We start from the raw sequence: 99,755 nt of genomic DNA, 5'->3' as shown, positions 1-99,755 counted from the left end.
ATGACGGCCGGTCTCAAGCAATGGGACAACCCGGCGGTGCGCTCGGCCACCGAGGCGAGCGACTTCGATTTCTCGACCTTCCGGAAGACCCCTCAGTCGCTTTACATCGCGGTGTCCGAGGATCACATCGCGACGCTGGCGCCGCTCTTGCGCCTGATGTTCGCCGATCTCATCGCCTCGATCCGGCTGAACGAGCCCGGCCCGGACGAGCCCTGGCCGGTCATGATGATGATCGACGAATTCCAGCAGATGGGGGCGATGCCCTATCTCGAGCGGGCGATCCATTCGCTGGCAAGCTATGGCGGCCGCGTCGCGATGATCGCGCAGTCGCTGGCTTCGCTTGATCGGATTTACGGGCCCGAGGGCCGTGAAAGTCTCGAGAACGGGGCAGGGCTGAAGCTCTACATCACCCCGCGGGACCAGCGCACGGTGAAAGAGGTCTCCGCCGCGGTCGGCAGCACCACCCGCGAGGCGGTGACCCGGATGTACGGTCGCAACAAGGGCTTCCTTGGCGCGACCTCGACCTCGGCGCGTCTGGAAGAGCGGCCGCTACTTTCCGAGACGGAAGCGCGCCTCATGGATCCCGACGAGGTCATAATCCTCGCTTCGCCCCAGCACCCTATCAAGGCTAGCCGGATCAAGTATTACGACGATCCGTTCTTCAAGGACATGCTGGCCCGCCAGGACGGCAAGCCGTTCCCCTATCCGCCGAGTGTGCAGGGCGTGGGGCCCTGGGGCGGTGACTTTGAGGTCGGCGCAGACGACCAGGCGAAACTAGCCGAACGTGCGCCTGTCCGGGATCGATCGCAGCGGCGCGAAGCGCGCGCGATGAGCGTGATGCCGATTGAGGCCGGACGCGGGCAGCCCGAGCCCGAGACGCTCGAAAGGGAAGCCGCCGTGCCGAAGGATTGGAAGGCGGCGCTCGACCGGCAGGAGGACTTCATCGAGGAATTGTTGGGAGGGTGAGCGCCGTCGACTAGTCCCCTATTCGTCGTAGTAGAATTTCAAGTCGCGTCGCTCTTTCAATTGGGCAGGTCGGTAGGGTTTGACCTCGCCACACTGGGCGACGGCCTTGGCTCGCATGCGCTCTTCGACTGAAGGATGGAGCGGGAAGTCGTCGCCAACTGCGCGAATTCCCTTCTTCCAGCGGATGCGGAGGGGGCCAAATGCTACCATCGCGTCTTCGCGGTGCTGCAAACCCAGAGGGTCAGGGGCGCGGTTCAAGACGTTCTCGTTGATCTGGATCGACGGCACGCAGTCTTTCAATTCGTCGACCATCCAATCGAGGGCGATATCGCTCAGGCGGGACTCTGCCTCAGGATAGCTTCCACCGATGTCGCTATGACAGCCCGGGAACCAGACCTGCTTCAACCACTTCGGCTCTCGATCTTTGGTCTCAATCGCGGCCGCCTTCGATGCCCATCCAACCCTTGGAAAGTCAGCACGGTCTTCGTCGATCGCCATGGCGTGACGGGCGTGTTGGACATCGGGATCCAGCCACTTGTCGTAGTTGCGCTTGTTCCAAGCCGCGAAATGACCCGTCTTGAGAATCTGCGGCCAATCGGTTGGGCGCCAGAGCTTCAGTTTGCGCTCGGGATCGTCCGAGAAATACTTGAAGTTGTCGAGCAACAGGGAACCTAGCTGCCAAAGAAGCGCGACTAGAAGTACGCCAAGCGGAACAACCAAAAGCCAAGACCATCCGAGTGCAACGCCTGCGGCCAAAGCCGCCCCGACCCCGAACGTGACGCCCCAGACCAAGGTGCGGACAACTGCCGTTCGCAGTGATGCCACCGTGTCGAAGACCCCGATGAATGTTGGCTGAACGTTTCCCTGATTTTCTTCGCCTACGAGCGGAAAGCTCGAATACTTCTTGCGAAATCGCTTGCCGAGTTCTTCACGGTTCTTGAAGTAAGGATCTTGTCCGCGCGGTTTTCCAGCACCGTGATTATACACGAATTTTACAGCGTCCTTGGCGATCTTGCGCAATCCGGGGCCGTAACGCGGGACCGGCGAACCATCTGGCATCTGCGTCGGGACACCGCAGAGGTTCATAACGTTTGCAAGTGCTCTTACTGTGTAGGCCCCGCGCGAGAACCCAAACAGCAACACACGGTCGCCGGGCTCGTAATGGGCGATGATCTGCTCGTAGCAATCGATTATGTTGTGGTCGATGCCAGTTCCGACGGCGCTTTCCAGGATGGGCTTGATCCGACCGAAAAACCCACCGCGTTCTCCTGTTCCCAAGCCCGGGTCGTAAAAAGCCACTTGGTCCTTAGGGCTAATTGGTGAATCTGGGCCGGGACGCATGGCTCGATACATCTTGTAAACATTCGACAGCCGTTGGTCTGGCCTGGCGCCACCCATCTGGCCGGTTCCGTCCGAGAATATGCAGATGTTCTTTACCATTTGTCGCCCTATTCAAGAACACGAAGTACAGTCAAAATCCTAAACCTGCAGCAGTTCTGCCAAGCTAGGAGAGAGTGCAGCGGAAATGTTTCGCCCGAGTCGGGAAAAATTAGAACATAGTGGAAACACATATGTCTACCTGATATTGTGACACATGAGAAGGGATTGCCCAATATGTTGGATACGATGCAGCAAATGGAAGTGTTCCCGACGACAGTCGATCTCAAGCGGGTCGACCTGTCTATCAACATGCGGCGCTTCTATAGAATGAGTGTTCAACCAGACCTGTTTGGCGGCGCATGCCTCGTGCGGGAATGGGGCCGTATCGGGTTTCGAGGGCAGATGATGATCGAATTTCATGATGACGAGGGCAAGGCTGTCACGGCGCTCATGAAGCTCCATGCTAGCAAAAAGCAGCGAGGGTATAGGGCAGCCGTGGCGCAGAACTAAGATTGAATTTTAGAGAAGAAGATTTCGCATAGCATGTATTTCGCGTTTGTTTTCGGCAACCGGATCCTCCACCTTTCGGCGGTCCAGAATCCGTAGGCAGCTTAAGACCAACCGGGCACCAGTCATGGCTGGATCAGAGCCCAGTGGCAGGTCACCGCACACCAGGAAGAGCATAAACTCGAATACGAGCCAATTAATGAGCGATAGCCGATGGCAGCTCTGTGTTGATGATCAGTAACACGCTCGAAAGGAGAATTTTTCTGTCGTTCCATCGACGCGGTTGACCCAGAAGCAGCGCGTTCCGTAATCCGCCGTTCTTACACTGAAGCTTTCAATTCCCGGGCCGATCTTTTCGGCGGCTTCGGGATGCATATGCATGAGATGCGTTAGTATTTCGGCGTCTTCATTGGTTACCTTGTCACCCAGTTCATATTTGTACAGCATATCCCTAAAAAAGTCGTTTGCGTCTCCTTTCCTCGCGAATGAGAGCGATCCGATCTCTACTGGCTTTGCGGGCATAATCGCTTCCTCTCTACTCTATTCGCTGAATTCGTGGCCCGCTTCCGGATCATCAAGGCCCGATACCTGCAGCGTTTCCCTGACGATAAGGTTAGGCAGGTCCATCCCGGCGAAATTCGGGCCATGCTGATTAATCCAGGCCAGGCAACCTTCCTTGTCCAGATCGTCGCGCGCAATCTTCTCATACAAGGCCACCGCAGACATGCGGGAAAGCCCTAGTTCCATTAATGAGAGAAGCGTGATGCTGGAGACGCCAAACTCAAGCGCTATCCCGATGTCAAAGTCTTCATCAATCAGGTCCTCGCGCTCGGCTTCAGTCAAGAACAGGCGGAGGACATCCATATAGGCGGAAATATACTTCGGTGCCTTGAATCTTGCTGTCTCTTCCACCATGCTCATCGTTTCGCGAATGAGCACTGGAAGCTTGAACGATCTGTTGTTTCGTTGCTGATACTCTATACGCTTCCTGATAATTGCAGCCAAAGACAATCCTTTCAGCCACTCGACAACCACGAGCGCGTGCAGGGGAATGAGACTGTCTGGCAGGAAGACAGGATACAAATTTGCGTTAATCCGTCGCATGACGGTGACGTACCTGTCGTACGCATCGACGCTTTCCGAAGGCGCGAGCAGCAGATTTTCGATATTGCCTTCGTACTTTCGAAAAGCTTCCAGCAAACGCTGCAGGCCCACCGCGCTGACGCCTGGATGTCTTACTAGAACATCCTGCGTAATATTGATCAGCGCCGAAATACCTTCGAGGCTTCTATCGAGTTTCCGGAGCGCATCTGGAGAATGCCGTTTCGCAAATGCGGCATCGGAAAGCGTACCAAGACGAATATATGTATTGAGGAGGTAAGCCCCGACCTGTTCGAATTCTTCGCCTTGCGCAAGATCGGCCAAAGAGTCGATGTTTCTGTTCTCAAGATACGCAGCCAGTTCATCGGTGGAAGATATAACGACGTCAGTTTCTCTCTTGATCGGGTAGCGTGAGCGCTTCGGCACGCCGACGGGCCATGCTTTTTCATCCTTTGGATCGATACAGATAATATTGCCTTGGAATTCGTTTCCCCAGCGACCGGCCCGTCCCGCGAGGTTCCAGAAGTCGTGCGGCTCCATCGGGTTCCCACGGCCCTTCCGGGGACCGCGCACAACGATGGTCCTGCAAGAGAGATTTACTCCTTCAATCAGCGTCGAGGTGCAGGCAAGAAATCTTATCTTGCCGTCGCGGAACAGCCTCTCAACCTCGGTGCGGATGAGAGAGGGCATGTTTCCATAGTGAAAAGCGACACCACGTTCGACCAGCGGCGCGAGCTGATAATTACGGTGGACCCCTTTGCGGGCCAGATCAGCCAGGTCCAGCAATTCCTGATCATCTGTCTTCTCCGAGCCTTCCAACTGGCTGATAAGGAGCGCGACGTCCTCCGCTTCAGCCGCGCCGTTGCAGTAAACCAGTGTGCCGCCGCGACCGCCTGCCGCCGCTGCGATAAACGCCAGCCTTTTTTTCAGGCCCGCAGGCTTGTTTGACAGTTTAAGCGTGCCCAGTGGTATGGGTGAATCGCCCCAGACAAGGTCCAGCGACCACTCCTTGGGCTTCCGAGGCACTTGCTCGGCTAGGATCACGTTCTGCAGAACGGTTGGCATATCGGTATTGACCGACGTTTTCGGCATATCGTTCGGCGCATCCTCAAGCAGTTCTCCGGGATTTTGTGTCGAAGGACTTACAAACACGACCTTCATCATCGGGTTCTGCCGAGACACCCGCTCGATTGCATCCTGCAGTATTACACCACGCTGATTGTCTCCGATCTTGTGCGCTTCATCAACAATGAGAAGGTCTACACTGAAGTCCTCCCCGAGAAGATTGACAAGCAGGTGCAAACGCTCCTGCGTGAATACGAAGACGGCTTTCTTGTCTCCCGTCGTAGATGAGAAATAAACTTCCGTCAGCGGTAGCGACGTGATCTCGATGCCGGTGTCCGACTGACATAGCTCCTTCAGACTGAGTTCAATCTCACTCACCAAAGCCCGGGTTGGGGCAAGGTAAACGGCGATCTTTGTCTTGCTCGTGCGAACGTGATCGAGCAGCCACTGCAAAACGAGGTAAGTTTTTCCGGACGCGGTTGGCGCGGACGCTGAAAGCCAGCCGGCGCCGGAAGAGGCGCCCGCCCATAGTTCTTTCTGAAAATCGTTGACGCCTATCCATTTTCCGCTCGATTCAAGGAGTATCGAGTCCTCGAAACGTCTTCTGTTGGCTTCAAGGCGCATCGACACGCCCAGTCTGCCCTCAAGATCGGGAGCGATCCGGTTTCGCAGTATTGCCAGCTCGACGGACCTGCGATTGGACAGCTTTTCGAGGAGGACAGCCCCCGCATCCCGCACTTCCGGCGAAGTTTCGAGTGTGACGGCAGCGGTTGCGATCCGCAGCGCCGCCTCCTGATGCGTTCGTTCGGTTGATCTGGCCAAAAGGCTTCCGGCCAAAAGAAGCTGCTGCCAGTCAAAGCTCTTCTTTGGGTCAGCGGATTCATGGATTGCGTCCAGATTTGTTATCTCAGTCGCCACTGTGATCTGAGTCAACCTGATAATATCATCACGAAGCGCCTCACCCGACAGCCAATCAAAGAGTTCGGTATCTTTCATTTCTTAATACCCAGCGCCTTAAGGAACGATGCGCGAAACCCATCCGCCGAAGGCACTGGCACACAGAAAAACTGAATGTCGAATTTGTCGAGTTTCTCCACCGATAGTCTGTTCTTTACATTCTTCACCCATTTTTCCATTTCGTCATTCGCCGCCTTCAGGATGTCCTCCCCGATGCCTTTTGCATCATCTTTCGGATAGAAATCCGCATCGAAGGCGATAAGCGCGATCCCGCAATATTCGACCCTGTTCGATAGCGGTGAGGTTCGGTCGAAATATTTCCGGAATGCGGCCGTAAGTTCCGGATCACTGAGATCGGCTTTGTCGCTGAGGAGCACGAGATCCCGCTCGCGATCAGCGCCTTCGTGGTCCGTCTCCACGAGGAAAGGGGCAAGTGATGAAAGGCAATCTCTTATGGCCGCTGTAGGGTCGCCATACACCTTTGACTCGCCCCAGAAAAGTTTGAGAAGGCCGTTTTCGTTTACGGAAGCATAGACGCCGTCCGCACCATGATAGTGCATGTGAGAGTCGGTCTTAAGGTCCATCTTACAGAGCACCTGAGGAACCTTGAGAAAGCGCTCTGCGAGTAGGAAGAGCAGCATCTCGCCGCCTTCGCCAGTATTGGCAAGGTCCGTAAAAGTGCCGATTGCCTCGTGGTGCAGGGCTGCAACCGCGCTTCCGGACTTGAATCTGGCGTCCCGCGCCCGCGCATCATCCAACCGCGATTTCGGGACGGCATAATCGATAATTGAGTTGCGCATAAATTCCGCAAGACGCTCCGGCTTGACGCGTCCGTTCCCATCCACAGTCAGGCAATGACAGTGGAGACGGGCCACGCAATCTTTCAAGAGCACGTCCCGTTTAACAAGCTGGAGATGAACACCCAACTCTTCTGGATCGCCCGAAACTATATTAACCAAATCTTCTGGAAGTACTTGAGTCAGTGGTCGCCTCCTTTCGTTTTAGGGTGGTTGTGCCGACCCCGCTGCTGCTCGCATAGAGAGTATCATACGTAATTCAAATAGTTAGGTTTTTCTTCGCGCTGCGGTCAAAGAAATTGTGCGATACTCCTTCAACGCCCCAAGGTCCGGAGTGTCACCGCTGCCCGTTGATAATACGTCAGCTGTCTCCTTTTGGCGTGAACGCTACACTTCGCCTTGCGGAAGTTCAGTTCAGCGTTGCAAACGGCTGCATCGCGCCGTCTATGTCGGTAGTTTTCTCGACCCCGGCAGATAGAACTCCGTAATCCCCCGCTTCCCCTCGGCCCGCCCGAGCTGGACGATCACATCGATGGATTTCCGGATGTATTCCCGAACCTCGGCAAAGGTCAGTGGTGTGCCGGCCTGCAGCACCATGATCGCCAGTCGATCGATTGCGAGTTCTGCGGTTTCCGCGTGGATGGTGGAAACCGACCCGCCATGGCCGGTGTTGATGGCCTCGAGGTAGGTCAGGGCCTCGGCACCGCGCAGCTCGCCGACGATGATCCGGTCAGGTCGCATACGGAGGGAGGCTTGAAGGAGAGCGTTGGCGCTGCGTTGCGAACCGGCACCGCGGTCGGCAAGGAGGGCGACGGTGTTGGGCTGGCCGGGGAAGAGCTCAAAAGCGTCTTCGATGGTGATCAGCCGCTCGTGCTCGCTCACATGGGTCAGGAGGTGGCGGGCGAACGTGGTCTTCCCGGTCGAGGTGCCGCCGCTGATCAGGACGTTGAGCCGCGCCTCGACCAGAGTCTGCAGCGCGGCCTCAAGGTTCTCCTCCGCTAGACTGGCGATGTTTTTCATCTTCTCCGCGCGGAGGGCGTCGAGCGAGACGGCCTTGCCGAAGAGATAAGCCGGGGCGTAGTCCCTAATGCTGCCAGAGGCGAAGAGGCGAATGGTGATCGAGGCACCGCGATCGATGGCGGGCGGCACGGCGACCTGGACCCGAAGCGGGCGGCCCGCATATTCCACCTTGCCGGAGACGAGGGGGTTCTTTTCAGAGACGCGGGCCTTGGCATCGCCGACGATGGTCTGGGCCATGTTGAGGGCTGTGGTCCGATCCACGGTCTGACCTTCGTGGCGCATGCTGGCATCCCCCGCGACCTCGAGCCAGACCTTGCCGTCGGGGTTGATCGCGATCTCGACCACGTCGTCACGCCGCAGGAGATCGCGGAACGGGTCGAGATAACGCTCGAGGTATGAGGCTGGCGAGGCCTGATCCATCAATTCGGTGATTCCGGTAATATTGAACCTGGTTTCGCTGCCTCTCGCCTGCGGCTCGAACGCGAAACCTGATGCTTCTTTTTCATTGTGAACCGGAACCCCCGTAGATCACCACATCCCGGTCCACGAGCACGGTGACCGAGGCGCCCTGATCGACATAGATCGTCGGCGCGATCGAGACCTGATCGGCGATGACCGACCCGACAGCGTCCTGCAGGTCGCTGCTGACATCGCCCAGGACAATGCTTGTCGTCTCGTTGTTGGCACTCTCCGCCGCCACGGCAGGCGCCGCCCCGATCACGGAAATCAGCGCCGCCCCGCCGAAGCGCTCGGCAAACTTGGTGTCGACGAGACCAGTGAGGCCCGAGCGGCCAAGCTGGTCGCCGCCCACAGCGGCGATTTCCATCGAGGTGCCGTCCGGGGTCAGGACGCGGGTCCAAAGGATCAGGATGCGCTTCTGGTGCATTTCGATCCCGGAGCGGTATTGGCCAAAAAGGCGGGAGCCCCGGGGGATCAGGATCCGGTCCCCGGAAAACGCCAGCACCGGCTCGGAGACCACCGCGACAACGGAGCCGGGCAGATCGCTGTTAATAGCGGTTTGCAGCGCCGCCTGGATGACGGATCCTTGGGTCAGCGTGCGTTCGGGATGGATGAGGCGGGCGGCCTCCTGCACCTCGAGCGGTCGCGCACTCTGCAAGAACTGCTCGTTGCCCGAGAGGGCCGGTCCACTTGCGCCAGCGGCGGCAGGATCGGCCACCGCCGCGCCACTCGCACCACCACGTGGACCGTCCGCATAGACCACGGCGGGGGATTTGATCTGGGCAGTCAGAAGCTCCTCGGCGATGCGTTCGGCCTCGCGCAGACGCTGCTCCTCTTCCTGACGCCGGCGTTGTTCGAGAAGGCGCTGATCGGCGATCACCCCTTCGCGATCGAGCTCGGCCTCAAGCCCCTCGCGCTGCGCCCGTTCGGCATCGAGCATGGCCTGCAGCCCCTCGATGCGAGTCTCGGTCTGGCGTTGGAGGTTTGCCAGCTCGGTTTCCTTTGCGGCGAGCGTTGCTTCGAGCGCGGCCTTTTGCTCGTCGAAGGCCTCGCGCAGGTCCGCGACAGCGGATTGGATTTCCGAGTTGCGGGCAGCCTGGCTGGCGGCGAGGGCTTCGCGGAGCTTGGCGATTTCGGCCAGCACCTCGGCGCTCGGTTCCGGGGCAGGGGCGGCGGGCACGTCGAGCGCTTCCTCGACGGCGATCAGTGCGTCATTGACCCGTTGCTCGGTCTCGTCGGGCGGAAACTTCAGCCGCCCGCCGGAGCCGGGGCGGCGGTCCTGAAAGGTCTCGACATCGGAGGTCTCAAGCGCACTGTCACCTTCCTGCAGACCGGTGGCCAGAAAATACGCGACCCCGGCCCCGCCAAGGGCGAGGGCGGCCGCGAGCGCGCCGACCCCGAGGCTGTTTCCGCGGGGCTTGGACTTGCCGCGCTGGCTGAACTGGTCGAGACGGTCCTGAAGGTCGGGAGGGGTTTGTTCGGCCATGGTCAGTTGCTCACGTAGATGGCGCTCTCGTCGCGCCAGGCGCAGATCGCCTCATCGCCGATACGCAGCGACCAGTAGGTGTTCACCCCAAGCACCCGGACCGTGTTGCCTTGCTGGGTCCAGTTGACCGTGCGCTCACGGCCCTGGTCATCGGCCTTGAAGAGGGCGGGCTGGCGACCGTTTTCCGGGATGACGAAGTAGGTATAGCGCCCGTCGTCATAGATATGGCTGGGGCGGAAATCACCTTCGCCCGAGACGCGGTAGTTGTAGTTGCGGGGCGCCTCAAAGCCTTTGGGCTGGGTAGCCGCCGTCGCTCGACGTTCCTCATCGGGGTAGCGGAAGCGGACTTCGAAGAACATGCCGGTGCGGTTCGGGATCGAGCCTTCGCGCAGGTGGAAGGAATAGGTGCGTCGGTTGGTGATCACCGTCATGTTGGTGGAGGCATTGGCCACATGCGGTTTGATGGTCAGCACATTGCCAAGCTCTGGGATCGGATCGACCTGGAAGCTTTCGGTGTCGCCGACGATCACGGCCTCGAAGCGCTCGCCCGCCCCGAAATGGATCGTGGTCGAATGCCTCAGATCGGTTTCGATCCGATAGACCTGGTTTTCACTATAGACGGCGGTGCGGATGCGGATGTCGAGCGGGCCGCCTTGCGGCGTGGCCTCGGCGTTTGCGGCAACAGGAAGGGCAAGCGCCAGGAAAAGCGCGGGCAGAGATTTCATCTTGGTCAGTTCTCCAGAGTCTCGGCGTCGACGCGGTAGGAGGTCACCACGAAGCCCAAGGGGTTGGCCCAGACGTCCTGAAGGCGCTGGCGGGTTTCAGGTTGGAAGTCATAACCAACGGTAGCGACATAGGACCGGGTGACGGTGCGGGTGTCGCGGGGACGGCGCAGCGTGCGGGTGAAGCGGACCTGGGCCACGCCGCGCTCGATCTGGTTCACGGACTTGATCACCACCTCGATCTTGGCGTCGCGGCCATAGACGGTGATCGGGTAGTCTTCGTTGGTCGAGGACCAGAGATCGCGCAGCGTGCGGGCGGCATCGCCATCGGAACGGTTGAGCACCGAGTTGATACGCTGCTCGCCATCGGTCAGGTCATAGGTTTCCCGATCATCGACATAGGCCACGAGATTGGCCTGGATGATGGCGTCGCTCTCGGAAAGCGTCAGCGCCTGTACGGCGGCGACCCGGTCCATCTCTCCGGTTTCCTTGTCGACCACGACGACGAAGGTCTCGGTCGATTTGAGTGGAAAGAGGCTCGCGCCCGCGACCATGCCGGCAACACCAACCAGCACGCCTGCCGCCGCAACGAACCAGGCGAAACGCTCACGCCGTCTTGGCCCGTAGATGAAATCCGCCTCGAAAGCGTCGCGGTCAGGCGCGGAGGAACTGGTCACAAGCTTCTTCAAAGTCGTCGTCTTTCACATCAGGGTTTGCGGAAGGCCTTGGCGGCGGAGAGAAGCGCGCCGGGGCTTTGCCGGATCAGCTCGCCGGTCTTCACCACACCCGCATTGGCCATCTGGTTCAGCTCATGCGGGGACTTGCCGGTGACGAGGCGCGAGGTTGCGCCCGCGCCATACTCCCGTGTGTTCACGAACCCCTGGCGCGCAAGGCCCGTGAGACCGACGGCATTGGACGCGATGCCGACGACACCGGTGAGATTGGAGGCGATGTAGGGCACCGAGGCCATGATCCCGGCGCTGAGGATCAGAATGACGAGGAAGGGCAGGATCAGGCTGACGGTTTCGACATCGCCCGGATCGGCGGAGGCGTCCCCGATCGCTTCGGCGATGGCGACGATGATGCCCGCGGCGCCTGCTGCGGCGACCGGCATGAGCGCGTAGCCAATGGTGGCGCGGGTCCAGGCCTCGAAGAGGGACTGGGTCGGTTTGAACAGCGAGGTCACGATCATGAAGGGGGCGATGACGATCATCAGCGCGAAGACGATGCGGGCGAAGGCGATGATCCCTGCGGTGACGGCGGCGAAGACGGCGGAGAGGACGAAGAAGATGGCACCCAGAACCGCGCCGAAGACCCAGCCCGCGCGGTCGCCGATCGTATCGCCATAGGCGGTGATGCGGGCGACCATATTGTCGAGGCTCTCATAGACCCCTGCCTCGTCGCCCGAGCCGGTAAGCGCCAGGATCGAGGCGCCCACGGAGTCGGGCACGCGCGTGACGATGTCATAGATGACGCTGAAATTATCCCAACTCTGCGCGAAGATCCCGACCAGGGCCACTTTCATCCCGAAGGCAAACCCGGTTCCGAAGGGCAGGGGGCGGAGCTGCATGACCGCGTTGATCCCGAGGAGCACGACAAGGAGCGTCGCGCCCGCCGAGATGACATTACCGACCGAGGCCGCCGAGGAGATAAAGCCGTCCTGCGCCACGGTGTTCACCGCGGCGTCGACTTGGCCAAGGATGTCGCGAATGACCCCCATTTACTCCGCACAGGCCTCCACAACTTGCGCCTCGAGCGCGTCCGCCTTGGCGTAGAGCTCGAGCACGTTGAAGGGCAGGCGCGGGTTGTCCGAGGTCTGGAACCGGGGCAGGGCGGCAAGCGCCTGATCCCAGGCGAACTGATCCAGCAGGCAGGTGCAGGTTTCCGAAGCGAGCGCCTCTTCGGCAATCAGGATGCGCAAGATCGCGCGGTAGCCATTGCGCAGATAGGCGGTTTCGGCCAGATCGGTAGGGGGTTTCGGAACACGACATTCATCCGTTTGATCCCGCGCGATGGCCATCGAGTTGAAGGGCGTGTCGCCGGAAGGGTTCGTGCTCGGGGTCTGGGCCGACGCAGCATTGTGCAGGATGCTCAAGACAAGGGCGGCGAGACCGAGCGCCCGGCCTGGAGCCAAGCTGCGGGTCATGGTTTGCCTCATGGATCCACCGCCATCGAGCGGAACTTGCGCTCATCCGCGAGGGTCGCGGCATCGACAACGCCAAGCTGGCCGGCACTCACGCCTTGCGCCGCTTCCAGCCGCCAAATCTGGGTCAGGATGATGCCAAGCTCGGCGGTGACGCGGGTGTTGAGATCGACGGCAGCCTTCAGCCCGTCCTGATCGTCGATGAGCCCGACCATGGTCTCGAGCCGCTCAAGGCTTTGGCCCGCTTCTTCGTGGCTTTCCTGTGCCGCGACGGAGAGCATGGCGCTGGCCCCGGCGGAAGCGGCGATGCGGTTATCGGCGGGCTCATCCGAGCCAGAAAGCGTGCTCAGGCGTTCCGAAGTAAACCCGCTGCCCGAAAGCACCCGTTCGACCGAGGCCGAGAGTTCTGCACCCGGATTGAAGCCGCTGAGAAAATCGCCGCTTGCCAGCGATTGTGCGGTATTGAGGGGCGCCACCAGCTTGCCGCGCAGCGCTCGGAATTCTTCGACCGTGGCGAAGAGTTCTCCGAGCCCGCTGCCTTCAATGAGCGAGGTCAGTTGCGCCTCGAGGTTCGTGAGCTGCGAGAGCTGGGTTTCCAGTTCCAGCCGCATTGTGGCGAGCTGCTGCATCTGGACATTCAGGTCCTCGGCCATGTGTTCGAGCTGCGCCACGAGTTGACCAAGCTGCGAGCCATCAAAGGTTGGGACGCCCTGGGCCGTTGCGGGCGAGGTAAACCCGAGTGTGGCGACCGCGGCCACGGTCAGGAGAAGCTGTCTCATTCGGGAACTCCCATCTGCATGAAGTCGCGCTCCGCCAACCGGTCTGCGACGAGGTGCTGCGCATAGACCGCCTCGCGCTGCTGGTTGGCGGCCATCAGCCGGACGCGAAGGTTGAGGATGCGGCCAATCTCGGCCTTGGCGTAGGTGTTGAGTTCCCAGGCCGCCTTGGCATTGGGTTGCGCATCGATCTGCAGGATGATCGCGCGGAGGCGGTTGATCACTTGCTCGGTCGTTGCCGAACTGTCGGCGGCGTAATAGACGCCCGCCTCGGAGATGCTGGCATATTCGGCGAGCGCAAAATCCGAGGGCGAGAGCGTGCCAAGCGCGTCGGCACCGCCCACCACAGCGAGGTATTCGTTGTAGAATTTCGAGATGTTGCGCACATAGCCTTGGGTCTCGGCAAAGGGCGGCACGCCCCCGTATTCGATGACCCGACCCGGCCCCGCGTTATAGGCCGCGAGCGCATGGGGTATGTTGCCGAAGCGGTTGAGCTGGGTGGTGATATAGCGCGCGCCGCCGCGGAGGTTGTCTTTCACGTCATAGCGGTCGACGCCGAGATCGGAGGCGGTGCCAGGCATGAGCTGGGTCAGGCCATAAGCCCCGACCGGGCTTTCAGCGGCGACGTTGAAGCGACTCTCCTGTTTAATCAGAGCCTGGAAGAGGCAGCGCCACTGGGTGGCCGAGAGACCGGCGCGGGCCACACCGGGCGCGCCTGCGAACTCGCCGGCGACCTCGACGATCATCATCTCGACCGTCTCGCGGCCCTCGCCGAAGAGGCGGCTGTTCATCGGGCTTGGATCGGTATTGGGATAGACCGCCGCCACCCCGAAATCCGCATTGCCCTCGAGCGCACGGATGTCGAAGCCAGGCCCGGTAATGGCAGCGGTCATTTCCTCGAGGACGCGCAGCTGGTCGGCCTGCACATCCGCCAGCGTGGACTCGGTCCGATCCTTGTCCTGCTGGACGCTTAGATCCTCGGCCAATGCCCTCACCCGGGCGATGGCGCGACCGATCGCGGAATTGTCCTGTGTCGGCACGCCCTGGGCATGCGCAGGCAGGGCGCTGAGGCCGAGGCAGAGCCCGGCGGATATGATCGCGGCGCGGCTCATTCCGAACGGGGCAGGGGCTCGAAGGTGCAGTCAGGCTTGGCCGTCTCCTGCACCGGTGCGCCCATGGTCGAGAAGGACAGGGCGGACCGCGTCACTTGCGGCTCGCCATTGCGTCCGAAACAGGGCGAGGTTTTCTCGGTGTATTTCTCGCAAGCGGAAAGAAGGCTCGCGGCGGCGCAAAGCGCGAGGAGGGGTTTCGAACTCATATCACATGTCTCCAGAAATCGGGATTGGCGCGCCAATCGGCAGGCACGCGGGCCTCGCCAGTGGCGCCGCCGCCAAGGATGGGAAGGAGGTCGCCAAGTGCGGAGAGATCGGCATCGACGAAGACGCTGTCGCCCGCCGAGCGGATAAGCGCGATGCGCTGGCCGATGGTCGGCTGCACGAGAAGGGCAGCCTCCTTGGCGTTGACGCGGAGAAAATCGTAATCGGAGACGGTGGCGCGATCGTTCGGGAAGAGGATCTGCGTCGGCACCGTCTCGACGATGGTTTTGCCGACGCGGCTGTCGCGCAACTGGCTCGGATACTGCGTCATCATGATGACGACGCAGTTCATCTTGCGAAGCGTCACCAGCCAGTTTTCCAGCCGCGCCCCGAAATACGGATCGTCCAAGAGCTTCCACGCTTCGTCGAGCACGATGATGGTGGGACGGCGGTCTTCGACCACGCGTTCGATCTGGCGGAAGATGTAGGAGAGTACCGCCATGCGCTCGGTCGTCATGTCGAGGATCTCGGTCATATCAAACCCGACGATGTCGCCCGTGAGCTTGAGGCCCGCGCCGCGCTCGGGCTCGTCGAACACCCAGCCATAGCGCCCGCCGGGGGCCCATTCGGCAACGCGGGATTGCAGCTCGCCATCATCATCGAGTGACTGGAACAGGGTCTCGAAACTGGCGAAACGCTGCAGCGCCGCCCCCGCATCGGCGTTCTGGCCGACCGCGCTTTGGATATGGCGGGATTGCTCGCCCGAGAGCGTGCCATTCCGTGTGAGAAGTGTCGCAAGCCAGTCCGAGAGCCAGGCGCGGCCGCGCTCGTCGGTTTCGGTGGCGAGCGGGTTCAGACCTGTCGGCACGCCAGCCCGGATTTCGTTATAGCGCCCGCCGAGGGCGCGCACGGCCATCTCCAGGCCGCGATCCTTGTCGAAGAAGAAAAGCCGTGCGCCGACCCGCTGCGCCTGCGCTGCGAGAAAGGCAGTGGTGAGCGTCTTGCCGGTCCCGGTGCGCCCCAGAACCAGCGTATGGCCAACGGTCGGTTCCTTGCCTGGGGCTCCCGCCTCGTGGAAATTGAAGCGATAACCAGAGGTGCCGACCGTGGGCAGGACCGAAATGGTCTGACCCCAGGGCGACTGATCAGGACCGCGTCCTTCGACGCTACCATGCAGAGCTGCGAAGTCGGCGAAATTGATGGAGGAAATCGGCGTCTTGCGAGCGCGGTAGCCGAAATTGCCGGGGGATTGTGCGAAGTAGGTGGCTTTCAGCGCCATGTTCTCGCGCACGATGACGGACATGATCTCCTGACCCACGCGTTTGATCTGGGCGGCGGCCCGTTCGAGCGTGTCGCGGTCCGGCGCGTAGACCGCGATGGAGAGGTGATGGTCCCCGAAGGCGATGCGTCCTGCCTCCTGGTCGTCGGCAGCCTGGCCCAATTGTTCGCGCAGGGAGACGGCCGCATCGTCGGAGGCCTGCATCTGGCGGATGATGCGCTGGATGCGTTCGGCCATGATGTTGTTCGGGATCGGGCTGAAGGAGTTCGTGAGCACGATGTCGAGCGGCAGGTCGAGCGCGTCGAGCAGCGTCACATCGGTCAATGCCGGGTAGGTCTTCATCGAAAAGAGCGCGCCGTATTTGACCCGCCCAGTCACGGCGTCGGTCAGGGTGACGACGTCGCCGTCGAAGGTCGCGCGGCAATTGCTCAAAATATGTGAAAGAGGCAGAGCGCTTTGTCCGAAGGCTATGGGGGAGAAGCTGCCCGCGTTCAGCGTGTTTAGATAGCCCAGCCATTCACCACCCGTGCGGGTCAGGCGCACAGGGTTGGCCGAAGACAGAGCCACCTCGAAAAAGCCCATGACCTCGTTCAGCTCCTGCAGGCGCGTCGCGCGGTCCTTGACCCAGGCTTTGCGGGCCAGCGTCCGAAGGAATGGAATGCGCGCGGAGATATCGGGGCGCCGGATCACGCTGAGATAGAGTTGGCGCTTGGCCGGGCGCAGGTCTTTCACATGGGCCTGCCAGCGGGCATCTATCGCGGCGGCGAAGCTGTCGCCCTCGATGGGGCGCATCCCCAGATCCTGTGGCACGGAGATGCGGTGGATGTAAAAGCCGAAGGCATTGCCGGTCTGGGCGACGATGGCGGCAACCGCGCGCTTGAGCGCATCGAGCCGTGCGTCTTCGCTGGTCATCGGGTTCAGACCATCAAGGCGCAGGGTCGCCATCAGATCGCCCTCGCGCAGCACCATCACATCGTCATCGGCAAGCGCGAAATACGGCAGGTGATCAGCGAGATAGCTCTCCCGCGCGAACTCCCCGCCGCCAGCCTGAAGCAGAGCGGTTCCGTGAGTGGAAAGTGTGCCCGCATCAAGCGCCAAAGCTGTCGCCTCCATGCAGGGCGCGGTTCTTCGTCGGGCGCACCGAGCCGTAGGAAACGCGCAGGACCTCGAAGAAATGCGGCTCGCGGTCGGCGACGAACCAGAGGATCGGATAGGCGACGAGGCCGATCAGGAAGAAGACCATGGACTTGGTCCAGATGAACGGCAGAACGACCCCGGTCGCCAGCACCACGAGGTATCCGACAGGGAGGCCCAGATACTTGGGCGGTCGGGCGAGGCCCAGAAAAAGGGGGGATCGTTCTGCCAACTCTATTCTCCAACCTCAGGAGAAGCCGTCGACGATGGTGCCGGCCGAGAAGATCAGCACGATCCCGATGATGACCGAGGCGAACCAGCCCCAGTTCAGCCGCCCCATCATGCACATGAAACCAGTGCCGATGACGGCGAGTGTGGCAACCGCGATCCCAATCGGACCGGTCAGCGCGGCCTCGACGGTTTCCAGCATGGTCTGGATCGGCGACAAGTCCTGCGCGAAGGCAGGGCTTGCGAGAGCCGCCAAGGTTGTGGTGGCAGGCAAGAGGCGGCTGAGGCGATGTCGAAGCATGCGAAGTTCCCTTGTTTTACTGAAGATCGATGAGGACCGGCGCGCGGGCTGGAACCCGGTCTGCGACGCGGATGTCCGGCGCGGAAACAGGTGTACCCGCAAGTCGGGACCGGATCCGGTGGATGCGCGCGATGTAGTCGCGGGTCTCGATGAAAGGCGGGATGCCGGAATACTCGACCACCCGGTGCGGTCCGGCATTGTAGGCCGCGAGCGCCAAGTCGATGTCCTTGAACGTTCCGAGTTGTGCGAGCAGATACCGCGCCGCGCCGTCGAGGTTCTGGGAGGGATCGCGCGGATCGACGCCGAGCGCACGGGCAGTATCCGGCATCAGCTGGCCAAGACCATAGGCATCCTTCGGGCTGACGGCGGTCGGGTTGTAGCTGCTTTCAGCCTCGACCAGGGCGCGGAACAGAATTTGCCAGTCGTCCGCATCAAGGCTGACCTGCCGCAGGGCACGGTTCCCCTGGTGGCGGACGGCAGTCGTGCGGATCAGGGAGAGGGTGTCGTCGCGACTGGAAGGCGGCGTGGCGTCCAACGAGGCCAGAACGACCTCGGCTTCAGCGCTATGTTCCAAACCAGCCCAGGCAGGGCGCTCACCGTGAAAGGTCCAGCCCGAAGTCCGGGCTGTGCCGTCGCGGCCGAAGGCGATAACGTCAGCCGCGCTCCTCGAGGGTGATGCTGTAGTCAGGACCAAAGCGCAGATCGCGCCCGTCACCGAACTCGAGATGATGTTTGAAGAGCCCTGGCCATATGTTGAAATACCGCGGCTCAGGCCCGTGCGGGGTGATCCGGGTCGAGACCAGAATGGCTTCCGGCTCACCCTCGCGCAGGTAGATGCACTGGTAGCGCGGCTTGCCATCGTCCGTGAACCCCACGAGTTCATACCGGCAGCGGAACGCGATGCCCTGTTCGGACAGGTCTTTGACACCATCGATGGTGATCAGGATCTGGTTGCGCGCTATCGGCATGTTCGGACTCTCCCCACGAGAGCCCTTCTACTTCCTGCGCTTAAATCCATAAAGTCATATGGAGTCAATACGACATATTGCAGATAAATACATATTGCGCGATAGTCTGCGCAACTTTTGCGGGAGAGCGACATGAAGCGACAGGCGATGGCAGCGGCGATGGGGGTGATGGCGGTGTTCGGAGCCCCGGGGAAGGCGCAGGCCTATGACATCGACTGCGCCATCATGCTCTGCATGGCTGGCGGCTTCCCCCCGAGCGCAGTCTGTGCACGGGCCTATCGCACTATGATCCGCCGCATCACGCCCTGGCCGAGCCTGCCGCCCTTCGGGGTCTGCACCTTCGCACATGTGCCGGTCGAGCTGGGCGGGCCCGGCGGGGAGGGCGAGCTCGACACCACTCTGCCCGAATACGAATGGCTGAACCGCACCCATGTGATCTGGTTCACCGGTCAAGCCTATAGAGAAAGGGGAGGTGAACAGTATTGGGACTGGTCTCTCCGTTCCTGCGACCGAGAGAACCGCACCTGCCGGTACATCCAGCGGGTCTACCGATCCCACACGCCCTGGCCCGAGGCATTCGTATCGGAAGGCGGTCAGGAGATCGCCTATCCGACCGGCGGAGGTTCCTCGTACTTCTATTTGCGCAGTATCATGGTTGAATACGGCGACTACGAGGGCAACATGGGCCACTCGGAGTGGTTCTCCTACTGATCCGAACGGTCTGATGCCTTCAGGGAAACTGGGCGAAGCTCGACCAGACAAGCATCAAAGCGTTCTGGATCGACATGCCAGCGGCGGCTCACCGAGCCATCATTCCAACGGTAATCGGTGAACAGGTGAATCTCCTGCGCACCGTCGTTCAGAAACCCGTTCTGGAAGGGCCAGCCTGTCTTCTTCTTACCCATCGAACTCTCTGCACTCCATTTGACTACCTCTTGAGACGTTCCGCTCCAGGACGCATCAGGGGCTGGCAAAAACTGGCTAGCGTTTTGTGAAGAGCTCTGCTGGATCTACGTTCAGTGCTTTGGCGATACGTTCGAGAAGGTCGAGGGAGGCCGCGAACTTGGCGTTCTCGAGCTTGCCCATATGGCCGCGACTCACATCGGCCCGATGAGCAAGCTCCTCCTGGCTGAGGCTGCGGGCGCGTCTCAATTCCTGGATGTTTAGTGCTACACGGTCCCGCAAGTTCATGCCGTTGAAACGGACACGATGCGCGAAATATCGCCACGCGATATATGTTACATTCGGAAGTGCAGAGAAGAAATCTTGGGATGGCGCGAGATCGCCGGAATGGAATGCCTGCCGAAACGCAGGTCACGTGATGATCCGTCTCGCAAACATTATGGGCCGTTCAATCGTTCTTTCAGGAAAGGGCGGCACCGGAGAGAGGTTCCGGTACCGCCAGGGTATCGCCCACAGGGAGGTGGTAGAGGGCGAATTCTACACGGAAAATTTGGGGTCGACCAATAATCGCGTAATCATGATTATGGTAATTTTTAGGCTGTCACGGCACCTCAGACAGCTTCGAGTGCGATTGCAATTCCCTGTCCCACGCCAATACACATGGTCGACAACGACTTTTCTCCAGGTTTGAGGTCCAGCATCGCTGAGCCGGTGATGCGGGCACCCGACATGCCAAGCGGATGGCCGAGAGCAATAGCGCCGCCGTTTGGGTTCACGCGGGCATCATCATCCGCGATCCCCAGGTGCCGTAGTGTGGCCAGACCCTGCGAAGCAAAGGCTTCGTTAAGTTCGATCACCGAGAAGTCTTCTTGTTTCAGTCCAAGTCGCGCCATCAGCTTTTTCGACGCCGGTGCCGGCCCGAAACCCATGATGCGCGGTGCAACGCCGGCGGTTGCGCCGCCCAAGACCCTTGCGACCGGCGTGAGGCCAAATTTTTTTGCGACGTCGCTGGTGGCAAGGATCAATGCTGCGGCACCATCGTTCACGCCTGAAGAATTCCCTGCGGTTACCGTGCCATCCGCTTTTACGAAAGTTTTCAGTTGGGCGAGCGCTTCCAAAGTCGTACTCGCGCGAGGGTGTTCATCCTGTACGACGATCTTTGGCTCCCCCTTTCGCTGAGGAATCTCTACCGGGACAATTTCACGGGCCAAACGACCGTTCGCCATAGCAACGCTCGCCTTTTGCTGGGAATGTAGGGCGAAAGCATCTTGGTCGGCGCGGTTGATGCCGAAGACTTCAGCCACGTTTTCGGCCGTTTCAGGCATACTGTCGACGCCGTATTGGCTCTTCATCAGTCTATTGACGAAGCGCCAGCCGATGGTGGTGTCTTCCACACTATTCTCGCGCGAGAATACTGTTGTAGCTTTTGGCATCACAAACGGAGCACGCGACATGCTTTCCACACCACCTGCGACAATGAGATCGGCCTCTCCTGATTTGATAGCGCGGGCGGCCGTGATTATCGCATCCATGCCCGACCCGCACAACCGATTCATTGTTGTCCCCGGTACACAATCCGGAAATCCAGCTAGTAGAAGCGACATGCGAGCAACATTACGGTTGTCCTCTCCCGCTTGGTTGGCGCAGCCAAAAATCACTTCGTCAATGGTCGCTAGATCTAGCCCCGGGTTTCGGCTGGCCAAGGCCCTGAGTGGGATTGCGCCAAGATCGTCGGCTCGCACAGAAGAAAGCGCGCCGCCATAGCGACCGATTGGTGTGCGGATGTAATCGCAGATATAGACGTTTGTCATTCTTTGAGTGCCTTTGTCAGGTCCGGGACTGCGTCGAAGAGGTCTGCGACGAGGCCGTAATCGGCGATTTGGAAGATGGGGGCCTCTTCGTCCTTGTTGATGGCGACGATGACCTTACTGTCCTTCATCCCCGCAAGGTGTTGAATTGCCCCGGAAATCCCGACCGCGATATACAGCTCGGGCGCCACGACCTTGCCGGTCTGGCCGACCTGCCAGTCGTTCGGTGCGAACCCAGAGTCCACAGCCGCGCGCGAGGCGCCGACGGCAGCACCCAGTTTGTCCGCAAGTGCTTCAATAATCGCGAAATTTTCCTCGGAACCGACGCCGCGCCCGCCCGAGACCACGACCTTGGCCGAGGTCAGTTCCGGACGATCCGACGCCGCGACCTTGTCCTCGACCCAGGCGCTCAGGCCCGCGTTGCCGGCTGCTGCGATGGCCTCGACGGCGGCCGAGCCACCCTGGCCAGCCGCGTCGAAGGCGGTGGTGCGGACGGTCAGTAACTTCTTGGAATCGTTGGACTTTACCGTCTGCATCGCGTTGCCCGCGTAGATCGGGCGCTCGAACGTGGACCCGTCCAGGATGGCCGTCACGTCCGACAGAACCATCACATCCAGCAGCGCCGCAACGCGCGGCAGGATGTTTTTCGCGCTTGCCGTGGAGGGAGCAACGATATGTTCATAATTGCCTGCCAGGCTGACCACCAGATCGGCGACCGGCTCGGCCAGGCCGTTGGCGTAGGCCGCGTCATCCGCGACCACAACCTTCGCCACGCCGTCGATCTGCGACGCGGCCTGACCCGCAGCAGCAGGGCCCGCAACCAGAACGGTCACATCGCCCAGCGATTTGGCAGAGGTCACCGCCTTGGCGGTGGCGTCCAGCGCCAGCGCGCCACCGGCGATTTCTGCAAGGAGAAGAACAGCCATTACACGATCCCCTTTTCTTTCAGTTTCGACACCAGCTCGTCGACCGAGCCGACCATCTCGCCTGCCGACCGTGCGGCGGGCTCGGCGGTTTTCACAATCTCCAGGCGCGGGGTGACATCGACGCCGTAATCGGCGGCGGTCTTCTCATCCAGCGGCTTCTTCTTGGCCTTCATGATGTTGGGCAGCGAGGCATAGCGCGGCTCGTTCAGGCGCAAATCGGCGGTGACGATCGCCGGCAGCTTGACCTTGATCGTCTGCAACCCGCCATCCACTTCGCGGGTCACGACGGCATGATCGCCTTCGATCCCGACCTCGGAGGCATAGGTCGCCTGGCCCCAGCCCAGCAGCGCCGCCAGCATCTGGCCGGTGGCGTTCATGTCATTGTCGATCGCCTGCTTGCCCGCGATCACCAGGCCCGGCGCCTCGGCGTCGATCACGGCCTTCAGGATCTTGGCCACCGCCAGCGGCTCGATGTCCTGGTGCACGTCATCGGCGGCCACAACCAGGATCGCCCGGTCCGCGCCCATCGCCAGCGCCGTGCGCAGCGTTTCCTGCGCCTGCTTCACGCCGATCGAGACGACGACAACCTCGTCCGCCTTGCCCGCTTCCTTCAGCCGGATCGCCTCTTCGACCGCAATCTCGTCGAACGGGTTCATCGACATCTTCACATTCGCGAGATCAACTCCGCTCCCGTCCGCCTTAACGCGAACCTTCACGTTGTGGTCAATTAGGCGTTTTATAGGAGCAATTATTTTCATTGGCTTTTATCGTTTTCAAAATTTGCAATGGTGGTAACGGCCCGGATTCCGAGCCGTTACTCGGGATGGGTCCCTGTCAATTCGCAGTATAACCGCCATCTACTACAATCTCTGCTCCGTGAACGAACGATGACTCATCCGATGCGAGGAACAGGACCGCATTCGAAACCTCTTCAGGTTTGCTTGGTCGCTTGAGCAGCGTCGCCCCCAGAATTGCCTGCCGGGTAACTTCGTCGGCGTGTAGCAGATCTTTTGTCATGGGAGTATCGATGACACCGGGATGGATCGAATTCACGCGTATGCCACTTTCAGCCAGGTCGACTGCGCAGGATTTCGTCAACATCCGTACGGCGCCTTTGGATCCAATGTAGGCTCCCGCCGAAGCGGCTCCAACAATCCCATAGATTGAAGAAATATTGATAATAGATGCCTTTTCGGCCTCTTTCATCAATGGAACCGCGGCTCGGATGCCGAGATAAATACCGCGTACATTGACGTTGAACGTCATGTCAAATTCGTCAGGCGAGGTTTCGTGGAGCGGCTTAAGAATGAGAATGCCAGCGTTGTTCACTAGCACATCAAGCCGACCAGCACTTGATTGCACCGTAGAGATGACATTCTTCCAATCTTCTTCAAGCGTCACGTCATGTTGAATGAATTCCGCCTTCCCTCCGGCTTCAATGATACCTTTCACTACGCTTTCAGCCGCTTCCGTGTCACGGTCGGTTACAAATACATGCGCACCTTCACGTGCCAGCGTTTCACAATGGGCTTTTCCCATGCCCATCGCTCCACCTGTTACCAGTGCGACTTTTCCGAATACCCTTCCCAAATCTCTCTCCCTAGTTTTCATGAACAAATTTAATTGGTTCCGCCGGGGATTCTTGATGCCCGGCGGAATTCTTTACACCTTCTCGGCAGTGCGGTTGCGGATCAGGGATGTATAACCTTCCTCCTTCACTGCATTAATGGCATTTCGGTAATTGCCAATCCCGGCCATGTAGAACATTACTGCATTCTTCTTTCCGGGGATATTTGCGCCGAAGATCCAGCTTTCAGCTTTGGGGAAGAGTGTCATGTCGGCGATTTCACGACAGGTGCGAACCCAAGCATCGCGCGCTTCCACGGTTGGCTCCACATTTCGAACCCCCTCTTCTTCCACCGTGCAAATCGTGTCAGCGATCCATTCGACTTGCGTCTCAATGCTGGGGGGCAGGTTGGTGAAGGGGCCATTAGGGCCAAGGATCATGAAGAAGTTCGGGAAGTCGACCTCCATCATGCCGAGGTAACCGAGCGGGCCTTCCTTCCAAGTGTCGCGCATGGTCACGCCTCCGCGTCCGCGGAGGTCCATTTTGACGTAATTGCCGTCGACCGCATCGAAGCCAGTGGCAAAGATTACGATGTCAAGCTCATGCTCCTCGCCGCTTTCGAGACGTATGCCGTTCGGAGTGAACTCTGCGATCGGATCGGCCTTAACGTCGGCGAGGGTCACGTTGTCTCGGTTGTAGACCTCGTAATAGTTGTTTCCGCAAAGCGGGCGCTTGGCGTAAAGGTCCTTCGGCGTCAGTTTCTCTGCGACCTTGGGGTCCTTCACGATTTTCTTGATTTTGCCCTTGATGAAGTCAGCGGCCGCATCATTGGCCACTTGGCTGGTCGCAATATCGCAAAAGGTGCCAAACATGAAATAGAAACCACCGCCGCGCTGCCAGGCGGCTTCGAAGACCCGCTCCCGTTCTTCGGGGGAGGCGGTTTCGGCGGGCTTGACGCTTTCTTCGAAGCCGAAGGCCACAACAGAATTCTTCACTTGATTCCAGATACTATCGTAGTTTGCCTTTTGCTCTGCGATGGTAGCATCGTCTTGCGGGGTGTTCCCAATCGGCACGACATATTGTGCAGAGCGCTGAAAAACAGTCAGGTGTTTTGCAACTGGTGCCGTTGCTGTAATAACCTGCACACCGGTCGAGCCAGTGCCAATAATGCCCACGCGTTTGTTGCTCAAGTCCACGCCGTCGGGCCAGGCACCTGTGTGTAAGATACGGCCTTTGAAATCATCGATGCCCTTGAATTTTGGAACATTCGTTGCGGACAAGAGACCGAGGCCAGTGACAAGGTATTTGGCGGTAACTGTCTCACCACTATCAGTGATCACGTTCCAGAGACCGGTTTTTTCATTATAGTGCGCGCCGTCCACCTTGGTGTCGAACTTGTAGCTGCGTCGGAGATCGAGATGATCCGCCACCTCGTTCATGTATTCGAGGATCTCGGGCTGGGTCAGATACCGCGTTTTCCAGCGGCCTTTTTGAAGCAACTCTTTGTCAAAAGAATAGCGGTAGACATAGCTTTCCGTGTCCGACAGCGCACCGGGATATCGGTTCCACCACCAGGTGCCGCCAACGTCACTGGCGCTGTCATAGCCCCGGACGTTCAGTCCCTGCTCGTTGCGAAGTTTGTGGACGGCGTAAAGCCCGCCGAAGCCCGCGCCAATGACGACTGCGTCGTAATCCGCTCCGGATGTTTTAGTAATCTCAGTCTGAATGTTCATGTCACTCCTCCCAGAGTAAGACTGCTCCGCCCCGCAGTTTGCGGGTGAGATGGCAGATGAATGTGTCGTAGGGGTTTCTCTCGCACCGCACCGCACCGCACCGCAATGCAGTGCGAGTACAGGTGTCAGAGGGCCTGATACCATGCGGCGATGCGACCAAGTTCCTCGTTCGCCTCGGGCGCGCGTCCCGAAAGCGCGGGAAAGACATGCTGCATGCCTTCGACGATAGACAGGGTCACATTTACGCCCTGTGCCTTGGCCTTTTCGTGCAACCGCTCGGCATCGCTCCTAAGCGTCTCAGCCCCTCCGGCATTGATATAAAGCGGCGGGTAACCGGTGAAATCGTTCTCCAGAGGGTTGGCCAACGGATTTAGCTGATCAGTGCCTTCACCGAGGAACATTCCCGCCATCGCTTCGAGAATCGGTTTCCCGACTAGCGCATCGGTTTCCGCGTTGGTTTCCAGTGTTTCCCCGCGCATCGCCATGTCTAGCCAGGGCGAATATGCGATGACCGCTCCGGGCAGTGGCAGCCCAAGTTCGCGAAATTTCAGCACGCTGGCGATGGCAAGATTGCCGCCAGCACTGTCGCCAGCGGTCAGAATATTTCTTGCCTTGAAGCCCTTATCCAGCAATGCTGTGTACGCGGCTACCGCATCTTCGATCTGCGCCGGAAATGGGTGCTCGGGTGCGCGTCGATAGTGCAGGATCACCGACGTAACCCCAAGCACCTTAGCGAGGTGCCCTGCCATTTTCCGATGACTATCGGCTGAGCCGACGGCAAAGCCGCCACCATGAGTGTAAACAATTACACGCGAGGTATCGGCCCCGACAGGCAGTGCCCAGATAGCCTCGACTCCTCCGATATGATCGCTTTTGTAGCTAACGTTTTCCGGCTCTAGAGCAGGCTGCCCCCATTCATCGAACATGCTGCGCAAGTTCGCGATCGTCAGGTCTGGGTTCTCGACCATCTGATCGGTCCAATTCTGATAAAGCGCCCGCAGCGTATCCGCTTCTCTACTGATTTCCATATTTATCCTCCCAAGAGTAACATTTGGCAAAGCCACCACCTGACGTCGCCAATCTCGGAGGCGTCAAACGGTCTGAGGCGTACGCCAATGATCTCAGAGTAAGGGCGAAGAATGCACCGTGTATTGAACATACCTGCTTTGGAAATTGTATGATCTTGCTCAGCCTGTCGTGAGGCAGATATGCCTGCTACTAGGCTCTGTTGAACAAATTCCGTGCGGGATCCATCTTATGAACCCGGCTTGGTAGCCGGGGTGCATGAGCAGACTGCACCCCCGACCTACAACACCAGGAACTTGCGAGCCTACAATGAAGCGCTCAAGCGCCGGGGCGCTCTGGCAATCTGGTTCGACCCCGAAATGAGCTGGGAGGCCGCGCCGATAGGCAGTCGTGGCCGGCAGCAGACCTACAGCGATGCCTCCAGCCAGACCTGCCTTTCCATGAAGGTGTTATTCGGCATGGCGCTCCGGTAGACGACTGGGTTCGTCTAGAGCCTGCTGCAGCTGGTTGGTCTCGTCCGGACTGTGCCCGACTTCAGCACCCTGTCCCGGCGTCAGAAGACCCTGGCCGTGAACATCTCGAATCGCGGCTCCAAGGGGCCGCTGCACCTGCTGTCAGCACGCGTATCAAAGTCGCGGGCGAAGGCGAGTGGCACGCCCGCAAGCATGGTGGACCCAAACGGCGCGTCTGGACCGAGATCCATCTCGGGGTTGACGAGGAAACACTGGAGGTTCGCGCAGTGACGAGGTCACAGGGAGCCACATCGGCGATGCATGGGTTTTACCCGACCTCCTCAACCAGATCCCGGCGGACCAGTAGATGGGGTCTGCTCCGGCTGAGTGCAGAATGACACCCTAAGACCGGACGTCACCTGCTTTTCCACCTGTATTCGCCTGTGAGCAGGATATGAGCCCATCCGAGCGGCGAGATATGCGCCAGAAGGTCTGGCGAACAGTCGAGACCGGCTCGCTTTCTGGCCGCAACAGCGTGGCCAAGATGCTTGGTGTTCCAATAGATGATGATCGCTGCCAGCAGGTTCAGCCCGGCCATGCGGTAGTGCTGTCCTTCAGAGGTTCGGTCTCTGATTTCACCCTGGCGCCCGATGCGTAGAGCGTTTTTCAACGCGTGGTGGGCCTCACCTTTGTTCAAACCGATCTGAGCCCGTCGCTGCAGATCGGCGTCAAGCAGCCAGTCAACTATGAACAGAGTGCGCTCGATGCGACCGATCTCTCGCAGAGCAAGAGCCAACTCGTGCTGACGTGGATATGATGCAAACTTCCTCAACAACTGACTGGGCGGCATAACACCCGCCGCCATGGTAGCGACGGCGCGCAAGATGTCCGGCCAGTTTTCAGTAATTAGCGTTTCTCTGATCTTTCCGCCGACCAGTCGGCGGACTTCCTTCGGCGCAGCCACGGGATCGAAGAGATAGAGCCGTTTTGACGGCAAGTCGCGAATGCGGGGAACAAATCGATAAGACAGGAGCGCTGTCGCGGCAAAGACATGATCCGTGAAGCCGCCGGTGTCGGCATATTGCTCTTTGATTTTTCGCCCCGCCTCATTCATCAGCAACCCGTCCAGAATGTACGGAGCCTCGTTGACTGTTGCCGGGATGTTCTGAGTTGCGAGCGGCCCGAACTGATCGGAGACGTGGGTATAGGCCTTCAAGCCAGGCTCTTGCCCATATTTCGCGTTGATAAGATTCATCGCCTCGCCATGCCGCGTTGTCGGAAAGAACTGACCGTCGCTTGATGCGCTTATGCCGCCGCCCCAGAACTGCGCCATCGGCAATTTGGCCTGTGCCTCGATCACCGTGGCGAGCGCCTGATTGATGGCATCGCTTTCAACATGCCAACGGGACAGACGCGAAAGTTGGAAATAATCGTGGGAACTGGTCGCCTCAGCCATTTTGCTGAGGCCGAGGTTCAATCCCTCGGCCAGCAGCACGTTCAGAAGCCCGATGCGATCCTTACAGGGCGCGCCGGTACGCAGGTGTGTGAAGGTTTCGGTGAACGCGATATCATCATCGATTTCCTGCAGAAGATCGGTGATCCGAACTGAAGGCAGACGGCCATAGAGATCAAGCACCATGCCGTCAGCATCCGCTGGGGTCTCCGCCGACAAGCGATCAACCTTGAGAATACCGTTCTCGATGGAACCGCCTGGGATAGCTCCGCTCCGGGCGGCCTTGGCCAAACGCTCCATGGATTCTGTCAATTTGGCCTTGCGATCATCGAGCCAGACCTCAGGCTCGAACGGCATCGTCAGGCGTGGCGACGCCTTTGCCGCTTCTATTGGCACAAGCGCTTGTTTCAGATCGGCGTAACGTCGGGAATGGGAGAGCCAGATATCGCCAGATCGGAAGGCTTCACGCACCTGGAACAGAACGGCGACCTCCCATAGCCGATTGTCTTTTGGGTCTTGAACATTGAGGTGGCGATGCCATTTCGAGGTTCGGCGCAGGAAGCCAACCTGACGGGGCGCATTGGTTTGATCATCGGCGATGACCTTTGTAGCTTGTATCAAAGGGGCCGCCACCGGCGCCGCACCGATGTCGAGCGCCCGCAGCATTCTAGGGCCATACCGCCGGAACCGATGGTACCCGTGAACGACATGAGTCAGGGCATCAGCCGCCATCGTGTCAGTCAACTCTGCAGCTGTTGTCACCATGCATTCGAGGTGAGACCAACCGCACGTAACGTCAATGGCCGCTTCAAGAGATGCGCCATCCGCCTTTGCCACCAGCAAGGCAGCGCCCAAATCCTTGAAGGAGCGCAAGGTCTCGCGCAGCGAAGATCGGGCGTCCGCGATACGTGCATCGGACAGCCTTTTCGCATCCCGCCAGGTCTTGCCAACAATCCGGTCGTGGGTCTCGATTACGGCGTCGGCAATGGCCGCCGTCCATTCCACCGCGCAGACAGCGAGGATTGCCAGACGCCGATCGCTGGTAATGTCTCGCAAACCGTCGGCAAAGTAGCGCTCGCCTTGGCGGCGAAGACGGGTGACACGGTGTGGTGGTACGTCGACCAAAATGTCCGGTGAGAGGCTTATGCCCTGCAGAAACTCCAACCGATCCAGAAGCCGCGATGCTCCCGCCGAGTTGCTGCCCACCTCGAAACGGCGAAGCCAGATAAACCGGGTGACATTGCCATCTGCAATCTCGGTCAACAGCGCATCCAGGCGTTCTTTCGTTCCATCGTCGATCCTGTTGGCGATCCGGCTTTCAATCCGGCGTTCCGCCGATACCAGCGCATCTGCACAAAGCCGTTCGATAACCGAGACACCGGGCAGGATCGTATGCGTCCGGCGGCACTCTTCAACAAAGCGGCGAGCTAGATCTTCGCTGGAACGGGCGGTTTCGGCTTCGCATTCAAGCCACGCTTTGAGACTGCGGGCGCCTTGGCCTGAGAACATCTTGAAGCCGTAAACCACACGAAGGTTGTGCAAATGCTGCTGGCGGGTTTGGCGGCGTGCGGCATATGGCAGGACATCGCCTGCACTCAACCCCAACTGAGCGGCGATGAAGCGCAGTATCTTTTCTGGAATAACCTCGTCGGATGACAATAGCCGCCCAGGATACCGCAACGCGCAGAGCTGCAATGCAAAGCCGATCTTGTTCTCTGGCCGCCGCCGTTCGTTGATGTGTTCGATATCGTCGTCTGCCAGCGTGTAATGCCGCAGCATAACCGCTTCGTCAGTCGGCAGGTCAAAAAGCGCCGCACGCTGGCGCTCGGTCAGTATGGTGCGATGCGCCATGTTTCTTTTGCTTTCTCTTTGGGGATTGCTTATCGATGATTGTGTAATGGATTAAGGAATACATGCCATGCCCGAAAGCTGGGGTTTCCTCCGCACATCTCAAACGTTCGTTTGTGAAACATGCTGATCGGATATGCACGCGTCTCCAAGGCCGATGGCAGCCAGTCCCTTGACTTGCAAAGGGACGCTTTGATCGCTGCGGGTGTAGATGAAGAGCAGATCTATTCCGATCAGGCCTCAGGTAAGAAAAACGACCGCCCGGGTCTCGAAGCGTGCCTGAAGGCTCTACGCGAAGGCGATGTCCTGGTGATCTGGAAACTGGACAGAATGGGCCGCAGTCTGAATCATCTGGTGAAAACGACGACCTTACTGTCAGAGCGGGGTGTTGGCCTGAAGGTGCTCACAGGCCAGGGAGCACAGATCGACACGACCACCGCAGCCGGTCGGCTGTCATTTGGGATCTTTGCCGCGCTCGCCGAATTTGAAAGCGAGTTGATCCGGGAACGCACCATGGCAGGGTTGCAGGCTGCCCGCGCGCGTGGTCGCAAAGGTGGTCGAAAGTTCGCACTCACCAAAGCCCAGGTCCGGATGGCGCAGGCAGCTATGGCGAACAGGGACACGTCCGTTTCTGAGCTGTGCCGTGAACTGGGCGTGAAGCCTGTAACTCTGTATCGATACGTCGATCCCAAAGGCAATCTGCGCGACTACGGGAAACGCGTGCTGGGCACTTAGGGTGTCATTCTGCACTCAGCCGGAGCAGACCCCTAGATCGGCAGTGTCATGGCTGACGGTGCCTACGACACACGGAAATGCCACGACGCAATTGCTGACCGTGGTGCCCACGCCGTTATCCCGCCACGCAAGAACGCAAAGCCATGGAAGACCATCACCGCCGGAGCCGTGGCGCGAAACGAGGCCCTGCGCGCGGCGAAGTGCCTGGCTCGCGCGCTCTGGCGACGATGGAGCGGATACCACCGCCGAAGCAGTGTCGAGACGAAAATGAACTGTGTCATGTCGCTGGGGCATCGCCTTATAGCGCGGGACTTTGACCGTCAGGTCGCGGCACTCCCAGTCCGCATCGCCGTCCTGAACGGATACACTGCACTCGGCATACCCGTTACGGAAGCTGTGGGATAAGTTTATCCGGGGAAAGGGCAACCACGGCCATCACCCCATTTGCAAAACAGACTCCCTCTACCACAGAAAGACAACTTATCTGCCGGTGATCGTGGGAAACATGCTGACATGTTCCTCCCCGGTCGCGAAAACTCTTTCTAAATAACGAGGCACCCTCCAGCCGCAAGGATCCTCTTTGACATGCGCGCTGAAGAGCGCGGTCAACCGATCCTTGCCGATATTTTTGGCGTGGTGCATCAGGCCTCCCCGCCAGCGGGGAAATCCGTAGCCGTGAATCATTACTAGGTCGATGTCTTGCGGTTTTTCTGCTACGCCTTCGTCAAGGATATCGCAGGCTTCCGCCACCATTGTGAGCAAGAGCCTTTCTACGATTTCGTCAGCTGAGAACTCGCGGCGAGTGAAGTTCATTTCTTCTGAGACACGGAGTATTTCGCTAGCGACCAGCTCCGAATGTGAGGGTTTGCCGTCTGGCCCATAGTCGTACCATCCGGCGCCCGATTTGCGTCCTAGGCGTTTGTGCTTTTCGACCAGCCGCTCGACCAAGGGCACGTGACCACAGCAGTTCCCTTCGGCAACTGCCTTGCGACGGATATTCGCGTAGGCGATGTCCAGCCCCGACATGTCCTGTGCAGCATATGGACCCATCGCCATACCGAATCCGCGCATAGCCGCGTCGATCTCGTCGACATTAGCCCCCTCCACCAGAAGGCGATTAGCGGCGCGACGGTAGCTCGACAAAATTCGGTTTCCGATGAAGCCATCGCAAACACCAGACAGTACCGGGATTTTACCAAGCCTGTGCGCCAGCACAAGTGCTGCACCTAATGTTCCGTCTGACGTTCGGTCGCTCCTGACGACTTCCAGAAGTTTCATAATATGCGCAGGACTGAAGAAATGCATCCCTACAAAGCGTGCCGGGTGTTTCAACCCATCAGAGAGCCGATTTACATCGAGATAGGATGTGTTTGTGGCAATGATGGTCTCGGGTGGCAGTGCGCCTTCGAGTTCGGTCAGGATCGCGGTCTTAACCGCAAAATCCTCGAAGGCCGCCTCGATTGCTAGATCGGTTGGTGGCAGAGCGTCATAGCCTGAGACCGTAACCAGCCGGTCTTCAACCGTCTTTGCCGCATCGACGGACAGAATACCGCGACTGATACCCTGATCAATCAGCTTTTGCAGGTTTTTACTGGCCCACTCGGCGGACGAGGCACTACGTTCGACGACAGTCACCGAGATCCCTGCGGTCGCCAGCGTGTACGCAATAGCTGCGCCCATATTGCCACCACCGACCACGATGGCGGTTTCAGCATCTCGGGAAGGTCGGGGGTAGGCGCGCCCCTTGTTGGTTGCGGTACGCTCGGTGAAGAAAACGTGCCTAAGGGCCCGCGCCTGATCCGAGGTACGAAGGTCCAAAAACGCAGAGCGCTCGCTGGCTAGTGCGTCGTGCAGCGGCGTCGTCGCACTGGTCGCGACTAGGTTCACCGCAACCTGCGGGGCATTCTGGCCAGGCATACGCCGCGCTACATGCGCTCGGGCGACTTCCGCTGCGACGTGGTTTGGCTTTGGTGAAGGAAGATTGTCGGGTGCCTGTGCCGCCTCAAGTACATCGTCATCGAGAGCTATGGCCGCGCCAAGCGGGTCATCGGCTAGCAGCTGGATCAGTCCCATTTTCAGTGCCTGCTCGGCGGAAACAGCCTTCCCGGTGACAATCATGTCAAGCGCAGCTTCAATACCGATAAGTCGCGGCAGTCTTTGGGTTCCCCCTGCGCCAGGCACGATCCCCAAGTTTACCTCTGGCAAGCCCAGTTTGGCAGAAGTTGAGGCGATGCGATAGCAGCAAGCCAGAGCAATCTCTAGTCCCCCACCAAGCGCAGCCCCGTTGATTGCTGCGATAGTAGGAATCGGGAGGTGTGCAAGTTGCATCAGCACATCATTTAGTTGTGGATCAACAGGCAACTTACCGAATTCCTTCGCATCCGCGCCCGCGACGAAGGTCGTTCCTGTGCCGGTGATAATCAGCCTGGTAGCCCCAGTTTCGAGGACTTTGAAGATACAGTGTTGTATTCCAGCCCGAACCTCCGCGTTGATTAGGTTAAGCGGCGAATTGTCTATGGTCAGAATTGCTGCGTCATTTGAGAAGCTTAATTCAACAGGCATGGGCATCCTCACAGCACTGGCGCGCGATTGCGCGAGATAAATTTGGTAATGAGATAGCCTTCGAAGGTTTCCGTCCCGCCTTCAGTCCCATAGCCGCTGTCTCTCACGCCTCCAAACGGAGTCTCGGGCAGAGCGAGGCCGAACTGGTTGATGCTTACCATACCTGCCTGCAAACCCGCAGCTGCTTTATCTGCACGCTCTAACGAATTGGTAAAGACATAGGACGCCAGCCCGAAGGGTAGCCCGTTGGCCCGCGACAGTCCGTCCTCTATGTCACGAAAAGACGAGACGACAGCAATCGGGCCGAAGGGTTCTTCGCGCATCAAGTCAATGTCGTCGTTGGGCGTATCGACGATTGTCGGGGCATAGAAGTTACCATGATTTCCAAGCCTTTTGCCTCCCGTCAACACCCGTGCGCCGTTTTCGCGGGCATCCTCGACGAGCTTTTCCATCGCATTCACGCGTCCGCGATGACACAATGGTCCCATCTGCGTGCCTTCGGCTAAACCAGCGCCCACCTTTACGCTCTCAAATGCTGAAACTAGTTCGGACAGAAATCGATCGTAGATGCCTTGTTGTACGTAAAACCGGGTTGGGGCGATGCACACCTGGCCTGCATTGCGCAGCTTGTTGACCGCCAAGGCGCGCGCCGCGGCCGTGGCATCGGTGTCGTCGAACACCAATACGGGCGCGTGACCGCCGAGCTCCATCGTCGCCCGCTTCATATGGCGGCCAGCCAATTCTGCCAGATGCTTGCCCACCTCGACCGAACCGGTGAAGGTGATTTTGCGCACCTCGGGGCGCGCAATTAGAGTTTCCGAAATGAAGGCCGCATTACCCCAGACAAGGTTCAGACAGCCTTCGGGCAATCCTGCATCCAGCAGATAGCGAGCAATTGCCATGCAACCCGCCGGAGCCTCTGCCGGGGCTTTTAAGATCATCGTGCAACCTGACGCAAGCGCCGCCGCGACCTTGCGTACCGCTTGGCTCAGCGGAAAATTCCAAGGCGTGATGGCAAGGCAGACGCCTATCGGTTCGCGCACGACAAGCTGCTGTACCCGCGGGCTGCGTGATGGAATGATGCGCCCATAAATGCGCCGACATTCCTCGGCGTGCCAGTCAACGTGGTCAGCCGAGGCGCGGACCTCAGCCAAAGCCTCAGCCAGCGGCTTGCCTTCATCGAGAGTGATCCAGCCAGCGATCAGTCTGTCATTTTGGCGCAGCAGGTCGGCAAACCGCCGCAAAATCGCACTTCGTTCCATGGGAGAGCTGTTTTTCCATCGGCGAAAAGCTGATTCGGCCGAGTGAACCGCATGGTCTAGATCTGCGGCGCTAGCCTGCGGAATCTGTCCGATAGTTTGCCCGTTTGCAGGGTTTATGACTGCACGATCCTCTGGCGTGGGAGAAGCGATCCAGTCTCGTCCGATGAGGTGCTGGATGGTCGGATAATTCATTTCTTTCATGGCATTATGCCCTCGCTTAGTTGTGTCATCCGCAGGATCCGGCACGAATGGGACTAGGTGGACGACCTTAATTTTCCGCATAGCGGGAAAGTTTACCGCAGTATTGACTCGGACGTTATCGATCGTTTAGGTGTGTTTCAAGACGCATAATTCTTTCCGAGGAGGGATATCGTGAGACCAAGGAAAGACCGCACCAAGGATGCCGAGAAACAGGATCGCGATTTTGTCACGGCGTTGGCGCGCGGCTTGGAGCTGTTGCGGGCCTTTCGGCGGGAAGGGGAGGCTCTGGGGAACGGTGAGTTGGCCGAGCGCACTGGCCTGAGCAGATCGACGGTCTCCCGGCTGGCCTATACACTGAACAAGCTGGAATACCTCAGCTACGACCCGGATACAGCACGTTATCGACTGGCCCCTCCAGTGCTTTCGTTGGGTTTCTCCTGCCTTGCAGGGATTCCGCTGCGGCAACTGGCGAAGCCCTTTATGCAGGAGCTGGCTGATTACACAGGCATGCCGGTGGCCATGGCCAGTCGTGACCGGCTATCGATGGTCTATCTGGAGCGGTGCAAGGGCACTAATGCCGTCACGCTGGCGATCGAGGTTGGTGCCCATATTAAACTGGCCACGACCGCGGTTGGTCGCGCCTGCATAGCGGCGCACGACCCGGATGAGCGGGCCAGAATTCTGGCCCTTGTGGAGGAACATGAAGGCGACAACTGGCCGAATGTGCAGCCCGGAATCGAAGCAGCTATCGCAGACTACCAACAGCACGGTTACTGCACGTCCTTCACGGAGTGGAAACGTGATGTGAACGCTGTAGCGGTGCCCTTCGTGCCGAAGGACGGCTCACCCATTATTGCCTTCAACTGCGGTGGCCCTTCGCAAACCCTTACGCGCGACTGGATCGAAAGCGACGTCGCGCACCGCCTTGTCGATCTTGTCCGCCGCGTTGCGGCGGTCGCACCCTGAACAATAGAGAGCATCATGGCCCTTGATAAAGATACCCTTTCCCAGTTTCTCGACGCGCTCGACCGCTTCGTGAAAGAGCGACTAATCCCTTACGAGGATCGCGTCGCCGACGAGGATGTGATTCCGCCGATGCTGGTCGATGAAATCCGCATGATGGGCCTTTTCGGCATGTCGATCCCGGAAGATTTCGGCGGGCTCGGCTTGTCGATGATAGAGGAAGTGCAAGCCGCTTTCGTTCTTGGCCAGGCTTCGCCTGCGTTCCGGTCGCTAGTTGGCACCAACAACGGGATCGGCTCTCAGGGAATCATCATCGATGGAACCGACGAGCAGAAGGCGCAGTATCTACCAGCTCTCGCGTCCGGAGATATGATCGCATCCTTCGCCCTAACCGAGCCAGATGCTGGGTCGGATGCTGGCAGTCTGCGCACTACGGCGCGGCGTGACGGTAACGATTTCCTTCTGAACGGCACGAAACGCTACATTACCAATGCACCGCGTGCCGATCTATTCACGGTTTTTGCCCGGACCAATCCAGAGGCGGAAGGTTCTGCCGGCGTAAGCGCCTTTCTCGTCGAGGCAGGGACGCCAGGCATAACGCTTGGCCAGCCTGACAGGAAGATGGGGCAGAAGGGCTCGCACACATGCGACGTCATCCTTGACAATGTCCGCGTGCCTGCCGCGAACATTATCGGCGGGCCGGACCGTCTGAACAAGGGCTTTAAGACAGCAATGAAAGTCCTTGACCGGGGCCGACTGCATATTTCTGCCGTCTGTGTGGGCGCCGCCGAACGGCTGATCCGTGACAGCCTATCCTATGCGATGGAACGCAAACAATTCGGTGAACCCATCGCTGAAAAGCAACTGATCCAAGCCATGCTGGCTGACAGTCGCGCCGAGGCCTTCGCAGCGCGTTGCATGATCGAAGAAACAGCACGCCGCAAGGACGCTGGTCAGAACGTGTCGACTGATGCTGCCTGCTGCAAGATGTTTGCCAGTGAGATGGTAGGTCGAGTGGCCGATCGCGCAGTGCAAATCCACGGCGGTGCAGGATACATGGCCGAATATGCGGTCGAGCGCTTCTATCGCGATGTGCGTCTCTTCCGCATCTACGAGGGGACAACCCAGATTCAGCAAATACTGATCGCGCGGAATATGATCCGCACTGCAGCAGCTTAACAGGAGCGAAGACAAACTATGGACTTCAATTTCCTTTCCACCCCGAGGATCGTCTGCGAGAGCGGTGGGCTTGGCCGGATCGGCAGCCTGATGCAAGATTTGTCTTGCACCCGTGCGCTGGTCGTGACGGACCCGGGCATATTGGCCTGTGGTTTTGCGGACGAGGCAGCCGCCTCACTTAGGGCTGCTGGCATCGAGGTTGAGATTTTTCATAAAGTCGAAGCGGACCCCCCGATCGCTGTCGTCGAGGCCGCGGTAGAGGTCGCGCGGGCCTTTGGTGCTGACGGAATCATCGGACTTGGCGGCGGCAGTTCACTGGACACTGCCAAGGTCATCGCAGCGGCGGTAGCCAACGATCAACCGATTACGGACATGATCGGGATTAATCAGGTCACCGATAAACGCTTGCCACTGATCCAGGTGCCAACCACGGCAGGGACCGGATCAGAGGTAACATGGGTGTCCGTGCTGACTTCGGAAAGCCACGAAAAAAAAGCGGTATATGCACCGCAGCTTCTGCCTGACGTTGCCTTGCTAGATGCAAAGCTAACATTGGGAATGCCTCGTCACATCACAGCGGCCACGGCGTTAGACGCAATGGTTCACGCCATTGAGGCAGTAACCAGTCGCACCAGAAAGAATCCCATTTCCGATGGAATGGCGGACAAAGCGCTGGTGCTTCTCGGTCAGAACTTACCAATCGTCATGGAAACGCCTTCGGACCTGTCAGCGCGAGAGGCCATGCTGTTGGGGGCGACACTGGCTGGGATGGCCTTCATTAATGCCAGCGTGGGGGCGATTCATGCCTTGTCATACCCACTTGGAACAGGTTTCAAGGTTCCTCACGGGCACGCAAACGCTCTGGTCGCAGGACCAGTGATGAGGTTCAACATGCCCGTTGCAGAAGCTGAATATGCTCGTCTATCGCGGTTACTACTGCCCTCGCGGCCTTTCAACTCTGATGCGGCTGCGGCCCATGGCCTGATCGACGAGATGGAACGGATGCTAGTCGAAAGCGGACTTGAGTCTCGACTTTCTGGTGTCGGAGTGACCGAGGCAGCCATTCCCGGAATGGCTAATGAGGTCGTGACCGGTATCACGCGATTGCTGGAGACCAACCCGCGCGACATGACAGCCGAAGATGTGTCGCGCCTCTATCAGGAGGCGCTTTGATGGCTGGCTCATTGGACGGGATCAAGGTGGTCGACCTCAGCCGCGTGCTGGGCGGGCCTTACTGCACCCAAATGCTTGCGGATCATGGCGCTGAGGTCATCAAGGTGGAGCCGCCTCTGGGCGACGAGACCCGCAGTTGGGGCCCGCCTTTCAATGATGAACTCAGCGCTTATTTCTCTGGCGCCAACCGCAACAAGCGGTCCATCGCTATCGATCTGCAGCAACCGGAAGGGCGCGACCTGATTTTGCGGTTTCTTCAGGATGCGGATGTTTTAGTTCACAATTTTAAGTCTGGTACTCTTGAAAAATGGGGGCTTGGTTATGCTGATGTTCTCAGGGCACGTTTTCCTAGACTGGTACTCTGCCATGTGACTGGATTTGGTTCCGATGGCCCACTTGGCGGTTTTCCCGGCTATGACGCCGTGGTACAAGCTATGACGGGCCTCATGAGCATCAACGGCAATCCCTCCGAAGGCCCGACACGCATGGGTACGCCCATCGTGGACATCGGCACCGGTCTGATCGCCTGTAACGCTATTCTCGCCGCACTTTTGGAACGGGGCCGGTCCGGATTGGGCCAAGCCATCGAAGTGCCGCTATATGATTGCGCGATCAGCATGATGCATCCCCAAGCGGCTAATTCCCTCATGTCCGGACAGATACCAATGGCGACCGGCAATGGGCATCCAAATATCGTACCATACGACATGTTCGAAACAAGTAATGGCAAACTCTATCTGGCTATCGGTAACAATGGTCAGTTCGCAAAACTCTGTGACGTGCTTGGCCTACCTGAGGTGCCCTGCGATCCACGATTTGCCGACAATGCCGCGCGTCTTGCGCATCGGTCAGAGATGACAGAGGTCTTGTCAGAGTGCCTGGTGCAACATGACGCCTTCAAACTTGAGCCGGTGCTTTTGAAAGCTGGGATTCCCGCCGGAGTCGTTCGGAATGTGAATGAAGCGTTGGAGCATCCACACACCCGACATCGCGGCATGGTGGTATCAGTTGGCACCTACCGCGGCACCGGCGTGCCAGCACGCTTGTCGCGTACCCCCGGAGCGGTTCGCGCGGCACCGCCTCGCTTCGGGCAGCATAGTAGGGAGTTGCTTAGCGAGGCTGGACTGACAGAAGCTGAAATCGATAGATTGACTCAAGCGAATATCGTTCGAGAAGAACCGCGGATGCGCGAGACGACCTAAGCCGAAATTTCAGCTCAAGCGGACGATCGTGAAAAAGTTCAGGGAGGCCAAGATGGAAAGACTGCTCATATCACCGGACCGGATACCCGAATGGATTCCCGGCACGACTACGTTGGACAGTTCCGGGTGCAACTGGAACGGCATTACCCTGAAGGGCTATCGTTATGAGCGACAAGACGCGGCAATTCCCCCCATGCGCGACTATATGATTGTTGCATATGATGGCGCGCCAACCACTATGCGCCGCACGAGTGGCGGCCCATGGCAAAGCGCGCGCGTAGAGAAAGGTAGGATTTCCTTGCTCACGCGTGCAGAGGAATCCACTTGGAGTTGGTCCGAGCCTATCACGGTTAGACACGTCTATCTCAGTCACAGTGAACTCGAAAACACGGCCCTTTCGGTCTTTGATCGTGACCCGAAGTCCATTGAGATCAATGATTGTCTGTCTGCGAAGGACCCCTGTATCCTGAACTGCATCCAATTGCTAGAGAATGAGCTAAAGAACGGTGGAATCGGCCAGAGATTGATCATCGACGCCCTGCGCATCCAGATCGCCGTTCACCTTCTGCGTCAGTACGCCAAGGTCTCTTTGACCAGCGACGCAAACTCGAACTTCAGCCCTGCTCAAAGGCAGAGAATCATCGATCTCGTTGAAAGCTGCTTAGGTGAAAACCTCAGTCTGGAAGACATGGCCGCATCTATCGGTTTCAGCCAGTTTCACTTTTCGCGTCAGTTCAAGGCGGAGTTTGGGTTGGCACCGTATGCATATGTTTTGCGCAAGCGAATATCGAAGGCCCAGGAGATGCTGAGAAAGGGTAATGCCCCCCTGAAAGTGGTCGCGCTTGACTGCGGTTTTGCAGATCAGAGTCATTTTAGTCGAACTTTTCGAAAAATGACAGGCGCGACCCCCGCCGAATTCCGGCGCATGGCATAATTACCGGAAAACTATTCCTTCCTATCGCTGTCACGCACCAGAGACAAAGAAATGTTGAGCCCGTAACGCTGCAATGAATGTACCAGAAACAGAATTTAAACCACGATTTGCCTTCGAACGCAGGATTTTCTTTGGCGACTGTGACCAGCTGGGAATCGCCTTTACTGGCCGGATCACGAATTTCGCGCTGGAAGCGATCGAGACTTTCTGGGACGATTTGCTTTCAGGCCGGGGCTGGCTTTTTCTACTCACGGAAAGAAACACGGCCATGCCTTTTGTCTCTATGGACCTACAATTCCATGCGCCGGTGAAAGCAGGCGCGAACCTAGCATGCGAGGTCTATGTGGTCCATGTCGGGGAAAGTTCAGTTGGTCTAAAAGTTGTCGGCCGTCAGCATGACTTGATTTGCTTCGAATGCGAAACGAAGTCAGTTTTCCGAGATGCTTCAACATTTGGAAAAGTCAAAATTGAAAGCTCAATTCGGCAGATTTTGCTCGCGGAAGTGGGTTCGGAAAATCAAACAGTGAGCTAGCAACCTTTGAGGTTGCCGCCTGTAATCAAAGAGGTTTTTCGCCCCGTTTGCGTGTGACCGAGTGCAAATTTCTATCTGGCCTTCAAGAATGGCATTTTGAAAAGCCGCGGCCAGAGACGAAGGTCAGCGGATGAGGTCTGAAGTGGTCCCAGGAAACCGGACAGTCAGCTAAGGTGTTTCCCGAACCTTTGAAGGGATACGAACATGGCAAAGCGCCGGAACTTTACAGATCAGTTTAAGGCCAAGGTGGCGTTGGAAGCGCTGCGTGGCGACAAGACCGTGCAGGAGATCGCGGCGAAGCATCAGTTGCACCCAAATCAGGTCAGCACATGGAAGCGGCAGGCCATCGAGGGCATGGCCGATGTGTTCTCGGGTGGCAAGCAGAGCGGCCCGACCGAGGCGGAAGTAAAGGAACTTCACGCCAAGATCGGGAGGCTGGCGGTCGAGAACGATTTTTTGTCGGAAGGGCTGAAGCGATGAGCCCTGGAAAGAAACGCGCGATGATCAACCGGGATCACCCCAAGCTGAGCATCAGCCAGCAGTGCAAGCTGGTGAGCCTGAGCCGGTCGGCGTTCTACTACACGCCCGCCGGGATCGACGCCGACACGCTGTCGATGATGAAAGAGATCGACCGGGTGTTCACCAAATACCCATTCTTCGGGTCGCGCCAGATCGCGGCCTATCTGCGCCGGGAAGGCATTGTTGTTGGCCGCCATCGCGTCAGGCGATTGATGGCGAAGATGGGTCTTGAAGCGGTCTACAAGCGCCCACGAACCAGCCAGCCGCATCCTCAGCACCCGGTCTTCCCGTATCTGCTGAGGAAGATGGTGATTGACCGACCGAACCAGGTCTGGTGCGCCGATATCACCTTTGTGCCAGTCAGAAATGGCTTCCTCTATCTGGTGGCAATCATGGACTGGGCGACGCGCAAGGTGCTGAGCTGGCGGTTGTCGAACACGATGCACGCCGACTTCTGCGTCGAAGCACTGAGCGAGGCCATCGCCAGGTACGGCCCGCCTGAGATCATGAACACAGATCAGGGATCGCAGTTCACCGGATCGGCCTGGATCACGACGCTGACCGAGGCGGGCGTGCGCATCTCGATGGACGGGCGCGGGCGTTACCTCGACAACATCTTCATCGAACGCCTCTGGCGATCCCTGAAGCAGGAGGCCATCTATCTCGAAGAAATCAATGAAGGCTTCCGGGCCCGTCGTGTCATCAAGGGCTGGATGGCATTCTATAACACCAGCCGACCCCATTCCGCGCTTGATCGGCAGACGCCGGACGACGCATATTGGGCAGGCTTGGAAGAGCGACACGCAGCATGAAACCTAAACCCGATACACCTTAGAAACGCTGCAAACCTGTCCGAAAAGATGGGACCACTTCAGTTTGAAATCTGGATGGATGACATGGTTCAGGCCTTCTTTTTTGCGAAAAACGAGAGTCCCAGCGATGCGAGCAGACTGAGCACAACTAGGATGACGAGGCCGATCGATGCCACGTAGGCCCATTCGAATTCACCGAAGGTGACCTTGTAGAAGAGCATGGAGATGGTTTCGGTCTGAACCCCGGGCCCTCCATTTGTCATGATGTTGACGAGGTCGAATATCTTGAAGCTCTCGACCACCCGAAGAACCAGCGCAATGACGATGACAGACTTCATGCGCGGAAGAATGATGGTCCTGAAGCTCTGCCAGTTCGACGCACCAAGCAGCTTTGCCGCCATTAGCTGATCTGGTGGAACACTCATCATGCCAGCGAGCAGCATCAGAAACATGAGCGGTGTCCATTGCCAGGTGTCAGCAACGATAATTGCGATCAAAGCCCGTGACGAATGGGTCAACCATGCGAAATTCGCGGGTAGCCCCAGATGCTCGTTGATGGGACCGGTGCTTTGAAACAGTAGGAAGAACATGAGCCCAACCACAGCAGGCACGATCATCATCGGCGTGAGCATGAGGGAGTAGAAAAAGCGGTAGCCGGGAAAACGGTTCATGAAGAGATAGGCGAGCGCCATACCCAACACAAACTGAATTGGCACAGCGACGACGATGATCAAAAGCGTCCGAAGAATGGCACCGTAAACGCGCGGGTCAGATGCCATGTAGGCTTAATTGTCACCCCAATTGAACAGCTCGTAAGCCATATACCAGGGCGTGCCTTCCAACGGCGTCCACCAGGTAAAGCTGAGGTAGATCTGCATCAGCGTCGGGAAAACGACAATGAACATCAAGAGGATGAGCGTCGGCGTCAGAAACCACCGCGCGAGGAGTTTTTTGTCTTTACCGACCCGGCGCCAATAGCTGCGACTTTCGTCCGATGTGTTGGGCTGTTCCACGGTCAGCTCTGAGAGATTGGTCATTGTTTCAAGGCTCCGAAGGTAAGACCACGTACGAGGTGTTTCTGGATTAGAAGTCCAAGAACGATCGGCGGAATGGCGGCGATGACGCCCAGCGCCGCTTTCATGCCGTACATCTGGTTGTCCAAGGCCGTGTTGAGCGAGGACATATAGACGGGAAGCGTGACCCAATCTTTCTGGGTGAGGATCAGTGCGAGTTGGTAGTCAGACCAATTCATGATGAAGACGAACAGCGTGCAGGTCGCCAAACCGGGACGCGCGATCGGCAGTGTGATTCGGTAGAATATCCGCCAGTACGAACACCCCGCGACGCGCGCGGCATCCTCGATCTCGACAGGCACTTCCTCGAAGAAGGTTTTCATGAGCCAGAAGGCGAATGGCAGTGTGACGATGCCGTAAATCAGCGAGATGCCCCACCATGTGTCTACTGCGCCAATGAAAGACCACATGACCATCAAAGGAATGATCACGGCAAGCGGCGGGAAAAGACGGAGCTGCAGCAAAGAGAGAGGTAGCTTCTGGGCCACGCCGAAACGAGCAACCGCATAGGAAGACAGCGTCCCGGCAATGACGGCAATCAGCGTGCCGCAGACCGAGGTGACGAGACTGGAAAAAAGAGGCTTGGCGAGCGTCTTTTCGATGGTGACCGCCAGACTATCCACATGCCCCTGAAGCAGGAACACATAATTGTCCCAGGTTGGCTGGGTTGGAAACCAACGCACGCCTGCGACGGTCGTCCACTCCGAATAGGGTTTAAACGACATCGCCGTCATCCAGACCAAGGGGTACAGGACGACCGCAGACGCAAAGAGGAGCACGGCATATTTCGCCGCAAGTGTATAGAACGGGGGTTTCACGTCAGGTCCCTTCTGCAGAAGTTGCCACCCGGATCGTCAGGGGTGATCCGGGTGGCTGGGATTTGTATCAGATGTTCTCGACGACCGTCGGCCAGGATGCCCGACTTGCCTTGATCGCGTCGCGGATACCGTTGCGCTCCTGGCGACGGATGATCCGCTCCCATTTGCTCTGGACCGCATCCATCGCTTCCTTCGACGTCTTCTGGCCGGTCAGTGCCGCCTGAAGCTCTTCGTCGAGCGCAGTATCAAGGGCCGATTGTCCAGCGAAGTTCAGCGTCGGAACGCCGGTTTCGATCGAGGCCGGGATCGCATCCGTCGTGTACGGGAAGTAGGTATCGATCACGAAGGGCTCCACCAGGTTTGCTTGCTGGAACGGATCGAATGTGCCGCTCGGGTTCGAGACCATCCACGTGAACATTCGGGTCGAGCTGAGCCACTGGAGGAAAAGATAAGCCGCTTCCGGGTTAGCGCTCTTGCTCGATACCCAGGACGTAATCGAGTAATACAGCGCCGAGCGCCGCACGAGCTTGTCACCCACAACCCGACCAACAGGTCCGTGACACCCGAGCATTCCGGTCGACTTGGATTTCGGTGTCCCATCTGCATTGTAGCCGTCGCCGAATTTGCCGACCGCCGTGTAGGTGCCGGACTGGGGCGTGCGGCAATTCCAGATCGCTGCAAAGCTCTCGGCGAAGGTGAAGGTCAAGGCGTCCGGCGGAGACCATTCGAGCGAACGGACGTGTTCTTCGGTGCACTGAATAGCAAGATCCGTGTTCATCTGCGGATTGCCATCTTCGTCAAAGAAGTAATAGTTCGGGGCGTCCATCGAGGCGAGGCGCATGTAGAACGTCGAGAGGCCCCAGAACGGGCTCATCAGGTTGCCGTTCCCGTACATCGTGCCGTATCCAAAGTCCTTGCCGGTGAAGAATTTGGAGATGGCATCCACCTGTTCCCAGGTGTCCGGTGTCCGAAGCTCATAGCCGACTTCGCTGAGGAACGCCTCTTGAACCTCAGGCTTCTCGTAAAGGCCCTTCAAATAGTACCAAGTCTGGAAGTCGCCATCGAGCGCGAATGAATAATACTTGCCGTTATAGGTGTAGAGGAGCTGTTCCACTTCCTTGGTGCTCACACCGCGTTCCGGGTCGCCCCAGTCAGGTTGGTACTTCGTTACATAATCAGTGCAATCCAGTGCGCCACCAGACGCGACGAGATCACCGGTCGAGTTCCAAGGGCCGGAATAGACGTCGATAGAGCCGTCTCCCGTGGTCACATCCTGCATCACCTTGGTGAAAATATCGGTCGAAGACGCACCGACAACCTCCACTTCAATGCCGGTCTCTTTCTTCCACAAATCCAAAGCCGAGGGGGCCCCTTCCGGGAAACCCGTGCGCAGCTGACCGATCGCGTTGTCGGGCATCATGATGGTGATTTTCTCGGGTGCCTTGCCTGCCTAGCGCAGTGCTTTGATCCCTTCGATCGCGCGCCCCTCCGACATGGTGCCGTCGTATTGAAAGCGTTCGGCTCCCGCAAAGCCGGTCGGGCCGCCGATCATGCCAGCGCCCAGCTCCTGGGCCGACGCCATACGTGGCAACATCAGGCCGGATCCGAGTAGCATCGGCGAGAGCGACGCTGCCGCTGTGGATTGCAGGAAGCTCCTGCGATTCAAGTTTCGTTTCGTTGTCATTTTTGGTCCCTGTTAGGTTGTTGAAGACAAAGAACTTCCGTTTCGGGCCGCGATGCGGTCCGGGGTACGCTTGGTTTGATCAAGCTGGTCTTGGTTGGGTTGGGGCCGCGCCGGTTTACGGAACGGCTTGGTGCTGGAACTTGGGTTGCTGTCCCAAGCTCCCAATCATCGCATTGGCGATTTCAGGACTAACGCGACTGGATGACATATCCACTGGATCAGATTTGGAGAGAACGTAATCTCCACAGGGGTTGGCATAGATGCCTGCACAGGCCCACCTGCCGGGCATTTGTTCCAATTCCAGAGTGTTGAATTTGATGATCGCGCGAAGTGTCTTGCGGTCAGTCTCCAGACCATCCTGCGACAGGGTCGTCATGACGCAGCGCGGTGTAGGAATGGAGACAATCATTCTTGTTTCCCCAATCTTCAGCATTCGGTTGAGCCAACTTTGTTCAACAAACCCGGTTTCGTCCGTGTCGATCAGAATGTTGGGGCGATAGCGTCTGTGATCGAAACTATCGAGAAGAGACAAGGCAGCGAGCCGACGCAGGGTGGCCGTGGTCATGATGTGGACAGGGGCCAGGTCCTGAAAGTTTCCATTACCAGCCAGCTTCGGCACCATGCCACCGAGTTCGAAAAGCACGACATCATTTGTGCCCTCGACCTTTACTTTGCGGTGTTCCGTCCACTCCGTCGCCTCTTGGCCAGGTAGGACCCGCCAGATCAGCTCACTCTTCGGCTGAACATCGTAATCAGTTGTAAGACGCACTTCCCGCTCGAACAGACGTGAGAGCTTTTCGTCAATCTTGGGATCGACGCTCGTCACCCTTGTCTGGTCCGGAAATGTAATCTCGATCGGCTTCACACCATTGGAAAAGTCTGGTTCTTCCAGATAGCGGGCGCTGCAATGAAGCAACTTTCTCCATTTTCGCGGAGACTTCGCACTCGCAATGTTCCCGCTTTCGACATCGAAAATGGCATAGCGTCGATCTCCCGCCAAACCTGTCGGAGTTATCCTCGCGGTTTCGATGCTTTCTCCTCCCATCGATTTGACGGGATATCGGTAGATCTTTTCTATCTTCATAATCTTCCTGTCACACGAAGGGTTACATTTAGGGGGGTAAAAGCGTCAGAGGTCCAAGACGAGTTTTTCGCCTTTGGCTCTCGAAACACAGGCCATCATTACATCATTCATCGCCTGCTCGTCGGGAAACAGGACGCTATCCCTGTGCTCGACTTCACCGTCCACCACCGGAACTTCGCAGGTTCCACAGGTGCCTTCACGGCAAGAACAGAGAACTTCGATACCTGCCTCAGTTAAGACCTGCAGCAGAGATTGGTCTGCAGGCACAAACAGGTGCAAACCACTTTGTCGCAATTCAACTTCGAATGCCCGCGGCTTGTCCATATCCGACGTATCCAACGGCTCGAAGCGCTCCATGTGGAATGATCCTGGCGCCCATTTTTCACTCAGCGTTTCCGCCGCGGCCAGCATGGGTAGCGGTCCACAGCAATAAATCCTTGTGTCAGGGTCAGGCGTCTCCAACAGGGTCTCAAGCGGGAGCATCCCGAACTGATCCTGCGGCCAAAGGTGAACATGTTCACCATACATGGTTTCGAGTTCGGCCGCATAAGCCATAGATTCCAGTTCGCGCCCGCCATACCAGAGGTCCCAGTCAGAACCATTGCGAACGGCTTCCCGGATCATCGGCAGCAAAGGTGTAATCCCGATCCCACCCGCGATGAAGAGATAGCGTTTTCCGGCGACAAACGAAAAGTTGTTACGAGGTGCCCCGATCAAAAGCTTTGTACCACAACCGAGCGCATCGTGAACAAACGCCGAGCCTCCTCTACCGGGATCAGCTCTAAGGACAGCGATCCTGTAAGAATCCCGCTCGGTGTGATCCCCGCAGAGCGAATACTGGCGAACGATGTCGCCGTTGCAGTGAACATCAATATGCGCGCCTGGTGTCCAGGCCGGGAGCAGGTCTCCATTTTCGGACACAAGCTCGAGCTCCACTACACCCGCGCCAGGTGTGGCCCGGGACCGGACGACCATACGAATTTGGTCTTCATTGACGTTCATACTGTTTGTTCCTGGCAGTCTTCGTTGTGGACGCGAAGCGCGGGAGCACCGCGCTTCGGCCAAATTTCACTCGTCTCCGTCGGCGAAAACGAGTTCCGCACCAACAGTCAGCTTTCCTGATTTCTCAATCGAAGCGTAGGCACCGGCACAGGCCCATTTGCCCGGTCCGAGTGCCTCGACTTCGAGCGTGTTCAGGCGTGCAATTGTTTGAAGGGTCTTGCGCGACCTCGGAAGTCCGACCCTTTTTTGTCCGAGCGAGGGCATCCCGCAACGGACGGTCGGGTATTCCATTTTCATCTTCACGTCGTCGAAAGAAATCGACTTGCCGGACCAGGTCTGTTCGACCAAGCCGACATCCGGTCCATCGAGAAGAATATTGGGACGAAACCGCATTGGATCGAAATCAAGGTCCGGTTCCTGCGTTTCGAAATAGTTCTGGGTCGAACGCGTGTAGATGTGGATCGGGGAAAGATCCATAAAGCTCTGAAAGCCTTCTTGTTCGGGAACCGCGCCCGCAAGTTCGAAACGGATCCAATCCTGTCCGTCGACTTCGCCCAACTTGCGCTGTTCGGTCCATTCGGTCGAGTTATGACCTTCGACGACCCGCCACATTGCCTCGGTTGCTGGCGTGCTTTGCACTTGTGTGACAAGGCGAACTTCGATTCCGAAGACTTCGCTCAGCGCGGCATTAAGGTCAGCATCGGTACTATTCATCACTTTGCCATCGGGGAAAGTGATCTCGATCGGCGGGAGTGGCTCGCCCAGTTTGGGTTCCTCGAGGTAGCGCGCCGAGAAATCCAGCATGAAGCCGAACTTTTGTAGCATCTTGGCCGTACAGATATCCCCGGTCGATACATCTTCGATCGCATAGCGACGATCACCCACGAGACCACCACTTGTGACTTCAACCGAGGATACTTCCTCCGGCCCGAAGGACTTCACCGGATATCTGTATATTTTTTGAATAGAAAAGGCGTTTTCTTGCGTCATATCTTACCATCTCCAAAGCATGAATATTGAACCGTTAGCCGGATTCATTCTCCGGCATTAACGGCAGAAAACCAGGTTACGCAGCTTTTCGGGCTGTGACCTGAATTTCGATATATTGCTCTTTTGTGAAAAGACACGGCACGCCGACCGCAGTGGCACACGGGTATTCTCCGCCCGTGAATGCAGTAAGCTGCGGCGCGATTTCGATGAATTTGGATGCGACTTCTCCGGTACCATCAAAATCTTTGAGGTAAACAATCCAGTCTAGGATATGCGATGGAGAACTTCCCGCTTCGATCAGAAGCTTCTCTATAATTTCAAGTACATAGGAAGTTTGCGCCTTAAGGTCTCCTTCCCCGACAATAGTTGCCTCGGGCCCATGGAACGGCGCGACCCCGCTCAGGAAAACCAATCCGTCATTTTCGGTGTAGGCATGAAAACCCAGCGCAATGGTGTTTTCAGGCGGCTGATAACCAACTTCAGGTGTTGCTCGATTAATCAAGATTAGCTCCGTCGCACGATATTACCCTGCGCAAAAAATAAATTCTGCGCTCACATTCAGGGAGTATTAATGAAGATCGACCCAGCGGGTCCTTCCTCGTGCTTCGAGGGTATGGCTTTACTATAAACGCAAATTCTCGCCCGTCAAGCCATCAATCCGCTCTGAGTTTGCGTAAAAATTAAACAAATGCCGACTTTTTGTGACCAAGTTTGCAGCTCACCGACGAAATCGACCACGCCATCAAGCTTGCGCGCATGCGAGATCAATAGCCTCGTGACAGGTCGATTTGGTTTCGAAGCGGCGCACCGCGAGCAAAGGCGTTCAGGCTTTCCAGGATGATGCCCAGAAGCCGATTATTGCTGCCGCGCCCCTTCCAGGCGATATGCGGCGCAATCTGAATGGAGGGATGCGTGTAGAATGCGTGACCGATCGGCAAAGACTCATGTTCAGTCACATCGAGCGTCGTACGCGCAACCTGTCCGCACTCTAGCGCCCTCGGAAGCGCCCCGACATCGATCACTGTCGCGCGAGCCCGGCGATATTCACGGACGATGTTGTTCACCTGGCGACTGATCGAGATATCGACCCCGGGCATCTCTCTTCGCAGAATTTCCGCAACCTTGTTTTCATCGTTCGGATTCACCGCCGAGAAGATCAGGCAAATTCCGACCGCTTCGACCTCAAGCACCCGCAGACGCCGTAGCCCAAAGCTTGCGAATCCCCTCCCCGCTCCAAAAAATCTTGGCGACTGACACGAAAATCATTGTGACGAGCGCCTATTGTTTTTTCCGAGAGCGATTGCAGCGGCATTTGTCCGCCCCACTCACTCAGCAGGAAACAGGCCCGCAAAATGCGTGGCAACTTCTCCTGGAGTGCTGATCCAGATATCATCACGATGGTCCATAATATGCGTCAAAGCGCGCCTCAACGCACGCAGACGATACGGCTGACCGATCACGAACGGATGAAGGACGATGGTATAAACCAGCGAGCGCTTTTTCGATTGATGGAGCATCTCGTCGAACTGGTCGATCATCATGCGCTCAAACGACATGCTACTCTCCTGTCGATATATCATCGACGGCGAGTCATTTATCTCGATCGAATAGGGAACGGACAAGATCGGGCCTGATCGCGTTTTCATCCAGAACGGCTGATCGTCAGCGGGCCAGTCGAGAACGTAGCGATATCCTGCCTCCTTCAGGAGATCGAGCGTAACAGGGGTATTGATCAGCCAAGGGCTGAGCCAGCCAGCTGGAGCGTGGCCAACCATCTCCGTCAACTGGCTGGTTGCCTCCTTGATCAACGCGGCCTCATCTTCCTCGTTCAGGTCGAATTGGCGCTCGGAATTTGTACGGCCATGCCCAACGAACTCGTCTCCACGCTGCAGAATACGCTCAGCAATCCCCGGACACTGCTGGAAAAGCAATGAGTTGAAGTTGTGGGCAGCCTTCAAACCGAACTCATCCAGGAGATCAAAGAGGTACCATTGTCCAACACGGTTCCCATAATCCCTCCATGCATAATTCCGAGTGGTTTGGGGCGCGGACAGCGAGGCGCTGTCACTTCCCATGCCCTCCAGATAACTGAACACCTCAATATTGTTGCAGATGCAGACTGCGAGACGCTTTCCGTCGGGCCATTGGAAATCTGGCCGGTCAGGCAGGGCGCTCCAGTCATACCTATCCTGCGGGTGCATACCGATCAGACTCATTTCTCCAGCCCCCGCATATCGAGAACCGCACGCCCCGACAGGCGGCGCTCGATTAAGGAGGTCAATGCCCGCCCGTAATCTTCAATTCCGAAGGCTTGAACCGGTCGAGGCGTAATCAATCCAGCAACGCAAAGCGCAAAGATCTCCTCGTAACACTGCTGCACCAGATCCGGCGTGCGTTTGCGATAGTCGCTTATCTGAACGCCGCTGACTTCGATATTCTTCAGCATCAGATAGTTTATTTTGACCGACGGTATTTCCCCCGAAGCAAAGCCAACCACAACCGCTCTGCCACGCCATGCTATTGAGCGCAGAGCTGCCATGAAGAAGTCTCCGCCAAGCATATCGATCACTACGTCGACACCCTGCCCTGCATTGGCCGCGTACACCTGTTCCCTGAGATTAGCTCTCAGATCAGTCACGGAAAGATCAATCGCGGCATCTGCGCCAGCAGCGATTACCGCAGGAGCCTTGTCCATCGAGGACACACCTGCGAGCACCCGAGCACCGCGCGCTTTTGCAAGTTGCAGCGCGGCATCCCCGACCGCTCCGGTTGCGCCCAGAACGAGTACGGTCTCCCCCTCGCGCAGGCGGCCGCGCTCGAACAGAGAGAACCAAGCCGTGTCAAAGGCAAGCGAAATGGAAGCTGCATCTTCAAACGAGAGGGTGTCAGGTAGCGGATAGCAGTTTTCTTCTCCGGCGAGAGCGTATTCTGCGTATCCACCGCTTTCCGCCATCGCAAGGACGCGGTCACCGACTTTCAGATTTTCAACCTTTTCGCCAACCTTGCAGATGGTTCCGACAGGCCCCTTACCCGGGACAAACGGCCTTTCCGGCAAAAATTGGTAGGACCCGGTCAGGACAAGGCTGTCGACAAAGTTCACAGGCGCGAGCGCAACTTCAATCAGAACCTCGCGCGCTCCCGGTTCCGGAGATGGAAAGTCCTCAAGCTTCGCAGCGCCGATCGGTCCAAATTCTCTTACAACAACGGCCTTCATGCGGCACCTCCAGTGTGAAATGTTCCACGAGCTATCGCGACAAGCTCTTTCCCAGACAGGATTTCGATATCGACACGCGATACCGTCCGGCCCCGCCGACGCAGGATGGCAACCGCATCCAATGACGGACCCATCGCCGGTTTCAGGTAGTCAATTGCAAGAGACATGGTTGGGCAGGCGCCGTCTTGGCCGATGGCGACCGCCGCATATCCCGCAATATCTGCAAGGGAGGCTACGATTCCCCCGTGGAAAACTTCCAGTTCGTCGTGGTAGCTCAACTCACGGCGGAATGGCAGACGCACGCAAACGCGTTCCGAACCGTCGACGGAGACCGGCTCGACGGCCAGCCAGCGATTGAGGGGCGGCAGGCTCAGCTCGTCGCCAAGTCGCTTTAGAGCGGATTCCGGGCTCATTTCGCACGATACCTGATCGGCGACGGCACGTAGGTGCCCTGCTCGATCGCTGCTGTGAGCGCCCGCTTCAACGGCTTTCCATTCGCACTGTGCGGTAACTCGTCGAGAACCAGGAAATATTCCGGCATATCGAACTTCGACAAACCGCCATTCGCCAGATGCTCAAGTAAAGCTTGCGCCTCCACCTCGCCACCCGGAATAACGGTAACCGCGAGGCAAACCTTTTCGCCCAACCTCTCATCCTTGACGGGCACCGCCGCGGCGCGCTCGACCGCCGGGTAAGACGTCGCAAGATGTTCGATTTTGTTAGGATGAATGTTGTGACCACCCCGGATAATGATCTCTTTGATGCGACCCGTGATTTGCAGATACCCGTCGGCATCCAGTACACCCAAGTCGCCCGTCATGAACCAACCAGTGCGATTGAACGCTGCCTCCGTGGCGGCCTGATTGTCGAAGTATCCCAACATGAGACTTGCACCTCGACCACCGATCTGGCCCACGGTTCCCGGCTCAACGGGCTTGTCCGGATCGTCTACTGAGAAGATCGCAACGTCATAACCGTCGCATGCCTTGCCCGAGCTGCGCACGACACGATCGGCGTCATCATCCATTCGCGTGTAGTGGTGCGAACCGGCTTCGGTCATACCGTAACCACTTTGTGGCGTAATACCGTGCTCGATAAGCTTCGACACCAATGTCGCGGGAGCCGCGGCTCCGGAAATCCTGAACCCTGTCAGTTTGGCGGGTGGCGCCACCTTGCGTGTCTCGATCTCTGCCAGAAGGTCCATCCCATGAGCTGGCACGCCGAAAATGAAACTCGTTTCCGTGTCCTTCAGGCGATCCAAAAGGCTGGCACCGCGTGGAAGGTCATGTACCACGATCTCTGCTCCGGACATCATGCACATGACCATTGCACCGAAACCCAGATTGTGGCTGAGCGGGCTAAGCGTATAGACAACCGAGCCTGGCTTGATTTGCCAATCCGCCGCAAAGGACCGGGCATTGGCCAGCAATGTATTGTTTGAGTGCATCACGCCTTTGGGTGCCGCTGTCGTGCCTGACGTGAAAGCGAGATAAACAATATCGTCAGCATCCCCTCCGGGGCCACCAGCAACGCCATCGCCATGCGACCAAGACCGGGGGCCCGTTGCAGGCTCAAGGACGCTCAAGAGACTGATGTGATCAAGGCCTGCGAATTCTGCCTCAAGGTCCTTACCAACCGCGTCCGCACCATAGTCGCGCTCCACGAATACAGCGCGTGCCTTCATGCGAGCAACCAGTTCGCCGATCTCTGAAACCGTGTGATTTTTGTGCAGGGAAGGGCAAATTACGTAGCCATTCCGTGACGCCGCCAAGAGGAGGATGGCCACCTCAATCCGGCTCGGCATCCAAACCGCAATCCTGTCCCCCGGACGCAGCCCCACTCGTTCAAGTTCCGCTGCCATTCCATCAGCGGCCGCTATCAGATCTCCGTAGCTGATCGCGGCCCCTCGCTCCCGAACCGCGGGGCTCTCTGGCATATGCAATGCGTGCGAATACGCGCAATCGTAGATGGTCTGACTGCCCCAATGTCCCGAGGACCGAAATGCCTCGACCATCGGCACGGTGAGGCGCGTAAGAAGGCCCTGCCCGACAAGCGGATCCCGTTTCCCGCCTACCGTGGCGCCATCCGCGCCAAGAGTCGTTTCTAGCTGCATCTGAGTTCCCCGCTATCTCCACCCTGCGACCGCACTCAATCGAAAGATGGACTATTTTTGGCATCTGTTCCATTTTCTATACACTCTGAATGCCATCGCGCAAGCCCAACCTCTTGAGGTTTCACCAAAGGATCGCAAAATTTTGCACTTGATTGCTGAAAAACGGCAAGGAAACCGCTCTAAACGCCAAGAAATAGGAAAACCCAGATAAGATTCGCCAAACGGCAGAAAATTTTCTGACGCCCATCATTCCTTTTTTGGAACATGTCTGATAATTGGAGCGTTAGAGGTCGTCAGCCCAGGCTGGCCAGGTCAGGATTATTGCTCATTTGCAACCGAAGATAGCTAGCCGCTTCGCGCCCCTTGAGCGCTCCCTGCCAGAGTTCATCAACGATGCTTTCGTGCATGGCGACCGCATCATCGGACGATGTGATCATGGCGACCCCTCGGCGGATATTCGGCTGCTCACCCAGCCGGAAGGGCGTAATTGCAAGTGTTTTGCGCTCACCCGAGCGGATCAATTGAAAACCCGAATGCGGCAGTGTGCCGGTCACAAGCCCGATCTGTACGCCCATCGGAGAATTTTCCGCCATCTGCGCAAAGTGCTCGATCTCAGTACGTGCCCGGCGCTGGCGAGCCTCGATGTCGCTGGCCGTCAGGAATGGCCGACCCACGAAACCAGCCCGCAGAAGCCGTTCGACATCCAAAGCAGAAATCAGGGCAACGACCGCGGGCCCCTTCGCCTCATAAGTAGCTTTTCGCTCGTCGAGAATCTCCAGGATACGCTCGACATTACGCAGCATCTCATCGCGCTTGGGGTCCTCGGAAGAGATGCTTTCTCGCAGCAGTTCGCCGAGAGACGCTTTGAAGGAAGGCGAAGACAGAAGAAACGAAATAGGCCCCGCCAGAGTGACGATGCGTTCCGCTTGCGCCTCCAACTGACGAAGCCGTTCAAAATATGTAACCGCAGACGAGATATATTCCATCTCCACCCCGAGGAGAGTTGGAAGCGAGACACCGAAAAGCTGCGCCAAGCTGAGAAGTGTCTCAATTTTGACCACCTCTCCCTTTTCGAGCCGATAGACCGCCGTACGAGACACACCGATCCGGGAAGCGATCTCCTCGGCGCTCAGGCCGGAACCAAGGCGAAACGCCCGAAGCCGCTGGCCAATATCTTCATACCGAATTGTCATCGATACATCCTCATCCCAAAAGCGTTCGGAAGCTCCGTGTCCGCCAAGAACGTCAACCTATCGGCAATGAGTACAGTTTTTGCAACAACTCAGAAAGTACGTGGCCCAAAATGACAAAGACAGAACCCAACTTTCTCAGCATGGTGGAGATTTCACAGGCGGTCCGAGAAGGCACCCTGACGCCAACAGAGGTCATCGAGGCCTGCCTAGCGCGTATTCAGACACGCGATCCCGTTATTCGAGCCTGGACCAGCCTTGATCACGACAACATCCGGCCGGGCGCGTCTGAAGGTCGACTGGCAGGTGTGCCCTTTGGTGTAAAAGACGTCATCGACTGCACTGGTCTGCCCACGGAAATGGGATCGGACAGCTACAAAGGCAACAAACCGCGATACGACGCAGGCTGCGTTGGATTGGCGAGGGCTGCAGGTGCGATACCGCTGGGCAAGACGGCAACAGCGGAATTCGCAGGCACCCAACATCCGCAGACGTGTAACCCGCTCTCAAACCGCCATACCCCAGGGGGGTCATCTAGCGGTTCAGCCGCCGCAGTAGCCGACTTCATGGTCCCTTTCGCCTTTGGCACCCAAACTGGCGGTTCTGTTCTCAGACCTGCCGCCTTCTGCGGTGTCGTCGGTTTCAAGCCCAGTTTCGGTGCCTATCCGATTTCAGGCATGAAGCCCGCGGCTCACAGCTTCGACACTGTTGGGACGATCACCCGCTCAGTTGCCGATGTCGCGCTCCTGCACGCCGTTCTCATGAATAGCGATGTGATGCCCCCGACGGTTACACCGCCAAGGATCGGACTTTTCCGATCCCATCTTTGGGATACCGTGACGCCGTCTGCCGCCGACGCGCTGGAACGTTCGGCATCCTTGCTTTCAAAGGCTGGGGCTCATGTGAAAGAGGTTGCCCTGCCCGACGGATTTGCAACAATCACTGAACACCGGGCCACGATCAACGCGTTCGAACGGGCGCGAGACCTGGCTGGTGAGTGGAATGATGCCCGGGATCTTATGGGATCCGAGATTCGTGCTACCTGCGAACGCGGCTTTACCATATCCGGATCCAACTATTTTGCAGCCCGAGAAGCCGTCGAGGCATTCCGGGCGCAGGCAAGTACCAAACTCTTCACCGGAGTAGATCTGCTTTTGACGCCGACAACGCCGGGAGAAGCACCCGAAGGATTGAACTGGGCCGGAGACCCTCGGCTTCAAGAACTCTGGACGATGCTGCACCTACCCAGTCTCAGCCTTCCCTTCGGAAGAGGTCCGGCGGGACTGCCTCTCGGGCTACAAATCGTCGGTCAAAGATTCAGGGATGACCATCTACTTGCCGCAGCCCAGTGGATCGAGCGAACCCTCGCAACGCATTAAAGGGCCCTGCAGACAGATGTAAAAGGCCCGCCACAATGGGCGGGCCTGCTTCTTCTTACCAACCGTCGTTGACGCGGACAAAATGCCCAGGGCTGATTTCACGCATTTCGCGGGCCGGTGGCACGAAATCAAGCTCGCGTATAGGACTCAGCAACTCATCATCTGAAACCTTGTGAGGCTTGTGGCGTCGGGACGGATCCGCCACAGGAACCGCCGAGAGCAAACGGCGCGTATAGCCATGTGCCGGGTTATTCAGAATCGACTGCCTCGGCCCGATCTCGACAATTTCACCGAGGTACATCACTGCCACTCGGTGACTGATGCGCTCCACGACCGCCATGTCGTGGGAAATAAACAGATATGAGATGCCAAGGTCCTGCTGAAGCTCCATCAGCAAATCCACAACCTGTGCCTTCACCGAGACATCCAGCGCCGACACGGATTCGTCCGCAATGATCAACTTAGGTTCGAGAGCCAGGGCACGAGCAATGCAGATCCGCTGACGCTGCCCACCTGAGAACTCATGCGGGAACCGGCTGAGCATGTCCGCAGACAAACCGACGCGTCTCATCAGCTCCCCCGCCTTCTCGAGCGCGGCACCAGAGTTCGGACACACGCCATGTGCCAGGATGGGTTCAATGATCGACCGCCCGACCGTCGAGCGGGGATTGAGACTTGCGAACGGGTCCTGAAAAACAAACTGCGCCTCCTGCCGAAAGGCGCGCAGCTGCTCACGATCCATACGCATGATATCCTGCCCATGGATGCGGATCGTCCCGCTCTCGGGCTGGGCCAGCCGTACAATGCTGCGCCCGAGAGTCGACTTTCCGCAGCCGGACTCACCCACAAGGCCCAGCGTTTCACCGGCGCCGATAGAGAACGATACGTCCTCCACCGCATGGACCCGCCCTTTGGTTCTCCCAAGAAGTCCGCCCTGGATCTCGAAGCGAGTTGTCAGATTTTTGACTTCAACGACGGGTTTTGCCTCGGCAGGAACTGTTGTGGATCGACTGACCGGCGTGTCTTCCAAACTTCCCAGTCGCGGAGCGGCGGCCAGCAAAAGCTTGGTGTAAGGATGTTCCGGCCGCAGGATAACGCGCTCAGCCTCACCATTTTCGACCGCCTGACCATTCTGCATAACAATGATCTGGTCCGACATTTCGGCCACCACCGCCATGTCATGGGTGATGAACAGCACCGACATATGTTCCTCGTCCTGCAACTCTCGGATCAGGTTAAGGATTTGGGCCTGGATCGTCACATCGAGCGCCGTTGTAGGCTCATCTGCGATCAACAACTGCGGTCGGCAGGCAAGCGCCATCGCAATCATCACACGCTGTCGCATCCCGCCTGAGAACTGGTGCGGATATTCCTTAAACCGTGCCGCGGCCGATGGAATCCGTACGCGATCGAGTAGCGCCAGCGCTTCCTTGCGGGCGACATCCGACGAGACACCCTTGTGAAGGCGTAGAGTTTCCGAGATCTGGCGCCCGACCGACATGACTGGATTGAGGGAGGTCATCGGCTCCTGAAAGATCATTGCAATCTTGTCGCCGCGAACCGCTCTCATACCCCGGTCGTCGAGATCGAGCAGGTTCTGCCCTTCAAGTGAGATCTTGCCTTCGATCCTTGTTTTTTCGGGTCTCAACAATTGCATAATCGACATTGCGGTCACGCTTTTACCGGAACCCGACCCACCGACGACGGCCAGCGTCTTTCCTTTCTCGATCTGGAAGGAAAGATCGTTGACCACGGGCTTCCAACCTTCGTCAGTCAGAAAGCTGGTATTCAGCCCCTCGACGGAAAAGAGTGGCTGATGAAGACCTTTGGCCTCCATCCCATGCGGTTGATCAGAAGTTTTCTGCATAACGACGCTCATATTATCGGCTCCTCCGGGGATCAAACATCCGCCCGACGGCATCGCCGGCTAGGTTGAAAGCAAGAACGGTCATAAAGATCGCCATTCCGGGAAAAGCGGACAGCCACCACGCCTGTGAAACGAAGCGCTGACCATTGTTTAACATCTTTCCCCAGCTCATCTGCTCAGGGTTGGACAACCCAAGGAAGCCCAAGGAAGCCTCAAGAAGGATCGCCTGACCGATCATAAGGGTTGTCAGCGCAATCACCGGGGTCAGAGCATTCGGAATGACCTGACGCAAAATGATGAAACGCTCGCGTATCCCCAACACATAGGCAGCCTGAATGAATTCCATCTGCCGCACCCGCAGGACTTCCCCACGCATAAGGTGGGCAACCTGCGGCCAAGACAGAAGGGCGATCACAAGGATGACCTGTGTCAAGCCTGCACCGGTCATGGCCACGATCAGAGCTGCGAGGACGAACATCGGCATGATCTGGAACATCTCGGTAATCCTCATGATCATGATGTCGACGATCCCGCCATAAAACCCCGCTATAGCCCCCGCGATGATGCCGATTATCACCGAAGTCGTCGCGGCCGCGATCGCCACAAATAGTGATATTTGCGCCCCGGCGAATAAACCGCGGATGAAGTGGTCCCAGGAAACCGGACAGTCAGCTAAGGTGTTTCCCGAACCTTTGAAGGGATACGAACATGGCAAAGCGCCGGAACTTTACAGATCAGTTTAAGGCCAAGGTGGCGTTGGAAGCGCTGCGTGGCGACAAGACCGTGCAGGAGATCGCGGCGAAGCATCAGTTGCACCCAAATCAGGTCAGCACATGGAAGCGGCAGGCCATCGAGGGCATGGCCGATGTGTTCTCGGGTGGCAAGCAGAGCGGCCCGACCGAGGCGGAAGTAAAGGAACTTCACGCCAAGATCGGGAGGCTGGCGGTCGAGAACGATTTTTTGTCGGAAGGGCTGAAGCGATGAGCCCTGGAAAGAAACGCGCGATGATCAACCGGGATCACCCCAAGCTGAGCATCAGCCAGCAGTGCAAGCTGGTGAGCCTGAGCCGGTCGGCGTTCTACTACACGCCCGCCGGGATCGACGCCGACACGCTGTCGATGATGAAAGAGATCGACCGGGTGTTCACCAAATACCCATTCTTCGGGTCGCGCCAGATCGCGGCCTATCTGCGCCGGGAAGGCATTGTTGTTGGCCGCCATCGCGTCAGGCGATTGATGGCGAAGATGGGTCTTGAAGCGGTCTACAAGCGCCCACGAACCAGCCAGCCGCATCCTCAGCACCCGGTCTTCCCGTATCTGCTGAGGAAGATGGTGATTGACCGACCGAACCAGGTCTGGTGCGCCGATATCACCTTTGTGCCAGTCAGAAATGGCTTCCTCTATCTGGTGGCAATCATGGACTGGGCGACGCGCAAGGTGCTGAGCTGGCGGTTGTCGAACACGATGCACGCCGACTTCTGCGTCGAAGCACTGAGCGAGGCCATCGCCAGGTACGGCCCGCCTGAGATCATGAACACAGATCAGGGATCGCAGTTCACCGGATCGGCCTGGATCACGACGCTGACCGAGGCGGGCGTGCGCATCTCGATGGACGGGCGCGGGCGTTACCTCGACAACATCTTCATCGAACGCCTCTGGCGATCCCTGAAGCAGGAGGCCATCTATCTCGAAGAAATCAATGAAGGCTTCCGGGCCCGTCGTGTCATCAAGGGCTGGATGGCATTCTATAACACCAGCCGACCCCATTCCGCGCTTGATCGGCAGACGCCGGACGACGCATATTGGGCAGGCTTGGAAGAGCGACACGCAGCATGAAACCTAAACCCGATACACCTTAGAAACGCTGCAAACCTGTCCGAAAAGATGGGACCACTTCACACGTCAACGCACAGTGAAAGCCAGAGAAAGGGAAGCCCGGGTGCCGGGCTTGAAAGGATAGAGAGAGGCTCATCCGGGTCCGGCGAGACAAGGACCCTGACCATGGCCAAGACCACGACCCGCCCGAATCCCACCACCTCAAAAAAGACCGAAGCCGTTGGATCGGCCGCGCCTGACGGCGGTGCCGACATCCGGATGATCCCGCTCGACAAGCTGGAGCCGAGCCCACTCAACGTCCGCAAGGTGGCCGCAAGCGCCAGCGACGATGCCGAGATTCTTGCGAGCATCCGCGAGACGGGAATCAAGCAGAACCTGGTGGTTCACGCACTTTCCGAGACACGTTTTGCCGTCGACGCAGGCGGTCGTCGCCTCAAGGCGCTGAAACAACTCGCCGAGGACGGTGTGATCCCCGCTGATCATCCAGTGCCCTGCCTTGTCGAGGACGAGCGCAACGCCATCCTTACCTCGGCCACAGAAAACCTCCAGCGCGCGGCGATGCATCCGGCAGACCAGTTCGAGGCCTTCGACAAGATGATCGGCGAGGGTCGCAGCGAAGACGAGATTGCGCTCAAATTCGGCGTCTCCGTCGACCTGGTGCGCCGTCGCCTCAAACTCGCCCGTGTCGCACCCGAAATCATCGAGCAGTTTCGTGCCGGTGATCTGACCCTCGAATGCGTGATGGCTTTCACGCTGACCGACGACCATGACCGCCAGCTCGCGGTCTGGAACGCCGTGAAGGGCGGCTATCACATCCATCCGCAGAGCATCAAACGTCAGCTGACCGGGGCCGCACATTCGGCGAACTCGGCAATTGGTCGATTTGTCGGCATCGAGGCGTATGAGGCGGCGGGCGGGGTTCTGCTGCGGGATCTCTTCGACGACCGGGCAACCGCTCATATGGAAAACCCCGACCTCTTGGAGCGTCTCGCCATTGAGAAACTGCAGGCTGCGGCCAAACCCTTCGAAGGGATATGGAAATGGGTCGAAGTGCATCTTTCGGTGGATTATGGCGCGTTTCGCAGTTTCGGGCGGGTCTATCCGCAGGACATCGAACCGGATGCGGACATGCTGGCCGAGGAGGAACGTCTCATCGCGCGTGAGGAAGAATTGGCGGCGCAGAACGACGGGGAGGACTGGACCGACGCGGAGACCGAAGAATACTACGCCATCGAGCCGCGTTTGCGCGAAATTGAAGCCATGCAGCGCGAACGGCAACCCTATGCCGAGGCAGATCGCGCTATCGCCGGTGTAGTCCTGACCATCGGCCATGACGGGGTGTTGCGCGTCGAGAAAGGCCTGGTGCGGCCCGAGGACATTCCTGTTGCGCCCGAACCGGACGATACCACCGCAGATCCGGATGGCGCTCCCTCCCCTGCCCGCCCACAGGTGACGCCGCCGACCTCCTCCACGCCGGTGCCGAGCTCCGACCCGGCCGCGACGTTGCGCAAGGCGGACGGGATTTCGGCGAGCCTGGCCGACGATCTGCGCGCCACGCGTCAGCACATCCTGCGGGCGCATCTGGCGGCGGATTTCGAGGTGGCTTTCGATGCGATGCTCTACGCGCTCTGCGAGCAGGCTTTGGGGCGGTCCTACAACAACGAGGCGCTCGATATCTCCATCCGGCCCTTCCAGGCGCAAAACCGCGAGGTGCTGCATGCGGACACCGTCGCTCAGAAGATGCTTGAGGCGTTGGAGCAGGACCTCGCCACCGACTGGATGAAGCTGGAGAAACCCGATGACTTCCGGGCGATGTCGGCCCTGCCCATTGCGGACAAGCAGGCGCTTTTCGCCTGGGCGACGGGTCTCGCGGTCAAGCCGCAGCTCTCCTCTGACAATCGCCCCTCCCACATCATTGAGGAGATTGGTGCGCGGCTCGACGTCGATGTGGCGGCCTGCTGGCGCCCGAGTGCCCAGAACTACTGGGGTCGCGTCAACAAGGGGCATGCGGTGGCCACGGCGCGCAAGCTCATCGGCGATGACTACGCCGAAGATCGCAATCGCGAGCGCAAGGGCGATATCGCGGCCGCGATGGAACGGGCATTTGCGGAAACAGCCAGCGAGACGGAAGGGTTCAACGCCGCGACGGCTGCAAAGACAACGCGCTGGCTGCCCGAGGGGATGGTGTTTGCCGGTGCGACGGGGGCTGATGCCGACTTGGGTAGCGATGCGCCCGAGGCCGAGGAAGGCGGCGCGCCCGCCACAGACGCTCTGGCCGAGGGAGAGAGCGATGAACCATCGTCCCTGCCCGCCTTCCTCAGCGGGGATGCGGCCTGATGAGCCGAGCACCGACCTGAACCTGACCTGAGCTTTGGGCCGTCCTCACATCGAGGGCGGCCCTTTCCGGCTGACGGGTTGCCTACAGCCGATATCGGATCGGCTGGCCAGTCCCGGAGACATCCCATGACCACCACACTCGATCTTGATCCCGTTCGGGAAGCCGCACTGATCGCCGGCCAGAATGACACCTTTCGCCGCTCCATCCTCGGCACTACCTCGGTCGCTGATGCCCCGCAGGGCCAGTTCGTGATGACGCGCGGCGTCGCGGCACTTGGACCCGACGCCCAACTGGAACTGACCCGCCGTGTTGCCGCCTTCGACGGATTCAATGCCCACAGTGACCCGCAGGGATGGCACGAAATGGGGGTCATCGAATTCAATGGCACGAAGGTTTGGTTCAAGATCGACTTGTACGACGTCGATTATCAGTACGGCTCGCCTGAGCCTTCCGATCCCGAACAGACGCGTCGCGTTCTGACCCTCCTTCTCCCGTCAGAATACTGACGCCTCCAATCCCTGCTCACCGCCCCGGATCGCCCTTGCACAAAGGGCGGTCCTTTCGCGCTGGCGGGTTTTTAGGGTCGCGATGGTTGCGTCCCGCCCGCCGCAGGAGACCAGAGATGGCCAAGACACTCGATTACCAGATCACCCTCTATCCCGCGCATCGTGACGGCGCCTTCGTTGTTACCCAGTTCCATATGATGGCGACCTACCCCGAAAAGCGCGTCCAGGCCGCGGGCATGGACGATTTGATCGACAAGGTGACGCAGTTCGCAATGGAGCATGGTGAGAGTTGCAGTGCTTCGGTGCGTTGCCTCGCCCCGCGCAAACCGCCGGGGTTCAAGCGCGCGACCGAGAATCTGTATTTCAACCTGGTTGACCGGACGGCTGAAAACCGCGGCGACGCTGCGGCCTGAAGCCCCCCAAAGGAAACTCCGGGGCGGCCTCGCGTAACGGTCGCCCTCCCCTCTCCCAATTCCAAAGGACAAAAAGACATGACACAAGCGACTGATTTCTACGCACAGATGCTCGAATCCCAGAGACGCGCATCCGAAGAGCGGGGCGAGACTCGCGCTGCCCTTCTCTCCGAGCTGCGTGCCTTCGGCGTGACCAGCATCGAGGTGCAATATGAAGGCTACGGCGATTCCGGCAATGTCGAGGATGTCGTCGTGACACCCGACACGATCACGCTGACAGAAGAGTTGCGACGCCGGGTTGAAGATTTTGGTTGGGATTTCGCCTATGCGCTGAGCCCCGGATTCGAGAACAACGAGGGCGGTTATGGCGAGCTGACCTGGGCGCTCGAGACGGACAAGATCGATGTTAGCCACTCGAACCGCTATATCGAAACCAACACCACCGAACACGAGGGGCTCTGACATGGCACATCCCCTCCACCACGCCGAAAGCTCCGCCCGAAAATTCGGCGGTGTTCCAGATGACTATCAGTTCGTGCATGACTGGTTTGACTCATCCAAAGAGCACCTAGGTCTCTTTGTTCACAGAGCCCAAAAACATCATACAGTCGGGATCTATGATGCCGAACGTCACTTCGGCCGCAGCCTGACCAACAGCGCGGGCCGGGTCGTCCCGATCCGCTGGATCGGTGAGCAGCATGTGCGCGAGGACTGCCAGGGACGGATCCCGTCGCTGGCGGACTGGCTTGTCCGCATTCAGCCGGAACCGTGGATGGCCAATGGCCGGATCGACAACGATCCTACGCAGATTGTTGGCGATCCGCGTGCGGTCTGGATCGAGGCGGTCTCCAATCACCAGACCATTCTCGGTTTTGAGGACTGGCTGCTGAAGGTCTCTGTCGAGCACATCCAGCATCGCCAAAACCGCGCCGCCGCCTGATCCGCCGGCCAGAAAACTCACCAACCACCGGATCCCATCCACTTCGACCCGCCTGCGCCACAACCGGCTTGGCGGGTCGATTGCGTTTCAAGAAAGGATATCGACATGCAAGACCCTGTCTACGAGGAGGCCTACCAAGGCCACGTCATCAAGATCTATCACGACCCCGATTCTGAGAACCCAAGGGAGTGGTCCAACCTCGGTACGCTGATCTGTTGGCATCGGCGCTATCGGCTGGGCGACAGCCATCCCTTCGACAGACCCGAGGCGTTCTTGCGCAATCTCGCCGGTGTTTCGGAGCGGAGCGACCTTTCGATGGACACGCTGCTCGACCGAGCCGAGCGAAAGGTGATCCTGCTGCCCGTGTTTCTCTACGACCATTCCGGTCTCGCGATGAACACCATCGGGTTCCACTGCCCGTGGGATTCCGGCCAGGTTGGTTATGTCTATGTGACGCTCGAGGCGGTCCGGGCGGAGTTCGGCGTACAGCGCGTGACCAAAGCGCTGCGTGAAAAGGCTGAAGACATCCTGCGCGCAGAAATCGTCAGCTACGACGCTTATCTCGGCGGACGGGTCTATGGCTATGTCATCGAGCGGGACGGTGAGGAGGTTGATGCCTGCTGGGGGTTCTTTGGGCATTATGGGTTGGACTGCTTGTCCGAGGAACGGGCATTTGTAGATCATCTGACTTTGCGAGATGCACACCGACCCGCCGCCGCCGCTCAGGGTGCAAGCCCACCCTCGAGTTGAAACGCTCGCAATACTCATATATCTTATTCATGCGTATTCCGGAGGTGAGCATGGCAAGCACAAGCGTCACACTTGGCCCCCATTGGGACGAATTCATCGCCCTGATGCTGAAGGAGGGCCGCTACGGGTCGACTAGCGAGTTGATCCGCGCCTCTTTGCGCCTGATGGAGGAGCAGGAAGGTCAGCGGGCGCGGCTTCGCGTTGCGTTGATGGAGGGCAAGCAATCCGGTGACGCCGGACCGCTTGACATGGATGAGATCAAGCGCGAGGCGAGAAGCCGCTCCGGCGCTTCTGATGCGTGACATTCATCACTCCCAGGCGGCAAAATCCGACCTCGTCGACATCTGGGTCGAGACATACCGACAGTGGGGCGCGGCGCAAGCGGACCGCTATCTCGACGACATCGAGCGTGCCTTGCAGGGGCTCACCGCAAATCCTCAAATGGGGTCTGACTGTTCCGATCTCCTGCAGGGTGCGCGCAAACTGATCACGGGTCGGCACCTCGTGTTCTACGAAGTGCTCCCGGACAGGATATTCGTGATCCGGGTCTTGCATCAATCCATGGACGTGCCGCGGCATCTGCGATCGTTCTGACACCGGACAAATACGCACCGGGGCTTTGCCGGAAAGAGCGAGAGGCAGGGCGGGAGGGGTGACCCCTCCCGGGTGAGAGAGTGCGCGCGGGGCTCGGGGCCAACCCTCAACCCCGGAGATTGCCGATGAACGCTCACCCCCATTCCGTCCAGCTTGCCGCCGAGCCCGAAGCCCCTGCCCTGCGCGAGGCCTCGGGCTTCGCCCAACACCTGATGCAGGCTGCAACTTCCCTTGTCCCTTTGTTCGAGGCGGGCCGCCCCATCGATGCCGCCGTTCTCCGCACCGCAATGGAAGATGCCTTCGGCGCCAGCGACGCCAGCGGTGCCTGGGTGTGGAAAGACGCCTATGAGGCTGCCGAGGTGGCTCAGATCCTGATGCTCTCGCGCTACGGAGCGCTGATGCAGCGCCAGGCACGCTCGCCGCAGGCCTTCCTCTCCATGATAGAGCGTCTCGCCGGTCTGGCCCCGTCGCACACACGGCGTTCCGAAGACAGCGTGCGCTTGCAACAATTCTCAACCCCTTTGCCCCTTGCAGCCATTGTCGCGCAGGCGGCGGGGTTCCACGCCGAAGATCTGGTGCTCGAGCCCTCTGCCGGCACCGGCATGCTGGCCATCTTCGCTCGAATTGCTGGCACTCGCCTGGCGCTGAATGAACTCGCAGAGACCCGCCGCGCCGTATTGGGACAGCTGTTCCCCGATGCCGCCGTGTCAGACTGCGATGCCGCGTCTATCGACGATCGGCTGGATCGGTCGATCACGCCTTCGGTCATCGTAATGAACCCGCCCTTCTCCGCAGCGAACCATGTCGAGTGCCGGTTCCGGCAGGCCACCAGCCAGCATGTCCTGTCCGCCTTGGCGCGCCTCGCGCCAGGTGGACGTCTTGTCGTCATCACAGGCGAGAGCTTCCGCCCCTCCACAAAATCCTTCCAACCGACGTTTCAGCGGATCGCCGCGAGCGCCGATGTGGTGTTTTCCGCCGCGATCGACGGCAAGGTCTTCGCACGACACGGCACCACGATCGACACGCGGCTCACGGTGATCGACAAGTGCGCGGCTGGTGCTGAAGAGACCGCGCCGTGCGACATCGAGGCCGCCTATCATCCGATCTGCGCGACCACGGGTGATCTTCTTTCCGCAGTTCTGACCCACTGCACGAAGCGCCGCAGCCCTCCGCCCTGTCCCACCCCGTCGACATTGTCGATTCCGTCCCGTCTGACGCGCACCAACCTGCATGCCCTGCGCAACGCAGCACGCAAGGCAACCCGTGCGCTCGCCGAGGAACGCGCCAAACATCCCTTCGACGATATCGCGACGGCACCGCTCGACTTCCTTCCGAAAGCCTGGAGCGAACCCGAGGGCGCTTTGCAGGACACGGTCTACGAGGCCTATGACCTGCAATCGATCATGATCGACGGCGCGGCGGAACATCCGACTGCGCTTGTCCAATCCGCGGCCATGGCCTCGGTCCCGCCGCCCGTGCCGACCTACCGTCCCGTTCTGCCGAAGAGCCTCGTCGCGGACGGCCTTCTCTCCGCGCCCCAGCTCGAAAGCGTCATCTACGCGGGCAATGCGCACGGGACGCACCTCAAAGGCTGGTTCAAGCGCGGTGAGATCGAAGGCCAGCTGATGGCAGCGGCCCAGGGTGACGAGGTTGCCTTCCGCCTACGCAAGGGTTGGTTCCTCGGCGATGGCACGGGCTGTGGCAAGGGGCGGCAGGTCGCGGGCATCATCCTCGACAATTGGCTGCAGGGGCGCCGCCGTGCGGTCTGGGTTTCAAAGAGCGACAAGCTTATCGAGGATGCGCGGCGCGACTGGATGGCGCTCGGCGGGCGCGAAAGCGATATCGTACCCCTCTCGAAATTCCGCCAAGGGAGCGACATCCGCCTGCCCGAAGGCATACTTTTCGTCACCTATGCCACGCTGCGCTCTGCCGAACGCGAGGGCAAGGCCTCTCGCCTCGATCAGGTGACATCCTGGCTCGGCGAGGGGTTCGACGGGGTCATCGCCTTCGACGAAAGCCACGCCATGGCCAATGCCGCAGGCGAAAAGTCGGACCGCGGCGACAAGAAGGCGTCCCAACAGGGTCTTGCGGGCCTCGCGCTGCAAAACGCTGTCCCCGATGCGCGCGTCCTTTACGTATCGGCCACCGGCGCGACGGTCGTCGGCAATCTCGCCTATGCCTCCCGACTCGGTCTCTGGGGCACCGGCGATTTTCCCTTCGTGACACGGGCTGAGTTCGTTGCCGCGATGGAGGCCGGGGGCATTGCCGCCATGGAGATGATCTCGCGCGACCTGAAGGCGCTCGGGCTCTATCTGGCGCGGTCGCTCTCCTATGCCGGGGTCGAATACGAGATGCTGGTGCATGAGCTGACACCTGCCCAAGTCGCGATCTATGACAGTTTTGCCGATGCCTACCAGGTCATTCACACCCATCTCGAGGCAGCGCTGCAGGCTTCGGGTGTCACCTCCGAGACCGGCACGCTGAACCCCCAGGCGAAGTCTGCCGCGCGTTCGGCATTTGAGAGCAACAAGCAGCGCTTCTTCAACCATCTCATCACTGCCATGAAATGCCCTTCGCTGATCCGCTCGATCGAGGCGGACCTGGCGGCGGGGCATTCCGCGGTGATCCAGGTGGTCTCGACCAGCGAAGCGGTGATGGAACGCCGGCTCGAAGACATCCCGCCTTCGGACTGGGATGATCTGCAGGTCGATTTTACGCCAAGGGAGGCCGTCATGGAGTATTTGATGCACAGCTTCCCGACGCAGCTCTTTGAGCCCTATACGGACGAGAATGGCGATCTGCGCTCCCGTCCCGCCCTCGATGGCGGCGGCAATCCGATTATCTGCCGTGACGCGGAACGGCGGCGGGATATTCTTATCGAACATCTGGGTGCGCTGGCCCCGGTGCAGGGTGCGCTCGACCAGATCCTTTGGCATTTCGGCGGGGAGGCGGTCGCCGAGGTCACGGGGCGCAAGCGGCGCATCGTGAAAACGCGCGAGGGGCGGCTAAAGGTCGAGAACCGCCCCGCCTCCTCCAACCTTGGAGAAACCCAGGCCTTCATGAATGATGCCAAGCGGATCTTGATCTTCTCTGATGCCGGGGGCACCGGGCGCAGCTACCACGCCGATCTCGGGGCAAAGAACCAGCGCCTGCGGGTGCATTACCTGCTTGAGCCCGGCTGGAAGGCCGACAATGCGATCCAGGGGCTCGGGCGCACCAACCGCACCAATCAGGCGCAGCCGCCGCTCTTCCGCCCTGTCGCGACAGACGTGAAAGGCGAGAAGCGGTTTCTCTCCACCATCGCGCGCCGCCTCGACACGCTTGGTGCTATCACCAAGGGGCAACGCGAGACCGGTGGTCAGAACATGTTCCGCGCCGAGGACAACCTCGAGAGCCCCTACGCACGCGCGGCGCTGCGGCAGTTCTTCTACAAGCTGCGCGCGGGCAAGATCGAGGCCTGCTCTTACGCCAAATTCCAGGAGATGACCGGGCTGACGCTCGATGAGGCGGATGGCACGATGAAAGAAAACCTGCCGCCGATCCAGCAGTTCCTGAACCGCTGCCTTGCGCTCCGGATCGACATGCAGGACTCGATCTTCGAGGCCTTCGGAGGTTTTCTTTCGGCCATCATCGAGGACGCGCGCCAGGCAGGCACGCTCGATGTCGGCCTCGAAACCCTGCGCGCCGAGAAATTCGAAATCGTGGACCGGAAAGTCATCTTCGAGCATGAGGCCACGGGGGCGACGGCGACCGCGCTCACCGTCGAGCGTACCGATCGCAACGATCCGCTCACTCTGCCCCGGGTCAAAGCCATCTGCGCCGATACAAAAGGCGCGACACTGTGCTGGAACACCTCCTCCAAACGCGCGGCGCTGATGGTGAAGGCACCCGCCTTCATGGACGAGGACGGTGTGCCGATCCTTCGGGTGAAACTTCTGCGGCCCATGGCGACCGAAATCCTTGCGCTTTCCGAGTTCTCGAATTCGCACTGGGAAGAGATCGATGATGCAATGTTCGAGCAGCTCTGGCAGGCCGAGGTTGAGGCTGTGCCGGAGTTCACCACCTCGAAGATCACGCTGATCTGCGGCCTCCTCTTGCCGATCTGGGACCGGCTGCCCGCCGATAACATGCGCATCTATCGCCTGCAGACCAAGGATGGGGAACGCGCCATCGGTCGCTTGGTCAGCCAGGAGCAGCTTCTGAACGTTTACGCGCGGCTCGGCCTCGATTGTCAGATCGAGATGACGCCGCAGGAGGTCTTTGCTGCGGTGATGGAGGCGCGAACGACCATCAGCCTGCTCGGCGGCTACCAGCTGCGCCGGTCGTTGGTCATGGGACAGCCGCGGCTCGAGCTGATCGGCGCGTCGAGCGCGGCCTTGCCCGGATTGAAGGCCATGGGTTGTTTCACCGAGGTGATCCAGTGGAAGACGCGTGTGTTTATCCCGGTGGACGGTACCGAGGTTCTGGCGCGTGTGCTCGCCGAGCATCCCGTTGGCGCCAGCGCCGCGGATGCCGCCGCATGAGCGCGCGGCGCAGCATCGCAGACCTCTCGGCCGATCTGGCAGATCGTGCCGAGAGTTTCTGCCGCCAGTATTTCCCCGAGGGGCGCAGGCAGGGAAATTATTGGCAGGTTGGCGATACCTCGGGGGCCAAGGGCCAGAGTCTCGCCATCCGCCTGCAAGCTCAAGGTGGGCGTAAAGCCGGGTCCTGGACCGACTATGCGACGGGTGAATTTGGCGATCTGATCGATCTGCTGCAGGAACGGCTTGGGTCGGTCACGCTCAAGGAAACGCTGAGGGAGGCCCGGTCCTTTCTCGGCGAGGCCCCCTGCCCTGCCGTGCCGCGAGACACCCAAACCCGTGAGCAACCAGATGCCACCTCGAGCAAACACATCGCGCGGACGCGCAAACTCTTTGCCGCTGGCAAGCCGGTCCTGGGCACCCTGGCCGCCACCTATCTGCAGGGGCGTGGCATCACACGGCTGGGTCCGGCCCTGCGCTATCACCCACGGGTCTTCCTGCGGCACGGCACGGACGACGCCGATCCGCCGCAAAGGGCCCCTGCCCTGCTCGCAAAGATCACCGACAATCGCGGGCAGATCACCGGCTGCGCACGCTTCTATCTTGACCCATCCACCGGCGGTTTGGCCGAAATCGAGAGCCCGAAACGGATCCTCGGGCAGCTGCACGGTCATGCCATTCGCTTTTGGTACGGCACCGGGCGCACTGATCTCATCGTCGGCGAAGGGCTCGAGAACACCCTCTCGGTTGGCACCGCTCTCCCGGAGTTCGATCTCGCCTCCTGTCTCACCGCCACCCATCTCGGGCTCTTCATCCCGCCGCCGGGGATCGAGCGCATCTGGATCGCGCGGGACAATGACGACGCTGGACGGAACGCATCAATGAGATTGCGTAACCAACTGGAATCGCTTGGAATTGCCTGTGGTGAACTCGTGCCAACCATGGGGGATTTCAACGACGATCTGCGGGTATTTGGCAGAGATGCGCTGCGCCAGTCCCTGCTCAAGGCCATGAAGAAGCAAGGTCTGGCGATCGAGGGCGGGTGACCGCTAACCTTCTCGAAGATGCCTGACTGGGCCAAGGTTCCGCGGGTTCGATCTGATCCCGTTTGGAAAAGGGGAGCGATGGACCAGCGGGTCGGGGCCCAAGAAAGCTGAAAGAGGGGCCCCTCGCCCGGGCAGCAATGCCCCCCGCACCAGAAAATTCCCCTGAGCCTTCGGCTCATTCCTCGCGGGACCAATTTTCCGGCCCGCGGCGCATTCTCCGCTCACGCTCCGATCCTGACGGATGCGGCCCGGTCGCCGCCAGTCCTGTTATCGCCCCATCCAAATCGGATCAGATCAAACAGAGGAACCAGACAATGCCCCATCAGACAGACATCCCCGAGGAGACCAGCGTGACCTCCGCCATCCTCGACCACCTCGCACTTCACGGCGCGACACCGGGTCCCGGGGAGACCGATCATCGCCCCCTGCCCCAGCCTGACGAGGTCGAGCTCGCCATGGCGACGCTCTTTGACACCACCATCGGCCTCCTCACCGGCAGCCAGTTGGAAGACAATCTCGAAGAGATGCTCTGGTCCGTCACCTCGATCTTCCATCGCCGGCTCACCCATATCCAGAAGCTTCTCGATGACAACGAATTCGAGGTCCGGGAAAGTCTGGCCATCCAGGACGGCTCCGAGGTCGCCTCGGTCGAACTCGAGCGCCTCCAGATGATCGGGCTCAAGCTCTGGGATCATCGCGACGCCTTCGAGCAGATGCGCGATCTGGCCGTGGACCACTTCTCGGCCGCCACCGGCTCGCCCTGGCTGCCCCGCACCGGATCCAAGGTCTCCCATCGTGGCTTGACCTCCGCCGTGGTGGACAGTCGGGCCTATCTCTCGGCCAAGCGGCGCAAGGAGACCGAGGTGCACTGCCCCGAAGGCACGCGGATCGCCTTCTCGGGCGGGGACTATCAGGCCTACGATCTGATCTGGTCCGTCCTCGACGCCACGCACGCCAAATACCCCGACATGGTGCTCCTGCATGGTGGCACGCCCAAAGGTGCAGAAATGATTGCGGCCCGTTGGGCAGATACCCGTGGTGTCACCCAAGTGGTCTTCAAGCCCGACTGGAAGAGCCACGGCAAGGCCGCCCCTTTCAAGCGCAACGACAAGATGCTCGAGACCATGCCCCAGGGTCTGATCGCCACCCCCGGGTCGGGCATCACCGAGAACATCGTAGACAAGGCCCGCAAGCTCGGGATTCGCATCAAGAGGATCGGGGCCTGAGGCCCCGGTTCACGCCCCGCGCAAGAGGTCCTGCACGACAGAAGGCTTCTTTGCGATCAATGCCAGCAGAACCTGAGCCGGGCCTGTCGGGTGCCGGCGCCCATGTTCCCAGTTCAGAAGCGTACCTTTTGCGACGCCAATGCTTTTGGCGAATTCCGCCTGGGACAGACCAGTCCGTTGCCGGACTTCGGCGACGTCGACCTCAGCGACGGACACTTCATGTACCTTCGCGCCTGTCAAGTCGCCTTCTGCGAAGGCCAGCGCCTCTTTCAAACCCTTGGATACGGATTCGAATGCACTCATGTTGCGTCTCCATATTTCGCGACAAGCGCCTTGCTCATCTCTACTGCCGCGGCCTGTTCGGTCTTTGACAGGTTGGCTTTCTCATTCTTGGCGAAGACCGTGATCAGGAAAATCGGCATATGGGTCCCGCCAAAGACATACACCGTCCTGAAGCCGCCGCTCTTTCCGCCTCCCTCTCTCGGGATGCGGACCTTCCGAAGTCCGCCGCCAAGAGAGACGCCAGCTTCCGGATTGGCGGCGATGAAGTCGATCGCGGCCTCTCGCTCCTGGTCCGACATGATTGCCTTGGCGCGCCTCTGGAATTCGGGCAGTTCGACCACTGTCTGCAATCGCGTCATCGTCAGTTCCATATAGGTTTTCGCGGCGTATGTGTCAATGACGTATAGTATGCGCACTGGAAGGGCAAGTTGGCAACTGATGCTAGAGCAAGGCAGCAGTATGCTCTGTCCGTTGGTAGCGGCGGTCCTTGACGAAATATCTTGTCGCATTTTCTGACCGAACCAACCAGCCGGGCTGTCATTTAGGGCTATTGGATGGTTGCGGTGTCTCGTGGCGACCCGGCCTTTCGTTCCACGCTCTGTTCGCCTGGAGCACTCCTCCGCATCGTGGGCGCTTCAGCAAAGACAATCGGCGCGGTAGTGATCCTAGGGGATGCGGTTATGACATCTGCACTGTGTCTTACCTCCGGTGAGTTCGAAGGGAGCCAGGGCCCTCGCGGCATCTCCATCGTCTGTTCACCCTGGTTCCTTCGCGGCCCCCGCCCTTCTCCCTTTGTCTGAGTTGCATGACATGCTGGTCGCAGCTGTCGTCCCGTCCACAAAGGTTGTCGCCGATCTTTTTCCCCTGACCCTGCGGGTCATTCCTCGCGGATCAAAAAGACCGGCGCCTGCCCCTCTCCGCTGCGCTTCGCCTTCGGTGTGTCCGTGCCTTGGCCATCTGCAAGGTGACCATCATTGCAACGCAAACAAGGAGAAGAGCAATGACCACGAACTGCATCAAATTCACCAGCGCCGAAATCGAAACCGCCAAGGGCGTCGGCTCCATCTCGACCCTGACTTTCGACCTCGACATCACGGTCGAACCCGTCGCGAGCACGAACCCGATGGCCCCCACGCACCGCGTCCTCGGCCGCTCCCCGCGCGGCAAGCTGGTCGAGTGCGGCGGCATCTGGAAGAAGCAGAACAAGGAGACCGGCGCCGACTACTACACGCTGACCATCCGCGACCACGGCTTCAACGCCAATCTCGGCAAGGCCGCGAACCAGGACGATCTGTCCCTGCAGGCCGTGATCCCCTGGGGTCCCAAAGACGCCGCGTGACGTAAAGAATCGGCTGGGGCAACCCGGCCGATTTCTTCTGTTTCCCTTCGCGCTGACACGCATTCCCCGCATTTTGCAGCCAGTGGTTGGTGCGCTTGGTGGAAGCAACTGATCACTGCATTGGCGCAAGATGATGATGACGCAATCCGTTTTGGAGGAGACGGATTCGTGGTCCCCCTAGCGTTCTGAGGCTTCGAGCGCTTTGCATTTTGACAGCCGTGCAGTGCGGAAAAATAAAATAATAACAGATAGTTGAGGTGTAACGGGCGCGAAGTTAAAGTTGACTGCACATCCGAGCTAGTGACAGTTCCCCCTAGATATTGGGTAGCTACATTCCTCGATCGCTACACTTTGTCGAGACATCTAGGCACTCTGGTGGATTGGGTAAGATCTAACCGCCGGGCGAAAATCGTTGTTAAGACTCGTTTTTCCGTGTAGATGACACTTTAATGAGCGAAATCGCTGAAAAAGCGATATTTAGAGGGCAGGCGGATGCGAGAACGGTCTTTTGCGGCTGATACGAATGATCAACCCTTCGACGAGATCATCCTACAGCAAGGAGAGTTGATTTCCGACCGCCTCAATATGTTGCGGCAGGAACAGTATCCTCCGGACGCCCAAAAAGGTCTACGTCAGTTTTCATTGGCCGAGGTTGCCTACTATCTTGGCGTGACGCAGTCGACCATTAAGAAGCTTCATCTCGAAGGCAAAGGTCCTGAACCTGAAACGTCGTCGTCCGGGAGGCGCAGCTACTCGGCCGAGCAAATGCTGGAACTGAGAGCTTATCTCGACAAGCATGGCCGCCCCGGTAAACGCCGTTATGTCCCCTATCGGCAGCCTGGCGAAGAACTGCACGTCGTGTCTGTCGTGAACTTCAAAGGGGGTTCCGGAAAGACCACTACCGCCGCTCACCTCGCGCAGCACTTGGCGTTGAAGGGGCATCGAGTTCTTGCGATCGACTTGGACCCTCAAGCCTCGCTCACAGCTTTGCATGGCATTCAGCCTGAGCTCGACGACGTGCCTTCGCTCTACGAAACACTTCGGTATGATGACGAGCGCAAGCCGATCTCAGAGGTGATCCGGCCAACAAACTTTCCCAACCTAGATATCGTTCCGGCAAGTCTCGAGCTTCAAGAATACGAATACGATACCCCGGTTGCTTTGACGAGCAGCGATCCCCATGAGGGCCGCACCTTCTTCACTCGTATCTCAAAGGCGCTTAGCGAGGTTGATGACCGCTATGACGTGGTTGTGATCGATTGCCCTCCTCAGCTGGGCTACCTCACGCTCACTGCTCTCACGGCTTCTTCCTCAGTCATTGTGACGGTCCATCCTCAGATGCTGGACGTCATGTCGATGAGCCAGTTTCTCCTGATGCTGGGCGGGATCATGAAGACGATCCGTGACGCTGGAGCGAACATGCGCCTGAAGTGGTTCCGATACCTCGTAACGCGATTTGAACCAACGGACGGTCCCCAAAAGCAGATGGTTGGGTTCCTCCAGGCGATGTTCCCAAATCAGATGCTGTCGGCTCCTGTGCTGAAGTCTACGGCGATCTCCGACGCCGGGATTACCAAGCAGACGCTTTACGAAGTTGAACGGTCTCAGTTCGTGCGGACTACTTACGACCGCGCAGTGACATCTTTGAATGACGTGAACGACGAAATCGCCGAACTGATCCACAAGGCTTGGGGGCGTGAATGACTAAGGTTTTGACAGCCGTGCAGAGAGCCAGTTTTGACAGCCGTGCAACTGTCGAAATGCGCGCTGCGCGTCGGTTGGATTCGGGCGAAAGGGAGATGGCTTGATGGCTCGCAAAGACCTCCTAAAGAGCGTTATGGCCGGCTCGCCGGAGCAGCCCAAGGATTCCGGTCGCTCTGGATACGCAATGCGCGGTGCTTCGAAATCGATGAAGGTTTCGATTGATAGCCTTGCGGAGAACTCGAAGCGTCTCCTTGAAGGCGAAACCATTGTCGAGATCGATCCGCAATTGATCGATGTGTCATTCGTTTCGGATCGGCTTAGTGATGACGATGTTGCTTTCGACGAACTGAAAGCATCGATCGCAGCAGGTCGCCAGGACACGCCGGTATTGCTTAGACCGCATCCGGAAGCGGGTGGCCGCTATATGATCGTCTTCGGGCATCGACGTGTGCGAGTTGCTTCGGCGCTCGGCCGTAAGGTTCGCGCAGTTGTAAAACCAATGGACGATGTGGCTCACATTCTTGCTCAAGGGCAGGAAAACACTGCGCGCGCAGATCTCTCTTTTATTGAGAAGGCCCTATTTGCGAAGAGCCTCTTGGATATGGGGCAAGCAAAGGACGTGATCCAGTCCGCCCTTACCATCGATGGGACGTTGCTTTCACGGATGCTGTCAGTGGCGCAGAACGTCCCTCGGCACGTCATCGAACAGATCGGGCCGGCCAAGCAGATTGGGCGTGATCGCTGGGAAGACTTCAAGAAGTTGGCTTCGGAACCATCGAATGACAAGATCCTCAAGGAAGCTTTGGAGTTCGACGGGTTTCAGAACCTCGACAGTGATGCTCGCTTTGAGTTCCTGCACAGCAAGCTGGCAGAAGCGGGCAGGGCGCCGAAGCGCCGAAAAACGCGTGCCATGCCCAAGAAACGAACCTGGACTGCCGGCAAAGGCCGCATCAAGGGAGTCATCGGTCGTTCCGGAAAGGCATTCAGCATTTCGCTTACGGCACAAGATTCAACCGAGTTCGGGGACTTTCTCTCGGGTCGGCTTGATCAGCTGTACAGCGAATTCCTCGCGACGAAAGAGGAGCAGTCAGAACAATGATCTAGGCAAAAGAAAAGCCCCCAAGCAGCGTGGCCTGAGAGCTAATCTGAAAAGTTTGGTCGCTTAGAAGATATCTCTCCCGCGAATCACTGTCAACAAGAACGCCACTTTGGCGAACGGCTTTCTTTTGCCTCCACATAACTGGAGGTGAGAAACAGGCATGAAACATACAGGTTGGCGCAAGCCGACACCGGGTCTTGGCATTGCAGAGCAGCTTGCCCAAGCCGGTGAACGAGTAGCTGTACCCAAAACGCGGGTGTTCGTCGCCGTGAAGCGGGTCGGTGCATATATTGGCCTCAAGGCCGGAGACATGATGCTCCTCGACACGCTCGGGGCCTTCACCCAGGCCCAGGACTGGGAGGAGGGGCAGCGCCCGATCGTCTGGGCGTCGAACGCCTATCTGATTGAACAGACGGGCTTCTCGCTTTCTGCGCTCAAGCGCCATGCGCGGCGACTGGCCGAGATCGGCGTGATCTCTTTCCAAGACAGCCCGAACGGTAAGCGTTGGGGCCGCAGGGACGCCGAGGGGCGCATCGTAGAGGCCTATGGCTTCGATCTGTCGCCTCTGTCGGCGCGCGTCGAGGAGTTCGAGGAGCTCCATGCCGATTTGCAGGCCGAACGCGAGCTCTGCCAGCGCCTGAAGCGCCAGATCACGGTGGCACGCCGAATGATCCGTGCGAGGATTGAGGCCGCCATCAGCAGCGCGCTGCGCGGGCCCTGGACGCAGTTCACAGGTCTCTTCGAGGAGCTTCTGGACCGGCTTCCGCGTCGCCATGAAGCGTCTGAGCAGCTTGCACGGCTGCTGGGCTGGTTCAAGGAGCTACAGGAGCGCGTCGAGGCGGCCTACCTCAACGCAACCGAGGTCGCCCAACCTGTTGAAAACACGCCGGAAACCAAGGCACAAGTTCCCGAGAAGACTCAAAAAATGAACCCCAGGGAGGTCATTTCTGAACCTCATATACTAATTACAAACCAACTTGATCCTGTAACTCGTAATTCCTCAGAAAATGAGGAAGTCGCGGCCGTGGTGCCCAATGCTCAGCCCGAAGATCAGGTTGATAGGGAGCTGGAAGAGTGGGTGGCAGAGGTGCGCAAGAAGCGCGCGGCGCTGGATCTGCCCACTGTGATGCAGGCTTGTCCCGAATTCGCGTCCTGGGCGCGAAATATGGGCGGGTTCCTGAAGGATTGGGGCGATCTGCACCGGGTTGCCGGGCAACTCAGGCCGATGATCGGGGTGTCCGAGCATGCGTGGAACGTGGCGCAAGACCGGCTGGGCAAACAGGTGGCGACAGCGGCGTTGGCGCTTGTCTTCGAGAAGCATTGCGCGGGCGAAGTTTCCTCGCCGGGCGGATATCTGCGCGGCATGGTCGAGAAGGCCGGGGCAGGGGAGCTGCATCTCGAGCGCAGCTTCTATGGCAGGCTCAGTGGACAGGCGGCATGATGGGGCAGGGGGTCAGAGTCCGGCGGCCTTGGTCAGGTTCACGCGGAACCGGTCGCGCCGGCGCTGGTAGCGGCGGGTCATCTCGGCCGAGGCGTGCCCGAGCTGCTTCTGCACGTAGCGTTCGTCGACTTCCGCTGAACTGGCGAGACCGGCGCGCAGTGAGTGACCTGAGAACAGCGCCAGGCGCTCTTTTTCGGTCAGCTCGGATCGGATGCCGGCGTTCAGGACGGTGCGCTTGATCAGGCGTGCGACATGCTTGTCGTTCAGTCTGGTTTCGGATGCTCTTTTGCCGTCGCGCGAGGTGCCAACGAAGACCGGACCGAAATCGATCTTGGCAAAGTGCAGCCATTGCTGGAGCGAGTGCACGGGGCAGGTCTGATCCTTCGAGCCGCGGCCGATCTCGACTTCACGCCAACCGGTCTTGGCGTTGAGGGTCAGGAGGGCACCTTTCTCCATGATCTCGATCCATCCGCCGGAGTCCGGCGTATCGTCTTTGTGCACGTCGACGCTGACGATTTCCGAGCGGCGGAGACCTCCAGCGTAGCCCAGCAGCAGGATTGCCCGATCCCGCAATCCGCGCAGGTCGAAAGGAAGGGTGGCGACCATCGCGACGATTTCCTCGGCCAGGATCGCTTCCTTCTGAACGGGTGGTCGCGCGTGTTTTCGCTTGATCCCCGCCAGCACCGTGGCGATGTGCCGGTTCTTGCGATCGAGGGTGAATCCCCGCTGCGCGTAGTTCCAGGCGAGACCCGACAGGCGGCGGTCTATGGTGCTGACCGAAAGGGGAGGGGAGGGCCCAGAACCGGACGCTAGATCCGCGAGGTATAGGCCGATCATCTCCGGCGACGGGGGCAGCGCTTCCGCGCCCTTCATCCGGCACCAGCGTGCGAAGTGCGCCCAATCCTTTGCATACGCCTTCAGCGTGTTGTCCGAGGCGGCGGCGCGGGCATAGTCTCTGGCCGTGTCCACCAGTCGATCGAGCGTTCCGGACCCGGCGACATGGGAGGGCAGGGCGATGCCATCGCTTTCCTCTTGATCTCTCTCGCCCGCGCGAGCATCATCAAGCTCATCAGAGGGCGCTGACGTCGATTTCTCGGTCTCTGAGGGCATCTTTCCTGTGAATCCGGCGGTGAAATTGAACTGTTTCCCAGCATATCTTTTCATGTCCGATAATGCAAACTTATTGGACATAGCGCGATCTTGCAGGCTGCGGCGGTTCTAACGCTATTTTCTGGTGAAAAGCGCCGCGATGACGTAGGCTCCAAGCATGACATATGCTCGGCTCGATCACACCAGCGACCTCGACACATTACCCCGGATGCCCGCCTGGGTCACCTCAGCGCGGGCTGAAAGCCTTGAAGATGTTGCGTTTTTGTCGGGCGCAGCGCTGAGCCACCTGCATGTTGTGCTGGAGCGCGAGGAGGTGCCCCAAGCCTTGTTGCGGGATCGGCTCGCGCTGCGCGCAGCGGAGGCCTGTGTCGCGTTTTCGGGGCGCCTGGAGAGAGCAGGGGATCTGCGCGACGCGGTGCATTTGTTGCGTTCTGGCGATCTGCCGGGACCGGCTGGCGAGACCTGCCTCGCCTGGCGGCGCGCGGTGGAGCGGCCGGTGTCGACCAAGGCTCTGGATCGAGCCTTGCCGGCCTTCGAGTCGGGCAAGATCGCGATGTGGCTCAATGCAGGGAAGGGGGCGCCGGTGACTCGGGCCGCGATGGTGCTGGAGGCGGTGCTGACGGAGGCGCCACGCGCTGACGTAGCTTCGCTGGTCCTCGCGGATGCGGCTCTCGCCCAAACATTCGGTTGGGATCATCTCGTGCCGTTGTTGGCCGCGGGTCTGAAACGTGCCGACCTGCGCAAGCAGGGCGACGATTTGCGTCTCGTCTGTCATCGGGCACTCATCTTATCGGCGGTCGAGGCTGTGCGTCTCTCCGCCGACCTCGCGCGTCGGGCGGCACACCTAAAGGCCGTTGCGCCAAAGCTTCGCGCCAAGGGAGCGGATGCCGCTGTCGAGATGTTCCTCACCCGCGATGCCGTGGCACCTTTGGCCTTGCCCTTGTCGGATCGCGCCGCGCGGCGGCTTTGCGACCGACTGGTCGATCTCGGCGCGGTGCGCGAGCTGACAGGGCGAGACACGTTTCGGCTCTACGGGGTGTAGCGATGGCGAAGGATCGTTCAGAGCCGGACCTGGACCGTGAGTTGGCCGACCTGCCGCCTGAGCTGCGCTGGCGGGAATGGATGCGCCGGATCGAGGCGGTGCTGTTTGCCTCCGCCTCGCCTGTCCCGCGCCAAGACCTCGCCCGCGTCGTGGGGCAGGGGGTCTCGGTGGATCTGTTGGTCGAGGATCTCGTCGCCGATCTGGAAGGGCGGGCCTTCGAGATCGCCCAGGTCTCTGGCGGCTGGATGTTTCGGACGCGGGCGGCCTACGCTCCCGCGATCCGGGTCGCCGCGGATGTCGAGGATCAGCTACTCGACCTGAGTGAATTCGACGTCGCGGTCTTGGCCGCCATCGCCTATCACCAGCCGATCACGCGCGACGGGCTCAAGGACATCTTCGGCAAGGAGATCAGCCGCGACCTGATCGGTCGGCTGCATGCGCGCGACTTGATCGGGACCGGGCCACGATCGCCGCGCCGCGGTGCGCCATACACATTTGTGACGACCGAGCAGTTCCTTGTTGCATTTGATCTGGAGACTCTCGCGGATCTGCCAGAGCGGGAGCAGTTGGAGGACGCAGGTCTGGATGGCGGGTCATAGGAATGGTTGCGGGCTGGCGATCCCCGTATTGGCCAAACGGTGAGGCATGTCGTGGACATTTCGTGACGCTCTCAGTTGTGACTTGTTGAGAGAACTCAGGCTTCGATCCTGAGCCCTCTGAACAGAGCTTCCCAAGGGTCCCCATCCTCGGTCATCGCGCCCGGTTCCAGGTTTGCTATGTTCTCGTCGATGACTGCGTTGTGGTAGTTCTTGAGCCAGCTGTATTTGCGCCGCACCGTCGCGTTGGGACTGTCGGCGAGACCGCTCTCCACCAACGTTTTGTGCCTACCCAGAAACTCGATCCAGCCGGCGTATTCGCCGTCGAGCTCGCTCAGACTGGCGCGAAGATAGTCGATGTAGTGGAGGCCTGACTCGTCCTGGCGCAGGAGGTTGTTCAGGTGACGCTCTTCATCCTCATAGGAATGTCCTTCCCGCCAAAGCGTTTGGTCCTGTCGGTGGCGTTCGATGACATCTTCATGGATCGCAATGCGCGGGAAGATGACCTCGCCTTCTTCCATGAAATAAGCCTGAACGAGGGCAGGCCCAAACACCGGACCACTGAAGTCGATGCCGAGATGCATAGGGCCGATGGTCATCGCGCCGCGCACCATTATGCCGTTCGCCACGCATTCGATCTGGATGTGCAGCAGATCGATGAGTTCCCAGACCAAAGGGCCAGCCTGGTACTGAGTTTCAATGGTTCTGGTTCTTACGATCGCGTCAGACACGATCTCTGCATGGACTTCGCTGATCATCCGCATCTCGTCGGAGCGGGTGGGCGGCGTGGCATCCCCTTCGGACACCCTGCGAAACATCGAAAGCAAGTGCCTGATCTCTGCACCGCTTCGCGTGTGCAGGAGGTTCCTGAAACCGAGGACATCAAAAAAGGTCACAAGGCATTCTTCGTAGTCGGGGTCGTTCTCGAAATCAGTCATCTCTGGTCCATCTTCAGCCGAGGAGCTTCTCCAACTCTTCCCCTTGGGCGGCATGCTTCTTGGGGTTTTCTGCTTTCAGCTTGTTCACGTTGATGAGCTTCCATCGGACCGCTGGAAGCTCGGCCGCTTGAGGGCGGTCGATCGCGTCGAAGTCTGGATCGCCGTCATGCAGGGTTCTCAGAAACCTCTTCGCGCCCTCATCCAAGCGGGATTGGATATCACCGATCAGGCGGTCGCGCGTTGAGACCAATTCCGTTAGGTCGACTGCTTCCTTCGTCATGCCCTCGAATTCCCGCGCGTAGGGCTGATCTAGATCGATCAGGTTTGGATTCAGCAGTTCGTGCGGCGGGCGTGGTGAACTCGCGAGGTAGATCAGAAACGTGCGGAACAACTCGTCGGTAAACCCTTCGTTCTCGTAGAGCAGTTTAACGTCGTAGAGGTCTCGCGGGTGCTGGCGATCTAGGGCCGCATGTAGCTTGCCGCCGAACAAATCCTCGAAGGAGACGATGTTCATCGTCGCATATCCGAACGCCTCCTCGACGGCTTCGGAGACTTCGCGTTGTTCCGGATCATGCACGACGCCCCGGGTAACGGGGGAGGTTTCGATTTTGATTTCGGCTGTGCCGAGGCGGGCGAGCGCACGCGTGGCGCCGCCGCCACCGCCGGCAATTCGCTGCGCTTTGGCGCCGGCGATGCCGCCTTCGATGGCGGCGGTAATCCGGTCCATCGCGTCGTTGATCTCGACGAGGCTGTCGGCGCGGTCCTTGACAGGCAGATAGGTCAGATCGATATCGACCGAGAGGCGCGGAAGGTCGCGATAGAAGAGGTTGATGGCCGTCCCGCCCTTGAGCGCAAATATCTCCTCCTTCGCCACATATGGAAGTACCCGTACGAGCAGGGCCACTTGGGCGGCATAGTCTTCACGCGCCATCACCACGTTCCTTTCTTACAAACTCTTCGGGCACCATGATCCTGTAGCGTGGATGTATCTTGCCGCCTTTGACCAATGCGCGATCCCCGCTGCCGAGGTCGAAGTCTTCCGGATCGAGACGCTTGCGCCAGGCATGGTCGTGGCGGTCGGCGAACACGAAGAACAGGCGTTTGACCTTGATCTTCTTGCAACTTCTGAGCAGTGCCGAGAGGGTTCTTGGGCGCAACGTCGTCAGGCTTTCGAACACCATGTCGAGGTTGTGAAAGCTCTCCTGATCCGGCAACTCGTCAAGCGCTTCGAGGATGGCGCGTTCCGGCGAGGACATCACCAGTTTCCAGTCCCATGGCAGGGACGATGCTGTCTCGTTGAGATTATTTCGCGCGTCATTGACACCCAACTCTGGATCGGAGAACAGCGATACGCTGCGTGTGCGGAGTTCGGTGTTGAGCGGCAGTTTTTCGAGCCAGTTGGGGATTTTTGAGCCGTAGAGCCAGACTGTGCTCTTGTCGCCGAGTGAGAGGTAGTGCGCATAGCCTTGCAGGCCCAATGCCGTCGCCCCCCCGATATGGACAGGGTAGTGCATGATGTGCTGGAGCGAGAGCAGGCTGGTCTTCCAGTCGAGCGTATTCGTGGTGGCGCTGCTTGGTGCGGGACGGCGGAACACTCCGCGTCCTAGGCGTTCTAGCCAGCCGCGTTGCACATAGCCGTAGGACGAACGCCGACCTATCCCGTGGTGCTCCAGCCAGGCGGAGTCCACGAGGAACCCCGTGGGGACAGCCTCAAGAAGACTCTTTAGTTTTTCGTGTTCTTGTCCACTCATGGGCGACATAATGATGTATTTTTAAAGATGCCGCCACTTGTTTCTGTGATAACCTGTGAGATAGTCCGTCAAGGATCGACAAATTCTGGAATTTTCAAAGAGACTGGTGGTTGTCAGCTCTGAAGCTCACCAGCAAAGCAGGGCGTGGATGCCCTCGGAGGGCTGAGAAGACATCCGGCCATTCGGATCGAACAGTCGAAGCTATGTGCCCCTGTCGAAGCCGCTGCGCCAAACCAGAGTCAGGTTTCACTTTCGATTGTGGCGTTCTTTTGCCCATACAAACATCGCACCGACGGCAGCATTGGCTTGCTGCACGCTGAACACTTCCGGTTCGAACGCGCCCGCCCATTGCTTTGTATCGCGATGTTCCGGGTGGTGTTTGTCGGTCAGCGCGTCGAGAAACTCTTCGTAAGAGTAGGGTCCTCCACAGTCCTCTGGCGGGCAGGCTCGCTCTCCGTCAACACAGGCGGGAAAGTCCAGATCTGGTCTTCCGGTTGGTTTGCTAAACTTCTCAACGGTGACGAGATGCCGCCAGCCATCGCCGAAATCATAAGTGTATGTGAACTGACTGCCTTTCTTGACCAGCTTTCCAAGAGTAAACCTCTTCTCGTCCTTCCGCCCATCGGTAGGGTCCCAGCTGTCGTCACTTTCGTCGCGGGCCTCGAACCTGTCTTCGCCAATCTCGAACTCATGCAAATGATAGTCTTGCCAAGGCATAGCGCCCTGGAGAACGGAATGCAGGATGTCCAAGCTGATGTCATTCGGCACGACGATACGGCGCCAGATGGGTGGTTTGATGCCAACCAGTTCGATTTTCAGCTCAATCAAAGTGTGTTCCGCCTGTCTCAATGGCCCTGCCGTTGAAGTAACTTTTGATTCTTAAGTTGAAGCATTCAAGGGGAACATTGGCCCCTCCCGCCCTTTGGCCAGGACCGCGCCCTACTCGGTCGGCTGCGCGCAGCCGCCCTCCCCGAGCTGAAACGCCGCCTCTCCCTGCGACGTGCCGCTGGCCCGGCCGTCTCCTCCGGAGCCAGCCCGACCAGCCGTCGCATGGTCGTGGCAACGCTTCATCTCGGCCGTTCCGGTTACGGTCACTGGGGCAGGGGTGTGCCCGCAACGGTGCGAACAGATGTATGTGGCCATCGGCCCAATCAAGCATAAAGCATGGGAAGTGCTTCAACCATGACGTTAGTCGTTGCAAAGATGGCTGTGCAAAATAGTGTGGTTCGGAGAGGGTTCCGATAATGTCTTCAATAATCAAGTTTTTCCGAATTACATTCTTTCTCGTCCTGTATTTTTTCTTATGTATGGTCGTGGTGACCACAATGCTTCAGGGTTGGCCGATTGGCGGCCAGATGTTGTTTGCATTTGGTGTTCCCGTCATTCTGGTCTGGTGGCAAGAAAAACGGAGATCGCGGAAAGTCGCTGCAAAGGCGCAAGCTGAGGGGAGTTCCGAAAATCTACCCCCCCGACCTGAGCCGGTGCCGCGCCCAAGTGCCTACGACAAGCGTATCGAGCGTGAGCGCGAACGAACTCGCGAAGCCAACGCGTCCAAACAGCCGGCTGCCGTGCAGGCTTACTCCCCACCAAAGCAGGACTACGCTGAAATCGTTCGGGCTGGAAAGTCTGCGGCGCCGGCACTTGCCGCGGCCGCTGAACGAAATCAGCCCTCGCGAGTGGCATCGAGCGCATCGGTCCGATCATCGAAAAGCGGGTGGGTCCCGTCTTATGAAACAGCTAGCGTCGCCGGCCGCAACATCGGCGGGATGGTCTATGTCGGCACGGCTCCCTTGCTGAACACCTACGGGTATCGTGACAAGTGCCGAGCCTATATCGATCCGTCTCTGTCTGTCGCGCGCTCTGGAGCCGACAAAGCTGGTGAAGGTATGCCTTACTGGCCCGGATACGCGGATATCTCACCTCAGTGCCGGGCGACCTACCTCGACTGGTTGGCCAGCGGGCGCAACGACGCCTCCTACAACCCCGGATACATGTTCCTGTACTTCTACGGGCTGGAGCGTCGCTTCTTCGTCGATCAGTCCAACGAAGATGCCAAGGATATCGTCCAGGAAGTTCGGCGGCTGCAGTCACTTTACCCTGACAACCACTCCGTCAGGCGCTATTTGGGTGAGTTCCTCGACATTGCGATGCTTGCCGAAACCGACCTCGACGCTATCGAACCGATTTTCGAGAAGCAGGGCTGGGAACTTCCGTTCTCACTCAAATACGCAATCGGAGCTCGGATCGACAAAGGCGAGAACCTGACGGCTGACTGGTTGCTGAGTTGGTTCATCTGCCATCCGGAAACAAATCTGAGAACTCCCGCGACGCGGTGCCGTGACGAGTTCGTCGCTCTTTTCCGTATGCGGTTTGATCGGCGTTTTCCTGATGGGCTCAAAGTGACAAAACCCCGGAAATCACTCACGGCATCCTATCGCGCCGCCTCCAGCGAGTTTCAGGGGTCAGTCAATCCGACCGTGGATGGCAAACCCGTGCCCGACATCTCCGGCTTGCGCAAGCCGGTCGAGATTGCGCAAGAGCTGGCTGACGAGGTGATGAACGACCTCGACAAGCTCAGTCGCTTCCTGGGCCGAAACCCTGACGGCCGCGGAAGTGTGGAAGCGCATGCCTTGCTACCCTCTGAACTTTGGGATGCTTTCCCATCAGAGGAAATGGACCGCTTGAAATCTTGGGCAAGCGATATCGTCGATCGCGGGGGATTGGTGCCGCTTGAGGAGGTGATCGGACGACTGGAGGGAGAAACGAACGAGAAGATCGGAAAACGGCAAATGACAGGAGCCGCCGACGCGCTCGCGCGCCTCGGTTTCGGTCTGGCGCCCGACCCTCGGTTTGCGCTCCGGTCGCCCAAGACGGAGGAGCCTGTTGTGCTGTTTCGTCTGGGCGAACCCATCGAAAGACTGGAGGACGTTTCCGACAGCTATCGAAGCGCCTTGATCGAATTGGCACTTGGGTCGTTAGTCGCCCATGCTGATGGTCGCATCGCGGAGCCTGAACGCAGGGCGTTGGAAGATCAGGTTTCTGCCACGGCCCTCAGCGATCAGGAACGCCGCAGGCTGCGTGCAAACCTTGAATGGTTCCTGGCCGTGCCACCGGACATGACGCTTCTGCGGCGCAAACTGAAGGAGGTGGGCCAAGACAGCCAAGCCGCTATGCGGGCAGCGCTGGTCGGTGCAGCACATGCCGATGGCATTATTCACTCCGACGAAGTCGCAAGCATCGAGAAAATCTACAAGGCTTTGGGACTTGATCCTGCGCTTGCCTACACCGACCTGCATGCTGGCGAAGTTGCGGATGGTCCACGCACTGTTCGCGCGTCGCAACCGGGTCGCCCGGGCGAAGCGATACCCGCGCTCGAAAAAGCCAGCGGACCGAAACTCGACGCTTCACGGATCGCAGCAATTCGTTCGGACACAGAGCGCGTGTCGTCCGTCCTCGGTCAGATTTTCGATGTCAAAGAGGAAGAAAGTGGTGCCTCCGCGCCTGCCAGCCAAAGCCAGCTGGTAGGGCTTGACCCGAAACACGGCGCCCTTGTCCTCGAACTGGTCACTCGAGAGCATTGGTCTGAAACCGAGTTCGAGACGATCTGCGCCTCGCATGGGTTGATGGCATCCGGGGCTTTGGAAGTCGTGAATGAATGGGCTTTTGAGACCTACAACGAAGCACTGCTCGACGAGTATGATGGATATGACGTGTCTCTGGAAATTGCGGAGGCGGTAAAAGAAAAGATGAGTGCGGAGGGCAGGGATGTCTAAGTTGAAACCACGTGAACGCGATGCAATCGTACAGGCGCTTCGGGCCGGGGTCGTGCCCAAACTCGGTTTGCGCCATATTCAGGTTGGCCGCGTCCGAGAGATTGAAGAGCTCGTCAAGGACATGGACCGGATATCCGATGGCGGATCGGCGATCCGGTTCATCATCGGGGAGTACGGATCGGGCAAGACGTTCTTCATGAACCTGATCCGCCTCGTGGCTCTGGAGAAAGGCCTGGTCGTGATGTTCGCGGATTTAGCGCCAGATCGGCGCATTCACGCGACCGGCGGACAAGCTCGCGGGCTGTATGCCGAGATGGCCCGAAACCTCTCGACGCGGACCAAGCCCGATGGCGGGGCATTGGCCAGCGTGGTGGAGCGATTTGTCAGCCAGGCTCACCGAGATGCTGAAGAACGGGATTTGCCCACGGGGACCGTCATTCGTGAACGCCTTGGCCACTTTGAAGAACTTACCGGAGGGTTTGAGTTCGCCGAAGTCATCCGTCGATATTGGGAAGGCCATGAGACCGGCGACGACGAGTTGAAATCCGCAGCCCTGAGATGGCTGCGCGGCGAGTTCGCGACACGCACCGACGCGCGCAAAGCACTTGGTGTGCGAACGATCATCGACGACGCCAGTGTCTATGACCATCTGAAGCTGATGTCGGCATTCGTGTGCGAGGCCGGGTATAAAGGATTGCTGGTCGGCCTCGACGAGATGGTGAACCTCTACAAGCTCACTTCGTCGCAGGCCCGCAATGCAAACTACGAACAGATCCTCCGGATCCTGAACGATGTGCTGCAGGGTAGCGCCGAGAACCTCGGATTCCTTATGGGTGGAACCCCGGAGTTTCTGATGAACACCCGTCGAGGGCTCTATAGCTACGAAGCCCTTCAATCGCGTTTGGCCGAGAACACCTTCGCGCGGGACGGATTGGTCGACCTTTCAGGACCGGTTGTCCGGCTGGCCAGCCTGACCCCTGAAGATCTCTTCGTTCTTCTGGCCAATGTGCGGCGGATCATGCAGGACGATGCCGGTGCTCTGCCGGACGACGCGCTCGAGGCCTTCATGGCGCATTGTTCGGACCGGATCGGTGAAGCTTACTTCCGCACCCCGCGCAATACGGTGACGGCATTCGTGAACCTGCTTTCCGTGCTTGAGCAAAACCCCGGTGTCGAGTGGAGCGATCTGATCGAAAAGATCGAGGTCTCCGAAGACCTCGGCGAAGACATGAACGAGGTAGACGAGTCGACTGGTGCCCAAGACCCCGGTGACGATGATCTGATCAGCTTCAAGCTCTGACGCCGATGAGCAGTGCGTTCGACAAACTGGCGAGGCCTGTGCAGAAATGGATACGCCAGAAAGGTTGGCGCGAACTTCGCGACATCCAGGCGCGATCCATCCGGACGATCTGCGAATCCAATGCCGATTTAATCGTTGCAGCTTCTACGGCGGGCGGAAAGACCGAGGCGGCGTTCCTGCCGTTGATTTCACAGGTGCTTGACGAGCCGTCGGGCGGCACCGGCTTCGACCTGCTCTACATCGGTCCGCTGAAAGCCCTGATCACGGACCAGGCCATGCGGCTGGAGGGCATCTGCCAGGAAGCAGAGCTTCCGGTTGTTCCCTGGCACGGAGATGTCTCGCAATCCATCAAGACGCGCGCGTTGATATCTCCAAAAGGGATCCTTCTGATAACCCCAGAGTCCCTTGAGGCGCTTTTCATTCGTCGCGGTTTGGAAATTGCCCGCCTGTTTGGGGCGACACGGGCGGTCGTGATCGACGAGCTGCACACAGTTCTGGACAGCGAACGCGGTGTCCAGCTTCGTTCACTGCTCACACGGCTCGAGCTCGCGATAAAGCGCCCAATCCGTCGGATAGGTCTGTCAGCTACGCTAGGCGACATGGACCTCGCTAAGGCCTATCTTCGCCCTGACGCCGCAAACGCTGTCCAGCTGATCGAAGCAGATGGCGGCGAGGCTGAATTGAAGCTTCAGCTTCGCGGTTACCTTTCCGGCGATGAAGATGAAAACAGCCCATCCGCAACGGACGCGATCGCAGCACATCTTTTCAAACACCTTCGAGGCAGCGACAACCTGGTCTTCGCCGGAGCGCGTCAACGGGTCGAGATTTACGCAGATCGGTTGCGGGAGCTTTGCGAACGGGAGCACCTGCCACAGGAATTCTATCCCCACCACGCGAGCCTCTCCCGAGAACACCGTGACTTCGTTGAGCGGCGCTTGAAGGACCCTGCGAAACCGACGACAGCCGTTTGCACATCGACGCTCGAGCTTGGAATCGACATCGGTGACGTGACCTGCGTGGCTCAAATCGGTGCGCCATTCAGCGTCGCCGCGTTGCGACAACGGCTTGGCCGATCAGGCCGGCGTGAAGGACAGCCGGCCATTCTCAGGCAGTATGCTGTCGAAGCCAAGTTGACGCCGGAGAGCAGTTTCGTGGATCGTCTTCGCCTCGGCCTGATCAGGTCCATCGCGATGATAGACTTGCTGCTGGAAGGCTGGTGCGAACCTCCAAAACCTCAGGCGCTTCATCTCTCGACGCTCGTCCACCAGATACTGTCAGTCATAGCGCAGCGCGGCGGTGCGTCTGCAAGCGTGGTCTACAATGTGCTCTGCCGCGAAGGCCCCTTTCGGAAGGTCACAACCGAAGTCTTCGCAGATGTGTTGCGTGCAATCGGCCACCCAGAAACCGGCTTGATCGAACAGGTCGGCAGCGGGCTGTTGCTTTTGGGACCCGCGGGCGAAAAACTGGTTGAGCATTACAGCTTCTATGCGGTGTTTCAGACGCCTGAGGAATTCCGGTTGGTCGCAGAGGGGCGGGACCTTGGAACCCTGCCGATCGATAATGTTCTTGCCCCTGGGATGCTATTAATATTCTCTGGGCGACGTTGGGTTGTTCAAGAAATCCATGATCGTGAAAAGGTCATCGTCGTCAAACCCGCGAAGGCTGGTGTGCCGCCCGTCTTCGGCGGCGATGCGGGGGACATTCATGACAAAGTGATCGACCGAATGTTCGCCGTGCTCGAGGGGGATTCCAGCCCAGCTTACATGGATACAGTCTCTTTGATGATGCTCGAGGAAGCGCGTGCTCACTATGAACAGCTGGGGTTTAGGGCCAATAACCTACACACCATTGGCGAGCATACATCAGTCATTGCGACGCGGGTCGGTACTGTGAAGACATCAACCCTCGCGCTAGCACTGAGAAGTGAGGGGTTTTCGGTCGAACTGCATGACGGGTTTCTGATGGTGGAGGCCGGGGACGAAACCCCCGATCTTCAAACGGTACTAGCGCACATTCGATCTGGCGAACCTGTCGATCTGTTCGCTGGAGCTGGGAATTTAATGTCGGAGAAGTTTCATCCTTACCTGTCGCAGCCCCTCTTGGAGTTGGATGCAATTTCTTCCAAGCTTGCGCCCGATACTCTTACCGCGATGGTCGGTAGAATCGTCCCAGCATAATATGTGCGGCAATACTCGTTGACTGTTTTCATCGCTCCTAGGGCTAGTGATTGCTTTGTCTCCGCCAAGAAAGGACGGCATCTTCCGTTCCCGCAACTGGTGCCGCGTCACTCCAACGATCCCAGAAATTGACTGTCGCGCTATTGGGCTTGAAGCGCGGCTCGGACACCACAACTCGCGTCGGAAGCAAGCTCGCATCGCCGACCACCAATGCCTCACCGATGTCGAGGACCGGTAGAAGATCACCAAACCCGCCGAGGCTGTCAGGCAGCAACCGTTTGATCACGGATTGATCGTCGCCGTTGGTCAGCCGCATCGCAATGACATTGTTGCACTGGCTCAGAACGGTGCGGTTCACTTCGGATGGTCTTTGGCTGATAACCACTAGTCCAACACCGTATTTCCTGCCTTCTTTGGCGATCCTCTCGAAAATCCCGACAGAGATCTCATCGGCTGACTCTGACGATGCACGCTCCGGGATATACAGATGTGCCTCATCGCAGAACAATGCGATGGGATGACGGTTGTCTGGTGGCGTCCACTGGCTGACTGTGAATATCAGCCGAGCAATCAAGCTGACCATGAGCGGCAGGATGTCGGACGGCACTTCCGAGAAATTGATGATCTTGATCCCACCCTTGCCATCAGCTTGCGATCCGCGCCCGCCTATCAGGAAATGCGTTACCTCCGACAGCCAGGCCATATCCATACAGGCTGCTGGCGGCTGAAATATGAACCCAAGCCTGCGATCATTTCGTTTGGCTTCAAATCGCGCGATTAAGCGGCTGAGCTTGTCGAAGTATGGTCCTTGCTTATCCTTGTTGTTAGCGCCCGGAACCATTTGTTCGTTCAAGTCAGATAGTTGCTTGTGGACACTGTCGATATCGAAAGGCACGGGGCTATCGATAGTGAAATTTGCAAGAATGTCGGCGTGTTTTCCCGGATCAAGCATTGCGCGCTTCGCATCGGTGATACAGCGCGTCATGAGCATGGCTTGGTTCGGAGCGTTCTGATCGGACCGATCTACAAACAAAGCGACCAATGCCTCATAGCCGAGAAGCCAGAACGGTAGATGTAGAACACCGTCGGCCAGTCGGCGATCGTGTCCAATGTCCCCCGGCCCAGCGATGCGTAGATGCCGAAACTCGTCGCTATCGAGGGTCTGGTACTCACCATGGATATCGAACAAGATTACGTTGGCTTGTGGAAGACCGGCAATCTGGTCTAGGAGCCGCGCAGTTGTGTACGATTTGCCGCTGCCAGTGCTACCGACCACGATGGCATGACGTTGGAACAGACGGTTGCCGTTCAAGAAGGCCCGCGCGTCCTCGTCCAAAGCATAGCGACCAAGATCAAGCTGCGGGCCGTCGCCGGAAACCTGCGAAATGACCTGCATGAAGTCTGTCAGGCGCTGACCTTCCAAGGAAAAGCAATCCGCATCGATTTCGGGCACAGTCTCTAGGGTGCGCTTAAAGACGTTCTCTTTCAGCCCCTCCTTGTCTACGAGTGTTCCAATCAGAGCGACCCGAACGAGGTTGTTTTCGGGGAGCGCGGCTTCCGGATCCTCCTCAGACCCGTCTATTGCAGTTTCGTCACCTGCTTTGCGTGTGATGCGCGAAACTATCCCGATTAAGTGCTGCCCGGCTTTCGAGCTTCTGATCGCGGTCAACCGATTGACCTGAATCCGTTTGAGGCGTTCAAGTTCATCGACTCGCACCGTCACAGTGGCAGTATCGACGGCAATAATTTTGCCGAGACTTTCATCATCGTTGAAATCAAGTATGCCCAACTCTTCCTCCTAAAACCCAATCAATTCGTTCAATGCAGGCAACTCCCAATATTTGCCCCCGGTAACAACAATACCGTCTGGGCTGTCACGGTTGTAAACCATCGTCCCCTCATCGTGGTTCTCGAGCGCGAGGTAGTGACGCCCGGCGTTGTTCTTGAGAAAATCCTTGGCTTCGGGCGTTAAGGTGCGCGCTGCGACAAGGATGGGAACGTCATGCACACGACAACGCGTCATCAGCTTCGGATGGATATGGCCGTCGCGGAACCCGTATCCTATGCAAATGAATGCGGTCGCGGCACTCAACACACGATCGGCGCCCTGTATCGCGCTCCGAAAGGGCTCGTCGTGCGTCCGCTGATATTTGCTTACACCTGGCGTGACGATCAACGGAACCAAACCATCGGGCAACTCGCTCGTCATCGGTAGCGACATCACACCCCCATGCGGGTCTGAAAACCAATCAAGAGACCCGTGGACTTTCCAGACTGTGACCGTCCGCGCCAAATTGGCCCCTTGTTTGAAAATCAGATTCTCCGCCCCATCGGCCCGTCGCAGATAGCCCGGAAGGAAACCCGTGTTGTGGATGTAGCCGCCTGAATCGGCTGCATACTCTGCAACGCGGTCGTAGTTTGTTGTTACGACATGGATATTGCGGTTTGTACTTCGGAATAAACCTGTGAATAGGGTGCGGAGCGGAAAAATGGTCTCGGTCTTTATAGCTGATTTGAGCAGGCTATAATCGCCCTGAGCGATGAAGTCCCAGGTACTTCGGACAATCTTGACAACCAAGGAGTCGGGTAGAGGCTTGTTTTCTAGTGCTGCTTCTAAATGATCTCCAGCGGCCAAGGCTGTTCTAACAAGTGTCCAGGCATCGACTTCCGGTCCATCGTCGGCCTGTACATTATCGCGGAGCCAAACGGCCAAATCCCCCATGCCACGAATGCCATGCGGTATCGAGGCCCCGCTGCCCAAGACTATCACTGGGCTATGCTGTGCACAGTTTTGGCACTGCTTTGCGAGTTCTTCTAGTTCCAAAGCTATTTTGCCTCACTTCTTGTACTTCGGCTTAGTTTGTCTGTGCCCGAAAACGATTTGGTCCAAAATTTCGCTCTTACGATACCCCCGGTAGCACTTCTTTGTCACAGCAAGTTTTCGCTGTCGTCGCAAGGTGGGTGCGTCGGGAATCTGGCAAGTGACATGGATCCGAAAATGCCTGCTCCAGCTATGATCCATGCATCAACATGCGCCCTCTGGCATCTTTGACGGCTGTTCACCATCCTTCCTTAGCGGCCAACGCACTTCTCCCTTTGTCTGAGTTGCATGACATGCTGGTCGCAGCTGTCGTCCCGTCCACAAAGGTTGCCGCCGATCTTTTTCCCCTGACCCTGCGGGTCATTCCTCGCGGAGCAAAAAGACCGGCACCTGCCCCTCTCCGCTACGCTTCGCCTTCGGTGTGCCCGGGCCTTGGCCAGCTGCAAGGTGACCATCATTGCAACGCAAACAAGGAGAAGAGCAATGACCACGAACTGCATCAAATTCACCAGCGCCGACATCGAGACCGCCAAGGGCACAGGCTCCATCTCGACCCTGACCTTCGACCTCGACATCACGGTCGAGCCCGTCGCGAGCACGAACCCGATGGCCCCCACGCACCGCGTCCTCGGCCGCTCCCCGCGCGGCAAGCTGGTCGAGTGCGGCGGCATCTGGAAGAAGCAGAACAAGGAGACCGGTGCCGACTACTACACGCTGACCATCCGCGACCACGGCTTCAACGCCAACCTCGGCAAGGCCGCGAACCAGGACGATCTGTCCCTGCAGGCCGTCATCCCCTGGGGCCCGAAAGACGCCGCCTAAGCCAAGGGCCAGACCGCTCCGGCGGTCTGGCTATTTCTCGTTATGAGGAATGGCAGCGGTTCGGGTCCGAAACCCGTGTCAGAAGGATGCGGCATATTTCGGACGCTGACACCGAGGCGGATAGTCTGACTGGATCGATCGCAGAAGCAGCTTTGATCGTTCTGTTGAGGGACAGAGTGGATCGCGCGAACCCGAGGGTGAGCCGAAAGTCAGCAGGGGAAAAATGGGAGCCCACTGTGCGAGGTAAGCGCACCCCTTCTCTCAGTCGAGCAACCCGCGCTTGGGTCGTGTTGGCGAGGCTGCCAGGGTGCCGAACTCACCCTTTGCCGCGAGGGTGTAAACCGCAGATCAACGTCATGCGTCCGGGGGGCGACGTCTCACGTCAGGGCCACCGTCGCGCGCCTTTCCGTCGACCTGTTGGCCTCTCAGATCGCTAGCCCGGGGTCGAGCGGCCGGCAACGCTGGGGGCAGGTTTCTGGACGGCTGCGCCTTGAGCGCTGCGGTGCACCGCTCACAACAAACCTGCCCCCGGCGTGCTCCATTTCATTCCGCCCCGTGCCGGGTGCAGCCCGCTCTCATGCCCCCGGTCTTTTCCACGATCCGTCCAACGACGATCAACGGAAAGGATCACACCATGACACTCGAACAATCCATCGACCTCGCCGAACTGCAAGCCGACATGGCCTTTGATGCCTACCTCGCCGCGTTTGATGAAGACGCCCATCCCGAGACACTCGACAGCCTCGAGACCGAGGCGCTGATCGCCCGCAGCCGCTACGACGACCTGCGCTCTCAGGGACTGGGTCACTGACCCAGACACCCCTGCGGGTCTACTGATCCGCAGGGGTTTGACACCGTCTCTCAGAAGCTTCGTGACGCCCTCGAATGGTGGGACCCGCGCTATCTCGCGCGGGCCGTTTTCGTGTTCTTCGCGCCCGATCCGTTACCGGCTCGGGCGCTCGGTTTGCCTGACATCGCGTGCTGCTCCAGCGCAAGTTTAGGCAGATTAATTCGACCAGATTGCCGCGCATCGATGAGGACGGCGGCGTTCCATGTCGCGCTGCGGAGCAGTCTTGACTGCACCCTATTGCCAGCAAAAAGACACAGCATGCAAAACGTTATATTGCGCAATGTGATGTATTGAAGTATAAGCAAAGGAGAGAAGGAAGACGTTGGCAGGATATGGCCAATGTTTGCACATTTTGTCCGAGGGGTCTGTCATGGGCGTTTCCCGCAAAGCTGAATGCTCCGCCGCACGCGAAAGCGATTGCGAGCAATCGCTGCCTCGCGCGCGTCTGCGCATGCAATCTTTTTCTGGCAGCGGGAGAACGCCCTAGTGCCGAGGCCAGCGAAAAACCTGAAGCTTGAAGAGCGCATCGAAGTGGCGCGGCGCTTCACGGCGGGCGAGAGCGCGAAGGAGCTGGCGGCGGCGTTCGGTATCTCTCCGCGCCACGTGAACCGGCTCGCGAAAGAGGAGGCGGGCGAGGGGATCGCAGCGCGCGATCCGAGCGAGACAGTGGCTTTCCGGGCTAGTCAGTCTGAGCTTGCAGCGTTCGATGCCGAGTGGCGCGAACGGGGTTTTTCCAACCGGTCACAGGCGCTCAATGCGGTGCTGCGCGGACGGTGCGGTTTCCTCGATGTGCCCCGTGATCTGGTCGCCGAATTTTGCGCCGCATGGCGACAGGCGAAGGATGTGAGCGACGCTGGCATGGTGCTCGCCAAGGCGGTCCATCGCGGTCGGCTGGAGGTCTCGGCGGCGGATCGCGCAGTGCTGATCGAACTGCTCGATCTTGCGCAGTCGATGAGCCGTGAGATGGGCCGGATGAAGGATGCGGCGCAAGCGCTGCGTCATCAGGAGTGGCCGCAAAGGGAAGAAGGGCAGGGGGCGGATGGCGCGGTTCTGGAGGGCACCCCGCGCGAGACCGTGACAGGTTTGAGGCTCGTCAGGAATGGCTGATCCGCTCGCCCTCTATGCCTCGGTCATGGGCCGGCTCTGGGAGGATGAGCGTATCCGGGGTCAGGCCGCGGCGCGGATCGACGCGCGGCTGGCGGGGCGTCGGCAGGGGCGAAGTTTCTCGCGCGTCGGATCCATGTCGGCGCGCAACGCGCTGAAAGTGGCTTCAGGGCAGAGCCGGGCTGCGGTGTTCAAACGGATCCGGGCAGGAGGCTGCAAGACGAGGTGTAGCCTCGGGGCGCAGATTTCCTACATCAACGACAAGGCGGTATACACCTATTCGACGATGACCAACGCGCTGACCGATGCGGCGGTGCTTTCTGAGGAGCAGAAAGAAGACATCATCGAGGATTGGGCCGGGACCTGGCGCGGCTCGACCAAGCTCGGGTTCACCTCGCACATGCTGCTCTCGTTCCCGACCGACGTGACGGTCGATCAGGTGTGCGACATCGCCATGGACTGGACGGAGCATTTCTTCGAGAGCGGGGAATATGGCGATCAGTGGGACTATGTCCTCGCGGTCCATGACGACCGGGCGCACAAGCATGCCCATATCATCCTGAACAATCGCGGCGTCGAAAACGGCACCTGGTTCTCTTGCTGGGCCGAGGGCGTGATGTCGCCGCAGCTGATGCGCGAGAAGCAGGCCGAGATCGCTGAAGGCTACGGCGTGACGCTCGACGCCACCACCCGGCTCGAGCGCGGCATTTTCGAGAAGCCCGCCGGGATTGAGGAGATCTACCGCGCCAAGGAAGAGGCCCGCCTTCCGCGCGAGATCGTCATGACGGCCCAGGAATCCGCCATGGCGCAGGCGCAGGTGGTGGGCTTCGCCAAGGACTACAAGTACCTCGCCGACCTGCTGGACCGGATGGACCAGCGTCACATGGCGCGCGCCGTGCGCGGCATGGCAGACGGTCTCGGCTCCGGCACGCCCTGGAACTTCACCGAAGGAGAGATAGACATGAAGGACATCAAGACCGTCGGTGATGCGATCGACTATTCCGAGCGCACGATCGAGGCGCTGAGGCTCAAGGCCGAGGAATTGGACCCGGCCGAGCGCGCCGCCTTCGAGGCCAAGGCCGCGCCGATCATCGCGGACCTCTCGCAGATGGTGCCTGACCCGGAGCTGCGCGCACGGTTTGGAAAGCAGCTCGAAGAACCCTATCCGCCGGGGGCGGGCAGCGAAGTGCTGATTGCGGCGCTGCAATCCGGCAATGACGAGGGGCTGCGCTACGTGCTCGAGCGCGCCGAGGAGGTGGGCATGGACAGCGAGGAGCTGGTAGCCCGGATCACTGCCGGCGGCACGCGCAACTACGGCATGGCGCAAGACTGGGTCGAGCGCGACATGAACGCGGTGCTGGCCAAGGACGGTCTCAGCGTGGAGACCGCGAGTGACGACCAGCTCGATGCCGCGCTCGAAAAGGTCGACGGCGTGATGGACGCACTGATGGAGCGGGCGAAGGAACTGGGCGTCGAGATCGGCCGAACCCTCGCGGACGAAGAGGAGGCGACACTGCCCCTCATCGACGAAGACGACCGGACGCCCAATCCCTACCTGCAGGACCTGGCCGACATGCTTCGGGACGGCAAGCTCACCGAGGAACAGGAAGAGGTGGTTGAGCGGACCCTGCAATCCGAGCTCTTCAAGGAGTTGGGTGAGGAGGGTTTGGCTGCACTTCGCCGCGGCAACTACGAGGTGCTGGACGCGGCCCTTCCGAGCAAGCTCGACCAGATCACCGTCACGCAGGAATTCCTCGAGATGACGTTTGAGGAGACCGGCGACCAAGTCTTCACCGACCGCGCCGCCGGGTTGCAGCAGGACAAGGCGACGGAGGTGGCGCGGATGCGCGGCCAGCAAGAGGCGCAGGAAATGGGGCGTGAACTTGCCCGAAACAAAACACTAGATCGTGGTCTCGATGACGAGATGGAATTCTAAGGGGGAGATGACAACCATGACCAAGACACTCCCCCTTTGGGCCGCGCTCCTCTTCGGGGTGATCTGCGGCGCCGTCATCGGCACCATCGTCGCCGCCTTCTACCTGACCCTGGCCCTGAAAACCGGGTTTGGTAGTTTTGACATGCTGGCGCTCTGGAAAGCCAGCGCGGGCACCCGAGCGGCGCATCCCGAAGCGTTCAAGGTGGGGTTTGGCGCCGTAGGCTTCGGGGCGATTGGCCTCGGCGCCCTGGCGCTTGCCTGGACCTGGAAGAAGGAGCGGGACGACTATGGCTCGGCCCACTGGCAGACCAAGGCGGAGCTGAAGAAGAACGACATGCTTCAAGCGCCTGGCAAGGGCTTTGTCTGTGGCAAGCTCGGAGCCCCGACGTCCAAAGCTGAGTTCATCTCCTCGACCACCATCCCGCATGTGATGATGGTCGCGCCGACCCGGGCCGGTAAGGGGGTTGGCTTCGTGATCCCGAATCTTCTGAGCTTTGCGGGCTCGGTTGTGGTGCTGGACGTGAAGGGCGAGAACTTCGAGAAGACCGCGCGGCTCCGGGCGCTCAACGGCGACGAGGTCTATCGGTTCAGCCCGTTTGATTGGGCCAATGCCACGCATCGGTACAACCCGCTTGCGCGGATTGCCAAGGCCCCGACATTCGCGCAGCGCTTCACCGAGGTCTCGATCCTGGC

Annotated in this window: 93 protein-coding genes and 2 pseudogenes; 40 read left to right on the top strand and 55 right to left on the bottom strand. The window is 58.9% G+C overall.

All coding sequences use genetic code 11. The annotated features are described in order from the left end of the window. On the top strand, positions 1 to 966 hold a 966-nt coding region (locus PXK01_RS14970), incomplete at its 5' end, for a type IV secretory system conjugative DNA transfer family protein (RefSeq protein ID WP_274860687.1). Positions 967 to 984: 18 nt separating this feature from the next. Here the strand turns inward: PXK01_RS14970 and PXK01_RS14965 are convergent. Next, positions 985 to 2,406 carry a phospholipase effector Tle1 domain-containing protein gene (locus PXK01_RS14965; protein WP_040701697.1) on the bottom strand — a complete coding sequence of 474 codons (1,422 nt, stop codon included), beginning with the start codon at positions 2,404 to 2,406 and terminating at the stop codon, positions 985 to 987. Between the two features lie 174 nt (positions 2,407 to 2,580). Here PXK01_RS14965 and PXK01_RS14960 point away from each other — a divergent pair, with 174 nt between their 5' ends. Continuing rightward, positions 2,581 to 2,856, top strand: a complete 276-nt coding sequence (locus tag PXK01_RS14960; protein WP_007120621.1) for a WGR domain-containing protein — start codon at positions 2,581 to 2,583, stop codon at positions 2,854 to 2,856. Positions 2,857 to 3,087: 231 nt separating this feature from the next. On the opposite strand, the gene PXK01_RS14955 is transcribed toward PXK01_RS14960, so the two are convergent. From PXK01_RS14955 to PXK01_RS14875, 17 genes are all read right to left on the bottom strand, one after another. Next, positions 3,088 to 3,375, bottom strand: a complete 288-nt coding sequence (locus tag PXK01_RS14955) for a DCL family protein (RefSeq protein WP_007120620.1) — start codon at positions 3,373 to 3,375, stop codon at positions 3,088 to 3,090. Between the two features lie 18 nt (positions 3,376 to 3,393). After that, complete coding sequence (locus tag PXK01_RS14950) at positions 3,394 to 6,015, bottom strand: DEAD/DEAH box helicase (protein WP_084353841.1); 2,622 nt, start codon at positions 6,013 to 6,015, stop codon at positions 3,394 to 3,396. Further along, entirely contained in the window at positions 6,012 to 6,869 is an 858-nt protein-coding gene (locus PXK01_RS14945) for a HamA C-terminal domain-containing protein (RefSeq protein WP_235859527.1), read from the bottom strand. Before PXK01_RS14945 ends, PXK01_RS14950 begins: the two co-directional genes overlap by 4 nt. 348 nt (positions 6,870 to 7,217) lie before the next feature. Next, positions 7,218 to 8,213, bottom strand: a complete 996-nt coding sequence (gene virB11 / locus PXK01_RS14940) for a P-type DNA transfer ATPase VirB11 (RefSeq protein ID WP_007120616.1) — start codon at positions 8,211 to 8,213, stop codon at positions 7,218 to 7,220. Between the two features lie 82 nt (positions 8,214 to 8,295). Further along, complete coding sequence (locus tag PXK01_RS14935; protein ID WP_007120615.1) at positions 8,296 to 9,738, bottom strand: TrbI/VirB10 family protein; 1,443 nt, start codon at positions 9,736 to 9,738, stop codon at positions 8,296 to 8,298. A gap of 2 nt (positions 9,739 to 9,740) precedes the next feature. Beyond that, on the bottom strand, positions 9,741 to 10,463 hold the full coding sequence (locus PXK01_RS14930) for a TrbG/VirB9 family P-type conjugative transfer protein (RefSeq protein ID WP_007120614.1): 723 nt from the start codon (positions 10,461 to 10,463) through the stop codon (positions 9,741 to 9,743). 5 nt (positions 10,464 to 10,468) lie between these two features. Further along, a complete protein-coding gene (locus tag PXK01_RS14925) occupies positions 10,469 to 11,149 on the bottom strand; it encodes a virB8 family protein (RefSeq protein ID WP_007120613.1) in 681 nt (226 codons plus the stop codon). A gap of 17 nt (positions 11,150 to 11,166) precedes the next feature. Further along, on the bottom strand, positions 11,167 to 12,180 hold the full coding sequence (locus PXK01_RS14920; RefSeq protein WP_007120612.1) for a type IV secretion system protein: 1,014 nt from the start codon (positions 12,178 to 12,180) through the stop codon (positions 11,167 to 11,169). After that, a complete protein-coding gene (locus tag PXK01_RS14915) occupies positions 12,181 to 12,606 on the bottom strand; it encodes a hypothetical protein (protein WP_007120611.1) in 426 nt (141 codons plus the stop codon). 8 nt (positions 12,607 to 12,614) lie between these two features. Continuing rightward, on the bottom strand, positions 12,615 to 13,382 hold the full coding sequence (locus PXK01_RS14910) for a type IV secretion system protein (RefSeq protein WP_007120610.1): 768 nt from the start codon (positions 13,380 to 13,382) through the stop codon (positions 12,615 to 12,617). Next, the gene (locus PXK01_RS14905) at positions 13,379 to 14,491 is read right to left on the bottom strand and encodes a lytic transglycosylase domain-containing protein (protein ID WP_007120609.1); all 1,113 of its coding nucleotides are present in this window, start codon (positions 14,489 to 14,491) and stop codon (positions 13,379 to 13,381) included. The genes PXK01_RS14910 and PXK01_RS14905 overlap by 4 nt, the downstream gene beginning before the upstream one ends. Continuing rightward, the gene (locus tag PXK01_RS14900) at positions 14,488 to 14,697 is read right to left on the bottom strand and encodes a hypothetical protein (protein WP_007120608.1); all 210 of its coding nucleotides are present in this window, start codon (positions 14,695 to 14,697) and stop codon (positions 14,488 to 14,490) included. Before PXK01_RS14900 ends, PXK01_RS14905 begins: the two co-directional genes overlap by 4 nt. Then, positions 14,694 to 17,087, bottom strand: a complete 2,394-nt coding sequence (locus tag PXK01_RS14895) for a VirB4 family type IV secretion/conjugal transfer ATPase (RefSeq protein ID WP_007120607.1) — start codon at positions 17,085 to 17,087, stop codon at positions 14,694 to 14,696. The genes PXK01_RS14900 and PXK01_RS14895 overlap by 4 nt, the downstream gene beginning before the upstream one ends. Then, complete coding sequence (locus PXK01_RS14890; protein ID WP_038070148.1) at positions 17,062 to 17,340, bottom strand: type IV secretion system protein VirB3; 279 nt, start codon at positions 17,338 to 17,340, stop codon at positions 17,062 to 17,064. The genes PXK01_RS14895 and PXK01_RS14890 overlap by 26 nt, the downstream gene beginning before the upstream one ends. Positions 17,341 to 17,355: 15 nt before the next feature. Further along, positions 17,356 to 17,637 (bottom strand): TrbC/VirB2 family protein, encoded by a 282-nt coding sequence (locus tag PXK01_RS14885; RefSeq protein WP_007120605.1) that lies wholly within the window; start codon positions 17,635 to 17,637, stop codon positions 17,356 to 17,358. A gap of 16 nt (positions 17,638 to 17,653) precedes the next feature. Beyond that, the gene (locus PXK01_RS14880) at positions 17,654 to 18,211 is read right to left on the bottom strand and encodes a lytic transglycosylase domain-containing protein (RefSeq protein ID WP_007120604.1); all 558 of its coding nucleotides are present in this window, start codon (positions 18,209 to 18,211) and stop codon (positions 17,654 to 17,656) included. Between the two features lie 79 nt (positions 18,212 to 18,290). Next, the gene (locus PXK01_RS14875; RefSeq protein ID WP_007120603.1) at positions 18,291 to 18,605 is read right to left on the bottom strand and encodes a hypothetical protein; all 315 of its coding nucleotides are present in this window, start codon (positions 18,603 to 18,605) and stop codon (positions 18,291 to 18,293) included. Between the two features lie 132 nt (positions 18,606 to 18,737). Here PXK01_RS14875 and PXK01_RS14870 point away from each other — a divergent pair, with 132 nt between their 5' ends. Then, entirely contained in the window at positions 18,738 to 19,316 is a 579-nt protein-coding gene (locus PXK01_RS14870; RefSeq protein WP_007120602.1) for a hypothetical protein, read from the top strand. Here PXK01_RS14870 and PXK01_RS14865 read toward each other — a convergent pair. The 8 genes from PXK01_RS14865 to PXK01_RS14830 form a co-directional block, all read right to left on the bottom strand. Beyond that, entirely contained in the window at positions 19,310 to 19,510 is a 201-nt protein-coding gene (locus PXK01_RS14865) for a hypothetical protein (RefSeq protein ID WP_007120601.1), read from the bottom strand. The two genes, PXK01_RS14870 and PXK01_RS14865, sit on opposite strands and share 7 nt — an antisense overlap. A gap of 76 nt (positions 19,511 to 19,586) precedes the next feature. Next, complete coding sequence (locus PXK01_RS14860) at positions 19,587 to 19,796, bottom strand: helix-turn-helix domain-containing protein (protein ID WP_007120600.1); 210 nt, start codon at positions 19,794 to 19,796, stop codon at positions 19,587 to 19,589. Between the two features lie 323 nt (positions 19,797 to 20,119). Next, entirely contained in the window at positions 20,120 to 21,319 is a 1,200-nt protein-coding gene (gene pcaF, locus PXK01_RS14855) for a 3-oxoadipyl-CoA thiolase (RefSeq protein ID WP_007120599.1), read from the bottom strand. After that, complete coding sequence (locus PXK01_RS14850; RefSeq protein WP_274860685.1) at positions 21,316 to 22,242, bottom strand: FAD-binding protein; 927 nt, start codon at positions 22,240 to 22,242, stop codon at positions 21,316 to 21,318. The genes pcaF and PXK01_RS14850 overlap by 4 nt, the downstream gene beginning before the upstream one ends. Next, on the bottom strand, positions 22,242 to 23,000 hold the full coding sequence (locus PXK01_RS14845; RefSeq protein ID WP_009827023.1) for an electron transfer flavoprotein subunit beta/FixA family protein: 759 nt from the start codon (positions 22,998 to 23,000) through the stop codon (positions 22,242 to 22,244). Before PXK01_RS14845 ends, PXK01_RS14850 begins: the two co-directional genes overlap by 1 nt. Positions 23,001 to 23,076: 76 nt before the next feature. Beyond that, entirely contained in the window at positions 23,077 to 23,853 is a 777-nt protein-coding gene (locus PXK01_RS14840; protein ID WP_009827024.1) for an SDR family NAD(P)-dependent oxidoreductase, read from the bottom strand. A 51-nt stretch (positions 23,854 to 23,904) separates the two neighbouring features. Beyond that, positions 23,905 to 25,542, bottom strand: coding sequence for a flavin-containing monooxygenase (locus PXK01_RS14835; protein ID WP_009827025.1), 1,638 nt, complete (start codon positions 25,540 to 25,542; stop codon positions 23,905 to 23,907). Positions 25,543 to 25,667: 125 nt separating this feature from the next. Next, positions 25,668 to 26,570 (bottom strand): alpha/beta hydrolase, encoded by a 903-nt coding sequence (locus PXK01_RS14830; RefSeq protein WP_009827026.1) that lies wholly within the window; start codon positions 26,568 to 26,570, stop codon positions 25,668 to 25,670. 252 nt (positions 26,571 to 26,822) lie between these two features. Between PXK01_RS14830 and PXK01_RS14825 the strand changes: the two are divergent. After that, positions 26,823 to 27,384 (top strand): annotated as a pseudogene (locus PXK01_RS14825) (IS5 family transposase); the annotation flags it as partial. Positions 27,385 to 27,435: 51 nt separating this feature from the next. On the opposite strand, the gene PXK01_RS14820 reads toward PXK01_RS14825, so the two are convergent. Then, entirely contained in the window at positions 27,436 to 30,324 is a 2,889-nt protein-coding gene (locus PXK01_RS14820; protein ID WP_274860684.1) for a Tn3 family transposase, read from the bottom strand. A gap of 120 nt (positions 30,325 to 30,444) precedes the next feature. Here PXK01_RS14820 and PXK01_RS14815 point away from each other — a divergent pair, with 120 nt between their 5' ends. Then, entirely contained in the window at positions 30,445 to 31,056 is a 612-nt protein-coding gene (locus tag PXK01_RS14815) for a recombinase family protein (RefSeq protein WP_274860683.1), read from the top strand. 36 nt (positions 31,057 to 31,092) lie between these two features. Next, positions 31,093 to 31,461: pseudogene (locus PXK01_RS14810) on the top strand (transposase); the annotation flags it as partial. Positions 31,462 to 31,536: 75 nt separating this feature from the next. On the opposite strand, the gene PXK01_RS14805 reads toward PXK01_RS14810, so the two are convergent. Next, positions 31,537 to 33,618 carry an FAD-dependent oxidoreductase gene (locus PXK01_RS14805; RefSeq protein WP_197918802.1) on the bottom strand — a complete coding sequence of 694 codons (2,082 nt, stop codon included), beginning with the start codon at positions 33,616 to 33,618 and terminating at the stop codon, positions 31,537 to 31,539. 8 nt (positions 33,619 to 33,626) lie between these two features. After that, the gene (locus PXK01_RS14800) at positions 33,627 to 35,081 is read right to left on the bottom strand and encodes an NAD-dependent succinate-semialdehyde dehydrogenase (protein ID WP_232272174.1); all 1,455 of its coding nucleotides are present in this window, start codon (positions 35,079 to 35,081) and stop codon (positions 33,627 to 33,629) included. Between the two features lie 171 nt (positions 35,082 to 35,252). On the opposite strand from PXK01_RS14800, the gene PXK01_RS14795 reads away from it, so the two are divergent. The 7 genes from PXK01_RS14795 (at position 35,253) to PXK01_RS14765 (ending at position 42,395) form a co-directional block, all read left to right on the top strand. Next, complete coding sequence (locus PXK01_RS14795) at positions 35,253 to 36,047, top strand: IclR family transcriptional regulator (RefSeq protein WP_007120594.1); 795 nt, start codon at positions 35,253 to 35,255, stop codon at positions 36,045 to 36,047. A 15-nt stretch (positions 36,048 to 36,062) separates the two neighbouring features. Then, positions 36,063 to 37,223, top strand: a complete 1,161-nt coding sequence (locus PXK01_RS14790) for an acyl-CoA dehydrogenase family protein (RefSeq protein WP_007120593.1) — start codon at positions 36,063 to 36,065, stop codon at positions 37,221 to 37,223. Positions 37,224 to 37,241: 18 nt separating this feature from the next. Beyond that, positions 37,242 to 38,396: an iron-containing alcohol dehydrogenase gene (locus tag PXK01_RS14785; protein ID WP_007120592.1), complete on the top strand. Its 1,155-nt coding sequence runs from the start codon at positions 37,242 to 37,244 to the stop codon at positions 38,394 to 38,396. Beyond that, positions 38,396 to 39,598, top strand: coding sequence for a CaiB/BaiF CoA transferase family protein (locus tag PXK01_RS14780; protein ID WP_007120591.1), 1,203 nt, complete (start codon positions 38,396 to 38,398; stop codon positions 39,596 to 39,598). Before PXK01_RS14785 ends, PXK01_RS14780 begins: the two co-directional genes overlap by 1 nt. A 52-nt stretch (positions 39,599 to 39,650) precedes the next feature. Continuing rightward, complete coding sequence (locus tag PXK01_RS14775; protein ID WP_232272173.1) at positions 39,651 to 40,532, top strand: helix-turn-helix domain-containing protein; 882 nt, start codon at positions 39,651 to 39,653, stop codon at positions 40,530 to 40,532. 73 nt (positions 40,533 to 40,605) lie between these two features. After that, positions 40,606 to 41,064, top strand: a complete 459-nt coding sequence (locus tag PXK01_RS14770; protein WP_007120589.1) for an acyl-CoA thioesterase — start codon at positions 40,606 to 40,608, stop codon at positions 41,062 to 41,064. A 204-nt stretch (positions 41,065 to 41,268) separates the two neighbouring features. Next, positions 41,269 to 42,395 (top strand): IS3 family transposase gene (locus PXK01_RS14765; RefSeq protein ID WP_197918801.1). Its coding sequence is split into 2 segments (ribosomal slippage): positions 41,269 to 41,539 and positions 41,539 to 42,395, totalling 1,128 coding nucleotides; the frame shifts between segments, so codons are not numbered across the junction. Positions 42,396 to 42,484: 89 nt separating this feature from the next. Here the strand turns inward: PXK01_RS14765 and PXK01_RS14760 are convergent. The 15 genes from PXK01_RS14760 to PXK01_RS14690 form a co-directional block, all read right to left on the bottom strand. Beyond that, complete coding sequence (locus PXK01_RS14760) at positions 42,485 to 43,174, bottom strand: carbohydrate ABC transporter permease (RefSeq protein ID WP_274860682.1); 690 nt, start codon at positions 43,172 to 43,174, stop codon at positions 42,485 to 42,487. Positions 43,175 to 43,180: 6 nt separating this feature from the next. Next, positions 43,181 to 43,432: a hypothetical protein gene (locus PXK01_RS14755; RefSeq protein ID WP_274860681.1), complete on the bottom strand. Its 252-nt coding sequence runs from the start codon at positions 43,430 to 43,432 to the stop codon at positions 43,181 to 43,183. Next, positions 43,429 to 44,286 carry a carbohydrate ABC transporter permease gene (locus PXK01_RS14750; RefSeq protein ID WP_274860680.1) on the bottom strand — a complete coding sequence of 286 codons (858 nt, stop codon included), beginning with the start codon at positions 44,284 to 44,286 and terminating at the stop codon, positions 43,429 to 43,431. The genes PXK01_RS14755 and PXK01_RS14750 overlap by 4 nt, the downstream gene beginning before the upstream one ends. Positions 44,287 to 44,353: 67 nt before the next feature. Next, entirely contained in the window at positions 44,354 to 45,706 is a 1,353-nt protein-coding gene (locus PXK01_RS14745) for an ABC transporter substrate-binding protein (RefSeq protein ID WP_274860679.1), read from the bottom strand. Between the two features lie 30 nt (positions 45,707 to 45,736). Continuing rightward, entirely contained in the window at positions 45,737 to 45,880 is a 144-nt protein-coding gene (locus tag PXK01_RS14740; protein WP_274860678.1) for a hypothetical protein, read from the bottom strand. Between the two features lie 205 nt (positions 45,881 to 46,085). Further along, positions 46,086 to 47,054 (bottom strand): MOSC domain-containing protein, encoded by a 969-nt coding sequence (locus tag PXK01_RS14735; RefSeq protein WP_274860677.1) that lies wholly within the window; start codon positions 47,052 to 47,054, stop codon positions 46,086 to 46,088. A 45-nt stretch (positions 47,055 to 47,099) separates the two neighbouring features. Continuing rightward, complete coding sequence (locus tag PXK01_RS14730; protein ID WP_274860676.1) at positions 47,100 to 48,056, bottom strand: PDR/VanB family oxidoreductase; 957 nt, start codon at positions 48,054 to 48,056, stop codon at positions 47,100 to 47,102. A gap of 66 nt (positions 48,057 to 48,122) precedes the next feature. After that, on the bottom strand, positions 48,123 to 49,046 hold the full coding sequence (locus PXK01_RS14725) for an MOSC domain-containing protein (RefSeq protein WP_274860674.1): 924 nt from the start codon (positions 49,044 to 49,046) through the stop codon (positions 48,123 to 48,125). A 76-nt stretch (positions 49,047 to 49,122) separates the two neighbouring features. Beyond that, positions 49,123 to 49,548: a RidA family protein gene (locus PXK01_RS14720; protein ID WP_274860673.1), complete on the bottom strand. Its 426-nt coding sequence runs from the start codon at positions 49,546 to 49,548 to the stop codon at positions 49,123 to 49,125. A gap of 262 nt (positions 49,549 to 49,810) precedes the next feature. After that, positions 49,811 to 50,236 carry an NAD(P)-dependent oxidoreductase gene (locus PXK01_RS14715; RefSeq protein WP_274860672.1) on the bottom strand — a complete coding sequence of 142 codons (426 nt, stop codon included), beginning with the start codon at positions 50,234 to 50,236 and terminating at the stop codon, positions 49,811 to 49,813. 135 nt (positions 50,237 to 50,371) lie between these two features. Beyond that, the gene (locus PXK01_RS14710; RefSeq protein WP_274860671.1) at positions 50,372 to 51,262 is read right to left on the bottom strand and encodes a polysaccharide deacetylase family protein; all 891 of its coding nucleotides are present in this window, start codon (positions 51,260 to 51,262) and stop codon (positions 50,372 to 50,374) included. Then, positions 51,259 to 52,260, bottom strand: coding sequence for an NADPH:quinone oxidoreductase family protein (locus PXK01_RS14705; RefSeq protein WP_274860670.1), 1,002 nt, complete (start codon positions 52,258 to 52,260; stop codon positions 51,259 to 51,261). Before PXK01_RS14705 ends, PXK01_RS14710 begins: the two co-directional genes overlap by 4 nt. Beyond that, entirely contained in the window at positions 52,257 to 52,673 is a 417-nt protein-coding gene (locus PXK01_RS14700) for a PaaI family thioesterase (protein ID WP_274860669.1), read from the bottom strand. Before PXK01_RS14700 ends, PXK01_RS14705 begins: the two co-directional genes overlap by 4 nt. Continuing rightward, a complete protein-coding gene (locus PXK01_RS14695) occupies positions 52,670 to 54,373 on the bottom strand; it encodes a class I adenylate-forming enzyme family protein (RefSeq protein ID WP_274860668.1) in 1,704 nt (567 codons plus the stop codon). Before PXK01_RS14695 ends, PXK01_RS14700 begins: the two co-directional genes overlap by 4 nt. Before the next feature lie 293 nt (positions 54,374 to 54,666). Continuing rightward, positions 54,667 to 55,566 carry a helix-turn-helix domain-containing protein gene (locus PXK01_RS14690; protein WP_274860667.1) on the bottom strand — a complete coding sequence of 300 codons (900 nt, stop codon included), beginning with the start codon at positions 55,564 to 55,566 and terminating at the stop codon, positions 54,667 to 54,669. 110 nt (positions 55,567 to 55,676) lie between these two features. Between PXK01_RS14690 and PXK01_RS14685 the strand changes: the two genes are divergently transcribed. Next, entirely contained in the window at positions 55,677 to 56,942 is a 1,266-nt protein-coding gene (locus PXK01_RS14685; RefSeq protein WP_274860666.1) for an amidase, read from the top strand. Between the two features lie 55 nt (positions 56,943 to 56,997). On the opposite strand, the gene PXK01_RS14680 is transcribed toward PXK01_RS14685, so the two are convergent. Together PXK01_RS14680 and PXK01_RS14675 are read right to left on the bottom strand one after the other, a co-directional pair. Then, positions 56,998 to 58,821 carry an ABC transporter ATP-binding protein gene (locus PXK01_RS14680; protein ID WP_274860665.1) on the bottom strand — a complete coding sequence of 608 codons (1,824 nt, stop codon included), beginning with the start codon at positions 58,819 to 58,821 and terminating at the stop codon, positions 56,998 to 57,000. A gap of 1 nt (position 58,822) precedes the next feature. After that, positions 58,823 to 59,413 carry an ABC transporter permease gene (locus PXK01_RS14675; RefSeq protein WP_274860664.1) on the bottom strand — a complete coding sequence of 197 codons (591 nt, stop codon included), beginning with the start codon at positions 59,411 to 59,413 and terminating at the stop codon, positions 58,823 to 58,825. 104 nt (positions 59,414 to 59,517) lie between these two features. On the opposite strand from PXK01_RS14675, the gene PXK01_RS14670 reads away from it, so the two are divergent. From PXK01_RS14670 to PXK01_RS14615, 12 genes are all read left to right on the top strand, one after another. Beyond that, positions 59,518 to 60,644 (top strand): IS3 family transposase gene (locus PXK01_RS14670; RefSeq protein WP_197918801.1). Its coding sequence is split into 2 segments (ribosomal slippage): positions 59,518 to 59,788 and positions 59,788 to 60,644, totalling 1,128 coding nucleotides; the frame shifts between segments, so codons are not numbered across the junction. Positions 60,645 to 60,809: 165 nt separating this feature from the next. Continuing rightward, positions 60,810 to 62,981 carry a ParB/RepB/Spo0J family partition protein gene (locus PXK01_RS14665; protein ID WP_274860663.1) on the top strand — a complete coding sequence of 724 codons (2,172 nt, stop codon included), beginning with the start codon at positions 60,810 to 60,812 and terminating at the stop codon, positions 62,979 to 62,981. 126 nt (positions 62,982 to 63,107) lie between these two features. Beyond that, positions 63,108 to 63,488: a DUF3768 domain-containing protein gene (locus tag PXK01_RS14660; RefSeq protein WP_274860662.1), complete on the top strand. Its 381-nt coding sequence runs from the start codon at positions 63,108 to 63,110 to the stop codon at positions 63,486 to 63,488. A gap of 116 nt (positions 63,489 to 63,604) precedes the next feature. Next, positions 63,605 to 63,901 carry a hypothetical protein gene (locus PXK01_RS14655; protein WP_009827033.1) on the top strand — a complete coding sequence of 99 codons (297 nt, stop codon included), beginning with the start codon at positions 63,605 to 63,607 and terminating at the stop codon, positions 63,899 to 63,901. 78 nt (positions 63,902 to 63,979) lie between these two features. After that, positions 63,980 to 64,363 carry a DUF6878 family protein gene (locus PXK01_RS14650; protein ID WP_009827034.1) on the top strand — a complete coding sequence of 128 codons (384 nt, stop codon included), beginning with the start codon at positions 63,980 to 63,982 and terminating at the stop codon, positions 64,361 to 64,363. A gap of 1 nt (position 64,364) precedes the next feature. Then, positions 64,365 to 64,841 carry a DUF6915 family protein gene (locus tag PXK01_RS14645; RefSeq protein WP_009827035.1) on the top strand — a complete coding sequence of 159 codons (477 nt, stop codon included), beginning with the start codon at positions 64,365 to 64,367 and terminating at the stop codon, positions 64,839 to 64,841. Between the two features lie 105 nt (positions 64,842 to 64,946). Continuing rightward, complete coding sequence (locus PXK01_RS14640) at positions 64,947 to 65,591, top strand: hypothetical protein (RefSeq protein WP_274860661.1); 645 nt, start codon at positions 64,947 to 64,949, stop codon at positions 65,589 to 65,591. Between the two features lie 50 nt (positions 65,592 to 65,641). Further along, entirely contained in the window at positions 65,642 to 65,893 is a 252-nt protein-coding gene (locus PXK01_RS14635) for a type II toxin-antitoxin system ParD family antitoxin (RefSeq protein WP_037207773.1), read from the top strand. Then, a complete protein-coding gene (locus PXK01_RS14630) occupies positions 65,886 to 66,185 on the top strand; it encodes a type II toxin-antitoxin system RelE/ParE family toxin (RefSeq protein WP_274860660.1) in 300 nt (99 codons plus the stop codon). The genes PXK01_RS14635 and PXK01_RS14630 overlap by 8 nt, the downstream gene beginning before the upstream one ends. A gap of 125 nt (positions 66,186 to 66,310) precedes the next feature. Further along, the gene (locus tag PXK01_RS14625; protein ID WP_274860658.1) at positions 66,311 to 70,708 is read left to right on the top strand and encodes a strawberry notch-like NTP hydrolase domain-containing protein; all 4,398 of its coding nucleotides are present in this window, start codon (positions 66,311 to 66,313) and stop codon (positions 70,706 to 70,708) included. After that, positions 70,705 to 71,751, top strand: a complete 1,047-nt coding sequence (locus PXK01_RS14620; protein ID WP_274860657.1) for a DUF7146 domain-containing protein — start codon at positions 70,705 to 70,707, stop codon at positions 71,749 to 71,751. Before PXK01_RS14625 ends, PXK01_RS14620 begins: the two co-directional genes overlap by 4 nt. A gap of 314 nt (positions 71,752 to 72,065) precedes the next feature. Next, complete coding sequence (locus PXK01_RS14615; RefSeq protein ID WP_274860654.1) at positions 72,066 to 72,977, top strand: DUF2493 domain-containing protein; 912 nt, start codon at positions 72,066 to 72,068, stop codon at positions 72,975 to 72,977. A 9-nt stretch (positions 72,978 to 72,986) separates the two neighbouring features. Here the strand turns inward: PXK01_RS14615 and PXK01_RS14610 are convergent, their stop codons facing one another. Further along, a complete protein-coding gene (locus tag PXK01_RS14610) occupies positions 72,987 to 73,280 on the bottom strand; it encodes a helix-turn-helix domain-containing protein (RefSeq protein WP_274860653.1) in 294 nt (97 codons plus the stop codon). Further along, positions 73,277 to 73,630 (bottom strand): type II toxin-antitoxin system RelE/ParE family toxin, encoded by a 354-nt coding sequence (locus PXK01_RS14605; RefSeq protein WP_274860652.1) that lies wholly within the window; start codon positions 73,628 to 73,630, stop codon positions 73,277 to 73,279. Before PXK01_RS14605 ends, PXK01_RS14610 begins: the two co-directional genes overlap by 4 nt. 629 nt (positions 73,631 to 74,259) lie before the next feature. Here PXK01_RS14605 and PXK01_RS14600 point away from each other — a divergent pair. From PXK01_RS14600 to repC, 4 genes are all read left to right on the top strand, one after another. After that, a complete protein-coding gene (locus PXK01_RS14600; protein WP_274860651.1) occupies positions 74,260 to 74,598 on the top strand; it encodes a DUF736 domain-containing protein in 339 nt (112 codons plus the stop codon). 492 nt (positions 74,599 to 75,090) lie between these two features. Continuing rightward, positions 75,091 to 76,302, top strand: a complete 1,212-nt coding sequence (repA, locus tag PXK01_RS14595; RefSeq protein WP_274860649.1) for a plasmid partitioning protein RepA — start codon at positions 75,091 to 75,093, stop codon at positions 76,300 to 76,302. A 103-nt stretch (positions 76,303 to 76,405) separates the two neighbouring features. Further along, positions 76,406 to 77,401 carry a plasmid partitioning protein RepB gene (gene repB, locus PXK01_RS14590; protein ID WP_274860647.1) on the top strand — a complete coding sequence of 332 codons (996 nt, stop codon included), beginning with the start codon at positions 76,406 to 76,408 and terminating at the stop codon, positions 77,399 to 77,401. 160 nt (positions 77,402 to 77,561) lie between these two features. Further along, positions 77,562 to 78,842: a plasmid replication protein RepC gene (gene repC, locus PXK01_RS14585; RefSeq protein WP_274860645.1), complete on the top strand. Its 1,281-nt coding sequence runs from the start codon at positions 77,562 to 77,564 to the stop codon at positions 78,840 to 78,842. A gap of 12 nt (positions 78,843 to 78,854) precedes the next feature. On the opposite strand, the gene PXK01_RS14580 is transcribed toward repC, so the two are convergent. Further along, entirely contained in the window at positions 78,855 to 79,952 is a 1,098-nt protein-coding gene (locus tag PXK01_RS14580; protein ID WP_274860688.1) for a tyrosine-type recombinase/integrase, read from the bottom strand. A 157-nt stretch (positions 79,953 to 80,109) separates the two neighbouring features. Between PXK01_RS14580 and PXK01_RS14575 the strand changes: the two genes are divergently transcribed. Beyond that, complete coding sequence (locus PXK01_RS14575) at positions 80,110 to 80,994, top strand: DUF1403 family protein (RefSeq protein WP_084353839.1); 885 nt, start codon at positions 80,110 to 80,112, stop codon at positions 80,992 to 80,994. A gap of 2 nt (positions 80,995 to 80,996) precedes the next feature. Next, complete coding sequence (gene scpB, locus PXK01_RS14570; RefSeq protein ID WP_084353838.1) at positions 80,997 to 81,593, top strand: SMC-Scp complex subunit ScpB; 597 nt, start codon at positions 80,997 to 80,999, stop codon at positions 81,591 to 81,593. 95 nt (positions 81,594 to 81,688) lie between these two features. On the opposite strand, the gene PXK01_RS14565 is transcribed toward scpB, so the two are convergent. From PXK01_RS14565 to PXK01_RS14550, 4 genes are all read right to left on the bottom strand, one after another. Continuing rightward, entirely contained in the window at positions 81,689 to 82,528 is an 840-nt protein-coding gene (locus PXK01_RS14565; RefSeq protein ID WP_084353837.1) for a hypothetical protein, read from the bottom strand. A 13-nt stretch (positions 82,529 to 82,541) separates the two neighbouring features. Beyond that, positions 82,542 to 83,459 (bottom strand): nucleotidyl transferase AbiEii/AbiGii toxin family protein, encoded by a 918-nt coding sequence (locus PXK01_RS14560; RefSeq protein ID WP_084353836.1) that lies wholly within the window; start codon positions 83,457 to 83,459, stop codon positions 82,542 to 82,544. Further along, entirely contained in the window at positions 83,449 to 84,279 is an 831-nt protein-coding gene (locus PXK01_RS14555; protein WP_084353844.1) for a type IV toxin-antitoxin system AbiEi family antitoxin domain-containing protein, read from the bottom strand. The genes PXK01_RS14560 and PXK01_RS14555 overlap by 11 nt, the downstream gene beginning before the upstream one ends. A 246-nt stretch (positions 84,280 to 84,525) precedes the next feature. Continuing rightward, on the bottom strand, positions 84,526 to 85,107 hold the full coding sequence (locus PXK01_RS14550; protein WP_235866649.1) for a plasmid pRiA4b ORF-3 family protein: 582 nt from the start codon (positions 85,105 to 85,107) through the stop codon (positions 84,526 to 84,528). Between the two features lie 416 nt (positions 85,108 to 85,523). Between PXK01_RS14550 and PXK01_RS14545 the strand changes: the two genes are divergently transcribed. From PXK01_RS14545 to PXK01_RS14535, 3 genes are read left to right on the top strand one after another with little or no spacing between them, the layout of a single operon-like run. Continuing rightward, on the top strand, positions 85,524 to 88,052 hold the full coding sequence (locus PXK01_RS14545) for a tellurite resistance TerB family protein (RefSeq protein WP_084353834.1): 2,529 nt from the start codon (positions 85,524 to 85,526) through the stop codon (positions 88,050 to 88,052). Continuing rightward, positions 88,045 to 89,352 carry an ATP-binding protein gene (locus PXK01_RS14540; protein ID WP_084353833.1) on the top strand — a complete coding sequence of 436 codons (1,308 nt, stop codon included), beginning with the start codon at positions 88,045 to 88,047 and terminating at the stop codon, positions 89,350 to 89,352. Before PXK01_RS14545 ends, PXK01_RS14540 begins: the two co-directional genes overlap by 8 nt. 5 nt (positions 89,353 to 89,357) lie before the next feature. Continuing rightward, positions 89,358 to 91,529 (top strand): DEAD/DEAH box helicase, encoded by a 2,172-nt coding sequence (locus tag PXK01_RS14535; RefSeq protein ID WP_084353832.1) that lies wholly within the window; start codon positions 89,358 to 89,360, stop codon positions 91,527 to 91,529. 43 nt (positions 91,530 to 91,572) lie between these two features. On the opposite strand, the gene PXK01_RS14530 is transcribed toward PXK01_RS14535, so the two are convergent. Next, complete coding sequence (locus PXK01_RS14530) at positions 91,573 to 93,318, bottom strand: ATP-binding protein (RefSeq protein WP_084353831.1); 1,746 nt, start codon at positions 93,316 to 93,318, stop codon at positions 91,573 to 91,575. A gap of 9 nt (positions 93,319 to 93,327) precedes the next feature. Next, positions 93,328 to 94,251: an SIR2 family protein gene (locus PXK01_RS14525; protein WP_143514619.1), complete on the bottom strand. Its 924-nt coding sequence runs from the start codon at positions 94,249 to 94,251 to the stop codon at positions 93,328 to 93,330. 582 nt (positions 94,252 to 94,833) lie between these two features. On the opposite strand from PXK01_RS14525, the gene PXK01_RS14520 reads away from it, so the two are divergent. The 5 genes from PXK01_RS14520 to PXK01_RS14500 form a co-directional block, all read left to right on the top strand. Further along, positions 94,834 to 95,172, top strand: coding sequence for a DUF736 domain-containing protein (locus PXK01_RS14520; protein WP_037207756.1), 339 nt, complete (start codon positions 94,834 to 94,836; stop codon positions 95,170 to 95,172). A gap of 634 nt (positions 95,173 to 95,806) precedes the next feature. Then, positions 95,807 to 95,983: a hypothetical protein gene (locus PXK01_RS14515; RefSeq protein WP_165198475.1), complete on the top strand. Its 177-nt coding sequence runs from the start codon at positions 95,807 to 95,809 to the stop codon at positions 95,981 to 95,983. Positions 95,984 to 96,415: 432 nt separating this feature from the next. Next, positions 96,416 to 97,129 carry a helix-turn-helix domain-containing protein gene (locus PXK01_RS14510; RefSeq protein WP_232272178.1) on the top strand — a complete coding sequence of 238 codons (714 nt, stop codon included), beginning with the start codon at positions 96,416 to 96,418 and terminating at the stop codon, positions 97,127 to 97,129. After that, positions 97,122 to 99,062, top strand: coding sequence for a relaxase/mobilization nuclease domain-containing protein (locus PXK01_RS14505; protein ID WP_084353828.1), 1,941 nt, complete (start codon positions 97,122 to 97,124; stop codon positions 99,060 to 99,062). The genes PXK01_RS14510 and PXK01_RS14505 overlap by 8 nt, the downstream gene beginning before the upstream one ends. 16 nt (positions 99,063 to 99,078) lie before the next feature. Then, on the top strand, positions 99,079 to 99,755 hold a 677-nt coding region (locus tag PXK01_RS14500; protein ID WP_274860643.1), incomplete at its 3' end, for a type IV secretory system conjugative DNA transfer family protein.

The organism is Phaeobacter sp. PT47_59, assembly GCF_028890025.1.
In the GTDB taxonomy this organism is placed as follows: Bacteria; Pseudomonadota; Alphaproteobacteria; order Rhodobacterales; family Rhodobacteraceae; genus Phycobacter.
This window is presented reverse-complemented; position numbering and strand designations above follow the sequence as displayed.

What these genes read in the sequence shown, in the direction of transcription:
- PXK01_RS14965 (WP_040701697.1), bottom strand. Translation starts at nt 2,406, where the DNA reads ATGGTAAAGAACATCTGCATATTCTCGGACGGAACCGGCCAGATGGGT.
- PXK01_RS14960 (WP_007120621.1), top strand. Translation starts at nt 2,581, where the DNA reads ATGTTGGATACGATGCAGCAAATGGAAGTGTTCCCGACGACAGTCGAT.
- PXK01_RS14955 (WP_007120620.1), bottom strand. Translation starts at nt 3,375, where the DNA reads ATGCCCGCAAAGCCAGTAGAGATCGGATCGCTCTCATTCGCGAGGAAA.
- PXK01_RS14950 (WP_084353841.1), bottom strand. Translation starts at nt 6,015, where the DNA reads ATGAAAGATACCGAACTCTTTGATTGGCTGTCGGGTGAGGCGCTTCGT.
- virB11 (WP_007120616.1), bottom strand. Translation starts at nt 8,213, where the DNA reads ATGGATCAGGCCTCGCCAGCCTCATACCTCGAGCGTTATCTCGACCCG.
- PXK01_RS14935 (WP_007120615.1), bottom strand. Translation starts at nt 9,738, where the DNA reads ATGGCCGAACAAACCCCTCCCGACCTTCAGGACCGTCTCGACCAGTTC.
- PXK01_RS14930 (WP_007120614.1), bottom strand. Translation starts at nt 10,463, where the DNA reads ATGAAATCTCTGCCCGCGCTTTTCCTGGCGCTTGCCCTTCCTGTTGCC.
- PXK01_RS14920 (WP_007120612.1), bottom strand. Translation starts at nt 12,180, where the DNA reads ATGGGGGTCATTCGCGACATCCTTGGCCAAGTCGACGCCGCGGTGAAC.
- PXK01_RS14915 (WP_007120611.1), bottom strand. Translation starts at nt 12,606, where the DNA reads ATGACCCGCAGCTTGGCTCCAGGCCGGGCGCTCGGTCTCGCCGCCCTT.
- PXK01_RS14910 (WP_007120610.1), bottom strand. Translation starts at nt 13,382, where the DNA reads ATGAGACAGCTTCTCCTGACCGTGGCCGCGGTCGCCACACTCGGGTTT.
- PXK01_RS14905 (WP_007120609.1), bottom strand. Translation starts at nt 14,491, where the DNA reads ATGAGCCGCGCCGCGATCATATCCGCCGGGCTCTGCCTCGGCCTCAGC.
- PXK01_RS14900 (WP_007120608.1), bottom strand. Translation starts at nt 14,697, where the DNA reads ATGAGTTCGAAACCCCTCCTCGCGCTTTGCGCCGCCGCGAGCCTTCTT.
- PXK01_RS14895 (WP_007120607.1), bottom strand. Translation starts at nt 17,087, where the DNA reads ATGGAGGCGACAGCTTTGGCGCTTGATGCGGGCACACTTTCCACTCAC.
- PXK01_RS14885 (WP_007120605.1), bottom strand. Translation starts at nt 17,637, where the DNA reads ATGCTTCGACATCGCCTCAGCCGCCTCTTGCCTGCCACCACAACCTTG.
- PXK01_RS14875 (WP_007120603.1), bottom strand. Translation starts at nt 18,605, where the DNA reads ATGCCGATAGCGCGCAACCAGATCCTGATCACCATCGATGGTGTCAAA.
- PXK01_RS14870 (WP_007120602.1), top strand. Translation starts at nt 18,738, where the DNA reads ATGAAGCGACAGGCGATGGCAGCGGCGATGGGGGTGATGGCGGTGTTC.
- PXK01_RS14865 (WP_007120601.1), bottom strand. Translation starts at nt 19,510, where the DNA reads ATGGGTAAGAAGAAGACAGGCTGGCCCTTCCAGAACGGGTTTCTGAAC.
- PXK01_RS14860 (WP_007120600.1), bottom strand. Translation starts at nt 19,796, where the DNA reads ATGAACTTGCGGGACCGTGTAGCACTAAACATCCAGGAATTGAGACGC.
- pcaF (WP_007120599.1), bottom strand. Translation starts at nt 21,319, where the DNA reads ATGACAAACGTCTATATCTGCGATTACATCCGCACACCAATCGGTCGC.
- PXK01_RS14850 (WP_274860685.1), bottom strand. Translation starts at nt 22,242, where the DNA reads ATGGCTGTTCTTCTCCTTGCAGAAATCGCCGGTGGCGCGCTGGCGCTG.
- PXK01_RS14845 (WP_009827023.1), bottom strand. Translation starts at nt 23,000, where the DNA reads ATGAAAATAATTGCTCCTATAAAACGCCTAATTGACCACAACGTGAAG.
- PXK01_RS14840 (WP_009827024.1), bottom strand. Translation starts at nt 23,853, where the DNA reads ATGAAAACTAGGGAGAGAGATTTGGGAAGGGTATTCGGAAAAGTCGCA.
- PXK01_RS14835 (WP_009827025.1), bottom strand. Translation starts at nt 25,542, where the DNA reads ATGAACATTCAGACTGAGATTACTAAAACATCCGGAGCGGATTACGAC.
- PXK01_RS14830 (WP_009827026.1), bottom strand. Translation starts at nt 26,570, where the DNA reads ATGGAAATCAGTAGAGAAGCGGATACGCTGCGGGCGCTTTATCAGAAT.
- PXK01_RS14820 (WP_274860684.1), bottom strand. Translation starts at nt 30,324, where the DNA reads ATGGCGCATCGCACCATACTGACCGAGCGCCAGCGTGCGGCGCTTTTT.
- PXK01_RS14815 (WP_274860683.1), top strand. Translation starts at nt 30,445, where the DNA reads ATGCTGATCGGATATGCACGCGTCTCCAAGGCCGATGGCAGCCAGTCC.
- PXK01_RS14805 (WP_197918802.1), bottom strand. Translation starts at nt 33,618, where the DNA reads ATGCCTGTTGAATTAAGCTTCTCAAATGACGCAGCAATTCTGACCATA.
- PXK01_RS14800 (WP_232272174.1), bottom strand. Translation starts at nt 35,081, where the DNA reads ATGAAAGAAATGAATTATCCGACCATCCAGCACCTCATCGGACGAGAC.
- PXK01_RS14790 (WP_007120593.1), top strand. Translation starts at nt 36,063, where the DNA reads ATGGCCCTTGATAAAGATACCCTTTCCCAGTTTCTCGACGCGCTCGAC.
- PXK01_RS14785 (WP_007120592.1), top strand. Translation starts at nt 37,242, where the DNA reads ATGGACTTCAATTTCCTTTCCACCCCGAGGATCGTCTGCGAGAGCGGT.
- PXK01_RS14780 (WP_007120591.1), top strand. Translation starts at nt 38,396, where the DNA reads ATGGCTGGCTCATTGGACGGGATCAAGGTGGTCGACCTCAGCCGCGTG.
- PXK01_RS14775 (WP_232272173.1), top strand. Translation starts at nt 39,651, where the DNA reads ATGGAAAGACTGCTCATATCACCGGACCGGATACCCGAATGGATTCCC.
- PXK01_RS14770 (WP_007120589.1), top strand. Translation starts at nt 40,606, where the DNA reads ATGAATGTACCAGAAACAGAATTTAAACCACGATTTGCCTTCGAACGC.
- PXK01_RS14760 (WP_274860682.1), bottom strand. Translation starts at nt 43,174, where the DNA reads ATGGCATCTGACCCGCGCGTTTACGGTGCCATTCTTCGGACGCTTTTG.
- PXK01_RS14755 (WP_274860681.1), bottom strand. Translation starts at nt 43,432, where the DNA reads ATGACCAATCTCTCAGAGCTGACCGTGGAACAGCCCAACACATCGGAC.
- PXK01_RS14745 (WP_274860679.1), bottom strand. Translation starts at nt 45,706, where the DNA reads ATGATGCCCGACAACGCGATCGGTCAGCTGCGCACGGGTTTCCCGGAA.
- PXK01_RS14740 (WP_274860678.1), bottom strand. Translation starts at nt 45,880, where the DNA reads ATGTTGCCACGTATGGCGTCGGCCCAGGAGCTGGGCGCTGGCATGATC.
- PXK01_RS14735 (WP_274860677.1), bottom strand. Translation starts at nt 47,054, where the DNA reads ATGAAGATAGAAAAGATCTACCGATATCCCGTCAAATCGATGGGAGGA.
- PXK01_RS14730 (WP_274860676.1), bottom strand. Translation starts at nt 48,056, where the DNA reads ATGAACGTCAATGAAGACCAAATTCGTATGGTCGTCCGGTCCCGGGCC.
- PXK01_RS14725 (WP_274860674.1), bottom strand. Translation starts at nt 49,046, where the DNA reads ATGACGCAAGAAAACGCCTTTTCTATTCAAAAAATATACAGATATCCG.
- PXK01_RS14710 (WP_274860671.1), bottom strand. Translation starts at nt 51,262, where the DNA reads ATGAGTCTGATCGGTATGCACCCGCAGGATAGGTATGACTGGAGCGCC.
- PXK01_RS14705 (WP_274860670.1), bottom strand. Translation starts at nt 52,260, where the DNA reads ATGAAGGCCGTTGTTGTAAGAGAATTTGGACCGATCGGCGCTGCGAAG.
- PXK01_RS14700 (WP_274860669.1), bottom strand. Translation starts at nt 52,673, where the DNA reads ATGAGCCCGGAATCCGCTCTAAAGCGACTTGGCGACGAGCTGAGCCTG.
- PXK01_RS14695 (WP_274860668.1), bottom strand. Translation starts at nt 54,373, where the DNA reads ATGCAGCTAGAAACGACTCTTGGCGCGGATGGCGCCACGGTAGGCGGG.
- PXK01_RS14690 (WP_274860667.1), bottom strand. Translation starts at nt 55,566, where the DNA reads ATGACAATTCGGTATGAAGATATTGGCCAGCGGCTTCGGGCGTTTCGC.
- PXK01_RS14685 (WP_274860666.1), top strand. Translation starts at nt 55,677, where the DNA reads ATGACAAAGACAGAACCCAACTTTCTCAGCATGGTGGAGATTTCACAG.
- PXK01_RS14680 (WP_274860665.1), bottom strand. Translation starts at nt 58,821, where the DNA reads ATGAGCGTCGTTATGCAGAAAACTTCTGATCAACCGCATGGGATGGAG.
- PXK01_RS14665 (WP_274860663.1), top strand. Translation starts at nt 60,810, where the DNA reads ATGGCCAAGACCACGACCCGCCCGAATCCCACCACCTCAAAAAAGACC.
- PXK01_RS14660 (WP_274860662.1), top strand. Translation starts at nt 63,108, where the DNA reads ATGACCACCACACTCGATCTTGATCCCGTTCGGGAAGCCGCACTGATC.
- PXK01_RS14655 (WP_009827033.1), top strand. Translation starts at nt 63,605, where the DNA reads ATGGCCAAGACACTCGATTACCAGATCACCCTCTATCCCGCGCATCGT.
- PXK01_RS14650 (WP_009827034.1), top strand. Translation starts at nt 63,980, where the DNA reads ATGACACAAGCGACTGATTTCTACGCACAGATGCTCGAATCCCAGAGA.
- PXK01_RS14645 (WP_009827035.1), top strand. Translation starts at nt 64,365, where the DNA reads ATGGCACATCCCCTCCACCACGCCGAAAGCTCCGCCCGAAAATTCGGC.
- PXK01_RS14640 (WP_274860661.1), top strand. Translation starts at nt 64,947, where the DNA reads ATGCAAGACCCTGTCTACGAGGAGGCCTACCAAGGCCACGTCATCAAG.
- PXK01_RS14635 (WP_037207773.1), top strand. Translation starts at nt 65,642, where the DNA reads ATGGCAAGCACAAGCGTCACACTTGGCCCCCATTGGGACGAATTCATC.
- PXK01_RS14630 (WP_274860660.1), top strand. Translation starts at nt 65,886, where the DNA reads ATGCGTGACATTCATCACTCCCAGGCGGCAAAATCCGACCTCGTCGAC.
- PXK01_RS14625 (WP_274860658.1), top strand. Translation starts at nt 66,311, where the DNA reads ATGAACGCTCACCCCCATTCCGTCCAGCTTGCCGCCGAGCCCGAAGCC.
- PXK01_RS14620 (WP_274860657.1), top strand. Translation starts at nt 70,705, where the DNA reads ATGAGCGCGCGGCGCAGCATCGCAGACCTCTCGGCCGATCTGGCAGAT.
- PXK01_RS14615 (WP_274860654.1), top strand. Translation starts at nt 72,066, where the DNA reads ATGCCCCATCAGACAGACATCCCCGAGGAGACCAGCGTGACCTCCGCC.
- PXK01_RS14610 (WP_274860653.1), bottom strand. Translation starts at nt 73,280, where the DNA reads ATGAGTGCATTCGAATCCGTATCCAAGGGTTTGAAAGAGGCGCTGGCC.
- PXK01_RS14605 (WP_274860652.1), bottom strand. Translation starts at nt 73,630, where the DNA reads ATGGAACTGACGATGACGCGATTGCAGACAGTGGTCGAACTGCCCGAA.
- PXK01_RS14600 (WP_274860651.1), top strand. Translation starts at nt 74,260, where the DNA reads ATGACCACGAACTGCATCAAATTCACCAGCGCCGAAATCGAAACCGCC.
- repA (WP_274860649.1), top strand. Translation starts at nt 75,091, where the DNA reads ATGCGAGAACGGTCTTTTGCGGCTGATACGAATGATCAACCCTTCGAC.
- repB (WP_274860647.1), top strand. Translation starts at nt 76,406, where the DNA reads ATGGCTCGCAAAGACCTCCTAAAGAGCGTTATGGCCGGCTCGCCGGAG.
- repC (WP_274860645.1), top strand. Translation starts at nt 77,562, where the DNA reads ATGAAACATACAGGTTGGCGCAAGCCGACACCGGGTCTTGGCATTGCA.
- PXK01_RS14580 (WP_274860688.1), bottom strand. Translation starts at nt 79,952, where the DNA reads ATGCCCTCAGAGACCGAGAAATCGACGTCAGCGCCCTCTGATGAGCTT.
- PXK01_RS14575 (WP_084353839.1), top strand. Translation starts at nt 80,110, where the DNA reads ATGACATATGCTCGGCTCGATCACACCAGCGACCTCGACACATTACCC.
- scpB (WP_084353838.1), top strand. Translation starts at nt 80,997, where the DNA reads ATGGCGAAGGATCGTTCAGAGCCGGACCTGGACCGTGAGTTGGCCGAC.
- PXK01_RS14565 (WP_084353837.1), bottom strand. Translation starts at nt 82,528, where the DNA reads ATGACTGATTTCGAGAACGACCCCGACTACGAAGAATGCCTTGTGACC.
- PXK01_RS14560 (WP_084353836.1), bottom strand. Translation starts at nt 83,459, where the DNA reads ATGGCGCGTGAAGACTATGCCGCCCAAGTGGCCCTGCTCGTACGGGTA.
- PXK01_RS14555 (WP_084353844.1), bottom strand. Translation starts at nt 84,279, where the DNA reads ATGAGTGGACAAGAACACGAAAAACTAAAGAGTCTTCTTGAGGCTGTC.
- PXK01_RS14545 (WP_084353834.1), top strand. Translation starts at nt 85,524, where the DNA reads ATGTCTTCAATAATCAAGTTTTTCCGAATTACATTCTTTCTCGTCCTG.
- PXK01_RS14540 (WP_084353833.1), top strand. Translation starts at nt 88,045, where the DNA reads ATGTCTAAGTTGAAACCACGTGAACGCGATGCAATCGTACAGGCGCTT.
- PXK01_RS14535 (WP_084353832.1), top strand. Translation starts at nt 89,358, where the DNA reads ATGAGCAGTGCGTTCGACAAACTGGCGAGGCCTGTGCAGAAATGGATA.
- PXK01_RS14525 (WP_143514619.1), bottom strand. Translation starts at nt 94,251, where the DNA reads ATGGGGGATTTGGCCGTTTGGCTCCGCGATAATGTACAGGCCGACGAT.
- PXK01_RS14520 (WP_037207756.1), top strand. Translation starts at nt 94,834, where the DNA reads ATGACCACGAACTGCATCAAATTCACCAGCGCCGACATCGAGACCGCC.
- PXK01_RS14515 (WP_165198475.1), top strand. Translation starts at nt 95,807, where the DNA reads ATGACACTCGAACAATCCATCGACCTCGCCGAACTGCAAGCCGACATG.
- PXK01_RS14510 (WP_232272178.1), top strand. Translation starts at nt 96,416, where the DNA reads ATGCTCCGCCGCACGCGAAAGCGATTGCGAGCAATCGCTGCCTCGCGC.
- PXK01_RS14505 (WP_084353828.1), top strand. Translation starts at nt 97,122, where the DNA reads ATGGCTGATCCGCTCGCCCTCTATGCCTCGGTCATGGGCCGGCTCTGG.